Here is a 115,343-nt window from a genome sequence, read left to right as displayed (position 1 = left end):
ACAGCCGCTTACCAGTTATCCCGGCCGGGTTTTGCTTTACGAAAGATGTCGGCCACAGCTTACCGGGATAAAGATTGTCTCAATTTTGCGATTAGAACACTTTTTTTGGAAAATGACGCACAAATCGTAACTCTGCCCGCTTCGCGACTGTACATGCGAAGTGGCGCAGGTATACTCAGAACCCTTGTTTTAGCTTATTAGCCCCGGTCTGGAGTCGTTACCCCTCATGCAAGAAATTATGCAGTTTGCAAGCAATCACCCCATCCTTAGTCTGGCATGGGTCGCTTTACTTATTCTGGTGATTGTAACCACCGTTAAAGGCATGTTCTCTAAGGTAAAAACCATCAGCCGTGGTGAAGCAACCCACCTGATCAATAAAGAGGACGCGGTGGTGGTAGACGTTCGTTCACGCGACGACTATCGCAAAGGACACATTTCAGGGGCTATTAACATCGCCGCAGCCGATATCAAAAAAGGCAGCTTCGGCGAGCTGGAAAAGCACAAGTCGCAGCCCATAATTGTGGTATGTGCCACCGGCCAGAGCGCCGCAGAACCGGCAGCCACCCTTAGCGCAGCGGGTTTTGACAAAGTGACCGTGCTGAAAGATGGTGTGAGCGGCTGGAGTGGCGAAAACCTGCCGCTGGTTCGCGGTAAATAACTTCCTGAGGTATCACCGCATGGCTAATGTTGAGATTTACACCAAAGTGACCTGTCCTTACTGCCACCGGGCGAAGGCGTTGCTGGATCAAAAAGGCGTGTCATACCAGGAGATTCCCATTGATGGGGACGCGGTAAAGCGCGAAGAGATGATCAAACGCAGCGGCCGCACCACGGTGCCACAGATCTTTATTGACGCGCAGCACATTGGCGGCTGTGACGATCTCTACGCGCTGGACGGGCGTCAGGGACTCGATCCCTTGCTCCGCGCATAACATTTTCGACCGACAATTTTCACTTAAAGGATTCAGTAACATGTCAGAGCATAGCAGCAACGAAATGCAGTTCCAGATTCAACGCGTTTACACCAAAGACGTCTCATTTGAAGCGCCAAACGCACCTCAGGTTTTCCAGAAAGAGTGGGAACCGGAAGTGAAGCTGGATCTGGACACCGCCTCTTCTCAGCTGGCGGATGAAGTGTATGAAGTCGTGCTGCGCGTTACTGTCACCGCTACCGTGGGCGAAGACACCGCGTTCCTGTGCGAAGTACAGCAGGCCGGTATCTTCACCATCAGCGGTATCGAAGGCACGCAGATGGCACATTGCCTCGGCGCTTACTGCCCGAACATTCTGTTCCCGTATGCGCGTGAATGTGTCACCAGCCTGGTGTCACGCGGTACCTTCCCTCAGCTCAATCTGGCGCCGGTCAACTTTGATGCGCTGTTCATGAATTATCTGCAGCAGCAGGGTGAAGGCGAAGCGCCACGTCAGGATGCCTGATGACTACACTCAACGCTTCGATTAGCGTCATCGGTGCCGGCTCGTACGGCACCGCACTGGCCATTACGCTGGCCCGTAATGGCCACCCGGTGCTGCTGTGGGGCCACAATCCGCAAAGCGTGGCGCAGCTGCAGGCTGACCGATGCAACACCGCTTTCCTGCCCGATGTTCCTTTCCCCGATAATCTCGTTCCTGAAGCCGATCTGGCCCGCGTCGTCAGCGCCAGCCGCGATCTGCTGGTGGTGGTGCCAAGCCATGTGTTCGGCGACGTGCTGATGCAGCTCAAACCGCTGCTGCGTGCCGATTCACGCATTGTCTGGGCGACCAAAGGACTGGAAAAAGAGACCGGACGGCTGCTGCAGGATGTGGCGCGCGAAATCCTCGGCGACAGCATTCCGCTGGCGGTGATTTCCGGCCCGACCTTTGCCAAAGAGCTGGCGGCCGGTTTGCCGACGGCGATTGCGCTGGCGGCCACTGACGCGCAGTTTGCCGACGATCTGCAGCAAAAGCTGCACTGCGGCAAAAGCTTTCGCGTTTACAACAATCCGGACTTCATCGGCGTGCAGCTGGGCGGCGCAGTGAAAAACGTCATTGCGATTGGTGCCGGGATCTCCGACGGCATTGGCTTTGGTGCCAATGCGCGTACGGCACTCATCACCCGCGGTCTGGCGGAGATGAGCCGTCTCGGTGCTGCGCTGGGTGCCGATCCAACGACCTTTATGGGCATGGCGGGTCTTGGCGATCTGGTGCTGACCTGTACCGATAATCAGTCGCGCAACCGCCGTTTCGGCATGATGCTGGGGCAGGGCGAAAGCGTGGATGAGGCGCAACGCATTATCGGACAAGTTGTAGAAGGCTACAGAAATACCAAAGAAGTCAAAGCGTTAGCTGCGCGTTTGGGCGTGGAAATGCCAATAACCGAGCAAATTTATCAGGTATTATATTGCGAAAAATCGGCGCGAGAGGCAGCATTGAGCCTGCTTGGTCGTACAAGGAAGGACGAGAACCGCCAAAGCTAAAGCAGGACGCTTAAGCATTATCACCTGTAGCGCCTAATCGGGCGCTTTTTTATCGGGAGCAAACAGCAATGTCGTCTGAAGAGTTAGAACTGGTCTGGAACCATATCAAAGCCGAAGCCAGAGCGCTGGCCGATTGTGAACCGATGCTGGCCAGTTTTTACCATGCGACCTTGCTCAAGCACGAAAATCTCGGCAGCGCGCTCAGCTACATGCTGGCTAACAAGCTCGCTAACCCGATCATGCCCGCTATCGCCATACGCGAAATTGTTGAAGAAGCCTATCGTCAGGATCCTGAGATGATTGTCTCGGCCGCGTACGATATTCAGGCGGTGCGTCAGCGCGATCCGGCGGTCGACAAATATTCCACGCCGTTACTCTATCTGAAGGGCTTCCACGCGCTGCAGGCGTACCGTATTGGCCACTGGCTGTGGAAAGAGGGACGGCGCGCGCTGGCGGTGTATCTGCAAAACGAAATCTCGGTCTCTTTTGCCGTGGATATTCATCCGGCGGCGCGCATCGGGCGCGGCATCATGCTGGATCACGCCACCGGTATCGTGATTGGTGAAACGGCTGTGGTGGAAAATGACGTCTCCATTCTGCAGTCGGTCACGCTGGGCGGTACCGGTAAAACCAGCGGCGATCGCCATCCGAAGATCCGTGAAGGGGTGATGATTGGCGCGGGGGCCAAAATCCTTGGCAATATTGAAGTCGGGCGCGGTGCCAAAATCGGTGCCGGTTCGGTGGTGTTGCAGCCGGTGCCGCCCCATACCACGGCGGCCGGCGTGCCGGCGCGCATTGTCGGTAAACCAGCCAGCGACAAACCGTCGATGGATATGGATCAGCATTTCACCGGCGCCGGGTTTGAGTACGGCGACGGCATCTAGCCTTTGATCAGCGCGCCCGCATAATCCAGCTGGCGCCACGCCTCATACACCACCACTGAAACCGCATTCGACAGGTTCATGCTGCGGCTCTCCGCGCGCATCGGAATGCGGATCTTCTGTTCTGCCGGTAACGCATTAAGAATTTCTGGCGGTAAGCCACGGCTCTCCGGGCCAAACAGCAGATAGTCGCCCGGCTGATAGCTGACGGCGCTGTGCGCCGGTGTGCCTTTGGTGGTCAGCGCGAATAAGCGCTGTGGCGCTTCCGCCGCCAGAAAAGCGGCGTAGCTGGCGTGCTTTTTCAGCGCGGTATATTCATGGTAATCCAGTCCGGCGCGGCGCAGGCGTTTATCATCCCAGGCGAAGCCTAACGGCTCAATCAGGTGCAGCTGAAAGCCGGTATTGGCGCACAGGCGGATGATGTTGCCGGTATTTGGCGGGATTTCAGGTTCAAATAAGACGATGTTTAGCATAAGGCCCCCGGAAACGAGGGCCGCAGCATAGCAAATTATTGCCGGGCGGAGTACAGCGGCAGCCACAGCGTCAGGCGCAGACCGCCTAACGGGCTATCATCGGCTTTCACCCAGCCGCGGTGCTGTTGCACGGCGGTTTCGACAATCGCCAGCCCGAGCCCGGTGCCGCCGGATTCACGGTCACGCGCTTCATCGGTGCGGTAGAACGGACGGAAAATCTGCTCGCGATCTTCCGGGCTGACGCCGGGACCGTCGTCGTCGACGTGTACGGTAATGCCCTGAATATCCACGGCAAAGCTAACGCTGATGTGCGTGTGCGAATAGCGCAGCGCGTTGCGCACAATGTTCTCCAGCGCGCTTTCCAGCGCGTGCGGGTTACCGTACAGCGGCCACGGACCGGGCGGATACGGCACGTCCATGGTTTTACCCATCTGCTCCGCTTCGAATTTGGCATCTTCCAGCACGCCATTCCACAGCTGGTTGGCCTTCATCGCTTCGCTCACCAGCGCGTTCTTGTGCTGGGTGCGCGACAGTACCAGCAAGTCGTTGATCATGCCGTCCAGACGCTGCGCTTCGGTCTCAATGCGCTCCAGCTCTTTGCCTTCGCCATGACGCCGGCGGAGTAGCGCAGTGGCCAGCTGCAGACGCGTCAGCGGCGTGCGTAATTCATGGCTGATATCCGACAGCAGACGCTGCTGTGCCGTCATCATGCGTTCGAGCGCGCTCACCATCTGGTTGAAACTGGAACCGGCAGCAAGAAATTCCTGCGGGCCTGATTCCAGTTCCGGATGCTGACGCAAATTCCCGCTCGCCACTTCATCCGCGGCATGTTTTAGTTTGCGTGCCGGACGCGCCAGGCTCCACGCCAGCCACAGCAGCAGCGGTGAGCTGATTAACATGGTGACGATGAGCAGCAGCAGAGGACGGTCAAACAGCAGGTTGACGAAATCGAGCTGGGAACTGGTGGCGGGACGGATCAGATACAGCTGGTAATTGTCTTCGCCGTCGCGCACCGCGAAGGGACCGACCATCTCGACGCGGCCATACTTTTTCTTCTGCGGATGATCGGCATTATCAGACTGGCCGATAAAGTTGCGGATCACCTGCATTTCATTGTGCTGCGCACCGATCACCCGTCCTTCGCTGGTCACCAGCAGCAGGCGCTGACCGGGCGGTGCCCATTTGTCGATGGCGCGAAACAGCCGGCGCCACCACATCAGGTCGTTGGGCGGATCCTGTGACAGCTCCGCCTCAACGTGTTGCTCAATCATGGTACCCTGGCGCTGTTCGCTCTCCATCAGTGAGGTCATCTGGCGCGAATCGAGTTTGGGCACCATCAGTACCAGCATCAACACCAGCGCCAGGGTGAGCCAGAAGATGGCGAAGATGCGGGTGGTCAAACTTCCAATCATGATGCCGAAACCATCAGATAGCCGCGTCCGCGCAGAGTTTTGAACCACGGATGACCATCACGACGTTCCGGCAGCTTACGACGCAGGTTAGAGATGTGCATATCAATAGCGCGGTCAAACGGCGTCAGGCGCTTGCCCAGCACTTCCTGGCTGAGATGCTCGCGTGACACCACCTGGCCAAGATGCTGCGCCAGTAAGTAGAGCAGGGTGAACTCGGTGCCGGTGAGATCCAGCGTTTCGCTGTCGAAGCTGGCTTCCTGACGGCCCGGATTCAGGCGCAGGCAATCCACTTCCAGCGTCGGTGAGCTGTTATCGTGCTGTTGCTGCTGTTCGCTCCAGTTGGAACGGCGCAGAATCGCACGGATACGCGCCACCAGTTCGCGATCGTTGAACGGCTTTGGCAGATAGTCATCCGCGCCCAGTTCCAGGCCCAGAACGCGGTCCAGCTCGCTACCGCGGGCGGTCAGCATGATGACAGGGGTTTGATGTTGCTGGCGTAGCTCTTTTAACGTGTCGATACCGTTCTTCTTCGGCATCATGACATCGAGCAAAAGCAGGTCGACGGTGTTGTCCAGCAGATTGAGCGCCTGCTCGCCATCGCTGGCGACAATCACCTCAAAACCTTCCATTTCAAGCAGTTCTTTAAGCAGCGAAGTCAATTCGCGGTCGTCATCAACCAACAGGATTTTATTCATTTTTTGTTGCCCTCCGCAGGCAAAATACCGTGTTCCTATAGTGGCAATCCAACGCTTTACGTAGTTTTACACCCCCTGACGGATGTTTGCAGCTGTCGCCGTACACTAGCTCTCGTTGAATCGCAAAACGGAACGAACCGGGAGTAAACGATGCGCTACTTAACCGCCGTCGTCTTTGCCTCAGCGATGGTTCTCAGTCACGCCAGCGCAGAAGCAGCAGACACGACGACGATTGACGAGATGCATCATAACGGCGGATTGACGACAGGCAGTATGACGCAAAATCCGCAAAGCCACATGTTCGATGGCATTGAGCTGACTGAACAACAGCGGCAACAGATGCGCGATCTGATGCAGCAAGCGCGCCATGAACGCCCGGTGTTAAGCGTTCAGGACATAGAAACTATGCATGACCTTGTCATTGCAGACAAATTTAACGAATCGGCTATCCGCCAGCAGGCAGAGAAACAGGCCCGCGAGCAGGTAGAACTGCAAATCGAGATGGCCCGGGTTCGTAATCAGATGTATCACCTGCTAACGCCTGCACAGCAAGCGACATTGCAGAAGAATTTTGAGCGGCGCCTGAATGAAGCGCGTCGGCTCTCCGGATTGCAGCCATCATCACCGCTGCAAGCAGTGAGTAGTACCAGCAGTAACCAGTAACATAGTATCCCTGTTTTCCTTGCCATAGACACCATCCCTGTCTTCCCCGCCATGATGGCGGGGTTTTTTTTGCCCTGAATTCGCGGGCAAATTGCATCCGTTTCGCTATCCTGTCACGCAGTCTGCACGGGACGGTGATAAACTTGAGCCATTTTCCACTGCATGGCGTGCTGCAGCGCCTGACGAGGCAAGGTATGGAACCTTCCTACGCAAAACTGGTAAACCGCGCGGCGCTGGCGGCGACCACGCTGGCAACGCTGTTGCTGATCGTGAAAATTTTCGCCTGGTGGTACACCGGTTCGGTCAGCGTGCTGGCGGCGCTGGTGGATTCGCTGGTCGATATCGCCGCGTCACTGACCAATCTGCTGGTGGTGCGCTATTCATTGCAGCCTGCCGATGACGATCACACCTTTGGTCACGGTAAAGCGGAATCGCTGGCGGCACTGGCGCAAAGCATGTTTATCTCCGGATCGGCGCTGTTTTTGTTTCTTACCGGGCTGCAGCATCTGGCCACACCGGAAACGCTGCGCGCGCCGCTGGTGGGCGTAGTCGTGACGCTAATCGCCCTCAGCTCCACGCTGGTGCTGGTCGCTTTCCAACGCTGGGTGGTGCGGCGTACCCGCAGCCAGGCGATACGCGCGGACATGCTGCATTATCAGTCGGATGTGGTGATGAACGGTGCCATTCTGGTGGCGCTGGGCTTAAGCAGTTATGGTTTCAAGCGTGCGGATGCGCTGTTTGCGCTCGGCATCGGCGTATATATCCTCTATAACGCGCTGCGCATGGGCTATGAAGCGGTGCAGTCGCTGCTCGATCGTGCGTTGCCGGAGCAGGAAAAACAGGCGATTATCGCGCTGGTAAGCCACTGGCCCGGCGTACGCGGTGCCCATGCGTTACGTACGCGGCAGTCTGGCCCGACGCGGTTTATTCAGCTTCATCTGGAGATGGACGATCATCTCCCGCTGGTGCAGGCGCATCAGGTGGCCGATCAAATTGAGCAGGCATTACGGCAAAAATTTCCCGGCTCAGATGTGATTATTCATCAGGACCCCTGTTCTGTTGTGCCGCAAAATCAGCAGGGTTTTTTTCAGTTTTAGCCGTTATAAAACATAGTATTGCGTGAAAAAAATGACGTAACGCTAACAACTCTGTAAAAAATTAGCGAAAACTTGTCTGACCTGAATCAATTCAGCATCAAGCCTTTGATATACTATCTGCAACTATTAAGCCGTGCGATCGCGAGCTGGTCCACACCGGTCGACAGGCAGGAATAATCCTTAGTTTTGAACAATCCAGAGGTTGTCATGATCAAAAAAATCGGAGTACTGACCAGCGGCGGCGACGCCCCAGGCATGAACGCAGCCATTCGCGGAGTTGTCCGTTCCGCGCTGAGTGAAGGCCTTGAAGTTTTTGGTATCTATGACGGCTATCTGGGTTTGTACGAAGACCGCATGATCAACCTCGACCGCTACAGCGTGTCGGACATGATTAACCGCGGCGGCACCTTCCTCGGCTCGGCGCGTTTCCCGGAGTTCCGCAACGAAGAAGTGCGTCAGGTCGCGATCGAAAACATGAAAAAGCGCGGCATTGATGCGCTGGTGGTGATTGGCGGTGACGGTTCTTACATGGGTGCCAAACGCCTGACCGAAATGGGTTTCCCGTGCATTGGCCTGCCGGGCACCATCGATAACGACGTCGCCGGTACCGATTACACCATCGGTTATTTCACCGCGCTGGAAACCGTGGTTGAAGCGATTGACCGTCTGCGCGATACCTCTTCTTCGCATCAGCGTATTTCCATCGTAGAAGTGATGGGCCGCTACTGCGGTGACCTGACCTTAGCGGCGGCCATCGCCGGTGGTTGTGAGTTCATCGTGCTGCCTGAAATCCCTTACACGCGCGAAGAGCTGGTGGCAGAAATCCAGGCTGGCATTGCGAAAGGTAAAAAACACGCCATCGTGGCGATCACCGAACATATCTGTGACATCGACGATCTGGCGCACTTTATTGAAGCGGAAACCAAGCGTGAAACCCGTGCCACCGTGCTCGGCCACATCCAGCGCGGCGGTGCGCCATGCGCTTACGACCGCATTCTGGCATCACGCATGGGCGCTTATTCAATTGAGCTGCTGCTGCAGGGCTACGGCGGTCGCTGCGTGGGTATTCAGAACGAGAAGATGGTGCATCATGACATCATCGACGCTATCGAAAACATGAAGCGTCCGTTCAAGCGCGACTGGCTGGATACCGCGAAAAAACTCTACTAATCAACGATAAATCGGGCGCGATCGCTTTCGCGCCCTTTTTTATGCCTTGCTATATTCTCCATAGTTATAACAGCTTATTTTTAATTCTTTAATCCATGGATTGCTTTGTGTCAGTCTTGTTCTATAACGACCTCGGGAGAGCAAGCAATGAACAAGTGGAGTATTGGTGTCACCCTGTTACTGGCTTCAACCAGTGTTCTGGCAAAGGATATTCAGCTGTTAAACGTCTCTTACGATCCAACCCGTGAGCTGTACGAGCAGTACAACAAAGCTTTTAGCGCGCACTACAAGCAGGAAACCGGCGATAACGTGGTGATCCGCCAGTCGCACGGCGGTTCGGGTAAGCAGGCGACGTCCGTGATCAATGGCATCCGCGCAGATGTGGTGACGCTGGCGCTGCAGTCCGACGTGGATGCTATTGCTGACCGTGGTCGTATCGATAAAAACTGGATCAAGCGTCTGCCGGACAACTCGGCACCTTATACTTCCACCATCGTGTTCCTGGTACGCAAAGGCAATCCTAAAGGCATTCATGACTGGCCAGATCTGATTAAGCCAGGCGTTTCCGTGATCACGCCAAATCCGAAAACCTCCGGCGGCGCACGCTGGAACTATCTGGCGGCCTGGGGCTGGGCGCTGGACCAGAACCACGGTGACCAGGCCAAAGCGCTGGCTTACGTCCGGGCGCTGTTCAAAAACGTTGAAGTGCAGGATTCCGGTGCACGTGGCGCGACCAACACCTTCGTTGAGCGCGGTATCGGTGATGTGCTGATTGCATGGGAAAACGAAGCCTATCTGGCCGTTGATAAGCTGGGCAAAGACAAGTTTGAAATCGTTACGCCGAGCGAATCGATCCTCGCCGAACCAACGGTCTCCGTGGTCGATAAAGTGGTGGATGAGCAGGGCACGCGTAAGGTGGCGGAAGAGTACCTGAAATATCTCTACTCACCGGAAGGCCAGACCATCGCGGCGCAAAACTTCTATCGCCCGCGCGATCCTGAGGTGGCGAAGAAGTTTGCCAGCAGCTTCGCGCCGGTTAAGCTGTTCACCATCGATGACAAGTTTGGCGGCTGGAGCAAAGCGCAGAAAGCACACTTTGCCGACGGCGGCAGCTACGATCAGGTCATGAAACCGTAAGCGCGTTTTCATCATGACGAAACGGTCAGCCCTGCGCTGGCCGTTTTGCTTTACGGCGCGGAAAAAACCGTGACTTTACGCTGGCGACAGGTGAGGATGCTGACAGCTCATCACAGAGGATCTGGCCATGCAGGCGCGCCGCCGTAGTGTTACGTTGCTGATTATCGCGTTCATCCTTCTGATTGCCGGGCTGATCGCCGGTGCGCTGCATTTGCATAAAAACGCCGACGCGCTGTGGCAGATTGTCAGCGAAAAGTGCGTACCGGACATGACGCAACGCGGTAATCCTGCCCCCTGTCAGCAGGTCAATCTGGCGCAGGGTTACGTTACGCTCAAAGATCTGAATGGCCCGCTGCAATATCTGCTGATGCCGATAGCAAAAATCACCGGCATGGAGAGCCCAATCCTTCTCGAACCCACTACGCCGAACCTGTTTGCTGCCGCCTGGCAGCAGCGCCGCCTGCTGGCGCAGAAACGCGGTGCGCCTGTCGACGACCGTGTGCTGTCGCTGGCCATCAACGCGCAGTATGGTCGTACGCAGAATCAGCTGCACATTCATATCTCCTGCCTGCGACCGGATGTGCGCCAGCAGCTGGATACGCTGGCACCGAAGCTGAATTCGCAGTGGCAGACGGCAACGCTGCTGCGGCATACCTGGCTGATTCGCACGCTGAGCACCGCCGAACTGGCGCAGCAGAGCGTGTTTATCCGGCTTGCAGAGGAGGTGCCGCATGCGCGCGGTGAGATGGGCAAATACGGGCTGGCGCTGGCCCAGCTGCCGGATGGACGCCTGGCGCTGCTGGCGCTGGAGCGCAACTGGCTCAAGCTGAATCGCGGTTCGGCGGAAGAACTGCAGGATCACCAGTGCCGTTTGCTGGAGTAAGTCGCGTCGCGACCGATCAGGCAATAAAAAAGGCGGCTCATCAGCCGCCTTTCTCTGCGTGAGAAACTTACGCGTTTTTCGCTGCTGCAGCGGCTTTGACGATCACCGCGAAAGCGTCGGCTTTCAGAGATGCACCGCCCACCAGCGCGCCATCGATGTCCGGCTGAGTGAACAGTTCTGCGGCGTTTTTGTCGTTAACCGAACCGCCGTACTGAATGATTACCTGCTCAGCGATAGCGGCATCTTTCTTCGCGATGTGATCACGAATGAATTTGTGTACTGCCTGCGCCTGCGCAGGGGTCGCTGATTTGCCGGTACCGATGGCCCAGACTGGCTCATAGGCGATAACCGCGCCTTCGAAGGCCGCTGCACCCTGAGTTTCCAGCACGGCGTCGATCTGACGTGCGCACACTTCTTCAGTTTTGCCGGCTTCGTTCTCGGCTTCGGTCTCACCGATGCACAGCACCGGTACCAGGCCTGCGGCCTTCAGCACGGCGAATTTCTTCGCGATGAACTCGTCGCTCTCTTTATGGTAGGTGCGGCGCTCAGAGTGGCCGATGATGATGTATTTCGCGCCGATGTCTTTCAGCATCTCGGCAGAGGTTTCACCGGTGAAAGCGCCAGACAGGTTCACGTCAACGTTCTGCGCACCCAGCGCAATGTGGCTGCCGGAAATGGCGTGTTTAGCCTGATCCAGATAGATCGCCGGCGGAGCAATCGCCACACCGCAGCCTTCCACACCTGACAGCTCTTTGCGCAGGCCTTCAATCAGCTCGCCCGCCATGTGCTTGCTGCCATTCAGTTTCCAGTTACCCATAACCAGTGGATGTCGCATTCTTTCCTCCGCATAACGCGATTCATGAAATAGCGCTGCCATCGGGGCAGCGATGTCTGCCAGACAGTATAGAGATCAAATGGGGCGCTGGCTTTGCTTTTCGTCATTTTTGCCGGGGAGATCAGGGGCTAGCGAGCGCCAGTTTGATGGGCTCAACGGCGAAGGTCAGCCCCTTGTCGCCGTTGTCTGCAACCACAAAGCGCAGTGCACCTTCGGTGCGGGAAAAATAGCGTGCACCCTTGCCGGCGCTGAGCAGGCCGTCGAGCTTCTTGTGTCCCTCTTCCGCTGACAAACCGGGCACAAAAAAGCGCAGTAGCGCAGTCATGTAATCCATGGCGCGCGTCTGTGCCGCTTTCATATCCGGGCCCGGCACCGGCAGCCAGGTAATCTGCAGCGTTTTAATCTTGCCGGTGCCCTGTTCCAGCGCGGTAGAGGCATACAGCGTTTCGCTGATTTTGCTGGCGGCACGAGTCAGGTGGCTCTTGTCATCGCGGTTGTCGATGGCGCGATACTCCTGCAGCGGCAGGTCAGGATTGGCAGCGTTGTACTTTTCGCGGAACTGCGCGATGGTCATATCAAAGGTGGGCGCACCCGCCAGCAGATACGGCGCCGCAGGCAGGTGATCGTTGCGATCCTGCGCGGGCGCGTCCTCCGCCCAGGCGGGAAATGTCAGTGCGACGCTGAGCAGCAGCGCGACTGGCAGATTCTTCATTGCTTCGGCCCTAAATCATTCACTTAGCCCACGATTAGAACGGTTTTTACCGCTGAAAGTCAAAACCCGCGCCGGGAAAAATCTGACATTTTGCTGCCGGCACGATTACCAGTAATGCTCGCTGGTCATGTGGCCGGGTTTACGTTTGAAATGCTTACGCATATCGCGGGTCTCTTTCAGCAATTGCTGGGTATCGCGCACCATCTGCGGATTACCGCACAGCATCACGTGGCTGGTATCGGCGAGCATCGGCAGGCCCACGGCATTTTCCAGTTCTCCGCTCTCGATCAGCTGCGGTACGCGGCCATGCAGTGAACCGGGCATCTGTTCGCGGCTGACCACCGTCTGAATGTGCAGTTTGCCCTGATAACGCTGCTGTAGCTGCTGCATCAGCGGCAGAAAACTCAGGTCGGCGGCATAGCGCGCAGCGTGCACCAGCACAATGTTGTCGAAGCGCTCCAGCCCTTCGCCCTGTTGCAAAATCGACAGATACGGGCCGATCGCCGTGCCGGTCGCCAGCATCCACAGCGTCTGGCAGTCGGGGATCTCATCCAGCACAAAGAAACCGGCCGCCTCTTTGGTCACCATCACCCGATCGCCGGGCTGCAGCGCCTGCAAACTCGGGCTGAGCTTCCCTTCCGGCACCGTTACCAGATAGAACTCCAGCAGCGGATCCTGCGGCGCGTTGACGTAGGAGTAGGCGCGCTGCACGCGCTCGCCGTCGACTTCCAGCGCCAGCTTGGCAAACTGGCCGGCGGTAAAAGGGTCGATGGGCGCCGTGACGCGCAGGCTGAACAGTGCGTCGGTCCAGTTTTTCACTTCTTTTACTTCTGCATTGACCCACTCTGCCATGTTCGCTCCTGATGATTGATAATTGGTCTCTTTCTATCTTCGTCAGCCCGGCACCAGATTTCCAGCCCCGCAGCGGTCAAAGGGCTCTCTGCGACAAATCGTCCGCACACATCAGCAACTGTAGCGGCCACGTTACAGCCTGGTACAGAAGCTTGACGGTGCCTGTGCTGCCTCTTTACGCCCGCCTCTCGCTTTGTGCGCAATTCCTGATATTTTTGCCGCCATAACTCTCCGGCAGCCCTGTTTAGTGCTGTCATTACTTTGTTTCTCAGGCAGACATTTTGTTCCATGATGATGAGTAATACGCAAAACCGCTTCCTGCTGTTCATGCTGATTGTGCTGGTGGCGGTCGGGCAGATGGCGCAGACCATCTATGTGCCCGCCATGGCGAACATGGCAGAGGCGCTTAACGTACGCAGCGGCGCCATGCAGCAGGTGATGGCGGCCTATCTGATGACCTACGGCGGATCGCAGCTGATCTACGGGCCGCTGTCGGACAGTATTGGCCGGCGTCCGGTGATCCTCTCGGGAATGTCGATCTTCGCGGCGGGCGCGCTGATCGCCCTGTTTGCGCCGTCGCTGAGTGTGCTGGTGCTGGGCAGTGCGGTGCAGGGACTGGGTACCGGCGTGGCTGGCGTGATGGCGCGCACCATGCCGCGCGATCTTTACTCCGGCATTGCGCTGCGCCAGGCCAACAGCCTGCTCAACATGGGCATTCTGGTCAGCCCGCTGCTGGCGCCGGTAATCGGCGCGCTGCTGACCCATCTGTTTGGCTGGCACGCCTGCTTTGCTTTCCTGCTGCTGCTGTGTGTTGGCGTAACGGCGGCAATGGCCCGCTGGCTCCCGGAGACCCGTCCGGTGGATGCGCCCGCGACACCGTTTCTGCGCCGCTACATCACGCTGCTCAGCGACGGCAACTTTGTGCGCTATCTGCTACTGCTGATCGGCGCGCTGGCGGGCATTGCGGTATTTGAGGCCAGCTGTGGCGTACTGATGGCGGGCGTGCTGGGGCTGGACGGGCTGACGGTGAGTATTTTGTTCATCCTGCCGATTCCGGCGGCCTTTTTCGGCGCCTGGTTTGCCGGCCGCGAGCAGAAATCCTGGCATACGCTGATGTGGTATGGCGTGAACAGCTGCCTGCTGGCGGGCCTGCTGATGTGGCTGCCGGCGTGGTTTGGCGTGATGACTATCTGGACGCTGCTGGTACCGGCCGCGCTGTTCTTCTTCGGCGCGGGCATGCTGTTTCCGCTGGCAACTTCTGGCGCGATGGAGCCCTACGCGTGGCTGGCCGGCAGTGCCGGTGCGCTGATTGGGGGGCTGCAGAATCTGGGTTCCGGCGTGGTGGCGTGGCTCTCTGCGCTGCTGCCGCAGCACGATCAGTCGAGCCTCGGCATGCTGATGTTTGTGACGTCGCTGGTGATGCTGCTGTGCTGGTGGCCGCTCTCGCGTCATCCGGAGAGCGGCAAACAGACGGTTACAGGATAAAAGGGTGCAGTGCCGCGTCTTTGCGGTCCAGATAGTGGATCGACTGAATGCGGCGAATGGTGCGCGATTTACCGCGCACCAGCAGCGTTTCGCTGGTGGCGATATTGCCCTGGCGCGTGATGCCCTTTAGCAGATCGCCCGTGGTGATGCCGGTCGCCGCGAAAATCACGTTATCGTTACGCGCCATCTGTTGCAGCGTCAGCACTTCCCCGGCGTTGATACCCATTTCGGCACAGCGCGCCAGCTCCTGCTCACCCAGACGGCGGTTTTCGGCCGAATCCCCTTTGACCTGATGACGAGCCAGCAGGCGCGCCTGCATGTCGCCATCCATGGCGCGGATCACCGCCGCTGACACCACGCCTTCCGGCGCGCCGCCGATGCCATACAGCACGTCCACTTCGCTGTCCGGCATGCAGGTAAGAATCGAGGCCGCGACATCGCCGTCCGGAAAAGCAAACACGCGCACGCCCAGCTGCTGCAGCTGCGCAATGACCGCATCGTGACGCGGTTTAGCAAGAATCGACACCGTCAGCTGGCTGAGCGGTTTATTGAGCGCCTGCGCAATCGCCTGCAGATTGGTGGCGAGCGGCAGGTTGAGATCGATAGCGCCGCGCGCGCCCGGACCGACAATCAGCTTTTCCATATACATATCAGGTGCGTGCAGGAAGCTGCCTTTATCGCCCACCGCCAGCACCGCCAGCGCGTTGGCCTGGCCCATCGCAGTCATACGCGTGCCTTCGATAGGATCAACTGCAATGTCCACTGCATCGCCGTGGCCGGTACCGACTTTCTCACCAATGTAGAGCATCGGTGCTTCGTCGATTTCGCCTTCGCCAATCACGATCTGGCCGTCGATGTTGATGGTGTTGAGCATAATGCGCATAGCGTTGACGGCGGCGCCGTCAGCGGCATTCTTGTCGCCGCGTCCTAACCAGTGATAGCCCGCTAACGCAGCGGCTTCGGTCACACGGGAAAATTCAATCGCGAGTTCTCGTTTCATGGTCTGCACCTGACAAAAAACAGGCGGGCAGTGTAGCACAGCGGGGCAGGGGGACGGGAAAAACCCGCGGCAGGGCGCCGCGGGTCAGCACAGTGTTACTCTTCTTCTTCCCACGCCTGGGCGCGTGCCACGGCTTTTTTCCAGCCGGCATAGCGTACGTTGCGTTCGGTGGTTTCAATGCTTGGACGGAATTCGCGTTCCACCACGGCTTTAGCACGAACTTCTTCCAGATCGTTCCAGAAGCCGACCGCCAGACCGGCGAGGTAAGCCGCACCCAGCGCGGTCACTTCGCGCACTTCCGGACGCTCCACGCGCGTCCCGAGAATATCGGACTGGAACTGCATCAGGAAGTTGTTGGCCACCGCACCGCCATCCACGCGCAGCGACTGCAGGCGGGTATCGGCATCGTTCTGCATTGCTTCCAGCACATCACGCGTCTGGTAAGCGATGGACTCCAGCGTGGCGCGAATGATGTGGTTGGCGTTGGCACCACGGGTCAGACCGAAGATTGCGCCGCGCGCATACGGGTCCCAGTACGGTGCGCCGAGACCGGTAAAGGCCGGCACCATGTACACGCCGTTGGTGTCTTTGACTTTCATCGCGAAGTATTCGGAGTCGCCCGCATCGCTGATCAGCTTCATCTCATCGCGCAGCCACTGAATGGACGCACCACCGATGAACACGGCACCTTCCAGCGCGTAGTTCACTTCGCCACGTGGACCGCAGGCGATGGTGGTCAGCAGACCGTGAGTCGAGGTAACCGCTTCGGTACCGGTGTTCATCAGCATAAAGCAGCCGGTGCCGTAGGTGTTTTTCGCCATACCAGGCTGCACACACAGCTGACCATACAGCGCAGCCTGCTGGTCACCGGCGATACCGGCGATAGGAATACGCGTGCCGCCCTTACCACCAATGTTGGTCTGGCCGTAGATTTCGGACGATCCTTTCACTTCCGGCAGCATTTCACGCGGAATATCCAGAATCTCCAGCATGCGCGCATCCCACTCCAGCTTGTGGATGTTGTACATCATGGTACGCGATGCGTTGGTGTGATCGGTGATGTGCACGCGGCCCTGGGTCATTTTCCACACCAGCCAGGTGTCGACGGTGCCGAACAGCAGTTCGCCGCGTTTTGCCCGCTCGCGCGCGCCTTCCACATGGTCGAGAATCCATTTCACCTTGGTGCCGGAGAAGTACGGGTTAATCACCAGACCGGTGGTGTGCTGGATGTACTCTTCCAGACCCTCTTTCTTCAGCTTGTTACAGTAGTCGGCGGTACGCGGATCCTGCCAGACGATGGCGTTGTAAATCGGTTTGCCGGTCTCTTTGTCCCAGACAATCGCGGTTTCACGCTGGTTGGTGATACCGATGGCGGCGATCTGGTCAGAACGGATATCAGCGTGTGCCAGCACTTCCACCAGCGTGGAACTCTGTGAGGCCCAGATGTCCATCGGATCGTGCTCAACCCAGCCGGCTTTCGGGTAGATCTGGGTGAATTCGCGCTGTGAGACGGCGACGATGTTGGCGTCATGATCGAGCACCACGGCACGTGAGCTGGTTGTGCCCTGATCGAGCGCGACAATATATTTTTTATCAGTCGTAGTCATTATGGTTTCCTGATGATTAACGATGAAACTTACGCTTTACGCTGCTCAGCGCGCGCGACCGGTTTTTCTGTTTTACTGGTTTCTGCAAGGTTGCCCGGCAGGTGACGGCCAATCAGCGCACGGTAACCGAAGGCTCCGAGGCAGGCACCGACCAGCGGGCCAAAAATTGGCACCAGGAAGTAAGGAATATCTTTACCACCGGTGAACGCCACGTTACCCCAGCCCGCGAAGAAGGCGAACAGCTTCGGACCGAAGTCACGCGCCGGGTTCAGGGCGAAGCCGGTCAGCGGACCCATGGAACCGCCAATCACCGCCACCAGCAGACCAATCAGCAGCGGCGCCAGTGGGCCACGCGGTACGCCGTTGCCGTCGTCGGTCAGCGCCATGATCACCGCCATCAGCACGGCGGTAATTACCATTTCCACCAGGAACGCCTGCGCCACGGTGATGTGCGGGTTCGGATAGGTGGAGAAGATACCGGCCAGATCGAGGCTCTGCACGCTGCCGCGTACCATCTGGTGGCTGGCTTCGTAATCAAAGAACAGATTGTAGTAAAGACCGTAGACCAGCGCCGCCGCACAGAACGCGCCAGCGATTTGCGACACAATATAAGGTAAAACTTTGCGGCCTTCGAAGTTGGCGAACAGGCACAGGGCAACCGTGACTGCCGGATTGAGATGAGCGCCGGATACGCCTGCGCTCAGATAAACCGCCATGGAGACAGCAAGACCCCAGATGATACAAATTTCCCACTGGCCGAATGCGGCACCGGCCAGCTTCAGCGCCGCCACACAGCCGGCACCAAAAAAGATGATCAAACCGGTACCGAGAAACTCGGCGATGCACTGACCTTTGAGTGTGTTCGTTGTCTGACTCATAATGGAATTCCTGAAGCGAGGTTAAATTTTATCAGTTTTTGTTCTCAATCCTTGAGTCGCCCAGCTCTAATGTAGGGTTGATGTGAATTTATCGTTAACGAGCATAAACGAGAAATAGCGAAATCGAATTTTGTGTGCCGTGTCATAAAAATGCGCGTTTTCGCGTCTTTTGCCTGTGTTTAGGGCCAAAAACCCCCGCTGCGCTGCACCCTGCGCGTGTGACCGCGCGCAAAATGCGCGAAGTTGCGCGTTTTCCAGGTATAAACTGAAAAGTGTTACAGACTTCCCTCGCAGGCCTTGTGCTGCTGGACTTGCCGGGTGTGGCTACATACAATCGGGACATCGTGGCTGGACGCACTATTTTAAGGCACGCCCGGTCTATCAACGCCTTGCACGATTTAGGAGAGGTCAGAAAGATGTCATTTGAAGTATTCGAGAAACTGGAAGCGAAAGTACAGCAGGCGATTGATACCATCACCCTGCTGCAGATGGAAATTGAAGAGCTGAAAGAGCAGAACAATAACCTGAAAAACGAAATGAGCCAGGCATCCGGCAATCACGAAGCGCTGGCGCGTGAAAATCAGCACCTGAAAGAAGAGCAGCATGTATGGCAGGAGCGCCTGCGTGCACTGCTGGGAAAAATGGAAGAAGTTTAAGCCTCAGCGCTTAAACCAACGGGTGCCGCGGCACCCGTTTTTGTTTGTCGCTTACTCGATGTCGAGTGCGTCTTCAGACAGGATCATGCCGGTGTTGTCGGCGTAGAGATGATCGCCTGAGAAGAAGGTGACGCCGCCGAAGTTAACCCGCACGTCGCTCTCGCCGATGCCTTCGCCTGCGGCGCCAGCCGGAATGGCCGCAATCGCCTGAATGCCGATCTCCAGCTCTTCCAGCTCATCGACCTGGCGAACCGAGCCGTACACCACGATGCCTTCCCACTCGTTTTGCGCCGCCAGTCTTGCTAACTGTGCGTCAACCAGCGCGCGCCGCACTGAGCCGCCACCATCGACCAGCAGCACGCGACCGCGACCGTTCTCTTCGAGCAGGTCATACAGCAGGCCGTTGTCTTCGAAACATTTCACTGTGGTAATTTGACCACCGAATGAGGTGCGCCCACCAAAGTTCGAAAAAAGCGGTTCAACAACGTTCACTTCTTCATGGTAGATGTCGCAGAGTTCAGATGTATCGTATTTCATAGGGATGTCGTCTGTTTGCCACAGGAGCGGTAAGTATATCGCTATCTGACGATTGTTGGCAAAATCATCAACCGCCAAAAAAAGCGCTGCATCAATATCCTGCGTAATATTTTGTCTGCGGCGGAGAGAACAGCGGCGCGTGGCGACAGCGCCGCAGGGGAAGCGTTACACGGCGGGCTTCTTGAAGGCCTGTTTGTGCGAGATACGGGAAATCAGCTCGGTCAGCGACAGCACCATGGTGGAGCGCACCATCTGCAGGTAGCGCTGCTGCTGCATGGCGCGCAGCGCGGCGTCGTCGCGGGTGAAATCGGGTTGCGGCGGCCAGGCCAGCACGCAGTGCAGTTCGCCGAACGGGCCGAGTATTTCATCGTCGGTAAAGCGGTAGTCGCTGGTGTCGTGATTCAGCTCCTCACGCAGCGCCAGCAGCAGCTCGCAGTCTTCGTATTCGTGGCGATTGATCACCCCCAGGCCGTAGATGAGCTTCAGGCGTACCGACAGCTCGCCCAGCGGGCCGTCGCCCAGCAGCAGCGGTTCCACCGCATATTTCACCGCGTAGTCGTCTTTGCGAAAGACCTGCAGCACCAGCAGATTGACTGCTTCCGCCAGCAGTTCGACAGCGGCGATCAGGAAGCTTCTCACCGAACGACCGGCGTTCAGCCGCTCAAGCACCCGGTTTTCAAAAGCCTGCTTCTCTTCCATTATTGCCTGCATCATTCAGCTACCGTCGACGGGCACGCGGCTGCCGTGCCCGAATTGACCACTAAAGGGCGCGCATTATGCCATAGCGTGGTAAGCGCTCACCACTGAGCTCACCACTTCGCTATTGGCATCGAGGCCAGAAATCTCCGCCAGCGCCGCCTGTGGGCCTTTCTGCGCGATCAGTGACGCCAGCTCCTGCGCCTGCGGATCGGCTTCGCTGCGATAGTGCATCGCGGCAGCAATACCCTGCACCAGGCTGGCGTGCGGCAGCTGATACTCCAGCGTGCCCAGCGTTGGCTTGATCAGGCGATCGCCGGCACTCAGCTTGCGCAGCGGCTGACGGCCGACGCGCTCGACGTCATCTTTCAGGTACGGGTTTTCGAAACGCGTGAGGATTTTCTGGATATACGCGGCATGTTTCTCCGCATCGAAACCATAACGCTTGATCAGCACAGCGCCGCTCTCCTGCATCGCGCCCTGCACCACGGCACGTACTTTCTGGTCGAGAATGGCTTCGCGAATGGTGGCGTGACCGGCGAGCTTACCGAGATAAGCGGTAATGGCGTGGCCGGTGTTGAGGGTAAATAGCTTGCGCTCGACGAATGCCATCAGGTTATCGGTCAGCTCCATGCCAGGAATGTCCGGCAGCGCGCCTTTAAACTGGGTTTTGTCGACGATCCACTCGCTGAAGGTTTCTACGGTAACTTCCAGCGGATCGGTGCTGCCGGCTTCAGATGGCGGCACGATGCGGTCAACTGCCGAATCGACAAAGCCAACATGCTCTTCAACCCACGCATGATACTGCTGCGGCAGCGCCTTCAGTACGTGCTGCTTCAGCTGGCTGGTGCCGCGCACCATGTTTTCACAGGCGATGATATTCAGCGGACGGACATTACCGTTGTCACTGCGTTTGGCCAGACCCTGCGCCACGCTGCCCGCGATGCGCTCAAGGATCTGCGGACCAACCGCCGTGGTAACGATATCAACCTCAGCGATCAGCGTGACGATGTCGTCGCTGGTGCTGTTCACCGCGCTGACGCCGGTAACGATTTCAACCTGCGCCTGCTCGCCCACCACGTGAACCGGATACTCATGACGGGCGTTAAGGGCATCAAGCACCACCTGATTCACATCAGCAAACACCAGTTCGATACCGGCATCCGCCAGCAGCTTACCGATAAATCCACGGCCGATGTTACCTGCTCCAAAATGTAACGCTTTCATAAATTTGACCCATATCAAATGACGAAAGGGCGGGCATGTCCGCCCCGGAAAGTGGGGACGGGCTTGCCCGCCCCAGGGAAGTTAAAACCGCGAATTACGCGTTGGCAGTGCTGCCAGACAGCAGATCCAGCACGTCCTGCACGCTGGTGGTGTTCGCCAGCTTCTCGATTACGCTGTCGTCATCGAGCGCATTGGTCAGGCTGGTGATCACCTGAATGTGTTCGTTATTGCGTGCGGCAATACCAATCACCAGTCGCGCGACTTCGTCCGGCTCATCGCCAAACTGCACGCCAGCCGGATACTGGCAGAATACAACGCCGGTTTTCAGCACGCGGTCTTTGGCTTCGACGGTGCCGTGCGGCACGGCGATGGATTCACCGAGGTAAGTTGGCGTCAGCTGCTCGCGCGCCAGCATCGCTTCAACGTATTCCGGCTGCACGTAGCCACCTTTCACCAGCTGCTCGCCGGCGAAGCGAATCGCCTGCTCTTTATTGCTGGCGCTCAGGCCGAGGAACACGTTGTCAGCGCCCAGTTTGAACAGGTGCGCGCTGCCGTCGTCATAGCTGTCTGCCAGCGCGGTCTGTACCGTTTCACGGTGGGCTTCGCTGCGGTTCGCCGCCACCAGACGCTCAGTCAGGTTGGTGTACAGCGCGCTGTCGAGGAAGTTGTTCAGCGAGATGTGCTGCGCCTGTGGCGCCTGACGCATCGCACGTTCGGTCAGATCGCGGTGAGTAATCACCAGATCAACATCGCCCGGCAGCGAGTTAATCGCGCTGTTGGTCACAGAGATATTGCTCAGGCCCGCATCCTGTACCTTCTTGCGCAGCACGCCTGCACCCATCGCGCTGGAGCCCATACCGGCATCACAGGCGACGATGATTTTGCGCACGTGGCTGACGTCAACGCTGCTGGCATCGGCTACCACCGGTGAACCGGCAACGGCCTGGCCTTTTGACTGCGCTTTCATGTCTTTCATGCGCTGGGTCGCCGCTTCGATATCGTCTTCTTCTTTTACTTTGCTGGTTTTCAGCAGAATCGAGGAGACCACGAAGGAGACGGCGAAAGCCGCAACGATAGCCGCGATGTTAGCGAAGTAAGCGCCTTTTGGCGTCATCGCCAGCACGGCCAGAATCGAACCTGGTGAGGCCGGTGATACCAGACCGCCGTTCAGCAGCGTCAGGGTGAACACGCCGGTCATACCGCCGAGGATCACTGCCAGCAGCAGGCGCGGCGCCATCAGCACGTACGGGAAGTAGATTTCGTGGATACCGCCAAGGAAGTGGATGATCGCTGCACCGCCCGCCGACTGCTTGGCGCTGCCGCGGCCGAAGATCATATAAGCAACCAGCACGCCCATACCCGGACCCGGGTTCGCTTCAATCAGGAAGAAGATCGATTTGCCCGCTTCGCTGGCCTGCTGGATACCCAGCGGCGAGAAGATACCGTGGTTGATGGCATTATTGAGGAACAGGATTTTCGCCGGTTCAACAAAGATTGAGGTCAGCGGCAGCAGGTTGTTCTGCACCATCAGGTTTACGCCGGCGGCGAGAATGTGTGACAGACCTTCTACCAGCGGACCGATAGCGAGGAAGGCCAGCAGCGCCAGCAGCATACCGATAATACCGGCCGAGAAGTTGTTGACCAGCATCTCGAAGCCGCTTTTGATTTTGCCGTCAACCGCGCGGTCAAACGACTTAATCGCCCAGCCGCCCAGCGGACCGGCAATCATCGAGCCAAGGAACATCGGCATATCGGCACCGACGATCACGCCCATGGTGGTGATGGCACCGACCACGCCGCCGCGATCGCCACCCACCAGACGACCACCGGTGAAGCCGATGAGCAACGGCAGCAGGTAGGTAATCATCGGGCCGACCAGCTTGGCCAGCGTTTCGTTAGGAATCCATCCGGTTGGAATGAACAATGCTGTGATGATACCCCAGGCGATAAACGCACCGATGTTTGGCATCACCATATTACTCAGAAAGCGACCAAAGCTCTGAACCTTGACCTTGACTGATGAGGACATAAACCCACCCCTTATTGAGACGCGCTGCAATAAGAGAGCGCGTTTGTTTTTGTTAAGACGTTACGGCGGGGGCCGTGGCATTACTGTATGCACGCGGACTCTAGCACTAGTTGATTACACTGCGTAGCGTCAGGAAAAAGTGTGATACATATCACGCTAAGTTGGGGTGGGCAGGGGGATTAAAGGTGACTTTGATCACAAAAATACCCTGTAAGAAAGCAACGCTGGCGAAAAAATGCGCGCAACAGCGGTAGAAATGTGACAAAAATCACCTTTCACCTGGGCCGGTTTGTTTCACAAATGTGATTGAGATCACAAACTATTTTTGGTTGAAAATGCGCCAGATCACACTCTGTGCTGACAGAAAAAGGCGATGTAAGGAAGTGACGAAAATCTGAAAAAGCGGGCAGTGGAGAACTGCCCGCTGAGCGGCTTACTGCAAACCACCCTGTACGGCATTTTGTGCCTGGGTCAGCGCCTGCGTGTTGCTGGCGAGATTGCTCATCAGCGTGTTGTACTGCGTGGCCTGCTCCTGCGTCGGGAACTGAACGCCGCCGTCATTGAAGCTGACGCGCGCGCCCTGCGACTGCAGATAATCGCCGGCCTGAACTGCCGACTGGCTCAGCGCCTGCAGCTGCGGCAGCAGCGGAATCAGCGTGCTGGCTGGCTGCGTCACCACTTTGGCGTACACGCTGTCGTACACTTTCTTCAGATCGTCCGGCTGCTTCAGCGTGGCTTTGCTGCTGTCGGCCTGCATTTTGGCGCTCTGAATCTGCTGCGTCAGCACGCTCAGATTGCCGCTCGCCTGGCGCAGGCTGTCGCGGCGTGTCAGGTAATCCTGCGGCACGCGAATGGCCGCCAGCTCATCAACCACCGGGCGCATGCCCTGATCCACCGCCTGATTCACCTGCTGCGAGAAGCCATACAGGATGGCGTAATCACTGGCGTAATTACCGAAGGTTTGCTTCTGGTTTTCGCTCAGGCTGGGCAGATGTTCACCGCTGCGCATCACGGTGTTTTGCAAAAAATCAGTAAAGGCTTTGCGCTGATCGCCCTCTTTATCGCCGCAGGCGGTAAGCTGCAGCACAAGTAGCACGCCGGTCAGCAGCATGCCGCTACGCATCCAGATGCGGGAAATTCCTGACGCCATAATTCAACTCCTGTTGTGACGATGGCTAAATTCGATTCGCTGGGAAAGGTCCTAAAGAATAGTGCAATGGCCCCGGCTGTACAACGGCTGGTCTGCAGTGCTTCACGCTGGTGCGTGCCTGCTGCACAACTGTGCAGCGCAGCCTGCCTGCGAGCGCAGCGCTGTGCAATAACGCATGTAATTCAGGCTGATAGCAACCTGGCATTGATATTGCCTGCTTACTGGCAGATGCAGGAGCGATCGCGGGCAACCGACGTCGCCACACAATTTGCAATGGGTCACTAGGGTTCCGATCGCGAGATGCTGGTCCGAGAGTGACCGACCGTCCTCTGACGGTTACACGGCGGGAAAAAAGCCCGGGAGGAAAGCGAGAACGTTGCTCGCCGCCTCCTGCCTGATTTTCGTCCGTTAACGCCAGAGGAATCATCATGATTAAAGCCTGTCTGCGCCTGCTGCTGATTTGCAGCGTCGCCCTGTTCAGCGTTCCGTCGCTGGCCGCCGCTAAACCTTCCTTTAAGCTTTGCTGGTCCATCTACGCTGGCTGGATGCCGTGGGATTACGCCCAGCAAAGCGGCATTGTGAAAAAGTGGGCCGATAAGTACGGCATCGATATTCAGTTTGTGCAGGTTAATGACTATATCGAGTCGGTCAATCAGTACACCGCAGGTGGCTTTGACGGCTGCACCATGACCAACATGGATGCGCTGACCATTCCGGCCACTGGCGGCGTCGACAGCACCGCGCTGATTGTCGGCGACTACTCCAACGGCAACGACGGCATTCTGCTTAAAGGCGCGGACAGCGTCAGCGCGCTGAAAGGCAAACCCATCAACCTCGTCGAACTCTCGGTCTCACACTATCTGCTGGCGCGCGCGCTGGAGAAATCCGGCATGAGCGAGAAAGACGTCAGGGTGGTTAACACCGCCGATGCCGATCTGGTGGCGGCGTTTGGCACTGCTGACGTTAACGCCATCGTCACGTGGAATCCGCTGCTGGCGGAAGCAGAGAAGCAGCCGGACAGCCATCTGGTGTTCTCCTCGGCGCAGATCCCGGGCGAAATCCTTGACCTGCTGGTAGTTAACACCGCCACGCTCAACAAATATCCTCAGCTCGGCAAAGCGCTGACCGGTGCCTGGTACGAGACGCTGCACAGCATGGCCGGACAAAGCGACAGTGCCAAAGCGGCGCGCACGCAGATGGCGCAGGCATCCGGTACCGATCTGGCCGGTTTTGATCAGCAGCTTGCCGCAACACACCTGTTCAGCGATGCCAAAACCACGCTGGATTTTGTCGACAGCCCGCAGTTAAAAGCCACGATGCAACTGGTGGCCGAATTCTCCTTTAAACACGGCCTGCTGGGTGAAGGCGCGCCGGGGGCCGATGCGGTAGGGGTCGCTACCCCGGCCGGTAACTGGGGCGATGCCGGCAACATCAAACTGCGCTTTACCGATACCTTCACCAAACTGGCCGCTGCCGGTCAGCTGTAAGCGAGGCGCTGCCGATGCGTAAATTGATCAACTACCAACCGCTGCCGCTCGGCCGCCTGCTGCTTGGCATTCTGCCGCTGCTGGCGGTGCTGCTGGTCTATCTGTTCGCGTCGGATGCGCGCCTCAGCCTGAACGCGGCAGACAAACTGCTGCCGGGATTCAACGCCATGGGCGAGGCCATCAGCCGGATGGCGTTTCAGCCCAGCCCGCGCACCGGCGAGTATCTGCTGTGGAGCGATACCGCCGCCAGCCTGCTGCGTTTGCTGAGTGGCGTCGCTATCAGCGCGCTGCTGGCGCTGGCAATCGGCCTGTTTACCGGCGCGCTGCCGGTGGTGCGCGCGGTGCTGGCGCCGCTGGTGACGCTGTTTGCGCTGGTGCCGCCGCTGGCGATTCTGCCCATTCTGTTTATCTGCTTTGGCCTTGGCGAAGTCTCCAAAGTGGTGCTGATCGTTATCGGCATCACGCCGCTGATCGCGCGCGATCTGCAGTTGCAGGTGCAGAAAATCCCGCAGGAGCAGCTGGTCAAAGCGCAGACGCTCGGTGCGCATAGCGCGCAGATTCTGTGGCGGGTGATTCTGCCGCAGCTGATGCCGCGCCTGTGCGATGCGGTGCGGCTGTCGCTCTGTTCGGCGTGGCTGTTCCTGATTGCTGCCGAAGCGATTGCGGCCACGGAAGGCCTCGGTTATCGCATCTTCCTGATGCGCCGCTATCTGGCCATGGATGTGATTCTGCCGTACGTGGCGTGGATCACCCTGCTGGCCTTTGCCCTCGACCTGCTGCTGCGGCTCGTCAGCCGACGCTGCTGGCCGTGGTATCACGCCAAATAAGGAGCGCGCGATGCCCTTACTGCAACTGAAAAATCTGGAAAAACACTACGGCGATCAGGTGGTGCTGGAGCGGCTGAATATGCAGGTCGAGCGCGGCGAGTTCGTGGCGATTGTCGGTGCCTCCGGCTGCGGCAAAACCACGTTTCTGAATATGCTGCTCGGCACCGAAGCACCGACCAAAGGCGAGCTGCTGCTGGATGGCGCACCGATTCCCGACGAGCCGGACGCCCATCGCGGCGTGGTGTTTCAGCGCTACTCGGTGTTTCCGCATCTGACGGTGCTGGGCAACGTAATGCTGGCTGACGAGTTCAGCAGCGCACGCTGGCTGGGACGCGTCTGGGGACGCAAACGTCAGGCGATTCGCCAGCGCGCGCAGGCAATGCTGGCGCAGGTCGGACTGGAGCAGGCGCAGAGCAAATATCCGCATCAGCTGTCGGGCGGCATGCAGCAGCGTCTGGCACTGGCGCAGGCGCTGATGAAACAGCCGCGCATTCTGCTACTGGATGAACCCTTTGGCGCGCTCGATCCGGGCATTCGCGGCGAGATGCATCAGCTGATCACCCAGCTGTGGCAGCAGCATCAGCTGACCATTTTTATGATCACCCACGATCTGAAAGAGGGTTTCAGCCTCGCGTCGCGCCTGCTGGTGTTCGACAAACTGCGCCACGATCCGCACGCGCCGCAAGCCTGGGGCGCCACTATCACTTACGACCTGCCGCTGGATCGCACTCAGCCCGCCGCTGAAGTGCTGTCCGCGACGCAGGTGGCTTAAAGGAGAGCACGATGCAGCCATACCAAACCCTGCTGCCCGCCGGGGCGCACTGGTCTTTTGTCATGCGCAGCGGTAGCGCGCTGACGCTGACCGATGTGGAGGGCGGCGCCAGCGCCAGCCTGCTGTTTTATAACCCGGAAAACCTGCTGGAGCGCTATAACGCGCCGGACACGCTCAAGTGCCAGCATACTTTCCGGCTCACCGCCGGCCACTGTCTCTACTCGGACATGGGGCGCATTTTCTGCGGTATTGAACACGACAGTTTCGGCTGGCACGAGAGCGTGTGCGGCACGCTGAACGCGGCACAGACTGCCGCGCGCTATGGGGTCAGCGATTATCAGCAGGCGCGCAACCTGCGCCATCAAAACGGCTACGACAGCTTCCTGGTCGAGCTGGCGAAATATGGCCTTGGCCAGCGCGACATGGCGGCCTGCCTCAATCTGTTTGCGCAGGTACGCGCCGATGACAGCGGCCGCTTAACGCTGGAGCGGCAGGGCGAAGCCGGCGCGCAGGTTCGGCTGCGTTTCGCCATGGACACGCTGGTGCTGCTGCACACCTGTCCGCACCCGCTCAGCCCGGCAAGCGATTATCCGCGTCAGCCGCTGCAGCTGACGCTGGATGCGCAGCGCGCGCCGCTGCCGGAAATCTGTCTGCAGCGCGCGGAAAACCAGCGCGGCCTGCGCAATAACGCCCTTTATCAACTGCAGGGAGAAGTGTGATGATTAAAGAGAGTGAACGAAACCCGGCGCAGGCGCGTCTGCAGCAGCAGATCGACGCCGGTGATTACTGGCTGCAGCGCATTGCCGCCGGAGAAACGCTGCGCATTACCGATCTGGAAGGCAATCAGGCGGCGGATACGCTGTTTTTCAACGCCGACGATACCGCCGAGCGCTACAGCATGAGCGAGACGCTGCGCGGCCAGCACAACGTGTTTCTCACGGCCGGCAGCGTGCTGCGTTCTAATCTTGATCGGCCGATGCTGACCATCACCGCCGATACCTGTGGCCGTCACGATACGCTCGGCGGCGCCTGCTCGTGCGAGAGTAATACGGTGCGTTATGACCTCGAAAAGCGCCACATGCACTCCTGCCGCGACAGCTGGATGCTGGCGGTCGCCGCGCATCCGGAGTCTGGCCTGACGCGCCGCGATATCACGCACAACATTAACTTCTTTATGAATGTGCCGGTGACCCACGACGGCGGCCTGACGTTTGCCGATGGCATCTCCGCGCCGGGTAAGTATGTTGAGATGGTGGCGCAGATGAACATTCTGGTGCTGATCTCCAACTGTCCGCAGCTCAACAATCCCTGTAACGGTTACAACCCGACGCCGATTGCCGTCAGCGTGTGGTGATTCTCTGACGCAACGGGACGACCCGTTTTACGCCGTCACAGCTGGTGCAGGACGACCTGCCGCAATAAGAGTATTCAGTCATGATTGATCGCGTATTGATTGCCAACCGTGGCGCGATTGCCGTGCGTATCATCCGTACCCTGCAGGCCATGAATATCCGGGCGATTGCCGTCTATGCCGAAGCCGATCGCCATGCGCGCCACGTGCGGCTGGCCGATGAAGCCTGGTCGCTGGGCGAGGGCCAGGTGCGCGACACCTATCTCAACCAGGACAAACTGCTGGCGATTGCCGCGCAGAGCGGCGCGCAGGCGCTGCATCCGGGCTATGGCTTTCTCAGTGAAAAACCGGAGTTTGTCACGCGCTGCGAAGCGGCGGGCCTGCATTTTCTCGGGCCGGATGCGGCGCAGATGCGGGCGTTTGGCCTGAAACATCGCGCGCGCGAACTGGCTGAGCAGAACGCGGTGCCACTGCTGCCGGGCAGCGGCCTGCTGACCTCCCTGCAGCAGGCACAGGCCGCCGCGCATCAGATTGGCTATCCGGTGATGCTGAAAAGCACCGCCGGCGGTGGCGGCATTGGGATGCAGCGCTGCAACAGCGCGGACGAGCTGGAGGAAGCCTTTACCCGCGTAAAACGTCTGGCAGGTAACAATTTCGCCGACGATGGCGTGTTTTTAGAGAAATTTATCGCCCGGGCGCGCCATATCGAAGTGCAGATTTTTGGCGATGGCCACGGCAACGTGATTGCGCTGGGCGAACGCGACTGCTCGGCGCAGCGCCGTAATCAGAAGGTGCTGGAGGAGACACCCGCGCCGCGGCTCAGCGATGCGGTGCGCGCGCAGTTGCAGGCCACCGCCGTACGGCTGGCGCGCGCGGTTAACTATCGCAGCGCCGGCACGGTGGAGTATGTCTACGATGAGGTCAGCCAGCAATTCTGGTTCCTGGAGGTGAATACCCGCCTGCAGGTCGAGCATGGCGTCACTGAACTGGTGTACGGCGTGGATCTGGTGCGCTGGATGGTCGAACTGGCGCAGCAGCGTCTGCCGCCGCTGACGACGCTGCAACCGGTGGCGCAGGGCCATGCCATTCAGGTGCGGCTGTACGCTGAGGATCCGGCGAAGCAGTTTCAGCCGAGCGCCGGACTGCTCAGCCACGTGCAGTTCCCGACGGCGCTCGATCACGCCACGTTGCGCATCGACAGCAGCGTAGAGAGCGGCATGGAGGTTTCACCGTTTTACGATCCGATGCTGGCGAAGATCCTCGTGCACGCGGCCGATCGCCAGCGCGCGCTCGACGGCATGATCGTGGCGCTGGCGCAGAGTGAGCTGTATGGCATCGAGACCAACCTGCGCTGGCTGCGTCAGCTCTGTACGCTGCCGGACGTGCAGCAGGGGCGCATCATTACCGCCACGCTCGGCAGCGTGGCGTGGCAGCCGCCGACGCTGGATATCCTCAGCGGCGGTACCCTCACCACGGTGCAGGATGCGCCGGGCCGCGTCGGCTACTGGCACGTCGGCGTACCGCCTTCCGGGCCGTTCGACAGCCGCGCCTTCCAGCTCGGCAATCACCTGCTGGGTAATGAGGCCCAGGCGGCCGGGCTGGAAATCACGCTGCGCGGTCCGACGCTGCGCTTTAATCAGGCGTGCAGCTTTGTGCTGAGCGGCGCGCCGCTGGCAGCCACCCTCGACAGCCAGCCGCTGGCGATGCATCAGGTGCTGCATGCGCAGGCCGGGCAAATCCTGACGCTGGGCGACGTGCGCGACGGCTGCCGCAGCTATCTGCTGCTGGCGGGCGGGCTGGATACGCCACGCTATCTGGGCAGCCGCAGTACCTTTACGCTGGGTAAGTTTGGCGGTCACGCCGGGCGGGCGCTGCGCGCCGGCGACGTGCTGCAGCTGGCCGCGCCGCGTCAGGCTGCGGCGGCGCGCCTGCCCGAGACGCTGCTGCCGCCGCTTAACGGTGAATGGCAGCTGCGCGTTATTTATGGTCCGCACGGCGCGCCCGCCTTTTTTACCGATGACGATATAAGCGAATTTTTCGCTGCCGAGTGGCAGGTGCACTACAACTCCAGCCGCACCGGGATTCGGCTGATCGGCCCGAAACCTGACTGGGCGCGCAGCGACGGCGGTGAGGCGGGCATGCATCCGTCCAATATTCACGACAACGCCTATGCCTTTGGCACGGTGGATTTTACCGGTGATATGCCGGTGATCCTTGGTCCGGACGGCCCTTCGCTGGGCGGCTTTGTCTGTCCGGCGACGGTGATCGACGCCGATCTGTGGAAGCTGGGTCAGCTCAAAGCGGGCGATCGACTGCGCTTTGTGCCGATCGCCCTTGCTGATGCCGATCGTCTGGCGCAGGCGCAGCGTCACGAGATCGCGCATCTGCAACCGGAAGCGGTGCGCGTGGCGCCAGCACTGCCGCTGATCGATCCGATATTGCACCAGCATGCAGCAACCGCCGGGCGGCCTGCACTGTGCGTGCGCGCCGCGGGAGACCGTTTTCTGCTGGTGGAGTATGGCGCGCTGACGCTGGACATTGCGCTGCGTTTCCGCGTTCACGCTCTCATGCAGTGGCTGGAGGCGCATCCGCTGGCGGGTCAGCTGGAACTGACGCCCGGCATCCGCTCGTTACAGGTGCATTATGATGCGCAGCAGTGCGCAAGAAGTGAGCTGTTGGCGCAAATTTTGCACGCTGATAATCTGCTGGGCGACCTCGCCGACGCGGCTGTGCCGTCGCGCACCGTGTGGCTGCCGCTCAGCTGGGATGATGCCGCCTGCCGTGAAGCCGTGACACGCTATAGCCAGTCGGTGCGTCCGAATGCGCCCTGGTGCCCGAGCAACATTGAGTTTATCCGGCGTATTAACGGGCTCGATAGCGTGGAGGCGGTGAAACAAATTGTGTTCAGCGCCTCGTATCTGGTGATGGGGCTGGGCGATGTCTATCTCGGCGCGCCGGTGGCGACGCCACTCGATCCGCGACACCGCCTGGTGACCACCAAATACAATCCGGCGCGTACCTGGACGGCGGAAAACTCGGTGGGCATCGGCGGCGCGTATCTGTGTGTTTATGGCATGGAAGGGCCGGGCGGCTATCAGTTCGTCGGACGTACGTTGCAGATGTGGAATCGCGATCGCCGCACCAGCGCCTTTACCCAGCCGTGGCTGCTGCGCTTCTTCGACCAAATCCGTTTTTATCCGGTCAGTGCCGACGAACTGCTGCAAATCCGCGAACGTTTCCCGTGGGGCGATTATCCGCTGCGCGTGGAAACCGGTGAGTTCAGGCTGGCCGACTATCAGGCGCTGCTGACTGCCCAGGCGACGGAGATCGACGCATTCCAGCAGCAGCGTCAGCAGGCGTTTGACGCCGAGCTGGCACGCTGGCGCGCCGATGGCCAGTTCACCTTCGACAGCCAGCTGCAGGCGCAGAGCAGCGAGGAAGTGGTGGTGCCGGCGGGCTGCCACAGCGTGGAGAGCCAGGTGGCGGGCAGCGTGTGGCAATGGCTGGTAGCGGAAGGCAGTGATGTGACCGCGGGTGCCACGGTAGGCATTCTTGAATCCATGAAGATGGAAATCCCGATCGTGGCGCCGGTCAGTGGCAAAATCCACAGCCTGCAACGCCAGGCCGGGCAGCAAGTGCAGGCGGGTCAGTTACTTATGGTGATCGATCCGTTTGCAGTATAAGAAAGAAGAAAAAATAATCAGGAAACAGGCAGCAAAACCGGGGATCTGACCCATACTTAGAGACCCGGTTCAATGTTGCATTGCCCTGACATCTTTTCGCAGTGTGCAACAGGCTGTGTCCCGTAACGGTTTCATTAAAACACTATTTTCGCCCTGATAAGGGAAAACTGTTTCGGGATACAGCCTGATAAGGCCGGTTTCAGCGCCTGGTGGCGCTTACCTCTCTACTTTCACGTGCTTCATAGTGAGTTTTAAGGAGTTCTCTATGGAAATAAAAGATCCAATGGTCGAATTACTCAGCAGTCTTGAGCAAATTGTTTTGACACGTGATGCACAGACTCCCGTATCAGAAATTGCACTCAATACCGTTTCCGTTCCCGAACCGCAGCGTTTACGCGAGATGACCGGCATGCAGGTGGATGAATTCGCCCGCGTGATGGGGGTGAGCGTCTCGTCAGTAAAAAGCTGGGAAGCGCAACGTACGCGCCCATCCGCCACGGCTCGCAAACTGATGAAACTGCTGCAGGCCAATCCGTATCTGGGCCGACAGCTGCTGGAATAACGCCGACTATCGGTTCTCTGTGACCCGCCTGCACGGCGGGTTTTTTTTAGCTTAAGCCACCGTATTTCGCCGCCTGTTTGACAAACCAGCTCTCCGGCACGCTGTACGGCGGTTTTGCCAGCTGCGCGATGCCCTGTTCAATGATGTGATTCGCCTGCTGCCACAAACGCCGATCGCCCTGCTGTAACAGCTGAATCTGAATCTGTTTCTCGACCAGATAAACCCGGGCAAAGTTGGGATCAAACTGCACGATGGCACGGGTGTTATCGATGATATCGGCCAGCTTGATGGTTTGCGCCTCGGGCGAGGCTTCGGCGGTGTGGCGAAAGTGCGCCAGCTTACGGGCGGTACGATTTTTCGCCTGCGGCTGGGCGCTGTCGGTAAGCATGTCCACCAGGTGTGCAACGCGCGCACCAAAGTGTTCTTCAATATCCTGTAAAGTACTGGCGGTGTCCTCCACCGTGTCGTGCAGCCAGGCGGCAGCGATCATCGCTTCGTCATCGCTTACGCTGCGCACCAGCTCCGCGACGGCAGCCGGATGCACAATATAGGGTTCGTCGGTGTATTTGCGACGCTGGCCCGCATCGGCATGTGCCTGCGTGGCATAACGGCGCGCCTGCTCTTCCAGTGAATCACGCATCTTCACACTCCAGGAAAAAGTTGCTTGCAATTATCTAGCGCGCTATCTATATTGAGTCGCATGAACAGTAATCAAGATGACAAAAAAGTGAAGCCTGCGCCACTCCAGCTTGATCAGCATCTGTGTTTCGCGCTCTATTCAGCGAACCTGGCGATGCATAAAGTCTATCGCCAGCTGCTGGCGGCGCTGGAGATCACCTATCCGCAATATCTGGTGATGCTGGTGCTGTGGCATCAGGATGATCTGACGGTATCGGAGATTGGTGAAAAGCTGTTTCTCGATTCGGCCACCCTGACGCCACTGCTGAAACGACTGGAGAGCGCTGGTCTGCTGCGCCGCCAGCGTTCGCGTCAGGATGAGCGCCAGGTCGTGGTCACGCTGACCGACCAGGGACGTGCGCTGCAGGAAAAAGCCGCCAGCATTCCGGAAGCGGTACAGTGTGCGACCGCCTGCGATACCGACACCATGGCGGCGCTGAAACAGCAGCTGGACGATCTGCGCGGCAACCTGAATCGCGCCACCTGAGCATCAGGGATGTCGCTGCGGCGGCATCCTGAGAGTGAAGTTTCCCCTGTGCCTTATAAATAGCACGCGATTATATAGCGAATAGTGAGGTTATGATGTCTTTAGAAAAAGTGATTTACACCGCCAAAGCCAAAGCAACCGGTGGCCGCGATGGCCGCGCCACCTCGTCTGATAACGTGCTGGACGTGAAGCTGGGCGTGCCAAAAGAGATGGGCGGCGCGGGCGGCGAGGTGACGAACCCGGAGCAGCTGTTTGCTGCCGGCTACTCTGCCTGCTTCCTCGGCGCGATGAAATTTGTCGCCGGCCGCGACAAAATCGCCATGCCAAAAGACGCGTGGATTGAGGGCGAAGTAGGGATTGGCCCTATCCCCACCGGTTTTGGCATTGAAGCAAAACTGAATATCCATCTGCCAGAGATGGATGCGACGGAAGCGCAGAAGCTGGTTGATGCGGCACACATTGTTTGTCCGTACTCAAACGCCACGCGCGGCAACATCGACGTGACGCTGAATATCATCAACTAAGTTGATGCCTGCATAAAAGGCTCCTGCGGGAGCCTTTTTTATCACGAACCACATCCCGCATCCCATCGAACTAAAGAATTTTCTGGTCTTACCATTGGTTAAATGTTCTACTGCAGCGCTCCGTGCATCATCGTAATTATTTGGGTTCAGATTCGTCCCGATCCTACTTGCCAGGTCACGCTTTTCTGCTACGCAAGCGAACCTTACGCTCTTTGCACAGTCACATTTACGGTTGAAGCATCGACACCAGGTCGGGAACAGAAATTTATATGAATTACATTAAAAGTTTAACGCAGCAAAAGTTGTCGCTTTTGCTGGCGCTCTATCTTGGCATCTTATTGAATTTGCCAATCTTTTATCGCCGTTTTGACGGCTTCTTAACGAAATCCACCGTCACCAACTGGTTATCCGCTGCGGCGGAAGTGACCGCTGCCGTACTGCTGACCTTCTTCCTGATGCGACTGCTGTCGCTGGGTGGCAAATGGTTTTATCGCGTAATTGCCAGCCTGCTGGTGGTGATTTCGGTGGCCGCCGCCTATTACATGGCGTTCTTTAACGTGGTGATCGGTTACGGCATCGTGGCGTCGGTCATGACCACCGATGTCGATCTCTCTAAAGAGGTTATCGGGCTGCACTTTGTGTTGTGGATGGTGCTGGTGAGCGCACTGCCGCTGCTGCTGATCTGGCGCAATAACCTGAGCCTGACGCTGATTGAACAGCTGAAAACCCCCGGTCAGCGCCTGAAACCTACAGTGATCCTGCTGCTAAGCGTGGCGCTGGTATGGCTGCCGATTCGCTACTTCGACAAGCTGCAAAAAGCCAATGAAGAGATCACCAATATCGATCTGCCAAGCTATGGCGGCGTAGTGGCGCACTCTTATCTGCCTTCGAACTGGATCGCGGCGCTGGGCCTGTTCGCCTGGACTAAGGTGGACGAGAAGCTGGACAGCCAGGAGTTGCTCGATCCGGCTAAGAAGTTTACCTATGTGGCGCCGCCTGGCATTGACGATACCTATGTAGTGTTTGTGATTGGCGAGACCACGCGCTGGGATCATATGGGCATGCTGGGCTATAACCGCGATACCACGCCGAAGCTGTCGAAAGAGAAGAATCTGGTGGCATTCCGCGGTGAATCCTGTGATACCGCCACCAAGCTGTCGCTGCGCTGCATGTTTGTGCGCGAGGGTGGCACCATGGATAACCCTGGCCGTACGCTGAAAGAGCAGAACATTTTTGCGGTGATGAAAGAGCTGGGCTTCACCTCCGAGCTGTTCGCCATGCAGAGCGAAGTGTGGTTCTACGACAACGCCGATGTGAATAACTTCTCGTTCCGCGAGCAGATTGGTTCTGAGAAGCGCAATCAGGGCAAAGCGGTGGACGATATGCTGCTGGTGCCGGAGCTGCAGGCTTCGCTGCAGCGCTTCCCGAAAGGCAAGCATCTGGTGGTGTTGCACACGAAAGGTTCACACTATCTCTATTCGCAGCGTTATCCGCGCGAGTTTGCCCGCTATCAGCCCGAGTGTATCGGCGTGGACGATAAGTGCAGCAAAGCCCAGCTGATTAACGCCTACGACAACTCGATTCTGTATGTTGATACTATGCTGGACAGTGTGCTGGATCAGCTGCGTGACAAGAAGGCGATTGTGTTTTATGCCGCGGACCACGGTGAGTCGATCAGCGAAAATATGCACCTGCACGGTACGCCGCGCGAGATGGCGCCGCCGGAGCAGTTCCGCGTGCCGATGATTGTCTGGGCGTCCGATAAGTATTTGCAGGACCCGACTAACCGCAGCAACTTTGAGCGGTTACAGGCGCAGCAGCGCGTCGGCAAAACCCATCGTCATGTTGAGCTGTTCGACACCATTTTAGGGTGTCTGGGCTATACCTCGCCGGATGGCGGTATTAAAGCAGCGAATAACTGGTGCCAGGCACCTGCCACTGCCAGCAGTGCGAAAGCGCTGTAATTCGTGCCTGGATCTTATTGAGCAGGCAGGTGTTTAAGGCACTGCTTGCTTTCCAGGCAATCAGGCGGATTTTCGGGAAAAGGGATTGACGCTCTAAAGTCACGGCAGTAATATTCGCCCCCATCGGCGAGTAGCGCAGCTTGGTAGCGCAACTGGTTTGGGACCAGTGGGTCGGAGGTTCGAATCCTCTCTCGCCGACCATCATTCAAGAAACCTGCTTTGCAAAAAGCAGGTTTTTTTTCGTCTGTAGCAAATAGAGGATGAGAACCTCCGAAGGAGGTTTGAGCCGAGCGAAGCGAGACAACGTTGCGTCAGCAACGGCCCGCAGGGCGCTTCTCGCAGAGAAGCGTAATCCTCTCTCGCCGACCATCATTCAGGAAACCTGCTTTGCAAAAAGCAGGTTTTTTTTCGTCTGTTGTTTTTGCAGTTTCAGGGTGAAATACGGGGCCGCTCCGTAAAGACGCTGTCTCGTCCCTGATCGCTCGGCACACGCCATCCATGGCGTGTGACGCTTTACTCCACGGCCCCGCATTCCACCCTTTATCCGGCTTCGGCGATGGCTGAAGGTTTACTGGCTGCCGTGCACATCCCCAGGTGCGTATAAATACGCATCCTACAAAAGTGCATAATCCTGTAGGGTCGCCATTCATGGCGACCGGATGGCCATGCCGGAATTTATGTCCATCATTCAGCAGCACATTCCCTGTAGGGGCGCCATTCATGGCGACCGGACGGCCAAGCCGGAACCCACACCGATCATCCATGGCGATCTAATGACCTTCCCTGAACCAGACTTACATCCCGGCAGCGATCAAGCAAAGTCATCAATTTACGCGTTCCATTAATCATCACCGGGATAAACCGTATTATCCTTCAACACCGCTCTTCATCCCTTGCTGCATCAAAGCAGCTCTCTTAATTCGCGACACATTCTGCTTATGACCGGCTTTTGCTTTTTGCTGATTTCTTATGCCATTACGCCAGCATATTTCGCTGCCTGAACGTCATAACGCACGGGGAATCGTTCAGATATTCAACATTTACCGACAACTTTAAGACGTTTTTTAACGGTGATAATCACTGTCATCAGGCGCTATTGCCAGAGAATCACACGGCATTGCGCGCTTTATCACCTTTTTAAATTTTGGCTTAGCGTGCAAACACTGTTTTTTATCGTTGCTTGCACTTACTCACACTCTGTGTAAATAACCCCACGTTGTATTGACGTTCATTGCAACTGTTGACAAATTGATGCGTCAATAAGATGCAGAGACGGCCAGCGCTGGCAGGTTCCACGGCGTCAGCGCTACAACAATAACCGCTCGCATTTTGGTCATTACATAACTGACCTGCCCGAACCGCATAAAAAAATCAGAGGTCGGGCGACGCACACAACATCACATCACAATGGAGCAAAACATGATCAACTCCCTGGCCAAATCCAGGATGCTGAAGGTCGGTCTTAGCCTGATTGCTATGACCGTGGCCGCGGGCGTTCAGGCGAAAACCCTCGTTTACTGTTCAGAAGGTTCGCCGGAAGGCTTCAACCCGCAGCTGTTCACATCCGGCACCACTTACGATGCCAGCTCAGTACCGATCTACAACCGTCTGGTTGAGTTCAAAACCGGTACCACTGAGCTGCAGCCGGGCCTGGCAGAAAAATGGGACGTCAGCGAAGATGGTAAAACCTATACCTTCCATCTGCGTCAGGGCGTGAAGTGGCAAACCACCAAAGACTTCAAGCCGACCCGCACCTTCAACGCTGATGACGTCGTGTTCTCCTTCGAGCGCCAGCTCGATAAAAACAACAAGTACCACGGTGTCTCCGGCGGCAGCTACGAATACTTCGAAGGCATGGACATGCCGAAGCTGATCGCCAAAATCGAAAAAGTGGATGACTACACCGTACGCTTCACGCTGACCCGTCCGGAAGCGCCGTTCCTCGCCGACCTTGGCATGGACTTCGCGTCAATCCTGTCGAAAGAGTACGCCGACAACATGCTGAAAGCCGGCACGCCAGAAAAACTGGACCTCAACCCAGTAGGTACCGGTCCGTTCGTGCTGCAGCAGTATCAGAAAGACTCACGTATTCTGTACAAAGCCAACCCGGACTTCTGGGGCACCAAGCCAAAAATCGATCGTCTGGTATTCTCCATCACGCCAGATGCTTCGGTGCGCTACGCCAAACTGCAGAAAGGCGAATGTCAGGTGATGCCGTATCCCAACCCGGCTGATATCGCCAGCATGAAGAAAGACACCAAAATCAATCTGATGGAACAGCCAGGGCTGAACGTCGGTTACCTGTCTTTCAACACCGAGAAAAAACCGCTGGATAACGTCAAAGTGCGTCAGGCACTGACCATGGCGGTGAACAAACAAGCGATCATTGATGCGGTCTATCAGGGTGCCGGTCAGGCAGCGAAAAACCTGATTCCACCAACCATGTGGGGCTACAACAATGACGTCAAAGACTACGCTTACGATCCGGCCAAAGCCAAAGAGCTGCTGAAAGAAGCGGGCATGCCGGATGGCTTCAGCATTGACCTGTGGGCGATGCCGGTACAGCGTCCGTACAACCCGAACGCCCGTCGTATGGCGGAAATGGTTCAGGCTGACTGGGCGAAAATCGGCGTGAAAGCCAAAATCGTTACCTTCGAGTGGGGCGAGTACCTAAAGCGTGCTAAAGCCGGTGAACACCAGACCGTGATGATGGGCTGGACCGGTGATAACGGGGATCCGGATAACTTCTTCGCCACCCTGTTCAGCTGCGCGGCAGCGAAAGACGGTTCCAACTACTCACGCTGGTGCTACAAGCCGTTTGAAGATCTGATTCAGCCAGCACGTGCTGAAGCCGATCACAACAAACGTATTGAGCTCTACAAGCAGGCGCAGGTGGTGATGCACGACCAGGCGCCAGCACTGATCATCGCGCACTCAACCGTGTACGAGCCAGTGAGCAAGAAAGTGAGTGGCTATGTGGTTGATCCATTAGGTAAACATCACTTCGAAAACGTCGACATCCAGGAATAACCTTTCGGATTATCGCGGTCAGGGCCAGCCATGCTGGCCCTCGGGCGGCACCTTCGCCGCCCGTACTCCGCACTTTATTTCCGGCTAATTTCTTATAAACCCTCAATACCTTGCGCTGATGCAGCGTGAAGTATGACGGGGATTTTGAAGCGCTTCTTGCGTCGCGTCCGGCTATGCCGGCTGCGGATTGTGAGCAATGTAGTCCATGGCGTTAGCGCCACGGAAAATGACTGAGAATCCGGCTTATGCTGCAATTCATACTCCGACGTCTGGGCCTTGTCATCCCGACGTTCATCGGTATTACATTATTGACCTTTGCCTTCGTTCACCTGATCCCCGGCGACCCGGTGCTGATCATGGCCGGTGAACGCGGTATCTCCCCCGAACGTCATGCGCAGCTGATGGCCCAGTTTGGTCTCGATCAGCCGATGTGGAAACAGTACATCACTTACATCAACGGCGTGCTGCATGGCGACCTCGGCATCTCGCTGAAAAGCCGCATCCCGGTGTGGGATGAGTTCGTGCCGCGCTTTAAAGCCACGCTTGAGCTGGGCATCTGCGCCATGATCTTCGCCGTTGCCGTGGGTATTCCGGTCGGCGTGCTGGCGGCGGTGAAACGCGGCTCAATTTTCGATCACACCGCCGTGGGCATCTCGCTGACCGGCTACTCAATGCCGATCTTCTGGTGGGGCATCATGCTGATCATGCTGGTGTCGGTGCAGCTCAACCTGACGCCGGTCTCTGGCCGCGTCAGCGACACCATCTTCCTTGACGACAGCCATCCGCTCACCGGCTTTATGCTGATTGATACGCTGCTGTGGGGCGAAGAGGGCGACTTCAAAGATGCGGTGATGCACATGATCCTGCCGGCCATCGTGCTGGGTACCATTCCGCTGGCGGTGATTGTGCGTATGACGCGCTCCTCGATGCTGGAAGTGCTGGGTGAAGATTACATCCGCACCGCACGCGCCAAAGGCCTGACGCGCATGCGCGTGATCGTGGTGCATGCGCTGCGTAACGCCATGCTGCCGGTGGTCACGGTGATCGGTCTGCAGGTGGGCACGCTGCTGGCGGGCGCCATCCTCACCGAAACCATCTTCTCCTGGCCGGGACTCGGCCGCTGGCTGATCGAAGCACTGCAGCGCCGTGATTATCCGGTGGTGCAGGGCGGCGTGCTGCTGGTGGCAATCCTGATCATTCTGGTCAACCTGCTGGTTGATCTGTTGTACGGCGTGGTGAATCCGCGCATCCGTCATAAGAAATAAGGGGGAATCATGTCTGCTGTTGATCCCGCAAGCGTCACCGCTGCACCGAAGCCGATGACCCCGATTCAGGAATTCTGGCACTATTTTAAACGTAACAAAGGCGCGGTTATCGGCCTGGTTTACATCATTCTGATGCTGCTAATCGCCATCTTCGCCGATGTGCTGGCGCCGCATGCCCCGGCTGAGCAGTTCCGCGATGCGCTGTTGCACCCGCCGGTGTGGCAGGAAGGCGGCAGCTGGAAATTTATTCTGGGCACCGATGACGTCGGCCGTGACATCCTGTCGCGCCTGATGTTTGGTGCGCGCCTGTCGCTGCTGGTGGGCTGCATGGTGGTGGTGCTGTCGCTGATTCTGGGGGTGATTTTCGGCCTGATGGCCGGTTATCTCGGCGGCGTGGTAGATGCAGTGATTATGCGCCTCGTCGATATCATGCTGGCGCTGCCAAGCCTGCTGCTGGCGCTGGTGCTGGTGGCCATCTTTGGCCCGTCGATTGTCAACGCTTCGCTGGCGATCACCTTCGTCGCGCTGCCGCACTACATTCGCCTGACGCGCGCAGCGGTGCTGGTGGAAGTCAATCGCGACTACGTAACCGCCTCAAGCGTGGCCGGTGCCGGTACGCTGCGCCAGATGTTCATCAATATTCTGCCTAACTGCCTGGCACCGCTGATCGTGCAGGCGTCGTTAGGTTTCTCCAACGCCATCCTGGATATGGCCGCGTTGGGCTTTCTCGGTATGGGGGCGCAACCGCCGACGCCGGAGTGGGGCACCATGCTCTCCGACGTGTTGCAGTATGCGCAGAGTGCCTGGTGGGTCGTGACCTTCCCCGGAGTGGTCATCCTGCTGACGGTTCTGGCCTTTAACCTCATGGGCGATGGTTTGCGTGATGCACTCGACCCGAAACTCAAGCAGTAAAGAGGCACCGAGATGGCGTTATTAAATGTAGAAAAATTGTCGGTGCATTTCGGCGACGAAAAGGCACCGTTCCGTGCGGTTGACCGCATCAGTTACCAGGTAGAACAGGGCCAGGTCGTCGGGATTGTTGGCGAGTCCGGCTCCGGTAAATCGGTCAGCTCGCTGGCGATCATGGGGCTGATTGACTATCCCGGCCGCGTGAAAGCGGAGAAGCTGGAGTTCAATCAGCGCGACCTGCAGCGCATCTCCGAAAAAGAGCGCCGCCAGTTGGTGGGCGCAGAAGTGGCGATGATCTTCCAGGACCCGATGACCAGCCTCAACCCGTGTTACACCGTGGGCTACCAGATCATGGAAGCGCTGAAAGTGCATCAGGGCGGCAGCAAGCGCACGCGGCGTCAGCGTGCCATCGACCTGCTGGAGCAGGTGGGCATTCCCGATCCGGCATCGCGGCTCGATGTCTATCCGCATCAGCTGTCCGGCGGTATGAGCCAGCGCGTGATGATCGCCATGGCCATTGCCTGTAAGCCGAAGCTGCTGATTGCCGATGAGCCAACCACGGCGCTCGACGTGACCATTCAGGCGCAAATCATCGAACTGCTGCTGGAGTTACAGAAGCAGGAGAACATGGCGCTGATCCTGATCACGCACGATCTGGCGCTGGTGGCCGAAGCGGCGCAGCACATCATCGTGATGTACGCCGGTCAGGTGGTGGAGAGCGGCAAAGCGGTGGATATCTTTAAAGCGCCGCGTCACCCGTATACGCAGGCGCTGCTGCGTGCGCTGCCGGAGTTTGCCGCCGACAAAGCGCGGCTGGCGTCGCTGCCGGGCGTGGTGCCGGGCAAGTATGACCGCCCTAACGGCTGTCTGCTCAATCCGCGCTGCCCGTACGTGACCGACCGCTGCCGTACTGAAGAACCTGAGCTGCGCGATATTCCGGGCCGCCAGTCCAAATGTCACTTCCCACTGGATGATGCCGGGAGACCGACTTATGAGTCTTGATAACACCAAGCAGGATTACCTGCTGCAGGCGATTGACCTGAAAAAACACTATCCGGTGAAAAAGGGCCTGTTCGGCCAGGAGCGCCTGGTGAAGGCGCTGGACGGCGTCTCCTTTAACCTTGAGCGTGGCAAAACGCTGGCGGTAGTGGGCGAATCCGGCTGCGGTAAATCCACGCTCGGACGCCTGCTGACGATGATTGAAACGCCGACCGCCGGCGAGTTGTACTGGCACGGGCAGGATCTGCTGAAACACGATCCGCAGGCGCAAAAGCTGCGCCGGCAGAAAATCCAGATTGTGTTCCAGAATCCGTACGGCTCGCTTAATCCGCGTAAGAAAATCAGCCAGATTCTGGAAGAGCCGCTGGTGATCAACACCGCGCTGAGCAAAGCGGAACGGCGGGAAAAAACGCTGGAGATGATGGCCAAAGTGGGCCTGAAAACCGAGCACTACGATCGCTATCCGCATATGTTCTCCGGCGGTCAGCGCCAGCGTATCGCTATCGCGCGCGGCCTGATGCTCGATCCGGACGTGCTGATTGCCGATGAGCCGGTCTCGGCGCTCGACGTCTCGGTGCGAGCTCAGGTGCTCAACCTGATGATGGATTTACAGCAGGATCTCGGCCTGTCCTATGTGTTCATCTCGCATGACCTGTCGGTGGTGGAGCACATCGCCGACGAAGTCATGGTGATGTACCTCGGACGCTGTGTGGAAAAGGGCAGCAAAGAGGCGATCTTCAGCAACCCGCGCCATCCGTATACTCAGGCGCTGCTGTCGGCCACGCCACGCCTCAATCCGGACGAACGCCGCGAGCGCATCAAACTGACCGGTGAGCTGCCGAGCCCGCTGAATCCGCCGCCGGGCTGTGCGTTTAACGCACGCTGCCGCCGCCGTTTCGGTACCTGCGTGCAGCTGCAGCCGAAACTGAAGCAGTATGGTGAGCAGCAAATCGCCTGCTTCGCCGTCGACCAGGATGAGAATCAGCCGGTGGCGACGCCGTAATTACGGCCAGTCAGTGCGAAAGGCTCCTGCGGGAGCCTTTGTTATTGGTGGCCTGATACATGAGTAAAATTAACCTGACGTGTCTTAATCGCCTGCGATGGCAGAAATGTATTACGCGACTGAATCTTTAAATCGCTGGTCCTGAACCACAGCGAAAAGGTTAAGGCAAATTCTGAATTCGTGCCGCATTGTGTGAGCGTCATCACGGCCAGAGATAACTGCACATTTCAATGATATGTTGTTTATTATCAGTGCATTACTTTAATTATCTTCCGGCTGCTATTTCCGTTAATCGATTTTTATTAATCCTGCTCAATTAATCAGTGCATGCTTTTTGCATCTGCATATTTTCAATCTTTCAGATAAAACTCTTTTGTCGAATCTGCGGTTTTAATAATCAGAATTCTCTCACCGTGTCTTAACGTGTGTGTTATATTCGCGGAAATTACCCCTCCGCTTTAACAGGCTCTGATCATGAAGAACTACGACGATCTGCAGCGTTTCCAGGAAAAAACGCAAACGCTGGACATTGCTTTTAAGGATATGTCCGGGCAATCGCTGGAAGCCGATCACAGCCAGTGGGCGATCATCCGTCAGCTGGCGACGGATGATGAGCCGGAGCTGGGTAGCGGCCAGCGCGTCGATCTGCCACAGCCGCAGCCGATTCGCGGCGATGAGTTTGTCGCGCCGCCACAGGCTCTTAATCCGGCGCCCGTCGCCCGCAGTGAAAAGGCATCGCTGCTGCAGAGCCTCGCCGCCAGCGCGCCGGCACCCGACACAGAAACACCGCGTAGCGCGCTGTTTCCACCGGCAAGCAGCGCGCCCACTGCCGCGTCCGTGTCGTCGCTGGCACCAGCAGCCACGCACGTAGCACGTCAGGTGGCCACTTCACTGTTCCCACCGCCGCCGGTCAGCGCGCCGGTCGCTGAACAGGCGGTCGCCCCTGCTGCCGCAGCACCGGCCACTGCGCCCGCCGTGGTGCAGCCGGAGCCTGCTACGCCCTCGCGCTTTGGCGCACTGTTCCGCTCGCGTGCGGCGGAACCGGTTCATTTATCTAAAGAAACACTGCTCAAACCGTTACTGGAGAAGATCGCGCTATGCCATTAGTTTGTGTGTGCTCGCCAAAAGGGGGAGTAGGAAAAACCACCATGGCGGCCAACCTGGCCTGGAGTCTGGCGCGTGCCGGCAGCAAAGTGCTGGCGATCGATTTTGACGTACAAAATGCGCTGCGCCTGCATTTTGGCGTACCGCTGCACGACAGCCGCGGCTTTGTGGCGCGCTCGGAAGAGCAGGCTGACTGGAGTCAGTCGATCCTTACCACCGGCAGCAACATCTTTGTCATGCCTTACGGTGAGGTGACCGAAGCGCAGCGTGAGCGCTTCGAACACAACCTGGCGCACGATGCCCATTTCTTAAAACGCGGCCTGGATACCGTTCTGAATTATCCGGGTCTGGTGATTATTGCGGATTTTCCGCCGGGACCCGGCCCGGCGCTAAAAGCCATGCAGGCGCTGGCCGATATGCATTTAGTGGTGATGCTGGCGGATACCGCCTCGGTGGCGCTGCTGCCGCAAATTGAAAACCATCGCATGATTGGCCAGCCATTAAATAATCAGCACGGTCATTATTTCGTGCTCAACCAAAGTGATAATCGCCGGAATATCAGCCGTGAAGTAACCGCATTTATGCAGCAGCGGCTGGGCGATAATTTACTCGGCGTGGTGCACCGCGATGAAAGCGTGGCTGAGGCCAATGCCTCGCAGCAGTCAATCTATGATTTCAGCCCGGCTTCAGCAGCGGCGTTTGATATTGAACTGGTGGCAAAACGGGTGGCGAATATCCTGAATATCAACGTAGGCAACGGCGAAGTTCAGGCACCGATCCGCAGTCATTATTAACAAGCCCGGCCGCCAGCGGCCTGGTTCAAATAATAACAACACAGCTTCTTCAGGGTGAATCATGAGTAAACTCGGGTTTTACCTGCTGCTGCTGGTGCTTGCACCGGTCGCTGCGGTAATCGTCATCACGCCTATGGACAGCCAGAAACAGTATATTTTTGGTTTGATCAATATTGGCATGATGTTTTTACTGGGCTTCAGTAAAAGCCGTAAAATAACCATTGTGATGGTTTTTCTTTCCGCGCTGATGTCGACCCGATATATCTGGTGGCGCACCACGGAGACGCTGCAGTTTAATTCCGAAATTGAAGCGATTCTCGGTATCGGCTTATATCTGGCCGAGCTGTACGTGTGGCTGATCTTAATTCTCGGCTTCCTGCAAACCAGCTGGCCATTAAAACGCACCATCGAACCGCTGCCGGATGATACCCGCTTGTGGCCGACGGTCGATGTCTACGTGCCGACCTACAACGAAAGCCTCGACGTGGTGCGGGATACCGTGCTGGCGGCGCAGTGTATCGACTACCCGCGCGATAAGATCAAAGTTTACCTGCTGGATGATGGCAAACGCAGCGAGTTCGCGGTATTTGCCGCCGACGTTGGCGTCGGCTATATCACGCGTGACGATAACCGCCACGCCAAAGCCGGCAACCTCAATCACGCCATGAAAATCACCAAAGGCGAGCTGATTTGCGTGTTTGACTGCGACCACGTGGCGACGCGCACGTTCCTGCAGGCTACCGTCGGTCCGTTCCTGAAAGATCCGAAGCTGGCGCTGCTGCAGACGCCGCACTACTTCTATTCGCCGGACCCGTTCGAACGTAACCTGCGCGCCGCGCGCAGCATCCCGAATGAGGGCTCGCTGTTTTACGGCCCGGTGCAGCAGGGCAACGATAACTGGAACGCCACGTTCTTCTGCGGCTCCTGTGCGGTGATCCGCCGCAGCGCGCTGGAACAGATTGGCGGCTTCGCGGTGGAAACCGTCACCGAGGACGCGCATACCGCGCTGAAAATGCAGCGTCTCGGCTGGGGTTCGGCGTTCCTGGCAATTCCGCTGGCGGCGGGACTGGCGACCGAACGTCTGGGTCTGCACGTGATTCAGCGTACCCGCTGGGCGCGCGGCATGACGCAGATTTTCCGCGTCGACAATCCGCTGCTGGGCCGTGGGCTTAAGTGGCAGCAGCGTCTGTGCTACCTCAACGCTATGCTGCACTTCCAGTTTGGCCTGCCGCGCGTGGCATTCCTCACCGCGCCGCTGGCTTACCTGCTGTTTAACCTGAATATTATCCACTCGTCGGCGTCGCTCATCTTTGCCTACGTACTACCGCATCTGGTGATGTCGCTGTATGTCAACTCGCGCATGAACGGCAAATTCCGCTACACCTTCTGGGGTGAAATCTACGAAACCGTGATGTGCTTCCACCTGGTGATTCCGACGCTGCTGACTCTGCTGTCGCCAAAGCACGGCAAATTCAACGTGACGGATAAAGGCGGCCTGCTGGACCAGGGCTTCTTTGACTTCCACATCGTGCGGCCTCACGTCATCGTTGCCGCGCTGCTGTCGATTGGCATCTTGGCCGGCGTGGTGCGCGCCGTGGCGCATGATTACTTCGGGGTGGACCCGTATGTGATTGCGCTCAACGTCGGCTGGGCGGTGTTCAGCCTGATCATCCTGATGGCGGCGATTGCCGTGGCGCGTGAAACCAAACAGGTGCGTAAAACCATTCGTATCGAGGTGCAGATCCCGGCGGTGATTCACTATGCCAGCGGCATCTCTTCGCGCACGCAAACCAGCGATCTGTCGATGGGCGGCGCGCAGCTGGATGCGCCGGACAACCGGCATGAGCACGATGAAATCGAAGAGATCGATCTGCTGCTGAAATCGGGTGCCATCACCATTCCGGTGAGCAAGATCTCCGGTGATGAGGAGACCATTCGCCTGCGCTTTGGCGCGATGCCGCTGGCGCGCCGCCGTGAACTGGTGCGCGTGGTGCTGGCGCGGGCCGATGCGTGGATCCAGCCGGAATATAAGCAGGACAATCCGCTGGTGTCGCTCGGCACCATCATCCGTACCGTCTTTGAGCTGTTCTGGCTGAGCTGGAAAGATCGCCGTGAGGCGCGCAAGCGTGATGGCCAGGCAACGGCCAAAGAGGACAGCGCAGCATGAAAACATTGACGTACACGCTGCTGGCCAGCGCGCTGACCACCACGCTGCTGCTCGCCCCTGCCTGGGCAGAGACGCCGGCGGTAACCCAGGACAGCGCCGCGCTCTCTGACGTACCGCCGCCGCAGGGGCTGGATGGCAGTGCCGATCCGCAGCTGAAGCAGGCGGCGGGCGACGCGCCGTACACGCCGGGCGATGCAGCGCCGGTGCAGGAAAATACAGCACCCGCACAGCCAGCAGAGTCAGCACCGCCGGCAGAGTCAGCAACGCCAGCAGCATCGGCTGCGCCTGATATCGTCATACCGCCGGTGGCTGCGGAGGCATCGGCTGCCGCTGAGCCCGCTGGCGCGCTGTTAAACCAGCCGGTGAGCAGCACCATTTCGGTGGCGCAGATGGGGCAGCCGCGCGGCATCACCCTGACCGGCGGCCAGCTGCAGTCCGGTATTCTGTTTACCCTGCCGGGCGATGAGGTGATCACTAATGCGCGGCTCAACCTGTCGCTGCGCGTCTCTGCCGCGCTGGCGGCGCGCAACACGTCGCTGCAGCTGATGCTCAACGGCCAGCCGCTCGGCACGCTGCCGCTGGGGGCCAGCGACAGCGATGTCAGCGACTATCAGCTGGATATTCCGGCGGCGATGGTGGTTTCCAGTAATAACCTCAGCTTTAAAATTAACGATGCCGACAAGCTGCTGTGCGAAAAAGAGAGCGCGCAGCAGTATCAGGTCACCATTCTGCCGAAAACCACGCTCAGCCTTGAAGGCCAGCAGCTCAACATCGGCACCAGCCTGCGCAACTTCCCGCGTCCGTTTATTGATGTGCAGCGCATGATGCCCGCCAGCGTGACCTTTGGTTTTGCCGCTAACGTTTCGCCGGATAGCGTCAGCGCCGCCGCGCTGGTGGCTTCCTGGCTCGGCATTCAGTCGGATTACCGTGGCATCCGTTTCCCGGTGGTGCGCGGCGATCTGCCCGAGCACAACGGTATCCTGATCGGCCATCCGGGTGACAAAATCGGCAGCGTGACGCTGCCTGCGGCGAAGGGGCCGCTGCTGCAGGTGATCGATAACCCCAACAATCCGGTGTACAAACTGTTGCTGGTGGTCGGTGCAGATGATGCCCAGCTGCGCCAGGCGGCCAACCGCCTGACCACGCAGCCGCTGGCCACCGATGCCAGCAGCCTGAACGTACCGCCGCAGCCGATTGGCACGCGCAAACCGTACGACGCACCGCGCTGGATCAACACCAGCCGCCCGGTGCGTCTCAGCGAGCTGCTGCGTAAAGATCAGAGCCTGACCACCACCGGTATCTGGCACGATGCGCTGCGGGTTAACTTCCGCGCGGCGCCGGATCTGTTCCTGTGGGACGGCGACGCGATTCCGGTCAATCTGCATTACCGTTTCCCGTCGGAAAGCTGGATCGATGAAAACAATTCGTTTCTTAACGTCACGCTGAACGGCACCTTCCTGCGCAACCTGACGGTGAACAAAGTCGGGCTGCTGGAGAGCGCCTGGCACCGGCTGGGCGGCGATGCACGCCAGGAGCAGTACACGCTGAAGCTGGAGCCATACCTGATTTACGGCGACAACCAGCTGGCGCTCTACTTCAACATCAAGCCAAAGGCGGATGCGCCGTGCGGCGTGCTGCTCAACAACAACATCAAGAGCCGTATCGAAGAGGATTCGTGGATCGATCTGAGCCACACGCGTCACTTCACCATGCTGCCGAACCTGTCGTACTTCGTCGGTGCTTCGTTCCCGTTCTCGCGGCTGGCGGATTTTTCGCAAACCACGCTGCTGCTGCCGGAGGCGCCGGGTGATGCCGAGATCGCCACGCTGCTGGACATGGCCGCGCGCGCCGGTAACGCCACCGGCGTGCCGCTGGTACAGAACCAGGTATTGTTCGGCCTGCCGAATGGCGGCACCAATCTGACGCGCCTGCAGCACAGCGATGTACTGGCGGTGAGCACCATGCAGCACAGCGCCTTCACGCAGCAGATGCTGGCCGGCACCGCTTACCAGACCAGCGGCAACACGCTGGGCGTTAAAGAGCCGACCACCGTCGATAAGCTGCGCGGCTGGCTGACCGGTGACTGGTCTCGCCAGCAGCTGGATGCCGATCGCTACTTCTCCTCAAATGAAGCGTGGCGCGGCTTTGTCAGCTATCGCTCACCGTGGAGCGCCGATCGTCTGGTGGTGATGACGGTCGCCACCAGCGATCAGCAGCTGCTGCGTTTGCACGATGATTTGAATTCGGCGCGCATCAACGCCGGCATCCGCGGTGATACCGCCATCATCACCGATGAGAACGGTATCCGCAGCTTCCGCGTCGGGCCGCAGTTCCCGAGCGGTGAAATGCCGTGGTACATGATGGTGGTGTGGTATGCCAACCAGCACTCGGTACTGATGGCGCTGGCGGCGCTGCTGCTGTCGGCGCTGATCGGCAGTGCGGCCTGGGTGATGCTGAAGCGCCACGCGTGGCGCCGTCTCCACCCGCAAGACGATAGCCACTCCGGCCGGAAGTAAGGATAAAAATAATGAAAAAACAGCTGATAAGTGCCGGTATTCGTCAGGCGTTCCTGCTGGGCGGCGCGCTGACGTTCTCACAGCCGCTGCTGGCGGCGGAGAGCACCAATCCGGCGTTACAGGCACTGTTCGACCAGGCGGCCTACTGGCATCAGAAAGCGCATGACGATCTGGCGAAAGCCTCGCTGCAAAAAATCCTGATGGTGGAGCCGAACAATACCCAGGCGCTGTATCTGCTGGCGCTCTATTCACAGCAAAGCGGCAGCGCGGCCGATGCGGCACAATGGCGCGCCCGCCTGAGTGCGGTATCGCCCAACGACCCGCATCTGACGGAGCTGGACAACGCGCGACAGCTGCAGAGCATTCCGCAGGCGCAGCTGTCGCTGGCGCGTCAGCAGGCGCGCAGCGGTAACATCGCCGCCGCGCTGCAAACCTGGCGCAACACCTTCAGCGGCAACGAGCCGCCACCCAGCGTGGCGGCAGAATATTATCTGACCATGGCCGGTGACCGCACGCTGCTGCCCCAGGCTGTGGAGGCGCTGCGGCAGTTTGCCGCCGACCATCCGCAGGATACCGGCGCTCAGCTGGCGCTGGGCAAAGCGCTGACCTATCAGGAAGCGACGCGCCGGCAGGGCATTGATGTGCTGGCCAGCATGGCGGACGGTAATAAAGAGGCCGATCGCTCGCTGCGTCAGGCGCTGCTGTGGCTGGCGCCGCAGGCGTCGGACGCCGCGCTGTACCAGACCTGGCAGCAGCGCCATCCGCAGGACAGCGCCGTGGTGGATTACTACCGCAAAAACGTCGGCGGCGCGGAGAAGGGGGCGGGCTTTAGCGCGCTGAACAGCGGCGACGTCAGCGGTGCGCAGAACAACTTTGAAAAAGTGCTGCAGGCCAACCCGCAGGACGCCGATGCGCTGGCCGGTATGGGCTACGTGGCGCAGCGCGCCGGACGCTACGCCGAAGCCGCCGATTATCTGACGCGCGCCGCTCAGCTGGGCGGCGATCAGAGCCAGCAGCGTCAGCAGCAGGCGGCCGACGCCCGCTTTTACGCGCAGCTGGCGAATGCCCAGCAGGCGCTGAAAAACGGTGACAGCGCGCAGGCGCTGGCGCTGAGTGAGCCGCTGACGCAGGCTGAGGGCGAAAAAGGTATATCGGCGAAGCTGTTCCGCGCTGATGTGCTGCGCCGCAGCAATCAGCTGCAGCAGGCGGAGCAAACCTACCGGGCCATTCTGCAGAGCGATGCCGATAACCGCAGCGCCAAAGAGGGACTGTTTTACGTGCTGCGCCAGCAAAACCGCAGCGCCGAAGCCAATACCCTGCTGGCATCATTGCCCGACAGCGTGCGCCAGAGCGTGGCACCGCGCGGTAACAGCAGCGATCCGCTGCGTGCGCAGGCAAAACGCGAGCTGGCGGCAGGCAACCGCAGTGCGGCCATCGCCACGCTGAACAGCGCCATTCAGCGCTATCCCAGCGACGGCTGGCTGCGACTCGATCTGGCGCGCATCTACCGCGCGCAGGGCGATAGTTTACTGGCTGCCAACGTCATGCAGCCGACCCTGCGCAGCGGTGCCAGCACCAGCGAGCTGTATGCCGGTGCGCTCAACGCCAGCGAGAGCGGTGCCTGGCAGCAGGCCAGCCAGCTGCTGGCGCGCATTCCCAACGGCAGCAAGAACAGCGAGATGCGCGAACTGGCGCAGCGCGTGAATTTCAATCTGCAAATGGCCACCGCCGATCGCTATCTGGCGCAGGGCTCTGACGCGGCGGCGGCCAATACGCTGCGCGCGCTGGCCGCCACGCCGCCCGCCAATCCGGTCGATGCCGGTAATCTGGCACAGAAACTGGCCAAAGCCGGCGATCTCACCACGGCGGTGACGGTGGTGCGCGGCAACATGCAGCGCGGCGTGCAGGGCAACGCCGGTGATTACGCCGCGCAGGTGGCGGTACTGAATCAGGCGGGACTGACGACCGAAGCACAGAGCTTCCTCAGCAGTCCGGAGCTGCAGGCGCGCAGTACGCCCACGCAGCTGGCCGGCATCCGCAATGGTTATCTCATCAATGAAGTCGATCGCCTGCGCGAGCAGAAGCAGTACGCCGCCGCCTATGACAAGCTGGTGGGGGCGCTGCAGCACGATCCGCAGAACCGCGATCTGATGTTTGCCATGGCGCGTCTGTATCAGTCCGGCAAGATGAACAAAGAAGCGGGCGTGGTGTATGACTATCTGCTGACGCAGGATACGCCCACTCAGGATGCGCGCACCGGTGCTATTGATGTGGCCCTGGCGCAGAACGACGTCGACAAAGCGAACACCTTAACCCGCGGCCTGCGCAATGAGCAGACGCCGGATCGCCTGTTACTGCTGGCGCGCGTGGCGGAAGCTAACGGCGAGCACAGCCAGGCGATGAGCTACCTGCGCAGCGCGCGCGGCCAGCTGATTGGTCTGCAGGGCGCACAGAGCGGCAGCGTGCCGACCGTTGGCGGTCTGGCGCTGGCGGACAATCCGTTTATCAACCGCAGCACCTCGCCGGTGTCCGGTTCGCCTTCCAGTTATGGCACGGTAATGCCGTGGCAAACGGCCCCGGCCACCAGCAGCAGCGCGCAGGACGTCACGCTGGCGAGCACCACGCCGGCGGTCCGGCAGAGCCAGACGCTGCGCCAGATTGACGAGATGATGGACAATCTGCAGGAGAAAACCGGCACCTGGGTACAGGGGCAGATGCAGGTGCGCGGACGCGACGGCGAATCGGGGCTCAGCAAGCTGACCGAAGCCAAAGCGCCACTGACCTTCTCGACCGTGCCGTTCGGCGAGTCGCGCTTCGACTTTACGATGACGCCGGTGTCGCTCACCGCTGGCAGTGCGGCCGGTGATGCGTGGCGTCGCTTCGGCAGCAACGCGCTGGTGCAGGGCAATGTGGTGGCATCCGGCGCGGCCAAGATAGACGACACGCCGTCTTCATCGACCGATTCGCAAAAGGCCACCGGCGTGGAACTGAATATGGCGCTGAAGGGCGACAGCTACAAAATCGACCTCGGCAGCACGCCGCTCGGCCAGGATCTCAGTACGCTGGTGGGCGGCGTGCAGTGGTCACCGAAGCTGACCGATTTCCTGACGCTGATCCTCACCGGTGAACGCCGCGCCATGACCGACAGTCTGCTGTCGTACGTTGGCGTGGAGGACAAGACCAGCGGCAAGCGCTGGGGGCGCGTCACCAAAAACGGCGGCAACGCCATGCTGAGCTTCGATAACGGCGACGCGGGTTTCTACGTCGGCGGCGGCGCTTACAGCTATCTGGGCGAGAACGTGGCGAGCAACAACAGCGTACAGGCCACGGCGGGCGCTTACGTGCGGCCTTACCACTACGACGACCGCGAGCTGAAGGTCGGCATGAGCCTGTCGTGGATGGATTTCTCCAAAAACCTGAGTTACTTCAGCTACGGTCAGGGCGGCTATTTCAGTCCGCAGAATTATGCCGCGGTATCGTTCCCTGTCGACTTCAGCCGCAAGTTTGATGACCTGAAAGTCAACGTTGGCGGTTCGGTCGGCTATCAGTCGTACAGCCAGGACAAGAGCGCATATTTCCCCAACGATCCGTCGCTGCAGTCCCAGCTGCAAAGCCTCGCCGATCAGGGCTTTGTCAAAAGTGCCTATTACAGCGGTGAGAGCAAAAACGGTATCGGCTATAACCTGCACGCCGGTGCCGATTATAAGATTAATAAAGATGTCACCATCGGCGGCCAGCTCGGCTATGACACCTTTGGCGATTACAACGAAAGCACAGCCAATCTGTACTTCCGTTATCTGTTTGGAGACAACTAATGAGTGAGCAACCGGGCGCACGCATCAGCCATCCGTATCAGCCGGGCTGGTTTGATCTGGTCAGCGTGATGATTGAGAGCATGCTGGACAACGCTGGCGCGGAGGCGGAAGCCTTCCTCAACGGCGTGGGCGAATTGCTGGCAACGCGCTATCCTTTGCCGGAGGTGCGCACCGTGCAGGATCTGGAGCGCGAAATTAATCTCCAGCTGGCGCGCTTTAACTGGGGCTTTGTCCAGCTGCAGCCGCAGCAGAACGCGATTATGCTTGAGCACCATGCCCTGCCGCAGGGCGACAGCCAGCTTGATGCAGAACGCTGGCAGCTGGCGCTGAGCGCAGTGCTGGCCGGCGTGTACGCGCAGTGGCTACGTGCGCAGGGTGGTAGCGCGGCGGTACCGCTGACGCTGGAAAAAATCGACGGCGGCACGCTGCATTATCGATACCAATAGGAAGCTGTGATGAGAGTGATGCTGTTCTGGCGTCAGTGGATGCTGTGTTTCATGGTGATATTTTTCAGTGCTCAGGCGGCGGCCGATGGCTGGAGCAGTTACAAAAGCCGCTTTATGAGCAGCGACGGCCGCATCAGCGATACGGCCAACAACAACGTCAGCCACACCGAAGGCCAGGGCTACGGCATGCTGCTGGCGGTGGCGTATAACGATCGCGCCACCTTTGATTTGCTGTGGCAGTGGACGCGCACCCATCTGCGCAATCCGCAGAACGATCTGTTCTACTGGCGCTACACGCCGGGCGCGGCCGATCCCATCGCCGATAAAAATGATGCTTCGGACGGGGATGTGCTGATCGCCTGGGCGCTGCAGCGCGCGGCACAGAAGTGGGGCGGTGATTATCAGCAGGCGTCGGATCGCATTCAGCGCGCGGTCATCAAGCTAACGGTGATCGACTACGCCGGCCGCAAGGTCATGCTGCCGGGTGCGCAGGGCTTCAATAAAACCAGCTATGTGGTGCTTAACCCTTCCTATTTCCTGTTCGCCGCATGGCAGGAGTTTGCGCAGCACAGCCATCTGCGCGTGTGGAACACGCTGATTGATGATGGCCTTGCGCTGCTGGGCGACATGCAGTTTGGCAAAACCGGCCTGCCGCTGGACTGGGTGGCGCTGAACGCCGATGGCTCCGTCGCGCCGGCGGTCGGCTATTCCAACCGCTTCAGCTATGACGCGATCCGTATTCCGCTGAATATCTGGTGGTACGATCCGCAAAGCCTGCGGCTGGTGCCCTTCCAGCGCGTCTGGCAGGGCTACGCGCGCGACACCACGCCAGCGTGGTTTGATGTGCTGGCCAATACCCCGGCACCTTACAATATGGAAGGTGGCCTGACCGCGGTGCGCGACCTGACGCTCAACCAAACCGGCTACCTCAGCGACCGCCTGGCGCCGGAGCAAAACTATTTCTCCGCCAGCCTGCAACTGCTGACCTGGCTGGCTTATCAGGAGAAGCGATAGCCTCTCTGTGCCGGACGGAATTAACCTTCCGTCCGGCCGATCACCATCAGGCCCGCCCGCCTGGTTTCAAACCGCTGTTCCAGCGTTTCACTCGATTCCAGACCTGTCTGTATTTCATTTCATTCCTGTACTGAACGTGCAGCTATTGCGCCCGATCAAAATAAATCGCGCGAATAAGGATTATCAGCGCACGCCATGCAACGCGTATTGAGAGGAGGCGCTATGAGCAAAGTCAGGTTTAAACGCAGTGAATTACCGCCGCTCACCGACAAGCAACAGGCGGAGCTGGATGCTTTGAGCCGGAAACAGGACAGCGACATCCAGTGTGATGATATTGCGCCGTTAGACGACAGTTTCTGGCAGGCTGCCGAACGGGGGCGTTTTTACCGCCCGGTAAAAACCCAGGCTTCGATCAGAATCGATGCGGATATTCTTGAGTGGTTAAAGGCGCCTGGCAAAGGTTACCAGACGCGCCTCAACGCGATCCTGCGAGCCGCGATGCTAAGAGAACTGCAGGGTAAATAGTGTGCTTATTTAAAATCCGCATACGGTTCCAGTGGCTGTGGTGGCATATCCATGTCGCCGTTCCAGCCGGCCATTGAGTAGCGCACATACAGCAGCCCGTGGCTTGGGGTGTAATCTTTCGCCTGCTGAATATCCATGGCCAAACCCAGCGACCAGTGCGGCGTGATGCGCCGCTCTATCAACGCCTGCACGGTATAGCCGAAACCGCGTCCGGAACTGCTGTCCGATGACGGATTGCTGGCCAGCGTAAAGCCGGGATTCACCGGGTAGCGCGCCTGAGCGTCGGTGGTTGACTGTGACCACGACACCGAGCCGCCGAGTTCATACGACCAGTTTTCCGTGCGCTGACGCCAGGTCAGCGGCACCGCCAGCGAGAAGTAGCGCTGCGGGCTGTAATAGCCGCCCTGGCCAAAGGTGTAGTCGCTCAAATCTTTCTGATAGTGCCACAGCATACTGTTCAGGCCGATGGTGGCGCGCTGGTTGTCGCTATTGATCAGCTTGTAGTAGTAGCCTGCCATCAGCCGTTCGCGGCTGTTATCTGCCACGTTTTCACCGCTGATTTGATGGGCGCTGAGATCGGCCCACATCCCGTGCGCGCCGCCCCGATCGTAACTCAGGCCGATGCCGCCGCCAGTCGCGACGACGCCGCCCCAGTTTTTGCCGCCGTTAGTGGCCGGATCGCGCGCGCCGGCGTAAGCCAGCAGCGAACTGGAGATCGGGCGACGTGAAGCGGTAAAGGTCACCCCGAGATCGTCGATGTCAGTTTTCCAGCTTAAGCCGCCGACCCAGTTAGTGACGGTAAAACCGAGCGGCGTGGTGCCGATATCGGCTGACCAGCGATCGTTGTGCCAGCCGACGCCCAGCGCGGTGCCTTCGTCCCGCTGGGTGAAATCGCGCCGGCAGCCCCCGGCGTTGGTATCGTTACAGCTGCCGAACTGTTCACTGTGGCTGCCATCAGTGGTGGAAAATGTTCCGGCAGACACCTGTACGTGATCGACGCGCACAAAGCTGCGGCCATCGGCCAGCGGGGTCTCCGCCTGCAGCATGGTGGTATGAGCGGTAAAGTCAGAGGTGCCACCGTTGCCCTTATCGCGCGAGTAGTCCTGTTCCAGCGTCACGGTGGTGTCCTGCTGGCGATACAGGTCAGCGGCGTCGCTGCGGATGCTGCGCTTCAGCCAGTCGTCCTGGGCCTGCGTGCGCGTCAGCCGGGTATAGCGGGCGTTATCGTCTGGCAGCGCAGGCGTGATGCCGCTGGCGACCATCGCCGCGCGGTAATCCTGCTGTGCCAGCGCGGGCTGGCGCTGCTGTCTCTCCAGCCGCGCGGCATCACGCAGCACCAGCGCTTTTTCCTGTGACGGCGCGACAGCGGCGGCGCGGGTTTTCAGCGCGCTGAACAGCTGCTGCGCTTTGAGGAGATCGCCGCTGTTTTGCCAGGCGAGCGCTACACGCCGGCCGCTGTTCAGGCTCTGCTGCGCCACGCTGTCCGGCAGGCTGTGCAGCGCTGCGCGCGCTTCGGTGGTGCGCTGTAGCGCCAGCAGCGCCTCGATGCGGCCGAGCGCGGCATCGTTGTTGCTGGCGTCCTGCTGCAGCACCTGCTGATAACCGGCCAGTGCTGTTGTGGCATCGCCCCGCTCCAGCGCCCAGTCGGCCAGCGTAATGTCGCGGCGCGGCGAGGCCGGCTGCTGTTGCAGCAAGCGGATGGCGGCGGCTTCATCACCGCGGGCGCGTAGCTCCCCGGCATGCCCGAACGCCTGGTTTTGCGCCAGGCGATCCGCCAGTTCATGCATGTTGCTGTCCCAGCGGGCGGTGGGTAAACGGTGCAGCGTGGCCAGCGCGGCGGCATCGTCGTCGCCGGATGACTGCCACAGTGCCGTGGCATACAGCGCGGCTGGCTGCTGCGGCTGCTGGCGCACCATCGCGGCCATGACCGCCGCGCCTGCCTGGTTGTCACCGCTGCTGCGTAGCGCATTGGCCAGCCGCCAGGCCAGCCAGACATCATCCGGTCGCGCCTGAGCCGCCTCACGGTATTTCGCTACCGCCTGCGGCCATTGCTGCTGCTGCGCCAGTGTGTCTGCGTCGGCCAGCAGGCTCTCAATACGTAAATTGCTCAGGCGCTGCTGCGCCGTGCCGTTGCTGCGGTCAAGGCGCAGCGCCTGCTGCCAGTACTGCCGGGCTAACGCGCTGTTTTTACGCGCCTGCGCCACATCGCCGAGGCCGATGAGCGCCCAGCTGTCATTACTGTCGATAGCCTGCGCGCTGCGGTACTGCCGTTCAGCGCCGGATAAATCCCCCTGCTTCAGCGCCGCGTCGCCGCTGTCGATGGCCAGCCAGTAACGATTGGTCTGTAACAGGGACTGCCACTTGCCGATTTGCGTGCTGGCCTGGCCCGCCTGAATCGCTTTATGTAGCCAGCTGATGGCGGCGGCGCGGTGACCGGCACGCGCCTGTGCCTGGCCCATAGCACCGAGCAGTTCGGCGTCGTCCGGATTGGCCTTCAGCGCCGCCTGTAATGCGCCGATTGCCGCCGCGCCGCCGCCAGCTTCGACCAGCGCCAGGCCGCGCATGCGCTGGCGGAAGGCCGGATCGGCCAGCATTTTTTGCTGACGCGCCAGCTCATCCGCTCCGCGCTGTTGCGCATCGCCGCTGGTGAACACCTGCAGATACTGCTGCAGGCTGGCAACGCTGCGCTCGCTTACCGGCTGGTTCTGGATCTGCTGCAGCCACAGTTCGGACGCGGCATCGCGGCCGCCGTCGCGGTTGGCCAGCTGACGCAGCTGGGTCACCGCCTGATCCGGCTGATTATTATCAAACGCCATGCGCGCCAGCTGTAGCTCGACGCCGATATTGCCCGGATAACGCTGCTCCAGCGCCTGCAACTGACGCCAGGCGAGCGGCTGCTGGCCCGGCAGGCGCGCCACCAGTCGCCAGTACTCCAGTTCGGTGTTTACATCGGGAAAGACGCCGTGAAATAGCGCATCCCACGCTGCTTTGGCCTCCGGCAGCCGTCCGGCGGTGGCCAGCAGCCGCGCCTGCTGCAGCTGCTGACGTCCTTCGGGGCTCATCAGGCGCAAACCTGCCGCAGATTCGCGTGTGGCGGCGTCATCCGGCGCAGCCTTTTGCAGCGCATCGAACAGCTGCTGCGCTTTGGCCTGATCGCCCTGACGCAGCGCCATACGAATGCGCGCCGCCAGCACCTGCGGGTTATCCGGATCGATTTTTTCCAGCCGGTACAGCGACTGCTGCACCAAATCGTATTTGTTGGTGGATTCGCCGGTACGAATCTGCATCAGCAGCCACGCCACCGGCGCCACCTGCGGACCGGGCGCGGCCGCCACGCTGCCGGCCAGCGCACTGGCGATCAGCAGCGCAAGCGGTAACTTATTCATCGTCATCCAGCTCAGCCAGGCGACGACGGCTCACCATGCGCATCAGGCGCCAGGCCATCAGGGCGAACAGGATCACCACCAGCACGGCACATATCGCCAGCCATACCGGATGGGTGGCCAGCAGATTCCACAGCCGCTCCCACCACGGCAGATGCCCGACAAAGTAGGTATCGCCCACGCGCACGCTGTTGACGCCGGACTCCCGGACGATGCTGACGGAACCGAACATCGCCGCGCGCTTACCGCTGTCGCGCAGCGCACCGTTCAGCAACTCCCAGCCGCGCGGGCTGTCAGCCAGCAGCGCCACCACACTGCGCTGATCGTGAAACGGCGACTGGAAGCCAACCAGAGCGCCGAGCGGACCGCGCGAACTGATGCCGGTCTGGCTTTCGGCGGTGCGCTCGCTGGCTGACAGTGGCACGTTGGGCGCGCTGCCCGGGCGCGATGGCATGTTGAGGGTACTGCGCGTGCGATCCACCAGCAGATTGATCGCTGTCTCCGCCTGCAGATCCGGCGGAATGCTGCCGATCAGCAGCAGATCGGCATCGTGGTCTTTCGCATTGCGCCAGTCATCGCTCATCTGCACGCGCAGTGCCGGATAGCCGGTCTGGGCGCCGATCGCCCCCAGCGCGTCAAGCAGCGTACTGACTTCGCCGCTCTCCGGTTTTGCCGGCACCAGCACCAGGGTTTGCGCCAGATCGGCGAAGCGGCTGAACGGGAAGCCAGCGCTGGCAAACGCGCCGAGCGAAGGCATTTCAATGTAGTGACGATAGCCGGAGAAATCGATGCTGGAGCGATCGTCGATCACCGCATGATGCGCGACGGGGGTGACGGTTTCACAGCGGCCATCGGCAGTGCCGCCGATAAAGGTATTGGCGTAGTCAAAATCAAAGCGCAGCTGGTTCACCACACCGAGACGCAGTGCCGGAATGGTCAGCTGACGGCTGTTGTCCTGCAGGCCCTGCATCAGCGGAATGCGCATCAGCTGCTGACCCGCGCCATCTTTACTGGTCAGCGGATAATCCTGCATGAACTGGTTATTGAGATGCACCGCCAGCCGTGAGCCGTCCTGCTGCACCGGTGAGGTGTAGCGATAGATCAGGTCCATATCAATGCCGCGTGCGCGCACCAGGAACAGATCCGGCGGCAGGTTGAGCGTCAGGCTAATTGGGTTGGGTTGCAGGCCATCGGTCTGCAGCTGGTTCTGATACTGCGTCAGTTCACCAAAGGTGGTACGGCGATCGGTGCGTACCCAGTTTGGCGCATCGTACGGCTGGCGCGGGGCCAGCAGTTTTACGCTGTCGATGGTGGCGCGCTCGCCGCGCAGCAGCAGTTCACCCTGCGCAATGCCCTCTACTGCAGTGATCAGATCGTTATCGTCGCGGCCGAGAATCAGCAGCATCTTCTGATAGGGATTGTCCGGCTGGCTGATCATTTCCACGGTGGGTTTGTCCACCGGCGGCAGCGTTTGCAGGAAGTCCGGCCGGCGATCGTTGGTGGCGAACACCACCGCATGCTGCCCTTCCGGCAGCTGGTTATACAGCACCGGGAAGGACTGGCCGCGCCACTGCGCCTGGCTACCGAACCACGAGGCCAGCAGGCCTGCCGCACGCTGTTGCTGCACATCCGGCTGGCCGCTGAACACCATCGGCAGCTGCAGCGGCCGGTTGTCGCGCGCGTCAAAGAATGGCTCCGGGAAATGAGAGAGATCGTTTTTCAGCGGCAGCTTCTGCAGCGTCAGGTCCAGTTTGCTCGCTTTACCGATATCCAGCCAGATGGTGCTGTTGGCCGGATTTTCACACACGTTGGCGTAGTGGCCGACCAGTTCCAGGCGGATGCGGTTAAAATCGCTAATGTAGCGCGGGTCGATCGCCAGCTGCGTCTGGTTTTCTTTGCCGAGCTGATCGGCGGTGACGGTGACCAGTCCCACCAGTTCATCGTTGAGATACACCTTGAGCTGCGACTGCGTCGGCAGCAGCGCCGGCGAAGGCCGGTAGTTGAGCGTCAGCAGCGCGCGCGTGACCACTTCGTCGCTGCGCACGCCGAACTCAATCTGGCTGGTAGGGACGGTGCCGCGCAGCGTCATGCTACCCGGCGGCGGTGCCACCTGGGTAAACAGCAGCTGGCTATCGCGCAGCGGGGCGCTGGCATCGAGCGGTTGGTTCACGTCGGGCAGCGGCGCAGAGGTTGCCGCAGGCGGTGCAGCAGGAAGCGCCGCCGGAAGTGCCGCCTGCGCCAGAGGCGCCGTGCCCAGCAGCAGGGCGGTGAACCAACTCAGTTTTCTCGTCATGGTCATATCATCAGCTTAGGTAAAATCAGTGTTGAGCGTTGCCGGTCGCGGACGGACGTTATGCGGCAACAGCGTTGCCAGCCAGTGCAGTCCGGCGGTCAGGCCACGGAACAGGCGGCGCAGCGGTGCCGGACCATACTCCGCCAGCCGCAAATAGCCTTTGAAGCCGAGCAGCATAATGTCCGCCAGGCTCTGCACCGGTTTATCCTCCGGAAAACCGTCCTGCCACAGCGCCCAGGTATCGGCGCGCGCAAAGGTGCACTGAATAAATTCGATGTGCTGGCGGGTGGAGAGCTGGTGCAGGCGGATACCCGCGCGGCGGCCAAATACGCGCTGTACCTGGCACGGGAAGCTGAACTCCTGCTGTCCGCGCCGCAGCAGCAGCGAGACGCTTTCGTTCTCGCGCAGTGCATCCGGCTCGCGCAGTTCGACGCCCACGCCGCCGTCAGAGTAGTCGCGCAGCGTGCACGGCAGCATATGACCATCGGCGCGTGCCAGCGCCGCTGGCATGGCGATCTCCACGCGGTGCGCTTCACGGATTTGACGCGCTTCCACCGACACCGCCACCGCGCCGCCGAGAATAATCATGTTGTAAACCACCCACACCAGACTGACCCAGATGGTGAGCAGCTCATTGGCCGGGCCGTGCGCCATGCGCCAGAAGCCCATGCCGATACCGGCAATGTTCAGCAGCACCAGCAGCATGTAGGGTTTGGTGATCACCCAGTCGAGATGGCGCTCTTCTACCAGGCCCCCTTTGGCGGTCACGTTGAATTTGCCTTTGTGCGGATTAAACAGCGCGACGGTGGTGGGGCGGGCGATGTACCAGGCGAGCACGGTTTCATACACCTCGCTCCAGAACGAGTGGCGCCAGCGCCCCTGGATGCGCGAGTTGGTCAGGCTGGTATGCACCATGTGCGGCAGCACGTAGATGGCGATGGCCAGCGCGGGCGCATAGATGATGTAGGCATGGCACAGCAGAAACGCCAGCGGCGCCAGCAGAAAGATCAGCCGGGGGATACCGGCAAGAAAGTGCAGCATGGCATTGGCGTAACACAGCCGCTGTACCAGCTTCAGTCCTTTGCCAAACAGCGGATTATCGAGACGGAAGATCTGCACCATGCCGCGTGCCCAGCGGATGCGCTGGCCAATATGCGCTGACAGACTTTCGGTCGCCAGCCCGGCGGCCTGTGGAATGCGGATGTAGGCTGAGGTGTATCCGCGGCGGTGCAGTCGCAGCGAGGTGTGTGCATCTTCGGTTACCGTCTCTACCGCGATACCGCCAATCTCATTCAGCGCGCTGCGGCGCAGCACTGCACAGGAGCCGCAGAAAAAGGCGGCATCCCAGGTGTCGTTACCATCCTGCACCAGACCGTAAAACAGCGAGCCTTCATTCGGCGTCTGGCGGAAGCGACCGAGGTTGCGCTCAAACGGGTCTGGCGAGAAGAAGTGGTGCGGCGTCTGCAGCATGCCCAGCCGGTGATCTTTCAGGAACCAGCCCATGGTGAGCTGCAGGAACGAGCGCGTCGGCACATGGTCGCAGTCAAAAATCGCCACGTATTCGCTGCGGCAGGTGGTTTTCAGCGCATGGTTGATGTTGCCGGCCTTGGCGTGTTCGTGGCTGGGGCGCACCACGTAATTGACGCCCACGCTGGCGGCAAACTCGCGGAACTCCTCGCGCGTGCCGTCATCAAGGATATAGATGTTGAGTTTATCCTGCGGCCAGTCGATGCCCAGCGCAGCATAGATGGTGGGTTTGACCACGCTGAGCGGCTCGTTGTAGGTCGGCACCAGAATATCGACGCTGGGCCAGCTGGCGATCTCCGGCGGCATTGAGACCGGCTGGCGGTTGAGCGGCCACAGCGTCTGGAAATAGCCCAGCACCAGTACCGTCCACGCGTAGGTTTCCGCGCCAATCAGCAGCAGGCCAAACGTCAGGCTGAGCGGATCGTCCCAGTTAAGGGTTTCCGTATAGCGCCACCACAGATAGCGGCAGGAGATGGTGAGCGACAGCACGATCAGCATGATGGTCACCAGCCGGCCCGGCATACGGCGCACCAGCATGGCCAGCGCCCACAGCAGCAGCACAAACACAAACTGCGTGGTGATATCAAACGGCTGCGAGATGCACAGCAGCGCCAGCAGGCTGGCGGCGATCGCCACCACGATGAACAGCAGCTGACGCACGCGCCGTGGCAGGCGCTGCAGCCAGCGTTCGCTGCGCTGCGGCACGCCGCTGTGCTCCAGCCGCGCCGGCAGCTGCGCCAGCCATTGATACAGCTGCTGGCGCCAGCGGAACAGCGAGCCAAAGGCGTTAAAACGTTTACGCTCGCTGCGCGCGCTGCCGTCCAGCGGCAGCATGATAAGCAGCCACAGGCTCTGGAGTGCATAGCGCACGATATCGAGCGGACGCGGGCGCAGCGGAGAGATATGCGGGAAGTAGCGCTGACGCTGCTGCAGCACGCGCCGCCACGCCGGCGTTTCCAGCCGCAGCAGCGACCAGGCGAACACGCACCACAGCAGATGCAGCGCGACCGTTAACCGCCCGGCGCCGTGCTGACGCGCCAGGTGCGCGCGCTGTTGCAATGCCTGCGAGGCCTGCGGCACCAGCAGCCAGCGCAGCGCATTCATGCGCCACCTCCGGCGACATGCAGCAGCAGCCAGTTGGCCAGCGTATTGATCTCTTCGCTGGCCAGCGCATGCGGACGCCAGGCGCCCACCGGCTGTTTCATCATCAGCGCTTCCGCCAGCGCTTCATCGCGATGAATCACCTGTGGAATCAGGTTCTTAAGCGAGCGCAGCCACAGCTGATGCAGATCCTGCTGCAGCTGGCTGTTGGCGTTGAACTGGTTAATCAGAAACAGCGTCTGCGGCGAAAAGTGCGCGCGGTGCAGGCGCAGCTGGCAGTTGGCATCCAGCGTTAACAGCTGAAGCAGCCGATCGGCGGCCGGGATGAACGCCTGCTGCCACGGCAGCAGATCCGCCGGAAGGTCGAAAATAATCCACTGATAGCGCTGTTTCAGGGCCGGCAAAGCCTTAAGCAGCGGTTGTGCAATTTCCGCTGTCGCTGCGTTTAAGGATAAGGTCTGCTGATGCGTGAGCGTGCCAGACGGCAGGAAATCCAGCCCCGGCTGATAGCGCAGCGCGCTGTGCTGCCACGGCTGGTTATCCAGCTGCGCACGCAGCCAGCCGTGCGGCGTGTCGAGCGGCAGATTAAAGTGGGCCGCCAGTTGGTTGGCTGGCGAAAGGTCGATAAGCAGCACCGACTGCTGCAGCGCGTTTAGCGCCCAGCCCAGCGCGGCACTGAGTGCCGTCGCGCCACACCCGCCGCGCAGCCCCTGTAAGGCGAGAACCGGCATTAGCGTGGTGACTCCGGTCCCTGCGTGCATTCCTGCAACAACGGCCAGCGCGACAGCAATTGTTGCAGACGCGCTTCACGGGCAATATCAATATAGCGAAACGCCTTCAGTGAAAAGGCGTCACTCAGGGCGTTAATATCATCCTGATCTTCGCTGCCGACAGCGATCAGTGAAAAAGCATTTTCAGTTTTCATTACTTTTTTGCCACCAAAGAAACGACAACGGATAAAGAGGGGTGATATTTTTCTTGTCGCGTATAAAACCGCAGCCAGCGATTTCTGGCCCGGCAAAGTTCAAACAGTCTGGCGCGTGCGCAGCTTTTTTTATTTCAGCAGTTCCAATCGTTGCCGTCTATATTAAACTAGCCTGGATTGTACAGATCGCGACGCTAATATGAAAAATCTTTATACGCTTGGCCTGCAGCAGGTACAACAGGAATTAATCGCCCTGCAGTCGCCGGGATTTTACTGGATAACCTGCCAGCGGCCCGAAGACGCACGAACGCTGTTACGTCAGGTGGTTAGCCAGCAAAAGGCGGCCACGCTGGTGAGCGCGGATGAACCCCCGCAGGCGCTGTTAACGCCCGATCCGCCCGGCGGTCCGGCGCGTATTCCCTTATTTTCGCTGCCTGCCAATAAAGCCAGCCTGCAACATCTGGCCAGCGATATGGCGCGCGTAATGAATAAACGTAGCGGTCTGGTCATGTTTTATAGTCAGGCGGCGCTGTGGAGCAAATTATCCCCGGATGAACTGACCGTGTGGATAAAAGGCTTGCGCCGGGTTCTGTTAAAAAAACAAATGACGCTGCTAATGATCACCTGCGGAACCGCAATTATTCCCCTGCGAAATCATCTGCAGCGTTATTTTCGTCAGCTTGATGGTGTCGCCCATTTAGAATTTCAGCAGGATAGCTGGCAATATCGAATTAACTGGTGGTACTCCGCCGATAAATTGCTGGCCGACCGCGCTATCCGCCTGAACTGTATTGATAATCAGTTTATTGCGCAGGCTGAAGCTGCCGCGTCACAGCCGCTGAGCCTCAATGATGAAAACCAGTTTCTGGCCCAGCAGGATGTGCTGGAAGGGGCGCCGCCGCTTTCCGCGCAGTGGCAACTATTCAGCGATAACGAGAGCGTGTATGCGCGCGGGCAGCAGGCTAACGCCGCCACGGTCATCTTTAGCCTGGCCCATAATCAGGATGTGCCGACTCTGGCCAGCATGGTCCATGGTTTGCGGCGATCGCGCGGCAACGCGCTGAAAATCGTGGTGCGGGAACTCGGCACCAGCCTGCGCTACAGTGACGAACGTTTGCTACTGGCGTGCGGCGTTAACAGCATTGTCCCAACGGCGGCGCCGCTGTCGCGCTTGCTGACTGCACTGGAAGGCGTGCAGGGCCAGCAGTTTACCCGCCACGTGCCGGCCGATCTGCCGGCGCTGGTGCAGGCGCTACAGCCGCTGCAGCAGAAAGGCTATTTGCCGCTGGAGCGTTTCTGTGCGGCGGTACAGCAGTTGATGAACAATACGCTGCTGCCGGAAAACGACAAAGGGCTGATGGTGGCGCTGCGCCCGGTGCCGCAGCTGTCGCCGCCGCAGGTGCTGACGCTGTGTAAACCACGTCGTTTTGGCGACCTGGTGACGCTGGTTGACGATCGGCTCTATTTATTCCTCTCTTCCTGCCGCTTTAACGACCTGGACATTGCCCTGAAATCGATATTTTCCCTGCCGCACGACGAGCTGTTCAGCAACCGCATGGTGTGGTTTGCCGACAATCAGATTTTGTCGGAGGTGAATAAAGTGCGGCAGCTGACGCCGGTGGCGCAGTTCGAACCGCTCAGGGTACCGGCCGCTGCGCAACCAGCCGCGCCGGCAGCGGCCGCGCCGCGCAGCCCTCAGACGCCGCAGCCAATCATCATAGATCTCGGGGAGCCGCACGTATGACGCTGATGGATGGTGTGCAGGTGGCGATCCTGCTGTTACTGATTTTGCTGTTCCTGAAATCGCTGTGGCGACGCTGGCTGCCGCAGCGCAGCACCAGCCTGCTGATGCGCCTGTTACCTGCCCGCGCCCTCAAATCGGAAGGGCAGTGGCAACGCCAATCGACCAAAACGGATAAACATGGATAACACACCTTCGACGCTGCACGCGGCGCGCTGGCGCGGCCTCGGCGGCTGGAACTTTTACTTTCTGATCAAATTTGGTCTGTTGTGGTACGGCTATCTCAACTTCCATGCACTGAGTAATCTGGTGTTTCTGGCGTGGCTGCTGTTTCCGCTGCCGTCAGCGCGGCTGCATCGTCTGCGCCAGTGGGTTTCGCTGCCGATTGGCTTCGCGCTGTTTTGGCACGATACCTGGCTGCCGGGTCTGAACTCGCTGCTCAGCCAGGGCAGCCAGGTGGCGGGATTCTCGCCGGCCTATCTGCTGGATTTGCTGCAGCGCTTTATTAACTGGGAGATGATCGGCGCGGCCTTTGTGCTGCTGGTGATTTACCTGTTCGTGGCGCAGTGGATTCGCGTCACCGTGCTGGTGTCGCTGGCGCTGATCTGGCTGAACGTGCTGACGCTCGCCGGCCCGGCGGTCAGCCTGCTGCCCAGCAAAGCCGCCGCACCGCCGGTGGCGCTGAACGACAAACCGGCCGCCAGCCCGGCCGCGGCGGGACTCGATCAAAGCGCGCCGCCCACCAGCGCCAACCTCACCGCGTGGCTGAATCGCTTTTACGACAGCGAACGCCAGCGCGTCACGCATTTCCCGGATGCGCTGCCCGCCGATTCGCAGCCGTTCGATATTCTGGTGATCAACATCTGTTCGCTGGCGTGGTCGGACATTGATGTGGCGCAGCTGCGTGACCATCCGCTGTGGAAGCACTTTGATATCGTGCTGAACAACTATAACTCCGCCACCGGCTACAGCGGCCCGGCCGGTATTCGCCTGCTGCGCGCCAGCTGCGGCCAGACCTCACACAGTAACCTGTATAAAGCCACCGACCAGCGCTGCTATCTGTTTGATAATCTGGCGAAGCTGGGCTTTAAGCAGCAGCTGATGATGGATCATACCGGTGTGTTCGGTAACTACCTGAAAGAGCTGCGCGAGGATGGCAACATGCAGGCGCCGCTGATGTCGCAGGCCGGGATTGCGCCGGAGCTGACGTCTTTTGATGGTTCGCCGGTGTACAACGATGGGCAGCTGATGCAGCGCTGGCTTGATGACCGCAGCAAAAGCAGCGATGCGCGCAGCGCCACCTTCTACAACCTGATTCCGCTGCACGACGGTACGCGCGAGCTGGGCAGCACTCGCACCGCCGAGTGGCAGCCGCGCGCACGGGTACTGTTCGACCAGCTCGATACCTTCCTGACCAATCTGGAAAAGTCGGGACGCCGGGTGATGGTGCTGGTGGTGCCGGAGCACGGTGCGGCACTGCAGGGGGATAAAATGCAGATGTCCGGGCTGCGCGACATTCCGAGCCCGGGCATCACCCACGTGCCGGTTGGCATTAAATTTGTTGGCATGAAAGCGCCGCATCAGGGCCAGCCGCTGACCATCGATACGCCTGTCAGCCTGCTGGCGATTTCCGAGCTGGTGTCGCGGGTGGTGGACGGTCAGGTGTTTAACGCACCGAATGTCAACATGTCGGTGCTGGCGGATAACCTGCCGCAGACGCCAGTGGTGTCGGAAAATGATAACGCCGTCGTGATGATGTATCAGGGCAAACCGTGGATTCGCCTTAACGGCGGCGACTGGGTAGCCTATCCGCAGTAAAACCTGAGCGGCAAACGGTGCGGGCTGGCGCGCACCGTTTTGTCTCTGCGCCGCTAATGGCTGACAAAATGCTGAAACCGCGCGTAAAGCGGGGCAGTTGCGTGATTTTCGCCTTTATCCCGGCGCAAAAAAATGCTGACCTGGGATATACTTGCTGCGCATTCCGGCAACTGTCACGGCCCCCGGCGGCCAGGAGAGGTTTTGTTGCGCGTCAGTCGTTCGTTAACGATAAAGCAGATGGCCACCGTGTCCGCCGTGGCGCTGGTCACCATCTGTATTTTTATCGTCATCCAGTTATTCCATTTTGTGCAGCAGCGCAGGGTGGATTACGCCCAGCAGATGGAGAACGTCGCGCATACCGTGCGCCAGCCGCTGTCCGAAGCGGTGCTCAAAGCCGATATCCCGCAGGCCGAACGCATTCTGAATACCCTTAAGCCGGCGGGCATTCTGTCGCGCGCCGATGTGGTGCTGCCGAACGCCTTCCAGGCGCTGCACGCCGACTTCGCGCCGGAGAAGCCGGTGCCGCGCTTTGTCGCCCGGCTATTCGAACTGCCGGTGCAGATTACGCTGCCGCTCTATTCGGTCGAGCGCAGCGGGCTGCCGAAGCCGATTGCCTATCTGGTGCTGCAGGCTGATTCGTCGCGCGTTTATCAGTTCCTGCTCAGCACGCTGTCCACCATGATCACCACCTATCTGCTGCTGGCGCTGATTCTGTCCGTGGCGATCAGCTGGTGTATCAACCGGCTGATCGTGCATCCACTGCGTAATATTTCGCGTGAGCTGCAGGAGCTGCCGCCGCCCGCCATTCTCACTCATAAGCTGGCGCTGCCGCACAATCATCGCGACGATGAGATCGGCATGCTGATTCGCAGCTACAACCGCAATCAGCAGGTGCTGGAGTCGATTCACGATGAGATGAGCCGGCTGACCACCCATTTCGCGGTGACCGATTTGCCCAACCGCGCGCTGTTTCTGGCGCTGCTTGATCAGCACATCCGCCATCGCCACAGCCAGCAGCCGTGGGGGCTGATGGTGATCCGCATCGAAACCCTGCAGGAAGCCAATGGCGTCCTGAGCGATGAGCAGCGCGATACGCTGATGCTGACGCTGGTGGAAAAAATCCGCAGCACCATTGATGACCATACGCTGCTGGCACAGACCGGACCGAGCGACTTTGCGCTACTGATGAAGCGTGCGCACAACCCGTTTCGCGCCATGCGGCTGGCGCGCAATCTGATGCTACGCATCAACCAGCCGGTGAACCTGTATCAGCTGCAGCTGCGCCCCAACGCCAGCATTGGTCTGGCGCTGCATGACGACAACACCGTGTCCGCAGGCGAACAGCTGGCGCGCGCCACGTCGGCGATGATGTCGGCGCGCCATCAGGGTAAAAACCAGATTCTGTTCTTTGACCCGGCGCTGACCGAGCGGGCGCAGAAGCGCTTAACCCAGGAGCACGACATCCTGCAGGGTCTGCAGGATGGTCAGTTTGCGCTCTATCTGCAGCCGCAAATCAATATGGCCACCGGCGAGCTGGCCGGCGCAGAAGCGCTGCTGCGCATGCGAATGCCGGACGGCAGCTATGGTTTATCCGAAGAGTTCATCGCCAGCGCCGAAGAGATTGGCGTCATCTCCGCACTCGGCCGCTGGGTATTTGAAGAGGCGTGCCGCATTATCGCTGGCTGGCAGCGCCACGGCATCAATCTTCCGCTTAGCGTGAATATCTCCGCAGTACAGCTGCGCGATGCCAGCGTGGTGAGCCACCTGCAGGGGCTACTGGAGCGCCACCGCATTGCGCCGGGTAACTTCGTGCTGGAGATCACCGAAACCGCGCAGATTGGCGATGCTGAACAGGCGATGGCGCTGCTGCGCTCGCTGCAGCAAACCGGGGTGGCGGTCGCGCTGGATGATTTCGGCATGGGCTACTCCAACCTCAACTACCTGCATCAGTTCAAAGCGCTGCCGGTTAATAAGCTAAAAATGGATCGCAGTTTTGTCGCTGCGCTGCCGGATGATGACACCATGGTGCGCATCGTGGCGGCAATTGCCGACATCATCCACCTCGACGTGATTGCCGAAGGCGTCGAAACCGCCGAGCAGCGCGACTGGCTGCTGGCGCGCGGAATTACTATAGGACAGGGCTACTTATATGCTGAAGCCCTGCCGTTATCGGTGTTTAACCAGCGCTGGCTGGCCAGCTCGTCACCGTCTGAATAATCACCTTATTTATTGATTTTCCTTGCAGAATTGCACCGTTATGGGGTGCTGAAGCGTTTCAGTTCATAGTTAGAGTTTTGTAACTTTTGTAAGGAATGTAAGGGTATACTAATCCTGTTAACAGAGTGTTATTTTCCTCGCCATCGGTAAGGTCATACGCTTCCAGGCGGCTTGCCGCATGCGTTTCTCCATAACAATGGCGGTGAATGCCGTCTATACCTGGACACCTGTTATGAAACTGTTCAAAAGCCTCTACTTTCAGGTACTGGTTGCCATCGGCATCGGCGTCCTGTTAGGCCACTACTACCCTGAGTTAGGCGCGCAAATGAAGCCGCTTGGCGATGGCTTCGTTAAGCTGATCAAGATGATCATCGCCCCCGTGATTTTCTGTACGGTGGTGACCGGTATTGCCGGCATGGAGAGCATGAAAGCAGTTGGACGGACCGGCGCAGTGGCGCTGCTCTATTTCGAAATTGTCAGCACCATCGCGCTGATTATCGGTCTGGTGGTGGTCAACGTGATCCAGCCGGGCGCGGGGATGAACGTCGATCCGGCGACGCTGGATGCCAAAGCGGTTGCGGTCTACGCGCAGCAGGCTGAGCAGCAGGGCGTGATTGCCTTCCTGCTGGACGTGATCCCGAACAGCGTGGTCGGTGCCTTCGCCAGCGGTAACATCCTGCAGGTGCTGCTGTTCGCTATCCTGTTCGGCTTTGCGCTGCATCGCCTCGGTAACGCCGGCACCGTGATGTTCAACGTCATCGAGAGCTTCTCGAAGGTGATTTTTGGCGTGATCAACATGATCATGCGTCTGGCGCCGATTGGTGCGTTCGGCGCCATGGCGTTCACCATCGGTAAATATGGCGTCGGATCGCTGGTGCAGCTCGGTCAGCTGATTATCTGCTTCTACATCACCTGCGTACTGTTCGTGGTGATTGTGCTGGGCATTATTGCCCGCTGGGCCGGCTTCAACATCTTCAAGTTTGTTGCCTACATCAAAGAAGAGCTGCTGATTGTACTGGGAACGTCTTCGTCCGAGTCGGCGCTGCCGCGCATGCTGGATAAGATGGAGAAGCTGGGCTGTAAGAAATCGGTGGTCGGGCTGGTGATTCCAACTGGCTACTCGTTCAACCTCGATGGCACGTCGATTTACCTGACCATGGCGGCGGTGTTTATCGCTCAGGCGACCAACGCCCACATGGATGTCTTCCACCAGATCACGCTGTTAGTGGTGCTGCTGCTCTCCTCCAAAGGCGCGGCAGGGGTGACCGGCAGTGGCTTTATCGTGCTGGCGGCTACGCTCTCGGCGGTGGGACATCTGCCGGTGGCCGGTCTGGCGCTGATTCTCGGCATTGACCGCTTCATGTCGGAAGCCCGTGCGCTCACCAACCTGGTGGGTAACGGTGTGGCGACTGTGGTGGTGGCGAAGTGGGTCGGCCAGCTCGATGAAGCGCAGATGAAAGCGACGCTTTCTTCAGCGAAAAAGGTCAATAACGCTTCACAGACCAGCGCGTAATCCTCTATTTGCGTTAATTTGTCGTGAAATGCCCGCTGTCGCTTGCCCTGACAGCGGGCATTTGCATAATAACCCCATTGATTTTTTTCCCGATTTTTTTCCTCGTCGCGCGACATCCTGGCCTTCCTGTGGTCAAAGAGTCTGTCGTTGAATAAACGTGGCGGCAGCCTGCCGCCGTGGTTCGCTGAAAAGCGGCCGCCTATGGCGCGCACGAGCGTTTATCTGTTTGAGTAGGGGTTCACATGCAGGGCACCAGAATTCGGCTTTTGGTTGGCGGATGGCTGCTTGCGGCATCTGGCTTCGGCGTCCACGCCGAAACACTTCAGCCTGATCCCGCCTGGCAGGAAGGCAAACTGGACAATGGTTTCAGCTGGCAGCTGCTGACCACACCACAACGTCCGAGCGATCGCATCGAGCTGCGCCTGATAGTTAATACCGGTTCGCTGGTGGAAAGCGCCCAGCAAACCGGGTTCAGCCATCTTTTACCGCGTCTGGCGATGGTGCATAACACCGCGCTGGATACCAATCAGCAGCGCGCACTGTGGCAACAGGCGATGGATCCGCAGCGACCGCTGCCGCCGGCCATCTCGTCTTATGATTTCACCCAATACAATCTCAGCCTGCCGAACAACCGGCCGGAGCTGCTGAAAGAGGCGCTCAGCTGGCTGGCGGCCACCGCCGGTAAAATGACCATCAATGAGCAGGTGGTGTCGACCGCGCTGACCGCCACCGATCCCATCGCGACCTGGCCGCCCAATACGCAGGATGTGTGGTGGCGCTATCGCCTGAAAGGGTCGACCATGCTGGCGCATGACCCGGGCGAACAGCCGCGCGCGCCAGTGGATATCGCCCAGCTTAATGCCTTTTACCAGCAGTGGTACACGCCGGACGGCATGACGCTGTACGTGGTGGGCAACGTGGATAGCCGCAGCATGGCGGAGCAGATCAACAAAGCGTTCTCGCCACTGCAAGGCAAACGGGTGGCGCCCGCGGCGCTGCCCACGCTGTCGCCGCTGCCGCATCAGCCAATCAACCTGGTTAACGGCGGCATGATGCAGGATCGCCTGTCGCTGGTGTGGGATACGCCATGGCAGCCAATCCGCGACTCGCAGAATCTGCAGCGCTACTGGCAGAGCGATCTGGCGCGTGAAGCGCTGTTCTGGCACGTCCAGCGCGCGCTGGCCGACAGCAAAGCGCAAAACGTGCAGGTTGGCTTCGACTGTCGCGTGCTGTATCAGCGTGCGCAGTGCGCCATCAACATGGATTCGCCTAACGCGTCGCTGGCGCAGAACCTGAACCAGGTGGCGCGTGAACTGGCCACCGTACGTGACAAAGGTCTGCCGCAGGAGGAGTTTGATGCGCTGATGGCGCAAAAGCTGCTGGAACTGAACAAACTGTTTGCCACCTACGCGCGCACCGACACCGATATTCTGATGGGGCAACGTTTGCGCTCGCAGCAGAATTCCGTGGTGGATATCGCGCCGGAGCAGTATCAGAAACTGCGTCAGGCGTTTCTCAGTGAGTTAACGCGCGACCAGCTCAACCAGGAGTTGCGCCAGCAGTTAACGCAGGAGCTGACCATGGTGCTGATTCAGCCGCAGGGTGAGCCCGAAACCAACGTCAGGATGCTGCAGGACAGCTGGGACAAGGTGATGAAGGTTCCGGATGCGCCTGCCGCCGCTACCCCGGATGAGGCTAAACCCGAAAATAATGGCAGCGCGAGCGCGGCCGATCCGGCTCAACCCTCGTCATGACCCAGGGCGCATGAATCCCCGCAATAAGGTGCGCTGCAGTAAGGCGGCACGGCTGTTCATCCTCAGGAGCTTACGTAAGCGACCGGGATGAACGTGCGCCGCCAGCGCCGCTGCGGTTCAACGTAGCAGGGGCATCAGGTCTTAGCGCGCAGCCATTCGGTCACCAGCATCGGCCAGCTGGCCAGCGGCAGATCCGCCACGCCACGAATCCCAAAGCCGTGGCCGCCTTTCTGATAAAAGTGAATTTCCGCCGGTACCTTGTGCTCACGCAGGGCACTAAAAAACACCATGCTGTTATTAACGGAAACCGTCTCATCGTCAGCGGCGTGGATCAGCAGCGTCGGCGGCGTCTGGCCGTGCACGCGCGTCTCCAGCGAATAAGCCTCAATGCTTTTCTGATCCGGCCACGCGCCCAGCAGGCGGGTGCGTGAACTTTCATGCGCCAGACCGTCGCGCATGCTGATGACCGGGTAAAGCAGCACCATCGCATCAGGCCGCGGTGACAGGCTGTCGGCCTGATCCTGCAGCGGATAGATTTTTTCGCCAAAGCGGGTGCCGAGGCTGGCGGCCACGTGTCCGCCGGCGGAAAAGCCCATCATCACGATGTACTTACCGTTCAGGCCGCGCTGTGAGCGCTCGCGCAGCACGCGCACCGCACGCTGGGCATCGGCCAGCGGCGCATCCGGTCCTTCATGATGGCCGTCGTACGGCAGGCGATAGGTCATTACCGCCAGCGTGTAACCCATCGAGGTGAAAAAGGTGGCGAGGGCGCTGCCTTCGCGGTCGATCAGTACGCGCTGATACCCGCCGCCCGGTGCCACCAGCAGGGTGATACCGTTTGAGGTTTCCGGATGCCAGATCGCCATCTCCGGGCAGCGCACACCGGTGGCGGCGCGGTCGTAAGGTTCGAACTCTCTGGCCAAATCGACGATCTGCGGCTGAGCGCGCGAGTCACTCGCGCCTGGCGCGTCGCCGTGCGGCCAGATATTGATAATTTCTGTGTGCATAAATCTGTCCTGAGCGAGTCATGTTGTCGTTATTGTGTTCGCGGTCGACCTGACAGCTTCCTGCTGTGGTTGATTAAAACATGGTCTTTTTTCGCGCGATCGTCCAGCCGAAAACCGCCGGCGTCGCCAGTTTCGGACTATGCCTGGCGGTCGGGTTTATCGTCGTAATGCATTGAATTTAAATCAGTCTGATTAGCGGCATTTAAGTGGTGAGCGTCAGGCAGAGAGGAGGCTGGATGGCGTGCGTCGTTAGTAAAAATTGCCCGGTGAATCTGCGTCATTAAGCCAAATTTTCGCGGTGATATTTTTCAGCGTAATAATCAATTTCTCGTCAGGGCAGAGGGGAAATTGTCGCGACGCGCAGCAGGCAGCGCGGCGCGACAATCGTGTGCGGTGTTAAACGGTTTTTGGCATCGCGCTGGGCGGAATAATCGCGCCGCGATGCTGAATGACCGTGCTGGCGGTGAGATGGCCGCGCGCTGCGGCCTGCTCCACGCTGCCACCCGCGAGGCGCACGGCCAGATAACCGGCGCTGAAGGAGTCACCTGCGGCGGTGGTATCGACAATCTGCGCCGGAGCCAGTTTGATGGCCGCAACATCCCGCAGCGGCTCTTCGCCGCGCGCCACCAGGCAGGAGTCGGCACCACGTTTGATCACAATTTCCTGCACGCCGGCGGCGCGCGTGCGCGCAATCACGTCCGCCAGCGGCTGTTCGCCCCACAGCAGGTGTTCATCATCCAGCGTCAGGAAGGCGATATCGGTGTGGCGTAGCATCGCCGCATACGCCTGCTGCGCACTGGCGCTATCCGCCCACAGACGCGGCCGGTAGTTGTTGTCAAAAATCACGGTGCCACCGTTTTGCCGGCAGGCACTGAGCAGCGCCATCAGCTTTTCGCGGCTGGCCTCAGGCAGGATCGCCAGGCTGATGCCGCTCAGGTAGAGATAGTGGTAATGCGCCAGCTGCTGACAGATGGCCCCGGCCTGCGGGCTATCCAGCCAGAAGCGCGCGGCAGCATCGCTGCGCCAGTACCAAAAGGTGCGCTCGCCGTGGGCATCGGTTTCGATGAAGTAAAGCCCGGGCATTTTGTCCGGCAGGCGCTGCACCAGTTGCGTGTGCACCTGCTCCTGCTGCCAGGCCGCGATCATCTGGTCGCTGAAGCTGTCGGTGCCAAGCGCGGTGACATACTCCACACGCAGCTGGCTGGAATCGCTCTGCCGTGCCAGATAGACCGCGGTATTCAGCGTATCGCCGCCAAAGCCGCGTTTGATGTTCTCACCTTTTTCGGACAGCTCAATCATGCATTCGCCAATAATGGCGATGGTTTTCTGCGTCATGGTGTTTGGCCTGTAGTGAATGCTGCGCTCTAGTCTCGCGTCTGGTATGGCAGTCGTCAATGCTTTTTAAAACGCTGTTTTAATTTGCCTTAAGGCGTAAAACCGCGCTTCTGCACCGATTTAGCGGCCAAACCGGGGGTTGTTTTGCCGATTAAGCCGCGGACACGCTGCTAGACTCAACAGCTCGTGTGGCTGCGCAGACCAATAAAGTTATCCAGGGGAGAGCCGATACTTGCCACTGAGATGCTATTTGCAGGCACTCAATACCAACCAGGAAAACACCATGGTGATGAAGAATTTGAGTCATCGGCTGCCTTTTTCTCCCGAACTTGAGCAACAACAGGAAACCCGTCTTTACTGGCAGCAGTGCCAACGGTGCTACACTTTCCAGCCGATTTACCAGGTTTCTGGCCGCTTACTGGCTATTGAACTGCTTACCGCCGTGGTGCATCCCGCCGCACCTGAGCAAAACGTGTCACCCGAAGACTATTTCGAGGCGCTGACCATTGCCCAGCGTCTCGACATCGTCCAGGAGCAGCTTGAACTGTTATTACAGTGGGCTTCCTTCTTCAGCCAGCGTCAACTGGTGGCCTCCGTCAATATTGATGGGCCCACGTTACTGGCCATTCAGCAGCATGCGCCCGTGCGCGCGCTGATCGTCCAGCTGCCGTGGGTGCGCTTCGAACTGACCGAGCATCACGCGCTGCCGCAGGAAGAGATGGTGGCGCAGATGCCGGAGCTGGGCCCGCTGTGGCTGGATGACTTTGGGTCCGGCATGGCGAACTTCTCCGCGCTGACCGAACTGCGCTACGACTACATCAAGCTCTCGCGCGAGCTGTTTATGCTGCTGCGCGCCAGTGATGAAGGGCGCTCGCTGTTCTCCATGCTGCTGGCGCTGATTAACCGTTACTGTAACGGCGTGATCGTCGAAGGGGTGGAAAACGAGGAGGAGTGGCAGCAGGTACGCAACTCGCCCGCCATGGCCGCACAGGGCTATTATTTTTCACGTCCGCTGCCGTTTAACCAGCTGGAAAACCTGGTACTTGAGCTTCCGTGATTCCGTTCTGCCGCGTCTCGACTATCTTTAAGGAGACGTGGAAGGGCAAGGAGGAGGCAAAATGTCGCGTACAGGAAAAATAATTAGCTGGGTGGTCGGGATTTTATTGTTGCTGGTTGTGGTGGTCGTGGTGATTATCGCCACCTTTGACTGGAACCGCCTGAAGCCAACCATCAACCAGAAAGTCTCGGCAGAACTGAACCGGCCGTTCGCTATTCGCGGCGATCTTGGTGTGGCCTGGGTGCGCAATCGCGAAGAGCCAGGCTGGCGCAGCTGGGTACCGTGGCCGCAGGTGCACGCTGACGATGTCATGCTCGGTAATCCGCCCAGCGTGCCGGAAGTGACAATGGTGCATTTGCAGCGGGTGGAAGCCACGCTGGCGCCGCTGGCGCTGCTGCACAAAGAGATTTACCTGCCGTGGATTAAGATGCAGCAGCCGGATGCGCGACTGGTGCAGACCGCCGATAAGAAAAATAACTGGACCTTCAACCTCGCCAGCAGCGAAAACAGCGATCCCAACGCGCCGCCTTCGGCATGGTCATTCCGCCTTGATAATATCCTGTTCGATCAGGGACAGCTGCGCTATCGCGACGCCATCAACAAAGCCGATGTCACGGTGAAGATCAATCCGCTGGGCAAACCGGTGCCGTACGCGCAGGTCGCGGGCGGTAACGACCAGCAAAAAGGGGCCGGCGATTTTGTGTTTGGCTGGCAGGCAAGCGGGACCTACAACAACCAGAAACTCGATGGCGACGGTAAGATTGGCGGTATGTTGTCGCTGCGCAGCAAAACCACGCCGTTCCCGTTGCAGCTCGACGTACGCAACGGCACCACACGTGTGCGCTTGGATGGCACCCTGCAGGATCCGCTCAATCTCGGCGGGCTGGATGTGCGGTTGCGCTTCTCCGGCGACACGCTGGCAAATCTGTACGGCTTAACCGGCGTACTGCTGCCGGACACGCCACCGTATGAAACTGACGGCCATCTGATTGCGCGTTTCAACGAAGAGAAAGGGCCGCTGTTCCGCTACGAAAAATTCAACGGTCATATTGGTGACAGCGATATTCACGGTTCGCTCAGCTATCGTCAGGGCAAACCGCGTCCGACGCTAAGCGGCGAGCTGACATCGAACCAGCTGCGTATGGCGGACCTTGGGCCGCTGATTGGGGTTAACTCCGGCAAGGGCAGTGAAAAAACGGCGCAGGCCAAAGCGCAGCGCGGTGAGGCCAGCACCCAGCCGGCGGATCGCGTGTTACCACATGACAAGTTCGATACCAAAAACTGGGATGTGATGGACGCTGACGTGAAGTTCAGCGGCAAGCGTATCGAGCACAGCAGCAAGCTGCCGCTCAGCGATCTTTATACCCATCTGCAGCTGAAAAATGGCGACCTGCTGCTGGATCCGCTGCGCTTCGGCATGGCCGGCGGCAGCATTAATTCGACCATCCATCTGGAGGGCGATCGCTCACCGATGCGCGGCCGCGCCGACCTGCATGCGCGCAAGCTGCAGCTGCGTCAGCTGTTCCCGGATGTCACCGCCATGCAGCGCAGCCTCGGCCAGCTCAACGGGGATGCCAGCCTGACCGGCACCGGCAATTCGGTGGCCGACCTGCTGGGCACCAGCAATGGCGAGCTGAAACTGTTGATGAACGATGGCCTGATCAGCCGCAGCCTGATGGAGATTGCCGGGCTGAACGTTGGTAACTATGTGGTGGGTAAACTGTTTGGCGACGATGAGGTGCGCATCAACTGTGCCGCGACCGACCTGAATATCCGTCAGGGACTGGCGACGCCGCGGCTGTTTGTGTTCGATACCGAGAACGCGGTGATCAACGTTACCGGCAACGCTAACTTTGCTAATGAGCGACTGGATCTGTCGATCAATCCGGAGAGCAAGGGCATTCGTATCATTACGCTGCGTTCGCCGCTGTATGTGCGCGGCACCTTCAAAAACCCGGATGCCGGAGTCAAAGCCGGTCCGCTGCTGGCGCGCGGTGCCGCAGCCGTCGCGCTGGGGGCGGTGGTCGCGCCGGCAGCTGCACTGCTGGCGCTGATTTCGCCGAGCGACACCGATGACAATCAGTGCAGCAACGTACTCCAGCAGATGAAAAGCAAAAAGTGATCAGTTACGCCACAGCACTTTGATGATGTGGTAGCCAAAAGCGGTTTTCACCGGTCCGTAAGGTTGCAGCAGCGGGCAGGTGAACACCGCTTTATCAAACGCCGGCACCATCTGCCCTTTGCGAAACTCCCCCAGATCGCCCCCGTTACGCCCGGACGGGCAGGTCGAGTGTTTTTTTGCCAGTTGCTGAAAGTTCGCGCCTTTTTCCAGCTGCGCCAGCAGCGCTTTCGCCTGCGCTTCCTGTTTCACCAGGATATGTAAAGCCGCCGCGGTTTTCGCCATGATGGTGTTCCCGTTATGTATAATGTGCGACGCATTATAGCGTAGTGCGCTTCAGTTGTAGGGTCGCCATTGATGGCGACCTTTGCGCTCAGGTGCGCATCAATGCGCACCCTACGGCGCGATGTAAATCTTCCTGTCTGATTAAATTGAGTGATGTTTTTCTATGCGTCTTAATCCCGGCCAACAACGTGCTGTCGAATTTGTCACCGGTCCCTGTCTGGTGCTGGCCGGTGCGGGTTCCGGTAAAACCCGCGTGATCACCAATAAAATCGCCCATCTGATCCGTGAATGCGGCTATCAGGCGCGCCATATCGCGGCGGTGACCTTCACCAACAAGGCGTCGCGCGAAATGAAAGAACGCGTGGCGCAAACGCTGGGACGCAAAGAGGCGCGCGGCCTGATGATCTCAACCTTCCACACGCTGGGCCTGGAGATCATCAAGCGCGAGTACAAGGCGCTCGGCATGAAATCGACCTTCTCGCTGTTCGACGATCAGGATCAGCTGGCGCTGCTTAAGGACCTGACCAAACAGTGGCTGGAAGAAGATAAAACTCTGCTGCAGCAGCTGATTTCCACCATTTCCAACTGGAAAAACGACCTGGTCGATCCGCAGGGTGCGGCCGGTCTCGCCAAATCACAGCGCGACCAGATTTTTGCCCACTGCTACGCGCTGTACGATCAGCATCTGAAAGCCTGTAACGTGCTGGATTTCGACGATCTGATTCTGCTGCCGACCCTGCTGCTGCAGCGGAATCAGGAGGTGCGCGAACGCTGGCAACAGCGCATCCGCTATCTGCTGGTGGATGAGTATCAGGACACCAACACCAGCCAGTATGAGCTGGTGAAGTTGCTGGTCGGCGCCCGGGCGCGCTTTACCGTGGTCGGCGATGACGATCAGTCTATCTACTCGTGGCGCGGCGCGCGGCCGCAGAACCTGGTGCTGCTGAAAGAGGATTTCCCGGCGCTGGAAGTGGTGAAGCTGGAGCAGAACTATCGCTCGACGCAGCGTATTCTTAAATGCGCCAATATCCTCATCGCCAACAATCCGCACGTGTTTGAAAAGCGGCTGTTCTCTGAGCTGGGCGAGGGCAGCGAGCTGAAAGTGCTGAGTGCCAACAACGAAGATCACGAAGCCGAGCGCGTGGCGGGCGAGCTGATTGCCCATCACTTTATCAATAAAACCCAGTACAAAGATTACGCGATTCTTTATCGCGGTAACCATCAGTCGCGCGTGTTTGAAAAGCTGCTGATGCAGAACCGTATTCCTTATCGCATCTCCGGCGGCACGTCGTTTTTCTCGCGGCCGGAAATCAAGGACTTGCTGGCCTATCTGCGCGTGCTGACCAATCCGGAAGATGACAGCGCGTTTCTGCGCATCGTGAACACGCCACGCCGCGAGATCGGCCCCGCGACGCTGCAGAAGCTGGGTGAGTGGGCCAATCTGCGCAACAAAAGCCTGTTTAACGCCAGCTTTGATATGGGGCTGGAACAGACGCTTTCCGGGCGCGGGCTGGAGCATCTGCAGCGCTTTACCCACTGGCTGAATGACATCGTTCAGCTCACCGAGCGTGAACCAGTGAATGCGGTGCGCGACCTGATTCGCGGCATCGACTACGAAAGCTGGCTGTTCGAAACTTCCCCCAGCCCGAAAGCGGCGGAAATGCGCATGAAGAACGTCAATACGCTGTTTCAGTGGATGACCGAAATGCTGGAGGGCGACGAACTTAACGAGCCGATGACGCTGGCGCAGGTGGTGACGCGTTTTACCCTGCGCGACATGATGGAGCGCGGCGAGAGCGACGAAGAGCTCGATCAGGTCCAGCTGATGACGCTGCACGCCTCGAAAGGCCTGGAGTTCCCCTATGTCTATCTGGTGGGCATGGAAGAGGGGCTGCTGCCGCATCAGAGCAGTATCGATGAGAACAACATCGAAGAGGAGCGTCGCCTGGCCTACGTGGGCATTACCCGCGCGCAGAAAGAACTGACTTTTACCCTGTGCCGCGAGCGCCGTCAGTACGGCGAGCTGGTGCGGCCGGAACCAAGCCGCTTCCTGCTGGAATTGCCGCAGGATGATGTGGCGTGGGAGCGTGAGAAAAAGGTCATCAGCGCCGAAGAGCGGGTGAAAACCGGGCAAACGCGCGTCGCCGGCTTACGTGCGATGCTGGAGAACGCGAAGAAGGGGTGATTATTTCGTCACAGCCGCAAGTGTGGCCTGTGGCGAAATCTGTTGCGCGCGCCGCAGAGGCAAAGCGCCCGGCAAAGCAAACTTCACTCGCGTAAAAGCGCAGTTGCCGGGCGTTTTTCAATGCAGCAGCAGGTTCGATCAGGAAATCGTCAGCAGCCAGTGCACATACGACTGGTAATGGCTCTCCTGCTCCAGCAGCTCGGCGCGCAGCGGATGCGCAGCCAGCCAGCCTGCCGGCAGCGTCAGATGCAGCGCATCATCATCCGCCTGCAGACGCACCGCCGGCAGCGTGTCGTCGCGCCGCCGGCTGGAGAAGATGATTGCCAGCCGCAGCAGACGGCTCAGCCGCTCTGCCATGCGCGGTGGCACGGCGTTTTGCTGCGTCAGCAGCGCCAGATCAATGCTGCCGCTCTGGTTCTGCAGCAGGCAGGCCAGCATTTTTTTCTGCGCGGGGGTGAAACCAGGAAGATCGAGATGGCGAATCAGATACGCGGCGTGCTGCGGTGCCTGGCGGAAATCGACGCTCAGGCCAATTTCGTGGATTGAACAGGCGCTGAGGAGTAAGTCGCGACATCGCTGATCCAGCTTCCAGCTGCTGCTCACCTGACGGAAAAAGCTCTCTGCCAGCTGGCGCACGCGGCCCGCCTGCTCAACATCAATGGCGAAACGACGCTGAACGTTCTGCAGCGTGCGGCTGCGAATATCGCGGTCAATCGGCAGATGCAGCATGCCGTACACCAGCCCTTCGCGCAGTGCGCCGCCGGCCAGCGTCATGCTCTCAATGCTCAGCTCGTGGAAAATGGCGATCAGAATCGACAGGCCGCTGGGAAACACCAGCGCACGCTCCAGCGTCAGCCCTTCAATCTCCAGCTCCTCCAGCTTGCCGCACTGAATGGCACGCTGCTTGAGCTGCTGCAGTTTGCTCAGGGTGATGCGCTCATCCATGCCCTGCGCCACCATGATCTCCTGCAGCGCCTGGACGGTGCCGGACGCGCCCACGCAAATCTGCCAGCCTTTCTCTCGCAGTGCCGGCGCAATCGGACGGATCATTTCACGTGCGGCCTGTTCGGCCTGGGCAAAGTTCTCTTTGGCGAGATGACGATCGCTGAAGAAGCGCTCCAGCCAGGTCACACAGCCCATCGACAGGCTAAACAGCGTCGTGGCGTGCGCACCTTCGCCGGTCACCAGTTCGGTGCTGCCGCCGCCGATATCAACCACCAGCCGCTGGTCAGAGCCGCCGGTGGTGTGCGCAACACCCTGATAGATCAGGCGCGCTTCTTCCTCGCCGCTGATGACGTTCACCGCGCAGCCGAGAATCTGTTCCGCCTGAGTCAGAAAATCCTGCGCGTTGCTGGCAATGCGCAGCGTGGCGGTTGCCACCACGCGGATTTGTTCCGGGGGAATGTCCTGCAACTGTTCGGAGAACAGACGCAGGCACTGCCAGCCACGCTGCATCGCCTCAGCCGAGAGATGGTTGGCCGCATCAAGACCTGCCGCCAGACGCACCTTGCGTTTAATTCGCGCGACGGTCTGAATACTGCCGGACACTTCGCGCACCACCAACATATGAAAGCTGTTAGAACCTAAATCAATCGCAGCATAAAGTGACGATGCGCTTAGCATGTGTGCTTAACCCGAACGTTTACGGTTGTTGTTGCGCGGGGCACCGCCGCGACGGTTGCTGTTGTTGCCACCGCGACGTGGACCGTTGCCCGAGCGGTTACGCTGCAGGCGTTTCGGTGGCGGCAGGTCGCTCAGCAGGGCGTCGCTGTTGTACTTGCTCACCGGAATACAGTGACCGATGTACTCTTCAATCGCCGGCAGGTTAAGCGCGTACTCTTCACAGGCCAGGCTGATGGAGTGACCGCTGGCGCCAGCACGACCGGTACGGCCAATGCGGTGCACGTAATCTTCGCGATCGTCCGGCAGGTCGTAGTTGAAGACGTGCGTAACTGCCGGGATGTGCAGGCCGCGCGCGGCGACGTCGGTGGCAACGAGGATATCCACGTCACCTTTGGTGAAGTCGTCCAGAATGCGCAGGCGTTTTTTCTGCGCCACGTCGCCGGTCAGCAGGCCCACGCGGTGACCATCGGCAGCCAGGTGGCCCCAGATATCTTCACAGCGGTGCTTGGTGTTGGCGAAGACGATGGCGCGGTCCGGCCACTCTTCTTCCAGCAGGGTCTGCAGCAGACGCATCTTCTCTTCGTTCGAAGGGTAGAACAGCTCTTCTTTAATGCGGTGGCCGGTTTTCTGCTCGGGCTCAACTTCAACGTATTCGGCGTTGTTCATGTGCTCGAACGCCAGTTCACGTACGCGATAAGAAAGCGTGGCCGAGAACAGCATACTCAGGCGCTGGGTGGCCGGCGGCATGCGGCGGAACAGCCAGCGAATGTCTTTAATGAAGCCGAGATCGAACATGCGATCCGCTTCATCCAGTACCACGACCTGAATGGCGCCGAGGTTGATGTGATTTTGTTTGGCGTAGTCAATCAGGCGTCCGGTGGTGCCCACCAGAATATCGACGCCGTCTGCCAGCACTTTCAGTTGCTTGTCATAGCCGTCGCCGCCATAGGCCAGGCCCAGCTTCAGACCGGTGGCCTGCGCCAGCGGCTCGGCATCGGCATGAATCTGCACCGCAAGCTCACGCGTCGGTGCCATGATCAGCGCGCGTGGCTGATTAACCTGACGGCCTTCAGCAGCAGGATGAGAAAGAAGATAATGAAACGTTGACGTCAGGAACGCCATCGTTTTGCCGGTACCGGTTTGCGCCTGACCCGCGACATCACGCCCTGAAAGCGCAAAAGGCAACGCGAGCGCCTGAATCGGCGTGCAGTTATGAAAGCCTTTCTTATCAAGGGCTTCCACTACCTGTGGGTGCAGGGCGAAGTCGGAAAACTTCTGTTCTGTTAAGTGTGTTTTGCTCATAGTGTGGTAGAATATCAGCTTACTATCGCTTTACGAAAGCGTATCCGATGAAATAAAGTCAACCTACGTTGGTATATTTTACGCCAATTCGCCAGGCATAATCTTTGGAGTTAAACATGAGCAGCGATAAAATCGTTCACCTGACCGATGACAGTTTCGACACTGACGTGCTGAAAGCCGACGGTGTGACGCTGGTAGATTTCTGGGCTGAATGGTGTGGTCCTTGCAAAATGATCGCCCCGATTCTCGACGAAGTCGCAGAAGAGTACGACGGTAAGCTTACCATCGCCAAGCTGAACATTGATGAAAACCCAGGTACTGCGCCAAAATACGGTATTCGCGGTATCCCGACCCTGCTGCTGTTCAAGAACGGCGAAGTGGCGGCGACCAAAGTGGGTGCGCTGTCTAAAGGTCAGCTGAAAGAGTTCCTGAACGCTAACCTGGCCTAAGCCCGGCGCGGTGTTTGTTCGGCAGTGGTGAATTTTTTCGCCACTGCTGGACGTCTCCCTTCAGGCGTGTTAAGTTGACCTCACTGCATTACGCACTTACCTTGTAGTTTGCATCTAAAGTTTTCCCTTGTCAGACCCAGCTCGCATTGAACGTTTTCGTGGTTTGGCAATCTGACGGCTAGCACATTCGGCATCACCTTTCGACCGTCTCCTCGCTTCCTATCGCCACATCTGACGATAACCGTCGAGCAGCGTTGAAAAAGAGCCATTAACAGGCATGGAATTTTTGCCATACCATTCACGACAAACATTTCGAGAATTACCCCGAGTTTAAGAACCCATCACTATGAATCTTACCGAATTAAAGAATACGCCGGTTTCTGAGCTGATTACTCTCGGCGAAAATATGGGGCTGGAAAACCTGGCGCGTATGCGCAAACAGGACATTATTTTCGCCATCCTGAAACAACACGCGAAGAGCGGCGAAGACATCTTCGGTGATGGTGTGCTGGAGATACTGCAGGATGGATTTGGTTTCCTCCGCTCCGGAGACAGCTCCTACCTCGCCGGTCCCGATGATATCTACGTTTCTCCCAGCCAAATCCGCCGCTTCAACCTCCGCACTGGTGACACCATTTCTGGCAAAATCCGCCCACCGAAAGAAGGTGAACGCTATTTTGCGCTGCTGAAAGTTAACGAAGTTAACTACGACAAGCCAGAAAACGCCCGTAGCAAGATTCTGTTTGAAAACCTGACGCCGCTGCACGCGAACAACCGTCTGCGCATGGAGCGTGGTAACGGTTCGACCGAAGACCTGACGGCGCGCGTGCTGGATCTGGCATCGCCAATCGGTCGTGGTCAGCGTGGTCTGATCGTCGCACCGCCGAAAGCCGGTAAAACCATGCTGCTGCAGAACATCGCGCAGAGCATCGCGTATAACTACCCTGACTGCGTACTGATGGTGCTGCTGATTGACGAGCGTCCGGAAGAAGTGACCGAAATGCAGCGTCTGGTGAAAGGCGAAGTTATCGCGTCGACCTTTGACGAACCGGCCTCGCGTCACGTGCAGGTTGCAGAGATGGTGATCGAGAAGGCTAAGCGCCTGGTCGAGCACAAAAAAGACGTTATCATCCTGCTGGACTCCATCACCCGTCTGGCGCGCGCCTACAACACCGTAGTGCCGGCGTCGGGTAAAGTCCTGACCGGTGGTGTTGACGCCAACGCCCTGCATCGTCCGAAGCGTTTCTTCGGTGCGGCACGTAACGTGGAAGAGGGCGGCAGCCTGACCATCATCGCCACCGCGCTGGTTGATACCGGTTCGAAGATGGACGAAGTAATTTACGAAGAGTTTAAAGGTACAGGTAACATGGAACTGCACCTGTCACGTAAAATCGCTGAGAAGCGCGTGTTCCCGGCTATCGATTACAACCGTTCCGGTACGCGTAAAGAAGAGCTGCTCACCTCTCAGGAAGAGCTGCAGAAGATGTGGATCCTGCGCAAAATCATCCATCCGATGGGTGAAATTGACGCGATGGAGTTCCTCATCAATAAACTGGCAATGACCAAAACCAACGACGAATTCTTCGATATGATGAAACGCTCGTAATCTGTTGCCGCCGGTAACGGCCTGAGCCAGCCGGCTAACGGCACAAATTGCCAGGATTTATGACTAACGCCACGTCTTAACGTGGCGTTTTTCATTTGTGGGCATTAGGATTATGCCTGTCAGGAAGCAGACATATTGACTGAGGCAGCAAAGCGGCGGTTTTTTCAGCAAACGCACGCGCTGCGACAGAATTCAGACCAGGGATATACAGCAATGGCGGGAAAATTGCTTATTGTTGTCCATGATTTTAGCTGAGAGCGTTAACGTGAATTTACTCACTATGAGTACTGAGCTTGGTTTAGTTTTTCTTTTTTCTTTAGCGTTCCTGTTTTTTGCTCGTAAAGCGGCTAAAAAAATTGGGCTTGTGGACACGCCGAATTCCAGAAAACGACACCATGGCGCCATTCCGTTAGTCGGCGGTATCTCCGTGTATGCGGGGATTTGCTTCGCCTTTGCCATCTCAAATTATTACCTGCCGCACGCCGTATTGTACCTCTTCTGCGCCGGGGTACTGGTGCTGGTCGGCGCGCTCGATGACCGCTTTGATATCAGCGTCAAAATCCGTGCCGTGGTTCAGGCGGCGATTGCCATCGTGATGATGGTCGGGGCAAAACTCTATTTACTGAGCCTGGGGTTTATCATTGGTCCGGTCGAGCTAATCGTCGGGCCTTTCGGCTATGTGCTGACGCTGTTCGCGGTATGGGCAGCGATCAATGCTTTCAATATGGTGGACGGTATTGATGGTCTGCTGGGTGGCTTATCCTGCGTCACCTTCGCCGCGATGGGCATCATCCTCTATTTTGACGGACAGACCAGCCTGGCGATGTGGTGCTTCGCGATGATCGCCGCCACCATTCCCTACATTCTGCTTAATCTCGGCTTTTTAGGCCGGCGTTATAAAGTCTTTATGGGTGATGCCGGCAGTACCATGATCGGCTTCACCATCATCTGGATTCTGCTGGAAACGACGCAGGGCCTCAGCCATCCCATCACGCCAGTTACCGCCCTGTGGCTGATTGCTATTCCGCTGATGGACATGGTGGCGATCATGTATCGTCGCCTGCGCAAGGGCATGAGCCCGTTCTCGGCCGATCGTCAGCATATCCATCACCTGATCATGCGGGCCGGTTTTACCTCCCGCCAGGCCTTTTTATTGATTACCGTGGCCGCCGCGCTGCTGGCCGGGATCGGCGTGCTGGGCGAATATCTGGCATTTATTCCTGAGTGGGTCATGCTGGCGCTGTTCCTCGCTGCTTTCCTCCTTTACGGTTATTGCCTGAAACATGCATGGCGCGTCGCGCGCAAAATCCGTCGTATCAAACGTCGCTGGCAAAGCAGCGGCGAAGAGAAAAAATAATTACCCAGATAAGTACCCGGATAAGGACACTTTTGTTATGACCTCTGTCGTTGTGGAGAACGAACTGGATGTACGCGGCCTCGGCTGCACGCTGTGGCGCGGCAAAGGCTGGATTATTGGCCTGGCGCTGCTGTTTGCGCTGCTGGCGTGGCTGGCTTCCATGTTAATGAAGCAATCCTGGAGCGCCACCGCGGTGACCGATCGGCCGACGGTGAATATGCTGGGCGCATTCTTTGTGCAGCAGCAGTTCCTCAATAATCTGGATGTGCGCAACGAGACCGTCAGCCTGAATACGCCAGCACCGACGGTGATGGATGAGGTCTATCAGGAGTTCACCATGCAGCTGGCGTCGTGGGATACGCGTCGCGATTTCTGGCTGCAGACTGATTACTATAAGAGCCGCAAAAGCGGTAATGCGCACAATGATGCCGCGCTGCTCGACGATCTGATCACCAACATTCAGTTCACCCCGGCCGATGCCACCCACAATACGCTGGATAACATTAAGCTGATCGCGGAGACCGCCGGCGACGCCAACAATCTGCTGCGGCAGTACATTGCCTATGCCAGCGAACGCGCCGCGCGCCATCTCAACGATGAGCTCAAAGGTGCGTGGCAGGCGCGCAGCGTGCAGCTGCAGGCGCAGGTCAGTCGTCAGCAGGAAGTGGCACAGGCGGTGTTTGATCGCCGTCGCCAGCGCATCGAGCAGGCGCTGAAAGTAGCCAGCCAGCAGGGCATTAAAGAAAACCGCGCGCCGGTCAGCGGTGAAGCGCTGCCGGACAGCGATCGCTTCCTGCTGGGGCAGCAGATGCTGCAGGCGCAGCTGGATACCCTGCAAGCCAGCGGACCTGCTTACGATTTAAGCTATGATCAAAACAGGGCGATGCTCAACACACTGCAGGCCGGACCGCGTCTGGATAAACCGTTCCAGACCTACCGTTACCTGCGCACGCCGGAAGAGCCGGTCAGCCGCGATAGCCCACGTCGTCTGTTTATGATGGTGATGTGGGGCGCGATCGGTGCGCTGGTGGGTGCCGGCGTAGCGCTGGTGCGTCGTCCGCGTGCAACATTCGCCAACCGTCACTAAGAGAATCCGCGTGAAAGTTCTGACTGTATTTGGCACGCGCCCTGAAGCGATCAAAATGGCTCCGCTGGTGCAGGCACTGGCGCAGGATGCTGCCTTCGAATCGCGCCTGTGCGTGACGGCACAGCATCGTGAAATGCTTGACCAGGTACTGCGCCTGTTCCGGCTGCAGCCCGACTATGACCTCAATATTATGCGGCCCGAGCAGGGGCTGACCGAGATCACCAGCCGCATTTTGCAGGGTATGAAGACCGTGCTGGCAGACTTCCAGCCGGATGTCGTGCTGGTGCACGGCGATACCACCACCACTTTTGCCGCCAGCCTGGCCGCGTTTTACCATCAGATTCCGGTGGGCCACGTTGAGGCGGGTCTGCGGACCGGTAACCTGATGTCACCGTGGCCGGAGGAGGCCAACCGTACCCTGACCGGCCATCTCGCCAGCTATCACTTCACGCCGACAGAAAATTCGCGGCAAAACCTGCTGCGCGAAAATCTGCCCGACGCGCGCATTTTCGTCACCGGCAATACGGTGATCGACGCGCTGCTGTGGGTACGCGATCGCGTGCTGGATGATGCCGATCTCAATGCCCGCCTGGCGGCGCGTTACCCGTTCCTTGAGGCCGGTAAAAAGCTGATTCTGGTTACCGGCCATCGGCGCGAAAGCTTTGGCGAAGGCTTTGAACGCATCTGCAGCGCGCTGGCGCAGCTGGCGCGTCAGCATCCGCAGCTGCAAATCGTCTATCCGGTGCACCTCAACCCTAACGTCAGCGAGCCGGTGAACCGTATTCTGAGTGGTATCAACAACATCATTCTGATTGAGCCGCAGGAGTACCTGCCGTTTGTCTGGCTGATGAATCGCGCCTGGCTGATTCTTACCGATTCCGGTGGTATCCAGGAAGAGGCGCCGTCGCTGGGCAAACCGGTGCTGGTGATGCGCGAAACCACCGAGCGGCCGGAAGCGGTCGCGGCCGGTACGGTGAAGCTGGTCGGCACCGACGTGAATAAAATTGTTGCTGAAGTCAGCCTGCTATTGCAGGACGACGAGGCGTGGCAGGCGATGAGCCGCGCGCACAATCCGTATGGCGACGGCCATGCCTGCGCGCGCATCCTGCAGGCACTTAAACAACACAGAGTTTAACTATGCGTTTTTCAACCATTTCCGTTATCGGACTGGGCTACATTGGGCTGCCGACGGCAGCCGTTTTTGCGTCGCACGGGAAACAGGTCATCGGCGTGGATATCAATGCGCGCGCGGTGGAAACCATTAATCGCGGCGAAATTCATATCGTCGAGCCTGAACTGGGCGACGTAGTACGTGCAGCGGTGCACAACGGCAACCTGCGCGCCACCACCCAGCCTGAAGCTGCCGACGCCTTTCTGATTGCCGTGCCGACGCCGTTTGTCGGCGATCATCAGCCGGATCTCAGCTACGTGCAGGCGGCTGCGCTGTCGATTGCGCCGGTGCTGGAGGCCGGCGATCTGGTGATCCTCGAATCAACCTCGCCGGTGGGCGCCACTGAACAGATGGCGCAATGGCTGGCGGCGGCGCGCCCGGATCTGCGCTTCCCGCAGCACGGCGAGCAGCCTGACGTTTTTATCGCTTACTGCCCGGAGCGCGTGCTGCCGGGGAAAGTGATGGTCGAGCTGCTGGAAAATGACCGCGTGATTGGCGGCATGACGCCGGCCTGTTCGGCGCGCGCCAGCGAGCTGTATCGCATTTTCCTGCGCGGCGAGTGTGTGGAAACTAACGCGCGCACCGCAGAGATGTGCAAGCTGACGGAAAACAGTTTCCGCGATGTGAACATCGCCTTTGCCAACGAACTGTCGCTGATCTGCGCCGAACAGGGGATCAACGTGTGGGAACTGATTGCGCTGGCGAACCGCCATCCGCGCGTCAATATCCTGCAGCCGGGACCGGGCGTTGGCGGCCACTGCATTGCGGTCGATCCGTGGTTTATCGTGGCGCAAAACCCGCAGCAGGCACGGCTGATCCGAACCGCGCGTGAGGTCAACGATGCCAAGCCGGGCTGGGTGCTGGATCAGGTTAAACAGGCGCTGGCCGAGTGCCTGACGGCCAGCGGCAAGCGTGCCACGGACGTGACTATCGCCTGCTTCGGTCTGGCATTCAAACCTAATATCGATGACCTGCGTGAAAGCCCGGCGATGTCGGTGGCGCAGCGTATTGCGGGCTGGCACAGCGGCCGCACCTGGGTGGTCGAGCCGCATGTGGCGGATATTCCGCCGCAGCTCGCCGAACGCGCTACGCTGGTGTCGCTGGCTGATGCCCTGCAACACGCCGACATCCTGGTGATGCTGGTCGATCATGCGCAGTTCCGCGCCGTCACCCCTGAACAGGTGACGCAGCCGTGGATTGTGGATACCAAAGGAGTCTGGCGATGAAACAGTTTTTAGTCACCGGCGGCGCCGGTTTTATTGGCTCCGCGCTGGTGCGCTTCCTGATTGCCAATACCGACCACCGGGTGGTGGTGGTGGATAAGCTGAGCTATGCCGGCAATCTGGCGTCGCTGGCACCGGTCGAGCAGGATGCACGCTTTGCTTTTGAGCAGGTAGATATCTGCGACCGCGCCGCGCTGGATCGCGTGCTGGCGCAGTATCAGCCGGACTGCATCATGCATCTGGCGGCAGAGAGTCACGTGGACCGCTCGATTGACGGGCCAATCGCCTTTGTCGAAACCAACATTGTCGGCACCTACCAGCTGCTGGAGGCGACGCGCCATTACTGGAACGGCATGACGGATGAGCGCAAGAAGGGCTTCATCCTGCACCATATCTCCACTGACGAGGTGTTTGGCGATCTGCACGGCACGGAAGATTTCTTTACCGAAACCACGCCGTACGCCCCGAGCAGCCCTTATTCGGCGACCAAAGCCAGCAGCGACCATCTGGTGCGTGCGTGGCTGCGCACCTATGGGCTGCCTGTGGTGGTCACCAACTGTTCCAACAACTACGGGCCTTACCATTTCCCGGAAAAACTGATTCCCCTCACCATTATCAATGCGCTGGCCGGTAAGCCGTTGCCGGTGTACGGCAACGGCAGCCAGATTCGTGACTGGCTGTATGTGGAAGATCACGCCCGCGCGCTGTACACCGTGGTCAGCAGCGGCAAAGTGGGTGAGACCTACAACATTGGCGGCCACAACGAGCGGCGCAATATTGAGGTGGTGGAGACGCTGTGTGATTTGCTGGATGAGCTGGCACCGCAACAGCGCGCTGCCGGGCTGAGCAGCTACCGGGAACTGATCACCTTTGTCCACGATCGTCCCGGCCACGACCTGCGCTATGCCATTGATGCCAGTAAAATTGCCCGTGAACTGGGCTGGACGCCGCAGGAAACATTCGACAGCGGCATCCGCAAAACCGTGCAGTGGTATCTGGCCAATCCGCAGTGGTGGCAGGCGATTCTCAACGGCAGTTATCGCGGCGAGCGACTGGGCTTAGCCACCCCGCGTTAAGCGCGCATGCAGGAGGAGCAACGATGAAAGGTATCATCTTAGCCGGTGGCTCGGGCACGCGCCTGCACCCGATAACCCGGGCGATATCCAAGCAGCTGCTGCCGGTGTACGACAAACCGATGATCTACTATCCGTTGTCGGTGCTGATGCTGGCGGGGATTCGCGACATTCTTATTATTACCACGCCGGACGATCGCGCCCATTTTGAGCGGCTGCTGGGAGATGGCAGTGAATTTGGCCTGCAGCTGCAGTATGCCGAGCAGCCGAGTCCGGATGGCCTGGCGCAGGCCTTTATCATCGGTGAATCCTTTATTGGCGACGACAGCTGTTGTCTGGTGCTGGGCGACAATCTCTATTTCGGCCAGGGCTTCAGTCCGAAACTGAAAAAGGTGGCCGCGCGCAGCCACGGTGCCACGGTCTTTGCCTATCAGGTCATGGATCCGGAACGTTTTGGCGTGGTGGAGTTTGATGACGACTTCAACGCGCTGTCGATTGAAGAGAAGCCGCAGCAGCCGAAATCGCGCTGGGCAGTCACCGGCCTCTACTTTTACGACAACCGCGTGGTGGAGTTTGCGAAGCAGGTGCAGCCTTCGGCGCGCGGCGAGCTGGAAATTACCGCCATCAACCAGATGTATCTGGAGCAGGGCGAACTGGCGGTGGAGCTGCTGGGGCGCGGCTTTGCCTGGCTGGACACCGGCACCCACGACAGCCTGATTGAGGCCAGCGTGTTCGTGCAAACGGTGGAGAAACGCCAGGGCTTTAAAATTGCCTGCCTCGAAGAGATTGCCTGGCGCAACGGCTGGCTGAGCGATGAGCAACTGCTGGCAGCGGCACAGGCGTTGACCAAAACCGGCTACGGCCAGTATTTGCTGGATATTCTGCATGCCCGTCCGCGTCAGTATTGATCCCCTTGCGTGGGAGAGCGACTTCTTCCGCTGCGCCACGGCGCGGCTGACGCTGGATGGTGAGGTGCCGCTGGCCGAGGCGCTGCAGCAGCCTTACACGCTGTGGCAGGTTAAGGTGCCGGCGCAGGACAGCGCGGCGATAGATGTGCTGAGCCAGCACGGTTTTCAGCTGGTGGAAGGCGAAGCGGATCTGGCGATCAATATCAAACGCACCGAACGGCAGACCGGCGTGCGCATCGCGCGCGAAGCGCAGATCCCGCAGCTGCGCGCGGCAGCGGCCCAGGCGTTTAGCCAGAGCCGTTTTCGTGCCCCCTGGTTTGACGCTGAAGACAGCGGCCGCTTCTACGCACAGTGGATTGAGAACGCGGTGCGCGGCACTTTTGATCACCAGTGTCTAATCGCCTGCGACGAGCAGGGCGCGCTGCAGGGTTTCGTCTCCATACGCGAAGTCGCCGGTGACGCGCGTATCGGTCTGCTGGCGGTGCTGCCGGCGGCGCAGGGCAACGGCGTCGGGCAGCGTTTGCTGCTGGCAACTGCCGACTGGGGCCGGGTGCGCCAGCTCGAACGTCTGCGGGTCGCGACCCAGCTCAGCAATCTTACGGCGATGCGCCTCTATTTACGCAGCGGTGCCCGGCTGGAAAGCACCGCCTACTGGTTTTACAGGAAAGCCTGATGATCCCATTTAACGCGCCCCCGGTTGTGGGCACCGAAGTTGACTATATGCAGTCGGCGATGGCCAGCGGCAAGCTGTGCGGCGACGGCGGCTTTACCCGGCGCTGTCAGCAGTGGATGGAGCAGCATTTTGGCAGCAAAAAAGTGCTGCTGACGCCCTCGTGCACCGCTTCGCTGGAGATGGCCGCACTGCTGATCGATATTCAGCCCGGCGATGAAGTGATCATGCCGAGCTACACCTTTGTCTCCACCGCCAACGCCTTCGTGCTGCGCGGTGCCACCATTGTGTTCGTCGACGTGCGTCCGGATACGCTGAATATCGACGAAACGCAGATTGAAGCAGCAATCACGCCGAAAACGCGCGCCATCGTGCCGGTACATTACGCGGGCGTGGCGTGCGAGATGGATACCATCATGGCGCTGGCGGCGAAACACCAGCTGTATGTGATTGAAGATGCGGCGCAGGGCGTGATGTCGCAGTACAAAGGGCGCGCGCTGGGCACCATCGGCCATATTGGCTGCTTTAGCTTCCATGAGACGAAAAACTACACCGCTGGCGGTGAAGGCGGCGCCACGCTGATCAACGAGGCGAAACTGATCGAGCGTGCGGAGATCATCCGCGAAAAAGGCACCAACCGCAGCCAGTTCTTCCGTGGACAGGTGGATAAATATACCTGGCGCGATATTGGTTCCAGCTACCTGATGGCGGATTTGCAGGCGGCTTATCTGTGGGCACAGCTGGAAGCGGCGGAACGCATCAATCAGCAGCGTCTGCGCCTGTGGCAGAACTATTACGACGCGCTGCAGCCGCTGGCGGCCAGCGGGCGCATTGCGTTACCGGCGGTGCCGGCCAGTTGCCGTCACAACGCCCACATGTTCTATCTCAAATTGCGCGACAGTGAGGATCGCCAGGCACTGATTAACTGGATGAAGGAAGCGGAGATCCTCACCGTGTTCCACTATATCCCGCTGCACTCCTCACCGGCCGGCACGCGTTTTGGCCGCTTCCACGGCACGGATGCGTTCACTACGCGCGAGAGCGAGCGCCTGCTGCGGCTGCCGCTGTTCTACAACCTGTCGGACAACAACCAGCGTACGGTAATCAGTTCGCTGCTGAGCTTTTTTGCCTGATGTCGTTAGCCAGAGCCTCAGTGTGGACCGCCTCGTCCACGCTGGTAAAAATTGTCGCTGGCCTGCTGGTGGTAAAACTGCTGGCGGTGAGCTTCGGCCCCGAGGGCGTCGGCCAGGCGGGTAACTTTCGCCAGCTGATTACCGTGCTCGGCGTGCTGGCCGGCGCGGGTATCTTTAACGGCGTAACCACCTATGTCGCGCAGTTCCGCCAGCAGCCGGCGCAGCTGCGTGCCGTGACCGGCACCGCGTCGGCAATGGTGCTGGGGTTTTCCACACTGCTGGCGCTGCTGTTCCTGCTGGCGGCGGAGCCCATCAGCCGGGCGCTGTTTGGCCACGCCGCCTGGCAAAACGTGGTGCGCATCGTCGCTTTTTTGCAGCTGGGTATTGCCTGGGCCAACCTGACGCTGGCGCTGCTGAAAGGTTTTCGCGATGCGCGCGGTAACGCGCTGGCGCTGATCGCCGGCAGCCTGATCGGCGTGGTGGGTTATGTGTTGTGCTGGTGGCTGGGTGGCTATGCCGGTGCGCTGGTCGGGCTGGCGCTGGTGCCAGCGCTGCTGGTCGGGCCGGCGCTGTGGATGCTGCGACGCCACCGCGAGGAACTGCCACTGCGCTGGCTGATGCCGCAGTGGCAGCCGGCGCTGGCGCGTAATCTGGCCAAATTTACCCTGATGGCGCTGATGACGGCCGTGACCCTGCCGGTAGCCTGGGTGATGATGCGTAATCTGCTGGCGCAGCAGCAGGGCTGGGCGCAGGTCGGGCTGTGGCAGGGCGTCACCAGCATCTCCGATGCGTATCTGCAATTTATCACCGCCACGTTCAGCGTCTGGCTGCTGCCAACGCTGGCACGGCTGGAGCATAAAGCTGACATCGCGCGCGAAATTGGCCGTGCGCTGCGCTTTGTGCTGCCGGCGGTGGCGGCGGCCAGCTTTTGTGTCTGGCTGCTGCGCGATGTCGCCATCTGGCTGCTGTTTTCCCCGCAGTTCAGCGCCATGCGCGATCTTTTTGTCTGGCAGTTGTGCGGTGACGTCTTTAAAGTAGGCGCCTATGTTTTCGGATACCTGGTGATCGCCAAAGCCTCACTGCGCTTTTATATTCTCACGGAAATCAGCCAGTTTGTGCTGCTGACCGCCTTTGCGCACTGGCTGATCCCATTGCACGGAACGGCGGGCGCGGCGCAGGCTTATATGGCGACCTACGTGCTCTACTTTGCCCTTTGCTGTGGCGCTTTCTTGATTTATTGCCGGAAAAAATGACGCTATTTCACGTGCTGGGCTCCGATATCCCGCATCACAATCACACGCTGCTGCGCTTCTTTAACGACGTCATGAGCGTTGAATCGCCAGCCGACGCGCCGCGTCAGTTTATGGTGGTGTCGGCCGCGCCGGATACCCTGCTGGCCTATCCTCAGCTGCAGATCGACGTGTATCCCAGCAAGCGCGCGCTGGCGCAGGCGGTGATCGCACGCGCCGCCGATCGCCGTCAGCGCTTCTTCTTTCACGGCCAGTTCAATCCGCGCCTGTGGCTGGCGCTGCTCAGCGGCAAGCTGCGGCGACAGCAGGCGTTCTGGCACGTCTGGGGCGCCGATCTCTATGAAGAGGGCGCCGGGCTAAAGTACCGCCTGTTTTATCTGCTGCGGCGTATCGCCCAGGGGCGCATGGCACAGGTGTTTGCCACGCGCGGCGATCTGCACTTTTTCCAGCAGCGCTATCCGCGCGTGCCCACTTCGCTGCTCTATTTTCCAACGCGTATGCCGGAGGCCGCGATACCCGCCCCTGCCGCCAGCGACAGCTTTACCATTCTGCTCGGCAACTCGGGCGATCGCAGCAACCGGCACATTGAAGGATTGCAGGCGATTCGCCGCCAGTTTGGTGAGCAGGTTAACGTGGTGATCCCGCTCGGTTATCCGGCCAGCAACTATGAGTACATCGATGAGATTGATGCTGCCGCGCAGCGCCTGTTTCCGCGCGGCCAGGTGACGCTGCTGCGCGACAAAATCGACTTCACTGCCTATCTGCAATTGCTGAGTCGCTGTCAGCTCGGTTATTTTATGTTCGAGCGTCAGCAGGGCATCGGTACGCTGTGCCTGCTGATTCAGGCCGGCATTCCGTTTGTAGTCAACCGTAAGAATCCGTTCTGGCGTGACCTGAGCGAGCAGGGGCTGCCGGTGTTATTTAGCGCTGATGCGCTGGATCGCACGCGCGTGGCGGAGGCGCAGCGTCAGCTGGCGCAGTGCGATCGTTCCGCTATCGCCTTTTTTGCCCCGGGCTATCTGGCGGGATGGCGCCACGCCCTGGCGGAGAGTGAAAGGGAGTCAACATGAGCCTGCTGCAGTTTAGTGGTCTGCTGGTGGTGTATCTGTTTTCGCTGGGCTTCATTCTGACGCTGACCTGGCGCGAATTTAAACGGGTGCGTTTTAATTTCCACCTGTTCTTTACCCTGCTGTTTTTGCTGACCTTTTACTTTGGCTTTCCGCTGACCAGCGTGCTGGTATTCCGCTTTAACGTCAGCGTGGTGCCGGCAGACTATCTGCTGCAGGCGCTGCTGGCCGCCACCAGTTTCTACGCCATCTATTACGTCAGCTACAAAGTGCGGCTGCGGCCTGCGCAGGCGGCGCCGCGCAAACCCTGGCTGACGATGAACCGGGTGGAAACCCATCTGACCTGCCTGCTGCTGGCGCTGGTGGCGGTGGGAACCGTCACGGTGTTCTTTATGCATAACGGCCTGCTGCTGTTCCGGCTGTCGGCCTATAACCAGATCTTCTCCAGCGAAGTGTCCGGCGTGGCGCTCAAGCGTTTTTTCTACTTCTTCATTCCGGCGATGCTGATCCGCTATTTCCTTAATCCTACCCAGCGCCAGTGGCTGCTGTTTTTGCTGATCACGGTGGCGTTTGGTCTGCTGACCTATGCGCTGGTGGGCGGGACGCGCGCCAATATCATCATCGCCTTTGCGCTGTTCCTGTTCATCGGCATTACGCGCGGCTGGATTACGCTGTGGATGCTGGTGGGGGCTGGCGTGATGGCGATTGGCGGCATGTTCTGGCTGGCGCTGCGTCGTTACAATCTCGACGTGGTAGGTGATGAAGCGTTTTACACGTTTCTCTATCTGACGCGCGACACCTTTTCGCCGTGGGAAAACCTTGCGCTGCTGCTGCAGAATTACGACAAAATCGATTTTCAGGGGCTGGCCCCGATCTGGCGTGATTTCTACGTGTTTATCCCGGGCTGGCTGTGGCCGGATCGGCCATCGATGGTGCTCAACAGCGCCAACTATTTCACCTGGGAAGTGCTGAATAATCACTCCGGGCTGGCGATTTCGCCCACGTTGCTCGGTTCGCTGCTGATCATGGGCGGCGCAGGCTTTATTCCCCTTGGGGCGATAGCGGTCGGGCTGTTGATGAAAGGGTTTGATTCTCTCTACCAGCAGGGGCGCGAAGCCGGCAACCGCTACAGCGGTGCCATTTTGCAAAGCTTCTGCTTTGGCGCGGTGTTCAATATGATCGTGCTGGCGCGCGAAGGGCTGGATGCATTCGGCTCGCGCGTGGTGTTCTTTTGCCTGATTTTCGCCGCCTGCGTTGGGCTGGCGAAGTTACTTTTCTGGCTGTTAGCGCGTGCCGGGCTGATTCGCCCGCGCGCGGAGCCAGTTTTATCGCGCTCTGCTTAACCTCCGGGCCTGACGGGAAATACCGACCATGGAAACCGATCATCCGCGTTATACCCTGCGCGGCATCGATTTACACGCTTTCGCCGATATGGCGAGCTTTCTTCACTTTCTGCTGCCGGACGGCAAGCCGCGCAGCGGCACGCTGGTGGCGATCAACGCCGAAAAGATGCTGACGCTGGAAGAGGATGCCCAGCTACGCGCGCTGATCGCCGCCGCGGAGATCAAATACCCGGACGGCATCAGCATTGTGCGTTCGCTGCGAAAAAAATACCCGCAACTGACGGTGAACCGCATCGCCGGCGCCGATCTGTGGGAAGCGCTGATGGAACAGGCGGGCCGCAGCGGTATTCCGGTATTTTTAATCGGCGGGCGTGAGCAGGTGCTGCAGGAAACCTGCGATAAATTACGCCGTCAGTGGAACGTCAACATCGTGGGCAGCCAGAACGGCTACTTCGCCCCTGCCGAACGCGAGGCGCTATTTGCGCGCATCGCCGCCAGCGGGGCGCAGATTGTGACCGTGGCGCAGGGATCGCCGCGCCAGGAGCTGCTGATGCGCGACTGTCGCGAACACTGGCCGCACGCGCTATATATGGGGGTCGGCGGCACCTATGATGTCTTTACCGGCCACGTCACGCGTGCGCCACGCATCTGGCAGCAATTAGGGCTGGAGTGGCTTTATCGCCTGATACGCCAGCCATCACGCTGGCGCCGTCAGTTAAAACTGCTGAAATATTTACGCTATCACTGGCGCGGCGATCTGTAACGCGGCAGGAATAGTGCTGTAATTCCGGCAGGTTAAGCAGGCAAATTGCGTTATTTATCGACGGAATGCACAAAGCGTAAGCAAACGCGATTTTTTTATGAAAAAGCACTGGACAGCCTGGAGTCAAATACGTAGTATGCCCATCCGCAACGGCGCTACGCGCCCGTAGCTCAGCTGGATAGAGCGCTGCCCTCCGGAGGCAGAGGTCTCAGGTTCGAATCCTGTCGGGCGCGCCATTTAGTTTGTGCGCAAGAGCTTCGGTGGTTGGTTTAACCGCGTTATGCAGTGCATTAAGTAAGCGGTTACGCTTACGCACCAGAATTATGGTGGCTATAGCTCAGTTGGTAGAGCCCTGGATTGTGATTCCAGTTGTCGTGGGTTCGAGTCCCATTAGCCACCCCAGATTTTGCTGGGACATGCGAAGGTGGCGGAATTGGTAGACGCGCTAGCTTCAGGTGTTAGTGTTCTTACGGACGTGAGGGTTCAAGTCCCTCTCTTCGCACCAGGCAAAACAAGTAAGCAGTAACAGGCAGTACAAAATCGGCGAGTAGCGCAGCTTGGTAGCGCAACTGGTTTGGGACCAGTGGGTCGGAGGTTCGAATCCTCTCTCGCCGACCATATTCGAAAAGCCCGCTTTGCAAAAAGCGGGCTTTTTTCGTTCGTAGCAAAAGAGGATGAGAACCTCCGAAGGAGGTTTGAGCCGAGCGCAGCGAGACAACGTTGCGTCAGCAACGGCCCGCAGGGCGCTTCTCGCAGAGAAGCGTAATCCTCTCTCGCCGACCATATTCGAAAAGCCCGCTTTGCAAAAAGCGGGCTTTTTTCGTTCGTAGCAAAAGAGGATGAGAACCTCCGCAGGAGGTTTGAGCCGGGTGCAGCGATTGTCGCTATTACGCGACACTTAACCTGCTGATTTTCAACAGCCTTACCTTTCCTTGCACAGCCTGTCGCTCAGCGGAGACAGCTTTAAACCGGTCTGTCGCGTTTTCGCGACATCGTAACCGCTGTTAGCAGGCAGGGGGTCATATAACTGACTGATATAAAATAACTTCCCGTGACTCATGCCATTCTGGCACGCTTTGTGCAATAATCTCAGCGTAGATGCTCATTCCACCTCTTATGTTTGCTAATGCTACATAAACCTGGGAATGATGCAGAGCCCCTTACGGTATCCGTTGTCCAGCTGGCAGTAACGTGCACGCGCTACTGCAGTAAGAAGGACATTACGTTGAGTCGGATACCATCAGTTGTCTTACCGACCTGATCTTACACCTGCTTCTGGCAGGTGTTTTTTTATCTGCCGTTCACGGATTGATGCCGCATTCCCTGCACGCTCTTTCAGGCAAAAAAAAGCCGGGACTGGCCCGGCGTGCACAAAAACAACAACAGTAAAATCAGGCGCCAGGATTGTTCTTCAGCGTCAGTAACAGACCTTCGCGACGCATTTTAGCCGCGTCTTCCGGGCGATGCAGGCGATCGTAAACGTCCGCCAGCCAGGCGTAGTCAAAGCCATCCGGACGCTGTGCCAGCGCCTGCTGGAAGGCTTCTGCGGCCTGCTGCCATTCACCGTGGCGCATCAGCAGCTGGCCGAGCGTGCTGTGCAACAGCGGCGTGGCGCCGTGCTGCTTGATCTGCTGACGCAGCGCTTTCTCCAGCGCCTGCGGGTCACCGCTTTTGATACGCGGCATCAGCAGCACCAGCCGATCGTCATACTGACGCTTCAGCCCTTCCAGCACGATGCTTTGCGCTGTGTCCGGATCGTCGCACTCGATCAAATGCTCAGCCATCGCCACCTGCAGGGCAGTCTCCTGGCGGGTTTTACGACTCTGGTTCTGCCACCATTTTTTCAGGCCTTCGCTGCCCTGATCGGCCATAGCCTGATTCATCAGACCCAGCCACGCCTGCTGCTGCAGCGCGTTACGCTGGTTCTCATCGTTAATCTGCGCCTTCTGCATAGAGGGCAGGATATCCAGCAGTGCGCCCCAGGCGCCGGTGCGGATATAAGCCTGCTCGGCCAGACGCAGCACTTCCGGATGGCGCGGCGCCACTTCTAGCAGGCGATCGATACCGTGACGTGCGGCGTGATCTTCGTTACGCGCCAGCTGCAGTCGCACGCGGGTGATCTCAACCGGAATGGTATCGTTTTCGGAGAGCTCAGAGGCGCGCTCCAGGTGCTGGTTAGCACGGATTTCATCGCCGCGCTGCTGGGCTGCTTCCGCCGCCAGCAGATAGTTCGCCACCGGCTGATCGGCGTGATCGGCATTCTTTGACAGCAGCTTTTCTACCTGACGGTAATCACCTTCCGCCAGCTTCATCAGCGCGCTTTGCGTGTGACGCTGGGCGCTGCGACGTTTCCGCCCGGTGAACCAGCCGCGGGTACGGGCGCCGGTGCGGAACAGGCGACGCAGAATCCACTCGACCAGCAGAATCACCAGCAGGCTGAGAATCAGGATGATGGCCAGACCGGTGACGCTGGTCTCAATGTTCCAGTTATCGGTCTGGATCAGCACGTAGCCCTGATGGCCGGCAACCATCGGCCCCAGCACAATGCCGGCAATCAGCAGCAGGAAAAGCACCAATACTTTCAGCATGGTTAGCCTCCCTGTTGATCAGCCGCAGCCGATGGCTGCGCCAGCAGATTGCGCACGCGCGTTTGCATCAGTTTTTCCAGCAGCGCCTGGCTCTCCAGCGTGTCCGGCACGTCCATCGAAATACTTTGCTGACTCAGCTCGTCGAGCTGGGCGAGGAAGGCTTTGGTCGCCGCATCGTTAGTGTCGTACCAGGCTCGCACCCAGGTGGATACCGCATCGATGGACTGTTTGTAGATCTCATCCTGATGGCGCGGCACCGCCTGCGCGGCAATCAGCAGACGTGAACGGATGTTTTCGCGCAGATAAACATCCTGATTCGGTGCCAGCAGCGGCTGCGCGGTGTTATCGCGGCGGCGGATGGTGATGAAATCATCCATGAAGTTGTGCCAGCTCTTCACCAGATTCTGACGCCATTCGTGCAGCGAGCTGGAGAGCTCACCGCTGTCGGCATCCATCGGCGATTCATCGCTATCGTTATCGGCCAGACGCAGATTATCCACGCCGTTCGACAACTGGTTCAGCTTGAGGATGATGCCGTCGTAGTCCACCTGGCTGACCGCCGCCAGTGAACTGATATCCTGGGTCAGCGCGCGGCGCACGTTCATGATGCTGGGATCGTTCATCTCCGCCAGGCTGGTGTCCGCGCTTTTCAGCAGCGCTGCCGCGGTTGTGACGTCCTGATCGCTCCACAGTTTGCGACCCGCCAGTTTGACGAGGTAGTCGGCCTGCGCCAGCAGCCAGGTGCGGGTATCGTTGCCGGAAATAGTGGCCACTTTTTCACGCAGCGTCTCCAGCTCTTTGGCGCTGTTATCCTGCTGGCTGCGCGCTTCCTGCAGCGCGGTATTGGCGTCCGCCAGCTGCTGCGAGAGCTGTTGTTTATCGCTGCCCAGTTGCTGCTGCAGGGCGCTCAGCTGCTCGCTCAGGTTCTGGTTAGTCTGAGCCTGTAAGTCGGCCTGGTGTTTCCCATTCAGGTAAAGTCCCGCGCCAATCGCCAGTGCAATGACAATTGCCACCGCGCTCAGCACCTTGCCGTCGCTCTTTTTCGCACGAGGCGGCTGGCTGGCTGGCGTCGGGGAAGTGTCCGCAGGGGTGGTTTCTTCAACCATGGCGGAGGAGTCTTTTTGTTCCGTCATTGTGGCTCATCCCAATGTTAAGTTCAGCGTAACGCACGCAGCAGCGCGTCGTTATCCGCACCATCGGCTACCTCAATCTCCTGCCAGCCTAATTCGGCGGCCTGGGTAGCCAAACGTTCACTGACGACCAGTAGCCGACAGTGCAGCAGCCATTCCCGCCGATCGATTGGCGGAAACAGCGCAAACAGTTGTTGTAACATTTCACCGCTGGTCACCACCAGCGTGGTAATACCGCGATCGCGCCAGCGACGGCCTTCAATCGCGCCGTCGTACTGCTTTTCACAGCGCTGATAGCACTCACAGTATTGCACGTCCGCGCCGCGGGCGATCAGCGTCTCCGCCAGCAGTTCACGGCCCGGACTGCCGCGCAGAATCAGCGCACGCTTGCCGCTGACCTGCTGCAGGCGATTCAGCCGCACCAGCTCTTCGCTGGTTTCCCGCGCATGCGGATAGTCAACTTTCAGATTACTGACGGTGTGCAGCGCCAGCGCGGTGCTGCGACCAATGGCATAATAGTCGAGAAATGCCGGCCACGCGCTGCGCTGCTGCTGTAAAGCGGGCTGGGCAAAGTGCACCACCTGCTGCGACAGCAGAAATACCAGGTCACCGGGCTGCAGGGCGGCCAGCTTCAGCGGCAGTTGGGGGAGATCGCGACCCGGCGTGAATTCAATCAGCGGAAACGACCACGCCAGTTTGCCCTGACTGCGCAGGCGCGCGACCAGTTCGCTGGCGGCGGGTTCCGGACGGGTCACGAGGATAGTCATGCGGGCGGCTGTCCCTGATAAACTTCACGCAGAATGTCGCGCGCGCCGCCGTCCAGCAGCTCTTCGGCCAGTGAAATCCCCATCTGTTCGGCCTGTTCACGCGGGCCGCGGCGTTCGCCCACCACCATCTGGCTGCCATCCGGCGCACCGACCAGGCCGCGCAGCCACAGCTGATCGTCTTCCAGCACGGCAAAACTGCCGATCGGCACCTGACAGCCGCCTTCGAGACGGGTATTCATGGCGCGCTCGGCGCGCACGCAGACGGCTGTGTCGCTGTGGTTCAGCGCCTGCAGCAGCGTAATTAACGGCTGATCGTCGAGGCGGCATTCAATGCCGACCGCGCCCTGGCCCACCGCCGGCAGGGAAAACTCCGCCGGCAGCGCCTGGCGAATGCGATCTTCCAGTCCAAGGCGTTTCAGCCCGGCGGCAGCAAGAATGATGGCGTCATACTCGCCGGCGTCCAGTTTGCTGAGACGCGTACCGACGTTACCGCGCAGCGAGCGAATCACCAGATCCGGGCGTCGTGCGCTGATTTGGCACTGGCGACGCAGGCTGGACGTGCCGACCACCGCGCCCTGCGGCAGTGCGTCGATCGAGGAATAATGATTCGAGACGAACGCGTCGCGCGGATCTTCGCGCTCGCAGATGGTCACCAGTCCCAGACCGTCGGGAAAATCGACCGGCACATCTTTCATGGAATGCACCGCCATATCGGCACGGTTTTCCAGCATCGCCAGCTCAAGCTCTTTGACAAACAGTCCCTTGCCACCCACTTTCGCCAGCGGCGTATCAAGGATGACATCACCTTTGGTGACCATCGGCACCAGCTCAACCTGCAAGCCGGGATGCGCAGCCATCAGGCGCTGTTGGACATATTGTGCCTGCCACAAGGCAAGCGGGCTTTGCCTGGTAGCAATTCTGAAAATTTTGTTTAACATGCTGTTAACCATTTTGATCGTTCATCGATTATCCTATCATTGATAGGGGAATGCTGTCAGTTTCAACGGATTGACCAGGCTGCAATCTCAGAGCGGAGCCCGCTTTTTACGGCGTCAGATTCTGAGGCTGGAGTCCGAAAATGCAGGGCTACGTTTGGAACGTGCTAAACTGTCAGGTAGCGCAACTTTCTTTACGGTCAATCTTCCAGGTGTTAGATTGATCACGTTTCCAGCAATAATTTGCCCGACATCTTTATTATTAAGCGGCAGATTTTGGAAACAGGGTGCTTAACACTGGGACAATCAGGCGAAACGTCTTGTACCTCTACATTGAGACACTGAAACAGAGACTGGATGCGATTAACCAGCTGCGTGTAGATCGCGCACTGGCTGCCATGGGACCTGCTTTCCAGCACGTCTACAGTCTGCTGCCAACATTACTGCATTATCATCATCCGCTGATGCCGGGTTACCTTGAAGGTAGCGTTCCCCATGGCGTCAGCTTCTTTGCGCCTGATGAAAACCAGCAGCAGCTGCTGCAACAGTTAGCGGGCGACCATCCGCTCGACCTCAGCAGCGCGGTGAAGGGCGAACTGCCTATCACCGGCATCTACTCAATGGGCAGCACCTCGTCCGTCGGCCAGAACAGCGTCTCCGATCTCGACATCTGGGTATGCCATCAGTCATGGCTGGATAACGAAGAGCGTCTCAATCTGCAGCACAAGTGTACGCTCCTGCAAAAATGGTGTGTGTCGCTGGGTGTGGAAGTCAGCTTCTTCCTGATCGACGAAAACCGTTTCCGCCATAATGAGAGCGGCAGCCTCGGCGGTGAAGACTGCGGTTCTACCCAACATATTTTACTGCTGGATGAGTTCTACCGTACCGCCGTGCGCATGGCGGGCAAACGCATTCTGTGGAACATGGTGCCTGGCGAAGAAGAACATCACTACGACGATTACGTGATGTCGCTCTATTCACAGGGCGTGCTGACGCCGAATGAGTGGCTGGATCTCGGCGGTCTCGGCACGCTGTCGGCGGAAGAGTATTTCGGTGCCAGCCTGTGGCAGCTGTATAAAAGTATCGATTCGCCGTACAAAGCGGTGCTGAAAACCCTGCTGCTGGAAGCTTACAGCTGGGAATACCCAAACACGCAGCTGCTGGCAATGGATATCAAACAGCGGCTGCACGACGGCGAAATTGTCTGCTTCGGTCTCGATCCCTACTGCATGATGCTGGAGCGCGTGACGCGCTATCTGACCAGCGTCGATGACACCGCGCGCCTTGATTTGGTGCGCCGCTGTTTCTACCTCAAAGTGTGCGAAAAACTCTCCAGCGAGGAGCAGCATCCGCGCGCGGGCTGGCGACGTGAAATTCTGTCGCAGCTGGTGAAAGAGTGGGGCTGGGACGATGAGAAGCTGGCGGTGCTGGATAATCGCGCGCAGTGGAAAATCGAACGGGTGCGCGAGGCGCACAACGAGCTGCTGGATGCGATGATGCAGAGCTATCGCAACCTGATCCGTTTTGCCCGTCGCAACAATTTAAGCGTCAGCGCCAGCCCGCAGGACATCGGCGTGCTGACGCGTAAATTGTACGCCGCGTTTGAAGCGCTGCCGGGCAAAGTCACGCTGGTGAACCCGCAAATCTCGCCCGATCTTTCGGAAGAGAACCTGACCTTTATTCATGTGCCGGCCGGGCGCGCCAACCGTGCCGGCTGGTATCTGTATAACCAGTCGCCGGACATGAGCTCAATCATCAGCCATCAGCCGCTGGAATATAACCGCTATCTCAACAAGTTAGTGGCATGGGCGTGGTTTAACGGACTGCTGACGCGCAAAACCCGTCTGCACATCAAAGGCAACGAGTTCTGCGATCTGCCGCGCCTGCAGGAGCTGGTCAACGATGTCTCCAGCCACTTCCCGCTGCGTCTGCCCGCGCCGACGCCGAAAGCGCTCTACAGCCCGTGCGAAATCCGGCATCTGGCGATCATCGTTAACCTCGAACACGATCCGACCTCGGCGTTCCGCAATCAGGTAGTGCACTTCGACTTCCGTAAGCTGGATATATTTAGCTTTGGCCAGCAGCAGCAGTGCCTGATCGGCAGCATCGATCTGCTGTACCGCAACTCATGGAACGAAGTGCGTACGCTGCACTTCAGTGGCGAGCAGGCGATGATTGAAGCGCTGAAAACCATCCTGGGCAAAATGCATCAGGACGCCGCACCGCCGGACACGGTAGAAGTATTCTGCTACAGCCAGCATCTGCGCGGCCTGATTCGTACCCGCGTGCAGCAGCTGGTGTCGGAATGCATCGAGCTGCGTCTGTCGAGCACGCGTCAGGAGCCGGGCCGCTTTAAAGCGCTGCGCATGGCCGGTCAGACCTGGGGCCTGTTTTTCGAACGCATGAGCGTCTCAGTGCAGAAGCTGGAAAACGCGGTCGAGTTTTACGGCGCGATTTCCAACAACAAGCTGCACGGTTTGTCGATCAAAGTTGAATCGAACCAGACGCCGCTGCCACCGGTGGTCAACGGCTACGCCAGCGAAGGCATCATTCAGTTCTTCTTTGAAGATACCAGTGACGATCGCGGCTTTAATATCTATATCCTCGATGAAAGCAACCGGGTTGAGGTGTATCACCATTGCGAAGGCAGCAAAGAGGAGCTGGTGCGTGACGTCAGCCGCTTCTATTCGTCGTCGCACGATCGCTTTACCTACGGCTCAAGCTTTATCAATTTCAACCTGCCGCAGTTCTATCAGATTGTGCACGCCGGCGATCGCTTCCAGGTGATTCCGTTCCGCAGCCAGACGCTGACGCAGCTGTGCGCCACCCAGCCGGACAACGACAACGGCGACTTCCAGCCGCGCTACCAGATGCACTAAAGCCGCTGCGCTGCACGCAGTGGCCTGCCCCCGTTTCTGAACCTTCTGCCGGATATTTCCTGTTGCTTTTACAACGTCAACTGCGATGATAAGCAGCTGGGATTTGGATAAAAAGAGCAGACAGAATGATACGAGTGATGAGCCAGCTGGGTATGGCGCTGGCACTGGTCAGCCTGGTAGGCTGTGGCCTGAAAGGACCGCTGTATTTCCCGCCCAACGATCGGCCGCAACAGAAAAATCAGCCGGTGACTGAGCAGCAGCAGAAAGCGGCACAGGATGCGGATACCAGCGGCCTGGTCACCAGCAAACCGGCTGGCGTGCAGGCGAATTAAACCCGATGAGTCATCCGGCGGAGCAGAAAATGCAGTTCTCGAAAATGCACGGTCTCGGTAACGACTTTATGGTCGTCGATGCCGTGACGCAAAACGTCTTTTTTTCGCCGGAACTGATTCGCCGCCTGGCGGATCGGCATCTGGGGATCGGCTTTGATCAGTTGCTGATCGTCGAGCCACCTTACGATCCGGATCTCGATTTCCACTACCGCATCTTCAACGCTGACGGCAGCGAAGTGGCGCAGTGCGGCAACGGCGCGCGCTGTTTTGCCCGCTTTGTTCGCCTCAAAGGGCTGACCAATAAAAGCGACATTCGCGTCAGCACCCAGACCGGCCGCATGGTACTGAGCGTCACCAGCGATGAGCTGGTACGCGTTAACATGGGCGAGCCCAACTTTGACCCGCAGCAGGTGCCGCTGCGCGCTAACAAGGCGGAAAACCTCTATCTGCAGCGCGTGGCCGAGCAGACCGTGATGTTTGGCGCGGTATCAATGGGCAATCCACACTGCGTGATTCAGGTTGAAAGCGTGAAAACCGCCGCGGTGGAGACGCTCGGTCCGGCACTGGAGAGCCATGAGCGCTTTCCCGAGCGCGTGAACGTCGGCTTTATGGAAGTGGTCAATCCGGAACACATCCGTCTGCGCGTGTATGAACGCGGCGCGGGCGAAACTCAGGCGTGCGGCAGCGGCGCCTGCGCCGCAGTGGCCTGCGGCATTCAGCAGGGCATTCTGGCGGAGAAAGTGCGCGTCGATCTGCCCGGCGGCACGCTGCATATCGCCTGGAAAGGGACCGGTCAGCCGCTGTTTATGACCGGGCCAGCCACACACGTCTATGATGGGTTTATTCATCTATGAAAAATATCGAAGAGCAGACCGACAGCGCGGTTTTGCTGGACGATCAGGCGGTGAGCGCCTGGCTGCGTCACAACCCCGATTTCTTTATTCGCAATGCGCGCCAGGTTGAGCAAATGATGGTGCCGCATCCGGTGCGCGGCAGCGTATCGCTGGTGGAGTGGCATATGGCGCGTCAGCGCAACCACATCCAGCAGCTGGAAGAGGAGATCACGCTGCTGATGGAGCAGGCAACCGCCAATCATCAGCTGTTCGATCGCCTGCTGGCGTTGCAGAGCCATCTCGCGGCGGCCGATAGCCTGCAGGAGATGCTGACGCGCCTGCACCGCTGGGCGCGCGAGCTTGGCCTGGCGGGCGCTAATGTGCGGCTGTTCAGCGACCGCTGGCGCATCGGCGCACCCTCCGATTTCACCCAGCTTGGTCTGTCACGCCAGGCGTTTGAGCCGCTGCGCATCCAGCGCTTTGGTCAGCAGCATCACTACCTTGGCAGTCTGAACGGACCGGAGCTGCTGCTGCTGCTGCCGCAGGCAAAAGCCGTCGGATCGGTGGCGATGTCGCTGATGGGCGAGCAGGGCGATCTCGGCGTACTGCTCTTCAGCAGCCGCGACAACCAGCACTATCAGGCGGGTATGGGCACGCTGCTGCTGCAGCATCTGGCACAAATGCTGCCCGACCTGCTGTCTCGCTGGGTGGAGCGCGCATGAGCAGCGCCAGCCCGCTGTTGCCGGCCGTTGAGGGCTTTCTGCGCTATCTGAAAGTCGAACGCCAGCTCAGCCCGCTGACGCAAAAGAATTACCAGCGCCAGCTGCAGGCGCTTATCGCCATGGCGGATGACATGCACATTACCGCGTGGTCGCAGCTGGAACCGGCACAGGTGCGCAGTCTGGCGGCGCGCAGCCGGCGCGGCGGTCTCGGTGCCAGCAGCCTGGCGCTGCGCATGTCGGCGCTGCGCAGCTTTCTCGACTGGCAGGTCAGCCAGGGCATGCTGAGCGCCAATCCGGCGAAAGGCATCACCACGCCGCGCAACGCACGGCATCTGCCAAAAAATATGGATGTCGACGAAGTCAGCCAGCTGCTGGAGATCGACCTCGACGATCCGCTGGCGGTGCGCGACCGCGCCATGCTGGAAACCATGTACGGCGGCGGTTTACGTCTCGCTGAGCTGGTGGGCATCGACTGTCGTCATCTGGACCTGGAGAGCGGTGAAGTCTGGGTGCGCGGTAAAGGCAGCAAAGAGCGCCGCGTGCCGATTGGCGGCACCGCCGTCACCTGGCTGCAGCACTGGCTGCCGCTACGCAACAGCTTCGCGCCGCAGGATGATGCAGTTTTTGTGTCGACGCGCGGCAGCCGTATTTCGGCGCGCAATGTGCAGAAACGCTTCGCCGAATGGGGCATTAAGCAGGGCGTCGCCAGCCATATCCACCCGCATAAGCTGCGCCACTCGTTTGCTACCCATCTGCTGGAATCGAGCGGCGATCTGCGCGCGGTGCAGGAGCTGCTCGGCCACGCCAACCTCTCGACCACGCAAATCTATACCCACCTGGATTTCCAGCATCTGGCGTCGGTATACGATGCGGCACACCCGCGTGCCAAACGAGGAAAGTCTGAATGAAGTTTTATCGCCCGCTGGGCCCGATCAAAGCCATTACCTTCGATCTTGACGATACGCTGTATGACAACTATCCGGTGATCCGTAAAACCACGGCGGAATCGCACGCTGCACTGCAGGCGTATCACCCGGCGCTGCGCGAGTTTACGCCGGAAGATTATCAGGCGCTGCGCGATGAACTGCTGCTGCGTGAGCCGGAAATTTATCACGATGTCTCTGAGTGGCGTCGCCGCTCGGTAGAGCTGGCGCTGCTCAACGCCGGACTGCCGGCCGCGCAAGCCAGCGCAGGTGCCCGCGACGTGATGCGCGTGTTTCACCAGTGGCGCAGTGCGGTGGAGATGCCAGAAGAGACGCATCAGACGCTGACCTGGCTCGGCGAGCGCGTGCCGCTGGTGGCGATCACCAATGGCAACGCCGACCCGCAAAAGCTCGGCATTGATCACTACTTCCAGTTCGCGCTGCGCGCCGGTCCGCACGGCCGCGCCAAGCCGTGGCAGGATATGTACCATCTGGCCGCCGAACGGTTGGGCATTGCGCCGCAGCATATTCTGCACGTTGGCGATGACCTGACCACCGACGTCGCCGGTGCGCTGCGCGCCGGTCTGCAGGCGTGCTGGATCAACCTGCGTGACGGCAATCTGATGAAGATTGATGACGCGCGCCTGCTGCCACACGTGGAAATTCATCAGTTGGCATCGCTGACCTCGCTGCTATAATGGCTGTAAATTTATCCAGTCGTATTCTGTATTCTGTATTCTGCAACGCGCGGCCGTGCAGGCTGTGTGTCACCAGCCTGATCGCTTAGCTGATTACGCCCTCGCAGATATCTGCCCTTGCCGCCTGGCGGCAACGCGAACGGTGCAGGATACGCATCCTACTTGCTTAAAACGGTGCTTATGGACGTTTCCGATCTGCTTAACGGCTTGAATGACAAACAGCGCGAAGCGGTCGCCGCGCCGCGCAGCAATCTGCTGGTGCTGGCCGGAGCAGGCAGCGGTAAAACCCGCGTGCTGGTGCATCGCATCGCCTGGCTGTTGTCGGTAGAGAACTGCTCGCCTTACTCAATCATGGCGGTGACCTTCACCAACAAGGCGGCGGCGGAGATGCGCCACCGTATCGACCAGCTGATCGGTACCAGCCAGGGCGGCATGTGGATTGGTACCTTCCACGGCCTGGCGCACCGTTTACTGCGCGCGCACCACCTGGATGCCGGGCTGCCGCAGGATTTCCAAATCCTCGACAGCGAAGATCAGTTGCGTCTGCTCAAGCGCCTGATCAAAGCCATGAACCTCGACGAGAAACAGTGGCCGGCGCGTCAGGGCATGTGGTACATCAACGGCAAAAAGGACGAAGGGCTGCGGCCTAAGCACATCGAAAGCTACGGCAACCCGGTGGAGCAGACGTGGCTGCGTATCTATCAGGCGTACCAGGAGGCCTGCGATCGCGCCGGGCTGGTCGACTTCGCCGAACTGCTGCTGCGGGCGCATGAGCTGTGGCTCAACAAGCCACAGATTCTCAATCACTACCGCGAGCGCTTCAGCAATATTCTGGTGGACGAATTCCAGGACACCAACAACATTCAGTACGCGTGGATTCGCATGCTGGCAGGCGACAGCGGCCGGGTCATCATCGTTGGCGATGACGATCAGTCCATTTACGGCTGGCGCGGCGCGCAGGTGGAGAACATCCAGCGTTTCCTGCAGGATTTCCCAGGCGCGGAAACCATCCGTCTTGAGCAGAACTATCGCTCCACCAATAACATTCTGAAAGCAGCCAACGCCCTGATTGCCAATAACAATGGCCGTCTGGGGAAAGAGCTGTGGACCGACGGCAGCGACGGCGAAAAGATTTCACTGTATTGCGCGTTCAACGAGCTGGATGAAGCGCGCTTTGTCGTCAATCGCATCAAAACCTGGCATGAAAACGGCAACGCGCTGCAGGATTGCGCCATTCTCTATCGCAGCAACGCCCAGTCGCGCGTGCTGGAAGAGGCGCTGCTGCAGGGCAGCATGCCGTACCGCATTTACGGCGGTATGCGCTTCTTCGAGCGCCAGGAGATCAAAGATGCGCTGGCCTATTTGCGGCTGCTGGCCAACCGCAATGACGATGCGGCATTCGAGCGCGTGGTCAACACGCCGGTGCGCGGCGTTGGCGATCGCACGCTCGACGTGGTGCGCCAGACCGCACGTGAGCAGCAGCTGACGCTGTGGCAGGCCACGCGCGCACTGCTGCAATCCAAAGCGCTGGCTGGCCGTGCCGCCTCGGCGCTGCAGCGCTTCTGCGAGCTGGTGGATGCGCTGGCGACGGAAACCGCTGAGCTGCCGCTGCACGTACAGACCGATCGGGTGATTAAAGACTCCGGCCTGTGGCTGATGTATGAGCAGGAAAAGGGCGAAAAAGGCCAGGCGCGTATCGAAAACTTAGAGGAACTGGTCACCGCCACGCGCCAGTTCAGCTATCAGGACGAAGACGAAGATCTGATACCGCTGCAGGCGTTTCTGTCGCACGCGGCGCTGGAAGCTGGCGAAGGCCAGGCGGACAAGTGGCAGGATGCGGTGCAGCTGATGACGCTGCACTCGGCGAAAGGGCTGGAGTTCAGCCAGGTGTTTATCGTCGGCATGGAAGAGGGCATGTTCCCGAGCCAGATGTCGCTGGACGAAGGCGGCCGTCTCGAGGAGGAGCGTCGCCTGGCGTATGTCGGCGTGACGCGCGCGATGGAGAAGCTGACGCTCACCTACGCCGAAACCCGTCGCCTTTATGGTAAGGAAGTGTATCACCGGCCATCGCGCTTCATTGGTGAACTGCCGGAAGAGTGCGTGGAAGAGGTGCGGCTGCGCGCCAGCGTGAGCCGGCCGGTGAGTCATCAGCGCATGGGCACACCGGTGGCGAAGAGCGACAGCGGCTTCGCGCTCGGGCAGCGCGTGCGCCACGCTAAGTTCGGCGAAGGCACCATTATCAATCTGGAAGGCAGCGGCGAGCACAGTCGTCTGCAGGTGGCCTTCCAGGGCCAGGGCATTAAGTGGCTGGTGGCGGCTTACGCCCGGCTGGAAACCGTGTAGCGCGGTTGCGCTACCTTGACGACTTTTTCGTCTCAGCGTAACATGCGCGCACTATTATCATGAGAGGACAATGCCTTGGACGCGCCCAGTCGATGCTGGCTCTATACCCTGGTTAACAGGGACAATTTCTAAGGCTACCTCTTTAACGCGGGTAGCCTTAGCGGTTATCAGCGACCTCCCTTTTTGATCCCGTCGCACGAGTCAGCACTGATTTACCCTTGAAGCGAAAGTTTCCGCGTTCAGGCTTTGCCGTGCCCGTGGTGCCAGCAGCACTGCGGTTCACCGCCTTGTCCCATGTCGTCTGCAATGGGGAGTATTGCTATGCTGAGCGCATTTAAACTGGAGCGCGATCGCCTGACGCGCATCGAGCTGGAAGATAACAACGACAAACTCAACACCTCGGTGTGGGTCGATCTGATCGAGCCGGACGACAGCGAGCGTGAGCGCGTGCAGTC

95 protein-coding genes, 5 tRNA genes, 2 other RNA genes and 1 riboswitch (1 of these 103 running past the window's edge) are annotated in these 115,343 nt (G+C 59.1%); of the genes, 73 read left to right on the top strand and 29 right to left on the bottom strand.

Annotation, left to right across the window (positions count from 1 at the left end; translation table 11 throughout):
* The first annotated feature begins 226 nt into the window (after window positions 1-226).
* From C1N56_RS18690 to cysE, 5 genes are all read left to right on the top strand, one after another.
* Entirely contained in the window at window positions 227-658 is a 432-nt protein-coding gene (locus tag C1N56_RS18690; protein ID WP_058759412.1) for a rhodanese-like domain-containing protein, read from the top strand.
* 19 nt (window positions 659-677) lie between these two features.
* The gene (grxC, locus tag C1N56_RS18685) at window positions 678-932 is read left to right on the top strand and encodes a glutaredoxin 3 (protein ID WP_010616518.1); all 255 of its coding nucleotides are present in this window, start codon (window positions 678-680) and stop codon (window positions 930-932) included.
* A 40-nt stretch (window positions 933-972) separates the two neighbouring features.
* Window positions 973-1,437, top strand: coding sequence for a protein-export chaperone SecB (gene secB / locus C1N56_RS18680; protein WP_021507054.1), 465 nt, complete (start codon window positions 973-975; stop codon window positions 1,435-1,437).
* Complete coding sequence (gene gpsA / locus C1N56_RS18675) at window positions 1,437-2,456, top strand: NAD(P)H-dependent glycerol-3-phosphate dehydrogenase (protein WP_238561300.1); 1,020 nt, start codon at window positions 1,437-1,439, stop codon at window positions 2,454-2,456. Before secB ends, gpsA begins: the two co-directional genes overlap by 1 nt.
* Window positions 2,457-2,524: 68 nt before the next feature.
* On the top strand, window positions 2,525-3,340 hold the full coding sequence (gene cysE, locus C1N56_RS18670; protein ID WP_021507052.1) for a serine O-acetyltransferase: 816 nt from the start codon (window positions 2,525-2,527) through the stop codon (window positions 3,338-3,340).
* Here cysE and trmL read toward each other — a convergent pair.
* From trmL to cpxR, 3 genes are read right to left on the bottom strand one after another with little or no spacing between them, the layout of a single operon-like run.
* A complete protein-coding gene (trmL, locus tag C1N56_RS18665; protein ID WP_021507051.1) occupies window positions 3,337-3,810 on the bottom strand; it encodes a tRNA (uridine(34)/cytosine(34)/5-carboxymethylaminomethyluridine(34)-2'-O)-methyltransferase TrmL in 474 nt (157 codons plus the stop codon). The two genes, cysE and trmL, sit on opposite strands and share 4 nt — an antisense overlap.
* 35 nt (window positions 3,811-3,845) lie before the next feature.
* Window positions 3,846-5,222, bottom strand: coding sequence for an envelope stress sensor histidine kinase CpxA (gene cpxA, locus C1N56_RS18660; RefSeq protein WP_031279625.1), 1,377 nt, complete (start codon window positions 5,220-5,222; stop codon window positions 3,846-3,848).
* Entirely contained in the window at window positions 5,219-5,917 is a 699-nt protein-coding gene (gene cpxR, locus C1N56_RS18655; RefSeq protein WP_007885339.1) for an envelope stress response regulator transcription factor CpxR, read from the bottom strand. Before cpxR ends, cpxA begins: the two co-directional genes overlap by 4 nt.
* Before the next feature lie 150 nt (window positions 5,918-6,067).
* Here cpxR and cpxP point away from each other — a divergent pair, with 150 nt between their 5' ends.
* The 5 genes from cpxP (at window position 6,068) to C1N56_RS18630 (ending at window position 10,867) form a co-directional block, all read left to right on the top strand.
* The gene (gene cpxP, locus C1N56_RS18650) at window positions 6,068-6,580 is read left to right on the top strand and encodes a cell-envelope stress modulator CpxP (protein ID WP_021507049.1); all 513 of its coding nucleotides are present in this window, start codon (window positions 6,068-6,070) and stop codon (window positions 6,578-6,580) included.
* 194 nt (window positions 6,581-6,774) lie between these two features.
* Window positions 6,775-7,677 carry a CDF family cation-efflux transporter FieF gene (gene fieF, locus C1N56_RS18645; RefSeq protein ID WP_058775485.1) on the top strand — a complete coding sequence of 301 codons (903 nt, stop codon included), beginning with the start codon at window positions 6,775-6,777 and terminating at the stop codon, window positions 7,675-7,677.
* Window positions 7,678-7,884: 207 nt separating this feature from the next.
* The gene (gene pfkA, locus C1N56_RS18640; RefSeq protein WP_021507047.1) at window positions 7,885-8,847 is read left to right on the top strand and encodes a 6-phosphofructokinase; all 963 of its coding nucleotides are present in this window, start codon (window positions 7,885-7,887) and stop codon (window positions 8,845-8,847) included.
* A gap of 147 nt (window positions 8,848-8,994) precedes the next feature.
* Complete coding sequence (locus C1N56_RS18635; protein WP_021507046.1) at window positions 8,995-9,984, top strand: sulfate ABC transporter substrate-binding protein; 990 nt, start codon at window positions 8,995-8,997, stop codon at window positions 9,982-9,984.
* Window positions 9,985-10,111: 127 nt separating this feature from the next.
* Window positions 10,112-10,867: a CDP-diacylglycerol diphosphatase gene (locus tag C1N56_RS18630; protein ID WP_394516959.1), complete on the top strand. Its 756-nt coding sequence runs from the start codon at window positions 10,112-10,114 to the stop codon at window positions 10,865-10,867.
* A gap of 67 nt (window positions 10,868-10,934) precedes the next feature.
* Here the strand turns inward: C1N56_RS18630 and tpiA are convergent, their stop codons facing one another.
* From tpiA to fpr, 3 genes are all read right to left on the bottom strand, one after another.
* A complete protein-coding gene (gene tpiA, locus C1N56_RS18625; protein ID WP_031279624.1) occupies window positions 10,935-11,702 on the bottom strand; it encodes a triose-phosphate isomerase in 768 nt (255 codons plus the stop codon).
* Window positions 11,703-11,823: 121 nt separating this feature from the next.
* Window positions 11,824-12,414: a YiiQ family protein gene (locus C1N56_RS18620; protein ID WP_058771031.1), complete on the bottom strand. Its 591-nt coding sequence runs from the start codon at window positions 12,412-12,414 to the stop codon at window positions 11,824-11,826.
* A gap of 105 nt (window positions 12,415-12,519) precedes the next feature.
* Window positions 12,520-13,266 (bottom strand): ferredoxin--NADP(+) reductase, encoded by a 747-nt coding sequence (fpr, locus tag C1N56_RS18615; RefSeq protein WP_309785634.1) that lies wholly within the window; start codon window positions 13,264-13,266, stop codon window positions 12,520-12,522.
* A gap of 291 nt (window positions 13,267-13,557) precedes the next feature.
* Here fpr and emrD point away from each other — a divergent pair, with 291 nt between their 5' ends.
* The gene (gene emrD / locus C1N56_RS18610) at window positions 13,558-14,751 is read left to right on the top strand and encodes a multidrug efflux MFS transporter EmrD (RefSeq protein ID WP_282955004.1); all 1,194 of its coding nucleotides are present in this window, start codon (window positions 13,558-13,560) and stop codon (window positions 14,749-14,751) included.
* Here emrD and glpX read toward each other — a convergent pair.
* The 3 genes from glpX to C1N56_RS18595 form a co-directional block, all read right to left on the bottom strand.
* Window positions 14,741-15,751, bottom strand: coding sequence for a class II fructose-bisphosphatase (glpX, locus tag C1N56_RS18605; protein WP_021507041.1), 1,011 nt, complete (start codon window positions 15,749-15,751; stop codon window positions 14,741-14,743). The two genes, emrD and glpX, sit on opposite strands and share 11 nt — an antisense overlap.
* Window positions 15,752-15,846: 95 nt before the next feature.
* Window positions 15,847-17,358 (bottom strand): glycerol kinase GlpK, encoded by a 1,512-nt coding sequence (glpK, locus tag C1N56_RS18600; protein WP_021507040.1) that lies wholly within the window; start codon window positions 17,356-17,358, stop codon window positions 15,847-15,849.
* A 29-nt stretch (window positions 17,359-17,387) separates the two neighbouring features.
* A complete protein-coding gene (locus C1N56_RS18595) occupies window positions 17,388-18,236 on the bottom strand; it encodes an MIP/aquaporin family protein (RefSeq protein WP_021507039.1) in 849 nt (282 codons plus the stop codon).
* Between the two features lie 416 nt (window positions 18,237-18,652).
* Between C1N56_RS18595 and zapB the strand changes: the two genes are divergently transcribed.
* Window positions 18,653-18,892: a cell division protein ZapB gene (gene zapB / locus C1N56_RS18590; RefSeq protein WP_021507038.1), complete on the top strand. Its 240-nt coding sequence runs from the start codon at window positions 18,653-18,655 to the stop codon at window positions 18,890-18,892.
* A gap of 51 nt (window positions 18,893-18,943) precedes the next feature.
* On the opposite strand, the gene rraA is transcribed toward zapB, so the two are convergent.
* From rraA to C1N56_RS18565, 5 genes are all read right to left on the bottom strand, one after another.
* Window positions 18,944-19,429, bottom strand: coding sequence for a ribonuclease E activity regulator RraA (gene rraA / locus C1N56_RS18585; RefSeq protein WP_021507037.1), 486 nt, complete (start codon window positions 19,427-19,429; stop codon window positions 18,944-18,946).
* Window positions 19,430-19,594: 165 nt separating this feature from the next.
* Window positions 19,595-20,143 (bottom strand): mannitol operon repressor MtlR, encoded by a 549-nt coding sequence (gene mtlR, locus C1N56_RS18580; protein ID WP_193717991.1) that lies wholly within the window; start codon window positions 20,141-20,143, stop codon window positions 19,595-19,597.
* A 60-nt stretch (window positions 20,144-20,203) separates the two neighbouring features.
* Window positions 20,204-21,352 (bottom strand): mannitol-1-phosphate 5-dehydrogenase, encoded by a 1,149-nt coding sequence (mtlD, locus tag C1N56_RS18575; protein WP_058758068.1) that lies wholly within the window; start codon window positions 21,350-21,352, stop codon window positions 20,204-20,206.
* A 94-nt stretch (window positions 21,353-21,446) separates the two neighbouring features.
* Window positions 21,447-23,381, bottom strand: coding sequence for a PTS mannitol transporter subunit IICBA (locus C1N56_RS18570; RefSeq protein ID WP_058771034.1), 1,935 nt, complete (start codon window positions 23,379-23,381; stop codon window positions 21,447-21,449).
* Between the two features lie 433 nt (window positions 23,382-23,814).
* Window positions 23,815-24,531, bottom strand: a complete 717-nt coding sequence (locus C1N56_RS18565; protein WP_010616539.1) for a DUF3053 domain-containing protein — start codon at window positions 24,529-24,531, stop codon at window positions 23,815-23,817.
* A 270-nt stretch (window positions 24,532-24,801) separates the two neighbouring features.
* Window positions 24,802-24,896: riboswitch (guanidine-I (ykkC/yxkD leader) on the top strand.
* A gap of 63 nt (window positions 24,897-24,959) precedes the next feature.
* Here C1N56_RS18565 and C1N56_RS18560 point away from each other — a divergent pair.
* From C1N56_RS18560 to C1N56_RS18530, 7 genes are all read left to right on the top strand, one after another.
* Window positions 24,960-26,018, top strand: a complete 1,059-nt coding sequence (locus C1N56_RS18560) for a putative urea ABC transporter substrate-binding protein (RefSeq protein WP_058758070.1) — start codon at window positions 24,960-24,962, stop codon at window positions 26,016-26,018.
* A 14-nt stretch (window positions 26,019-26,032) separates the two neighbouring features.
* On the top strand, window positions 26,033-26,845 hold the full coding sequence (locus C1N56_RS18555) for an ABC transporter permease (RefSeq protein WP_058771035.1): 813 nt from the start codon (window positions 26,033-26,035) through the stop codon (window positions 26,843-26,845).
* 10 nt (window positions 26,846-26,855) lie between these two features.
* Window positions 26,856-27,617: an ABC transporter ATP-binding protein gene (locus C1N56_RS18550; RefSeq protein WP_264249842.1), complete on the top strand. Its 762-nt coding sequence runs from the start codon at window positions 26,856-26,858 to the stop codon at window positions 27,615-27,617.
* A gap of 11 nt (window positions 27,618-27,628) precedes the next feature.
* Window positions 27,629-28,336: an urea amidolyase associated protein UAAP1 gene (locus C1N56_RS18545; protein ID WP_104094240.1), complete on the top strand. Its 708-nt coding sequence runs from the start codon at window positions 27,629-27,631 to the stop codon at window positions 28,334-28,336.
* Window positions 28,336-28,971 (top strand): urea amidolyase associated protein UAAP2, encoded by a 636-nt coding sequence (locus tag C1N56_RS18540; protein WP_021507029.1) that lies wholly within the window; start codon window positions 28,336-28,338, stop codon window positions 28,969-28,971. Before C1N56_RS18545 ends, C1N56_RS18540 begins: the two co-directional genes overlap by 1 nt.
* An 80-nt stretch (window positions 28,972-29,051) precedes the next feature.
* Window positions 29,052-32,651: an urea carboxylase gene (uca, locus tag C1N56_RS18535; protein ID WP_394516958.1), complete on the top strand. Its 3,600-nt coding sequence runs from the start codon at window positions 29,052-29,054 to the stop codon at window positions 32,649-32,651.
* A gap of 265 nt (window positions 32,652-32,916) precedes the next feature.
* Window positions 32,917-33,213 (top strand): HTH-type transcriptional regulator, encoded by a 297-nt coding sequence (locus C1N56_RS18530; RefSeq protein ID WP_021507026.1) that lies wholly within the window; start codon window positions 32,917-32,919, stop codon window positions 33,211-33,213.
* 46 nt (window positions 33,214-33,259) lie between these two features.
* On the opposite strand, the gene C1N56_RS18525 is transcribed toward C1N56_RS18530, so the two are convergent.
* Window positions 33,260-33,853 (bottom strand): HD domain-containing protein, encoded by a 594-nt coding sequence (locus C1N56_RS18525; RefSeq protein ID WP_021507025.1) that lies wholly within the window; start codon window positions 33,851-33,853, stop codon window positions 33,260-33,262.
* A gap of 60 nt (window positions 33,854-33,913) precedes the next feature.
* Between C1N56_RS18525 and C1N56_RS18520 the strand changes: the two genes are divergently transcribed.
* The 18 genes from C1N56_RS18520 (at window position 33,914) to C1N56_RS18435 (ending at window position 56,453) form a co-directional block, all read left to right on the top strand.
* Window positions 33,914-34,378 carry a MarR family winged helix-turn-helix transcriptional regulator gene (locus C1N56_RS18520; RefSeq protein WP_010616544.1) on the top strand — a complete coding sequence of 155 codons (465 nt, stop codon included), beginning with the start codon at window positions 33,914-33,916 and terminating at the stop codon, window positions 34,376-34,378.
* A gap of 95 nt (window positions 34,379-34,473) precedes the next feature.
* Complete coding sequence (locus C1N56_RS18515; RefSeq protein WP_394517488.1) at window positions 34,474-34,902, top strand: organic hydroperoxide resistance protein; 429 nt, start codon at window positions 34,474-34,476, stop codon at window positions 34,900-34,902.
* 269 nt (window positions 34,903-35,171) lie between these two features.
* Entirely contained in the window at window positions 35,172-36,866 is a 1,695-nt protein-coding gene (gene eptB, locus C1N56_RS18510) for a kdo(2)-lipid A phosphoethanolamine 7''-transferase (RefSeq protein ID WP_150059532.1), read from the top strand.
* A 124-nt stretch (window positions 36,867-36,990) separates the two neighbouring features.
* Window positions 36,991-37,067: transfer RNA gene (locus C1N56_RS18505), tRNA-Pro, on the top strand.
* Between the two features lie 38 nt (window positions 37,068-37,105).
* Window positions 37,106-37,235: non-coding RNA, RtT sRNA (locus C1N56_RS18500), on the top strand.
* A gap of 1,050 nt (window positions 37,236-38,285) precedes the next feature.
* Window positions 38,286-39,896 carry a dipeptide ABC transporter periplasmic-binding protein DppA gene (gene dppA / locus C1N56_RS18495; RefSeq protein WP_058758078.1) on the top strand — a complete coding sequence of 537 codons (1,611 nt, stop codon included), beginning with the start codon at window positions 38,286-38,288 and terminating at the stop codon, window positions 39,894-39,896.
* Window positions 39,897-40,141: 245 nt separating this feature from the next.
* On the top strand, window positions 40,142-41,161 hold the full coding sequence (gene dppB / locus C1N56_RS18490; RefSeq protein ID WP_021507021.1) for a dipeptide ABC transporter permease DppB: 1,020 nt from the start codon (window positions 40,142-40,144) through the stop codon (window positions 41,159-41,161).
* Window positions 41,162-41,170: 9 nt separating this feature from the next.
* Window positions 41,171-42,073 carry a dipeptide ABC transporter permease DppC gene (dppC, locus tag C1N56_RS18485; protein WP_021507020.1) on the top strand — a complete coding sequence of 301 codons (903 nt, stop codon included), beginning with the start codon at window positions 41,171-41,173 and terminating at the stop codon, window positions 42,071-42,073.
* Between the two features lie 12 nt (window positions 42,074-42,085).
* Entirely contained in the window at window positions 42,086-43,072 is a 987-nt protein-coding gene (dppD, locus tag C1N56_RS18480; RefSeq protein WP_021507019.1) for a dipeptide ABC transporter ATP-binding protein, read from the top strand.
* The gene (gene dppF, locus C1N56_RS18475; RefSeq protein WP_021507018.1) at window positions 43,062-44,072 is read left to right on the top strand and encodes a dipeptide ABC transporter ATP-binding subunit DppF; all 1,011 of its coding nucleotides are present in this window, start codon (window positions 43,062-43,064) and stop codon (window positions 44,070-44,072) included. The genes dppD and dppF overlap by 11 nt, the downstream gene beginning before the upstream one ends.
* Before the next feature lie 474 nt (window positions 44,073-44,546).
* On the top strand, window positions 44,547-45,179 hold the full coding sequence (bcsO, locus tag C1N56_RS18470; RefSeq protein ID WP_127833511.1) for a cellulose biosynthesis protein BcsO: 633 nt from the start codon (window positions 44,547-44,549) through the stop codon (window positions 45,177-45,179).
* Window positions 45,170-45,970 carry a cellulose biosynthesis protein BcsQ gene (gene bcsQ / locus C1N56_RS18465; protein WP_031279622.1) on the top strand — a complete coding sequence of 267 codons (801 nt, stop codon included), beginning with the start codon at window positions 45,170-45,172 and terminating at the stop codon, window positions 45,968-45,970. The genes bcsO and bcsQ (C1N56_RS18465) overlap by 10 nt, the downstream gene beginning before the upstream one ends.
* A gap of 61 nt (window positions 45,971-46,031) precedes the next feature.
* Window positions 46,032-48,137 (top strand): UDP-forming cellulose synthase catalytic subunit, encoded by a 2,106-nt coding sequence (gene bcsA, locus C1N56_RS18460; protein ID WP_394516957.1) that lies wholly within the window; start codon window positions 46,032-46,034, stop codon window positions 48,135-48,137.
* On the top strand, window positions 48,134-50,653 hold the full coding sequence (gene bcsB / locus C1N56_RS18455; protein WP_394516956.1) for a cellulose biosynthesis cyclic di-GMP-binding regulatory protein BcsB: 2,520 nt from the start codon (window positions 48,134-48,136) through the stop codon (window positions 50,651-50,653). Before bcsA (C1N56_RS18460) ends, bcsB (C1N56_RS18455) begins: the two co-directional genes overlap by 4 nt.
* 11 nt (window positions 50,654-50,664) lie before the next feature.
* Window positions 50,665-54,468, top strand: a complete 3,804-nt coding sequence (locus tag C1N56_RS18450; protein WP_136547567.1) for a cellulose biosynthesis protein BcsC — start codon at window positions 50,665-50,667, stop codon at window positions 54,466-54,468.
* Window positions 54,468-54,914: a cellulose biosynthesis protein BcsD gene (gene bcsD, locus C1N56_RS18445; RefSeq protein WP_394516955.1), complete on the top strand. Its 447-nt coding sequence runs from the start codon at window positions 54,468-54,470 to the stop codon at window positions 54,912-54,914. Before C1N56_RS18450 ends, bcsD begins: the two co-directional genes overlap by 1 nt.
* A gap of 9 nt (window positions 54,915-54,923) precedes the next feature.
* Window positions 54,924-55,928, top strand: a complete 1,005-nt coding sequence (locus C1N56_RS18440) for a glycosyl hydrolase family 8 (RefSeq protein ID WP_394516954.1) — start codon at window positions 54,924-54,926, stop codon at window positions 55,926-55,928.
* A 222-nt stretch (window positions 55,929-56,150) separates the two neighbouring features.
* Window positions 56,151-56,453: a BrnA antitoxin family protein gene (locus C1N56_RS18435; protein WP_058775497.1), complete on the top strand. Its 303-nt coding sequence runs from the start codon at window positions 56,151-56,153 to the stop codon at window positions 56,451-56,453.
* Between the two features lie 5 nt (window positions 56,454-56,458).
* Here C1N56_RS18435 and bcsC read toward each other — a convergent pair whose 3' ends face one another.
* The 5 genes from bcsC to bcsR are packed head-to-tail and all read right to left on the bottom strand — an operon-like array spanning window position 56,459 to window position 65,682.
* A complete protein-coding gene (bcsC, locus tag C1N56_RS18430) occupies window positions 56,459-59,839 on the bottom strand; it encodes a cellulose synthase complex outer membrane protein BcsC (protein WP_394516953.1) in 3,381 nt (1,126 codons plus the stop codon).
* Complete coding sequence (gene bcsB, locus C1N56_RS18425; protein ID WP_394516952.1) at window positions 59,832-62,129, bottom strand: cellulose biosynthesis cyclic di-GMP-binding regulatory protein BcsB; 2,298 nt, start codon at window positions 62,127-62,129, stop codon at window positions 59,832-59,834. Before bcsB (C1N56_RS18425) ends, bcsC begins: the two co-directional genes overlap by 8 nt.
* A 15-nt stretch (window positions 62,130-62,144) precedes the next feature.
* Window positions 62,145-64,760 carry a UDP-forming cellulose synthase catalytic subunit gene (gene bcsA / locus C1N56_RS18420; protein WP_394516951.1) on the bottom strand — a complete coding sequence of 872 codons (2,616 nt, stop codon included), beginning with the start codon at window positions 64,758-64,760 and terminating at the stop codon, window positions 62,145-62,147.
* Window positions 64,757-65,488, bottom strand: a complete 732-nt coding sequence (gene bcsQ / locus C1N56_RS18415; RefSeq protein ID WP_021507006.1) for a cellulose biosynthesis protein BcsQ — start codon at window positions 65,486-65,488, stop codon at window positions 64,757-64,759. Before bcsQ (C1N56_RS18415) ends, bcsA (C1N56_RS18420) begins: the two co-directional genes overlap by 4 nt.
* Window positions 65,488-65,682, bottom strand: coding sequence for a cellulose biosynthesis protein BcsR (gene bcsR / locus C1N56_RS18410; RefSeq protein WP_021507005.1), 195 nt, complete (start codon window positions 65,680-65,682; stop codon window positions 65,488-65,490). The genes bcsQ (C1N56_RS18415) and bcsR overlap by 1 nt, the downstream gene beginning before the upstream one ends.
* Window positions 65,683-65,881: 199 nt before the next feature.
* On the opposite strand from bcsR, the gene bcsE reads away from it, so the two are divergent.
* The 6 genes from bcsE to C1N56_RS18380 all read left to right on the top strand — a co-directional run bounded on the left by bcsE (window position 65,882) and on the right by C1N56_RS18380 (window position 74,725).
* Complete coding sequence (gene bcsE, locus C1N56_RS18405) at window positions 65,882-67,426, top strand: cellulose biosynthesis protein BcsE (RefSeq protein WP_136547556.1); 1,545 nt, start codon at window positions 65,882-65,884, stop codon at window positions 67,424-67,426.
* Entirely contained in the window at window positions 67,423-67,611 is a 189-nt protein-coding gene (bcsF, locus tag C1N56_RS18400; protein ID WP_010617915.1) for a cellulose biosynthesis protein BcsF, read from the top strand. The genes bcsE and bcsF overlap by 4 nt, the downstream gene beginning before the upstream one ends.
* A complete protein-coding gene (gene bcsG / locus C1N56_RS18395; protein WP_104189219.1) occupies window positions 67,604-69,241 on the top strand; it encodes a cellulose biosynthesis protein BcsG in 1,638 nt (545 codons plus the stop codon). Before bcsF ends, bcsG begins: the two co-directional genes overlap by 8 nt.
* Window positions 69,242-69,445: 204 nt before the next feature.
* A complete protein-coding gene (gene hmsP / locus C1N56_RS18390; RefSeq protein WP_021507002.1) occupies window positions 69,446-71,458 on the top strand; it encodes a biofilm formation regulator HmsP in 2,013 nt (670 codons plus the stop codon).
* A 232-nt stretch (window positions 71,459-71,690) separates the two neighbouring features.
* Complete coding sequence (locus C1N56_RS18385) at window positions 71,691-72,971, top strand: dicarboxylate/amino acid:cation symporter (protein ID WP_031279619.1); 1,281 nt, start codon at window positions 71,691-71,693, stop codon at window positions 72,969-72,971.
* 242 nt (window positions 72,972-73,213) lie between these two features.
* Complete coding sequence (locus tag C1N56_RS18380; RefSeq protein WP_132466034.1) at window positions 73,214-74,725, top strand: M16 family metallopeptidase; 1,512 nt, start codon at window positions 73,214-73,216, stop codon at window positions 74,723-74,725.
* 134 nt (window positions 74,726-74,859) lie between these two features.
* Here C1N56_RS18380 and C1N56_RS18375 read toward each other — a convergent pair whose 3' ends face one another.
* Together C1N56_RS18375 and C1N56_RS18370 are read right to left on the bottom strand one after the other, a co-directional pair.
* Window positions 74,860-75,732 carry an alpha/beta hydrolase gene (locus tag C1N56_RS18375; protein WP_058771051.1) on the bottom strand — a complete coding sequence of 291 codons (873 nt, stop codon included), beginning with the start codon at window positions 75,730-75,732 and terminating at the stop codon, window positions 74,860-74,862.
* A 396-nt stretch (window positions 75,733-76,128) separates the two neighbouring features.
* Window positions 76,129-77,067, bottom strand: a complete 939-nt coding sequence (locus C1N56_RS18370; RefSeq protein WP_394516950.1) for a 2-dehydro-3-deoxygluconokinase — start codon at window positions 77,065-77,067, stop codon at window positions 76,129-76,131.
* Between the two features lie 283 nt (window positions 77,068-77,350).
* On the opposite strand from C1N56_RS18370, the gene pdeH reads away from it, so the two are divergent.
* The gene (pdeH, locus tag C1N56_RS18365) at window positions 77,351-78,124 is read left to right on the top strand and encodes a cyclic-guanylate-specific phosphodiesterase (protein WP_021506997.1); all 774 of its coding nucleotides are present in this window, start codon (window positions 77,351-77,353) and stop codon (window positions 78,122-78,124) included.
* A 61-nt stretch (window positions 78,125-78,185) separates the two neighbouring features.
* The gene (locus tag C1N56_RS18360) at window positions 78,186-80,246 is read left to right on the top strand and encodes an AsmA family protein (protein WP_394516949.1); all 2,061 of its coding nucleotides are present in this window, start codon (window positions 78,186-78,188) and stop codon (window positions 80,244-80,246) included.
* Here the strand turns inward: C1N56_RS18360 and ppiC are convergent, their stop codons facing one another.
* Entirely contained in the window at window positions 80,247-80,528 is a 282-nt protein-coding gene (ppiC, locus tag C1N56_RS18355) for a peptidylprolyl isomerase PpiC (protein WP_058758095.1), read from the bottom strand.
* Between the two features lie 163 nt (window positions 80,529-80,691).
* On the opposite strand from ppiC, the gene rep reads away from it, so the two are divergent.
* The gene (rep, locus tag C1N56_RS18350) at window positions 80,692-82,713 is read left to right on the top strand and encodes a DNA helicase Rep (protein WP_021506994.1); all 2,022 of its coding nucleotides are present in this window, start codon (window positions 80,692-80,694) and stop codon (window positions 82,711-82,713) included.
* Between the two features lie 138 nt (window positions 82,714-82,851).
* On the opposite strand, the gene ppx is transcribed toward rep, so the two are convergent.
* Together ppx and rhlB are read right to left on the bottom strand one after the other, a co-directional pair.
* Entirely contained in the window at window positions 82,852-84,336 is a 1,485-nt protein-coding gene (gene ppx / locus C1N56_RS18345) for an exopolyphosphatase (RefSeq protein WP_031279616.1), read from the bottom strand.
* Window positions 84,337-84,342: 6 nt separating this feature from the next.
* Window positions 84,343-85,638, bottom strand: a complete 1,296-nt coding sequence (rhlB, locus tag C1N56_RS18340) for an ATP-dependent RNA helicase RhlB (protein WP_394516948.1) — start codon at window positions 85,636-85,638, stop codon at window positions 84,343-84,345.
* Between the two features lie 116 nt (window positions 85,639-85,754).
* On the opposite strand from rhlB, the gene trxA reads away from it, so the two are divergent.
* From trxA to C1N56_RS18245, 19 genes are all read left to right on the top strand, one after another.
* The gene (gene trxA, locus C1N56_RS18335) at window positions 85,755-86,087 is read left to right on the top strand and encodes a thioredoxin TrxA (RefSeq protein WP_021313352.1); all 333 of its coding nucleotides are present in this window, start codon (window positions 85,755-85,757) and stop codon (window positions 86,085-86,087) included.
* A gap of 346 nt (window positions 86,088-86,433) precedes the next feature.
* The gene (gene rho, locus C1N56_RS18330; protein WP_021506991.1) at window positions 86,434-87,693 is read left to right on the top strand and encodes a transcription termination factor Rho; all 1,260 of its coding nucleotides are present in this window, start codon (window positions 86,434-86,436) and stop codon (window positions 87,691-87,693) included.
* A gap of 280 nt (window positions 87,694-87,973) precedes the next feature.
* Window positions 87,974-89,050: a UDP-N-acetylglucosamine--undecaprenyl-phosphate N-acetylglucosaminephosphotransferase gene (gene wecA / locus C1N56_RS18325; protein ID WP_021506990.1), complete on the top strand. Its 1,077-nt coding sequence runs from the start codon at window positions 87,974-87,976 to the stop codon at window positions 89,048-89,050.
* 37 nt (window positions 89,051-89,087) lie between these two features.
* Window positions 89,088-90,137: an ECA polysaccharide chain length modulation protein gene (wzzE, locus tag C1N56_RS18320; protein ID WP_021506989.1), complete on the top strand. Its 1,050-nt coding sequence runs from the start codon at window positions 89,088-89,090 to the stop codon at window positions 90,135-90,137.
* A gap of 10 nt (window positions 90,138-90,147) precedes the next feature.
* Entirely contained in the window at window positions 90,148-91,272 is a 1,125-nt protein-coding gene (wecB, locus tag C1N56_RS18315) for a non-hydrolyzing UDP-N-acetylglucosamine 2-epimerase (RefSeq protein WP_058758100.1), read from the top strand.
* 2 nt (window positions 91,273-91,274) lie between these two features.
* Window positions 91,275-92,534: a UDP-N-acetyl-D-mannosamine dehydrogenase gene (wecC, locus tag C1N56_RS18310; protein ID WP_394516947.1), complete on the top strand. Its 1,260-nt coding sequence runs from the start codon at window positions 91,275-91,277 to the stop codon at window positions 92,532-92,534.
* A complete protein-coding gene (gene rffG / locus C1N56_RS18305) occupies window positions 92,531-93,607 on the top strand; it encodes a dTDP-glucose 4,6-dehydratase (RefSeq protein ID WP_021506986.1) in 1,077 nt (358 codons plus the stop codon). The genes wecC and rffG overlap by 4 nt, the downstream gene beginning before the upstream one ends.
* Before the next feature lie 23 nt (window positions 93,608-93,630).
* A complete protein-coding gene (rfbA, locus tag C1N56_RS18300; protein ID WP_021506985.1) occupies window positions 93,631-94,512 on the top strand; it encodes a glucose-1-phosphate thymidylyltransferase RfbA in 882 nt (293 codons plus the stop codon).
* Window positions 94,490-95,185, top strand: coding sequence for a dTDP-4-amino-4,6-dideoxy-D-galactose acyltransferase (rffC, locus tag C1N56_RS18295; protein ID WP_394516946.1), 696 nt, complete (start codon window positions 94,490-94,492; stop codon window positions 95,183-95,185). The genes rfbA and rffC overlap by 23 nt, the downstream gene beginning before the upstream one ends.
* Window positions 95,185-96,315 (top strand): dTDP-4-amino-4,6-dideoxygalactose transaminase, encoded by a 1,131-nt coding sequence (gene rffA, locus C1N56_RS18290; RefSeq protein ID WP_021506983.1) that lies wholly within the window; start codon window positions 95,185-95,187, stop codon window positions 96,313-96,315. Before rffC ends, rffA begins: the two co-directional genes overlap by 1 nt.
* On the top strand, window positions 96,315-97,568 hold the full coding sequence (gene wzxE / locus C1N56_RS18285) for a lipid III flippase WzxE (protein WP_058758104.1): 1,254 nt from the start codon (window positions 96,315-96,317) through the stop codon (window positions 97,566-97,568). Before rffA ends, wzxE begins: the two co-directional genes overlap by 1 nt.
* Complete coding sequence (locus C1N56_RS18280) at window positions 97,565-98,635, top strand: TDP-N-acetylfucosamine:lipid II N-acetylfucosaminyltransferase (RefSeq protein WP_394516945.1); 1,071 nt, start codon at window positions 97,565-97,567, stop codon at window positions 98,633-98,635. The genes wzxE and C1N56_RS18280 overlap by 4 nt, the downstream gene beginning before the upstream one ends.
* Window positions 98,632-99,975 (top strand): ECA oligosaccharide polymerase, encoded by a 1,344-nt coding sequence (gene wzyE / locus C1N56_RS18275; RefSeq protein WP_021506980.1) that lies wholly within the window; start codon window positions 98,632-98,634, stop codon window positions 99,973-99,975. The genes C1N56_RS18280 and wzyE overlap by 4 nt, the downstream gene beginning before the upstream one ends.
* A 28-nt stretch (window positions 99,976-100,003) precedes the next feature.
* Complete coding sequence (wecG, locus tag C1N56_RS18270) at window positions 100,004-100,738, top strand: lipopolysaccharide N-acetylmannosaminouronosyltransferase (protein WP_021506979.1); 735 nt, start codon at window positions 100,004-100,006, stop codon at window positions 100,736-100,738.
* A gap of 159 nt (window positions 100,739-100,897) precedes the next feature.
* A tRNA-Arg gene (locus C1N56_RS18265) sits at window positions 100,898-100,974 on the top strand.
* Window positions 100,975-101,064: 90 nt separating this feature from the next.
* Window positions 101,065-101,140 (top strand) — tRNA-His (locus C1N56_RS18260).
* 16 nt (window positions 101,141-101,156) lie between these two features.
* Window positions 101,157-101,243 (top strand) — tRNA-Leu (locus tag C1N56_RS18255).
* 36 nt (window positions 101,244-101,279) lie between these two features.
* Window positions 101,280-101,356, top strand: a tRNA-Pro gene (locus tag C1N56_RS18250).
* A gap of 35 nt (window positions 101,357-101,391) precedes the next feature.
* Window positions 101,392-101,521: non-coding RNA, RtT sRNA (locus C1N56_RS18245), on the top strand.
* A 608-nt stretch (window positions 101,522-102,129) separates the two neighbouring features.
* Here C1N56_RS18245 and hemY read toward each other — a convergent pair.
* The 4 genes from hemY to hemC are packed head-to-tail and all read right to left on the bottom strand — an operon-like array spanning window position 102,130 to window position 106,161.
* Complete coding sequence (hemY, locus tag C1N56_RS18240) at window positions 102,130-103,326, bottom strand: protoheme IX biogenesis protein HemY (RefSeq protein ID WP_058775512.1); 1,197 nt, start codon at window positions 103,324-103,326, stop codon at window positions 102,130-102,132.
* 2 nt (window positions 103,327-103,328) lie between these two features.
* Window positions 103,329-104,459 (bottom strand): uroporphyrinogen-III C-methyltransferase, encoded by a 1,131-nt coding sequence (gene hemX / locus C1N56_RS18235; RefSeq protein WP_058758109.1) that lies wholly within the window; start codon window positions 104,457-104,459, stop codon window positions 103,329-103,331.
* A gap of 23 nt (window positions 104,460-104,482) precedes the next feature.
* The gene (hemD, locus tag C1N56_RS18230) at window positions 104,483-105,223 is read right to left on the bottom strand and encodes a uroporphyrinogen-III synthase (RefSeq protein WP_058758110.1); all 741 of its coding nucleotides are present in this window, start codon (window positions 105,221-105,223) and stop codon (window positions 104,483-104,485) included.
* A complete protein-coding gene (hemC, locus tag C1N56_RS18225; protein ID WP_031279613.1) occupies window positions 105,220-106,161 on the bottom strand; it encodes a hydroxymethylbilane synthase in 942 nt (313 codons plus the stop codon). Before hemC ends, hemD begins: the two co-directional genes overlap by 4 nt.
* Window positions 106,162-106,478: 317 nt before the next feature.
* Between hemC and C1N56_RS18220 the strand changes: the two genes are divergently transcribed.
* The 8 genes from C1N56_RS18220 to corA all read left to right on the top strand — a co-directional run.
* Window positions 106,479-109,037: a class I adenylate cyclase gene (locus C1N56_RS18220; protein ID WP_394516944.1), complete on the top strand. Its 2,559-nt coding sequence runs from the start codon at window positions 106,479-106,481 to the stop codon at window positions 109,035-109,037.
* Between the two features lie 125 nt (window positions 109,038-109,162).
* Window positions 109,163-109,369, top strand: a complete 207-nt coding sequence (locus C1N56_RS18215) for an LPS translocon maturation chaperone LptM (protein WP_022548017.1) — start codon at window positions 109,163-109,165, stop codon at window positions 109,367-109,369.
* A 29-nt stretch (window positions 109,370-109,398) separates the two neighbouring features.
* On the top strand, window positions 109,399-110,223 hold the full coding sequence (gene dapF, locus C1N56_RS18210; protein WP_152391575.1) for a diaminopimelate epimerase: 825 nt from the start codon (window positions 109,399-109,401) through the stop codon (window positions 110,221-110,223).
* Window positions 110,220-110,924: a DUF484 domain-containing protein gene (locus C1N56_RS18205; protein WP_215800473.1), complete on the top strand. Its 705-nt coding sequence runs from the start codon at window positions 110,220-110,222 to the stop codon at window positions 110,922-110,924. The genes dapF and C1N56_RS18205 overlap by 4 nt, the downstream gene beginning before the upstream one ends.
* A complete protein-coding gene (xerC, locus tag C1N56_RS18200; protein WP_394516943.1) occupies window positions 110,921-111,832 on the top strand; it encodes a tyrosine recombinase XerC in 912 nt (303 codons plus the stop codon). Before C1N56_RS18205 ends, xerC begins: the two co-directional genes overlap by 4 nt.
* Window positions 111,829-112,545, top strand: a complete 717-nt coding sequence (yigB, locus tag C1N56_RS18195) for a 5-amino-6-(5-phospho-D-ribitylamino)uracil phosphatase YigB (protein WP_058775515.1) — start codon at window positions 111,829-111,831, stop codon at window positions 112,543-112,545. Before xerC ends, yigB begins: the two co-directional genes overlap by 4 nt.
* Window positions 112,546-112,725: 180 nt before the next feature.
* Entirely contained in the window at window positions 112,726-114,888 is a 2,163-nt protein-coding gene (gene uvrD / locus C1N56_RS18190) for a DNA helicase II (RefSeq protein ID WP_394516942.1), read from the top strand.
* Between the two features lie 321 nt (window positions 114,889-115,209).
* A protein-coding gene (gene corA / locus C1N56_RS18185; RefSeq protein WP_010617090.1) for a magnesium/cobalt transporter CorA crosses the window boundary here: on the top strand, window positions 115,210-115,343 show its 5' end (the start). 820 nt of this gene lie beyond the right edge of the window; 134 of the gene's 954 nt are visible here — the first part of the coding sequence; its start codon is at window positions 115,210-115,212; its stop codon lies beyond the right edge, outside the window.

Source organism: Pantoea sp. SGAir0175 (assembly GCF_043547855.1).
The sequence above is the reverse complement of the archived record's forward strand: the minus strand, read 5'-3'. Positions and strand labels throughout refer to the sequence as shown.

Excerpts from the sequence above, each read along its gene's own strand:
- C1N56_RS18690 (WP_058759412.1), top strand. The coding sequence starts at position 227 with ATGCAAGAAATTATGCAGTTTGCAAGCAATCACCCCATCCTTAGTCTG.
- grxC (WP_010616518.1), top strand. The coding sequence starts at position 678 with ATGGCTAATGTTGAGATTTACACCAAAGTGACCTGTCCTTACTGCCAC.
- secB (WP_021507054.1), top strand. The coding sequence starts at position 973 with ATGTCAGAGCATAGCAGCAACGAAATGCAGTTCCAGATTCAACGCGTT.
- gpsA (WP_238561300.1), top strand. The coding sequence starts at position 1,437 with ATGACTACACTCAACGCTTCGATTAGCGTCATCGGTGCCGGCTCGTAC.
- cysE (WP_021507052.1), top strand. The coding sequence starts at position 2,525 with ATGTCGTCTGAAGAGTTAGAACTGGTCTGGAACCATATCAAAGCCGAA.
- trmL (WP_021507051.1), bottom strand. The coding sequence starts at position 3,810 with ATGCTAAACATCGTCTTATTTGAACCTGAAATCCCGCCAAATACCGGC.
- cpxA (WP_031279625.1), bottom strand. The coding sequence starts at position 5,222 with ATGATTGGAAGTTTGACCACCCGCATCTTCGCCATCTTCTGGCTCACC.
- cpxR (WP_007885339.1), bottom strand. The coding sequence starts at position 5,917 with ATGAATAAAATCCTGTTGGTTGATGACGACCGCGAATTGACTTCGCTG.
- cpxP (WP_021507049.1), top strand. The coding sequence starts at position 6,068 with ATGCGCTACTTAACCGCCGTCGTCTTTGCCTCAGCGATGGTTCTCAGT.
- fieF (WP_058775485.1), top strand. The coding sequence starts at position 6,775 with ATGGAACCTTCCTACGCAAAACTGGTAAACCGCGCGGCGCTGGCGGCG.
- pfkA (WP_021507047.1), top strand. The coding sequence starts at position 7,885 with ATGATCAAAAAAATCGGAGTACTGACCAGCGGCGGCGACGCCCCAGGC.
- C1N56_RS18635 (WP_021507046.1), top strand. The coding sequence starts at position 8,995 with ATGAACAAGTGGAGTATTGGTGTCACCCTGTTACTGGCTTCAACCAGT.
- C1N56_RS18630 (WP_394516959.1), top strand. The coding sequence starts at position 10,112 with ATGCAGGCGCGCCGCCGTAGTGTTACGTTGCTGATTATCGCGTTCATC.
- tpiA (WP_031279624.1), bottom strand. The coding sequence starts at position 11,702 with ATGCGACATCCACTGGTTATGGGTAACTGGAAACTGAATGGCAGCAAG.
- C1N56_RS18620 (WP_058771031.1), bottom strand. The coding sequence starts at position 12,414 with ATGAAGAATCTGCCAGTCGCGCTGCTGCTCAGCGTCGCACTGACATTT.
- fpr (WP_309785634.1), bottom strand. The coding sequence starts at position 13,266 with ATGGCAGAGTGGGTCAATGCAGAAGTAAAAGAAGTGAAAAACTGGACC.
- emrD (WP_282955004.1), top strand. The coding sequence starts at position 13,558 with ATGATGAGTAATACGCAAAACCGCTTCCTGCTGTTCATGCTGATTGTG.
- glpX (WP_021507041.1), bottom strand. The coding sequence starts at position 15,751 with ATGAAACGAGAACTCGCGATTGAATTTTCCCGTGTGACCGAAGCCGCT.
- glpK (WP_021507040.1), bottom strand. The coding sequence starts at position 17,358 with ATGACTACGACTGATAAAAAATATATTGTCGCGCTCGATCAGGGCACA.
- C1N56_RS18595 (WP_021507039.1), bottom strand. The coding sequence starts at position 18,236 with ATGAGTCAGACAACGAACACACTCAAAGGTCAGTGCATCGCCGAGTTT.
- zapB (WP_021507038.1), top strand. The coding sequence starts at position 18,653 with ATGTCATTTGAAGTATTCGAGAAACTGGAAGCGAAAGTACAGCAGGCG.
- rraA (WP_021507037.1), bottom strand. The coding sequence starts at position 19,429 with ATGAAATACGATACATCTGAACTCTGCGACATCTACCATGAAGAAGTG.
- mtlR (WP_193717991.1), bottom strand. The coding sequence starts at position 20,143 with ATGATGCAGGCAATAATGGAAGAGAAGCAGGCTTTTGAAAACCGGGTG.
- mtlD (WP_058758068.1), bottom strand. The coding sequence starts at position 21,352 with ATGAAAGCGTTACATTTTGGAGCAGGTAACATCGGCCGTGGATTTATC.
- C1N56_RS18570 (WP_058771034.1), bottom strand. The coding sequence starts at position 23,381 with ATGTCCTCATCAGTCAAGGTCAAGGTTCAGAGCTTTGGTCGCTTTCTG.
- C1N56_RS18565 (WP_010616539.1), bottom strand. The coding sequence starts at position 24,531 with ATGGCGTCAGGAATTTCCCGCATCTGGATGCGTAGCGGCATGCTGCTG.
- C1N56_RS18560 (WP_058758070.1), top strand. The coding sequence starts at position 24,960 with ATGATTAAAGCCTGTCTGCGCCTGCTGCTGATTTGCAGCGTCGCCCTG.
- C1N56_RS18555 (WP_058771035.1), top strand. The coding sequence starts at position 26,033 with ATGCGTAAATTGATCAACTACCAACCGCTGCCGCTCGGCCGCCTGCTG.
- C1N56_RS18550 (WP_264249842.1), top strand. The coding sequence starts at position 26,856 with ATGCCCTTACTGCAACTGAAAAATCTGGAAAAACACTACGGCGATCAG.
- C1N56_RS18545 (WP_104094240.1), top strand. The coding sequence starts at position 27,629 with ATGCAGCCATACCAAACCCTGCTGCCCGCCGGGGCGCACTGGTCTTTT.
- C1N56_RS18540 (WP_021507029.1), top strand. The coding sequence starts at position 28,336 with ATGATTAAAGAGAGTGAACGAAACCCGGCGCAGGCGCGTCTGCAGCAG.
- uca (WP_394516958.1), top strand. The coding sequence starts at position 29,052 with ATGATTGATCGCGTATTGATTGCCAACCGTGGCGCGATTGCCGTGCGT.
- C1N56_RS18530 (WP_021507026.1), top strand. The coding sequence starts at position 32,917 with ATGGAAATAAAAGATCCAATGGTCGAATTACTCAGCAGTCTTGAGCAA.
- C1N56_RS18525 (WP_021507025.1), bottom strand. The coding sequence starts at position 33,853 with ATGCGTGATTCACTGGAAGAGCAGGCGCGCCGTTATGCCACGCAGGCA.
- C1N56_RS18520 (WP_010616544.1), top strand. The coding sequence starts at position 33,914 with ATGAACAGTAATCAAGATGACAAAAAAGTGAAGCCTGCGCCACTCCAG.
- C1N56_RS18515 (WP_394517488.1), top strand. The coding sequence starts at position 34,474 with ATGTCTTTAGAAAAAGTGATTTACACCGCCAAAGCCAAAGCAACCGGT.
- eptB (WP_150059532.1), top strand. The coding sequence starts at position 35,172 with ATGAATTACATTAAAAGTTTAACGCAGCAAAAGTTGTCGCTTTTGCTG.
- dppA (WP_058758078.1), top strand. The coding sequence starts at position 38,286 with ATGATCAACTCCCTGGCCAAATCCAGGATGCTGAAGGTCGGTCTTAGC.
- dppB (WP_021507021.1), top strand. The coding sequence starts at position 40,142 with ATGCTGCAATTCATACTCCGACGTCTGGGCCTTGTCATCCCGACGTTC.
- dppC (WP_021507020.1), top strand. The coding sequence starts at position 41,171 with ATGTCTGCTGTTGATCCCGCAAGCGTCACCGCTGCACCGAAGCCGATG.
- dppD (WP_021507019.1), top strand. The coding sequence starts at position 42,086 with ATGGCGTTATTAAATGTAGAAAAATTGTCGGTGCATTTCGGCGACGAA.
- dppF (WP_021507018.1), top strand. The coding sequence starts at position 43,062 with ATGAGTCTTGATAACACCAAGCAGGATTACCTGCTGCAGGCGATTGAC.
- bcsO (WP_127833511.1), top strand. The coding sequence starts at position 44,547 with ATGAAGAACTACGACGATCTGCAGCGTTTCCAGGAAAAAACGCAAACG.
- bcsQ (WP_031279622.1), top strand. The coding sequence starts at position 45,170 with ATGCCATTAGTTTGTGTGTGCTCGCCAAAAGGGGGAGTAGGAAAAACC.
- bcsA (WP_394516957.1), top strand. The coding sequence starts at position 46,032 with ATGAGTAAACTCGGGTTTTACCTGCTGCTGCTGGTGCTTGCACCGGTC.
- bcsB (WP_394516956.1), top strand. The coding sequence starts at position 48,134 with ATGAAAACATTGACGTACACGCTGCTGGCCAGCGCGCTGACCACCACG.
- C1N56_RS18450 (WP_136547567.1), top strand. The coding sequence starts at position 50,665 with ATGAAAAAACAGCTGATAAGTGCCGGTATTCGTCAGGCGTTCCTGCTG.
- bcsD (WP_394516955.1), top strand. The coding sequence starts at position 54,468 with ATGAGTGAGCAACCGGGCGCACGCATCAGCCATCCGTATCAGCCGGGC.
- C1N56_RS18440 (WP_394516954.1), top strand. The coding sequence starts at position 54,924 with ATGAGAGTGATGCTGTTCTGGCGTCAGTGGATGCTGTGTTTCATGGTG.
- C1N56_RS18435 (WP_058775497.1), top strand. The coding sequence starts at position 56,151 with ATGAGCAAAGTCAGGTTTAAACGCAGTGAATTACCGCCGCTCACCGAC.
- bcsC (WP_394516953.1), bottom strand. The coding sequence starts at position 59,839 with ATGAATAAGTTACCGCTTGCGCTGCTGATCGCCAGTGCGCTGGCCGGC.
- bcsB (WP_394516952.1), bottom strand. The coding sequence starts at position 62,129 with ATGACGAGAAAACTGAGTTGGTTCACCGCCCTGCTGCTGGGCACGGCG.
- bcsA (WP_394516951.1), bottom strand. The coding sequence starts at position 64,760 with ATGAATGCGCTGCGCTGGCTGCTGGTGCCGCAGGCCTCGCAGGCATTG.
- bcsQ (WP_021507006.1), bottom strand. The coding sequence starts at position 65,488 with ATGCCGGTTCTCGCCTTACAGGGGCTGCGCGGCGGGTGTGGCGCGACG.
- bcsR (WP_021507005.1), bottom strand. The coding sequence starts at position 65,682 with ATGAAAACTGAAAATGCTTTTTCACTGATCGCTGTCGGCAGCGAAGAT.
- bcsE (WP_136547556.1), top strand. The coding sequence starts at position 65,882 with ATGAAAAATCTTTATACGCTTGGCCTGCAGCAGGTACAACAGGAATTA.
- bcsF (WP_010617915.1), top strand. The coding sequence starts at position 67,423 with ATGACGCTGATGGATGGTGTGCAGGTGGCGATCCTGCTGTTACTGATT.
- bcsG (WP_104189219.1), top strand. The coding sequence starts at position 67,604 with ATGGATAACACACCTTCGACGCTGCACGCGGCGCGCTGGCGCGGCCTC.
- C1N56_RS18385 (WP_031279619.1), top strand. The coding sequence starts at position 71,691 with ATGAAACTGTTCAAAAGCCTCTACTTTCAGGTACTGGTTGCCATCGGC.
- C1N56_RS18380 (WP_132466034.1), top strand. The coding sequence starts at position 73,214 with ATGCAGGGCACCAGAATTCGGCTTTTGGTTGGCGGATGGCTGCTTGCG.
- C1N56_RS18375 (WP_058771051.1), bottom strand. The coding sequence starts at position 75,732 with ATGCACACAGAAATTATCAATATCTGGCCGCACGGCGACGCGCCAGGC.
- C1N56_RS18370 (WP_394516950.1), bottom strand. The coding sequence starts at position 77,067 with ATGACGCAGAAAACCATCGCCATTATTGGCGAATGCATGATTGAGCTG.
- pdeH (WP_021506997.1), top strand. The coding sequence starts at position 77,351 with ATGGTGATGAAGAATTTGAGTCATCGGCTGCCTTTTTCTCCCGAACTT.
- C1N56_RS18360 (WP_394516949.1), top strand. The coding sequence starts at position 78,186 with ATGTCGCGTACAGGAAAAATAATTAGCTGGGTGGTCGGGATTTTATTG.
- ppiC (WP_058758095.1), bottom strand. The coding sequence starts at position 80,528 with ATGGCGAAAACCGCGGCGGCTTTACATATCCTGGTGAAACAGGAAGCG.
- rep (WP_021506994.1), top strand. The coding sequence starts at position 80,692 with ATGCGTCTTAATCCCGGCCAACAACGTGCTGTCGAATTTGTCACCGGT.
- ppx (WP_031279616.1), bottom strand. The coding sequence starts at position 84,336 with ATGCTAAGCGCATCGTCACTTTATGCTGCGATTGATTTAGGTTCTAAC.
- rhlB (WP_394516948.1), bottom strand. The coding sequence starts at position 85,638 with ATGAGCAAAACACACTTAACAGAACAGAAGTTTTCCGACTTCGCCCTG.
- trxA (WP_021313352.1), top strand. The coding sequence starts at position 85,755 with ATGAGCAGCGATAAAATCGTTCACCTGACCGATGACAGTTTCGACACT.
- rho (WP_021506991.1), top strand. The coding sequence starts at position 86,434 with ATGAATCTTACCGAATTAAAGAATACGCCGGTTTCTGAGCTGATTACT.
- wecA (WP_021506990.1), top strand. The coding sequence starts at position 87,974 with ATGAGTACTGAGCTTGGTTTAGTTTTTCTTTTTTCTTTAGCGTTCCTG.
- wzzE (WP_021506989.1), top strand. The coding sequence starts at position 89,088 with ATGACCTCTGTCGTTGTGGAGAACGAACTGGATGTACGCGGCCTCGGC.
- wecC (WP_394516947.1), top strand. The coding sequence starts at position 91,275 with ATGCGTTTTTCAACCATTTCCGTTATCGGACTGGGCTACATTGGGCTG.
- rffG (WP_021506986.1), top strand. The coding sequence starts at position 92,531 with ATGAAACAGTTTTTAGTCACCGGCGGCGCCGGTTTTATTGGCTCCGCG.
- rfbA (WP_021506985.1), top strand. The coding sequence starts at position 93,631 with ATGAAAGGTATCATCTTAGCCGGTGGCTCGGGCACGCGCCTGCACCCG.
- rffC (WP_394516946.1), top strand. The coding sequence starts at position 94,490 with ATGCCCGTCCGCGTCAGTATTGATCCCCTTGCGTGGGAGAGCGACTTC.
- rffA (WP_021506983.1), top strand. The coding sequence starts at position 95,185 with ATGATCCCATTTAACGCGCCCCCGGTTGTGGGCACCGAAGTTGACTAT.
- wzxE (WP_058758104.1), top strand. The coding sequence starts at position 96,315 with ATGTCGTTAGCCAGAGCCTCAGTGTGGACCGCCTCGTCCACGCTGGTA.
- C1N56_RS18280 (WP_394516945.1), top strand. The coding sequence starts at position 97,565 with ATGACGCTATTTCACGTGCTGGGCTCCGATATCCCGCATCACAATCAC.
- wzyE (WP_021506980.1), top strand. The coding sequence starts at position 98,632 with ATGAGCCTGCTGCAGTTTAGTGGTCTGCTGGTGGTGTATCTGTTTTCG.
- wecG (WP_021506979.1), top strand. The coding sequence starts at position 100,004 with ATGGAAACCGATCATCCGCGTTATACCCTGCGCGGCATCGATTTACAC.
- hemY (WP_058775512.1), bottom strand. The coding sequence starts at position 103,326 with ATGCTGAAAGTATTGGTGCTTTTCCTGCTGCTGATTGCCGGCATTGTG.
- hemX (WP_058758109.1), bottom strand. The coding sequence starts at position 104,459 with ATGACGGAACAAAAAGACTCCTCCGCCATGGTTGAAGAAACCACCCCT.
- hemD (WP_058758110.1), bottom strand. The coding sequence starts at position 105,223 with ATGACTATCCTCGTGACCCGTCCGGAACCCGCCGCCAGCGAACTGGTC.
- hemC (WP_031279613.1), bottom strand. The coding sequence starts at position 106,161 with ATGTTAAACAAAATTTTCAGAATTGCTACCAGGCAAAGCCCGCTTGCC.
- C1N56_RS18215 (WP_022548017.1), top strand. The coding sequence starts at position 109,163 with ATGATACGAGTGATGAGCCAGCTGGGTATGGCGCTGGCACTGGTCAGC.
- dapF (WP_152391575.1), top strand. The coding sequence starts at position 109,399 with ATGCAGTTCTCGAAAATGCACGGTCTCGGTAACGACTTTATGGTCGTC.
- C1N56_RS18205 (WP_215800473.1), top strand. The coding sequence starts at position 110,220 with ATGAAAAATATCGAAGAGCAGACCGACAGCGCGGTTTTGCTGGACGAT.
- xerC (WP_394516943.1), top strand. The coding sequence starts at position 110,921 with ATGAGCAGCGCCAGCCCGCTGTTGCCGGCCGTTGAGGGCTTTCTGCGC.
- yigB (WP_058775515.1), top strand. The coding sequence starts at position 111,829 with ATGAAGTTTTATCGCCCGCTGGGCCCGATCAAAGCCATTACCTTCGAT.
- uvrD (WP_394516942.1), top strand. The coding sequence starts at position 112,726 with ATGGACGTTTCCGATCTGCTTAACGGCTTGAATGACAAACAGCGCGAA.